The organism is Papillibacter cinnamivorans DSM 12816 (assembly GCF_900176335.1).
Lineage (GTDB): Bacteria > Bacillota > Clostridia > Oscillospirales > Oscillospiraceae > Papillibacter > Papillibacter cinnamivorans.
In genome coordinates this window covers 1-87899 of record NZ_FWXW01000007.1, presented here as the reverse complement: position 1 = coordinate 87899, position 87899 = coordinate 1, and the positions used below count along the sequence as shown (strand labels likewise).

Sequence of the window (87899 nt, the reverse complement as noted above, 5' to 3'; positions counted from 1 at the left end):
CCGGCGGACAGTCTGGAATCCAAAGAGGAACATAAGCCGGACACAGCCGCCGCGGACAGCAGGATGCTCCGGGAGAACCGCTACGCCGAGGAGAACACGGCAAGCCCCGGCGACCGGCTGAAGAGCCTGGAAAAAGCGATCCAATTGCAAAAAGCAAAGATCCAGGGCCTTTCCGACGCATATCAGTACGATAATGCGGAGCGTGAGCAGAAGACGCTGGATCTGCTGGAAAAACAGTATGCCGCCGAAAACAAGCGGGACCTGGACCGCTTTATCGCCGAGTGGACGGAAGAGATCGACCGCCAGCGGCAGGAGCAGAGGGAACAGGAGATCCTGGACCTCTATAACCTGTACGTCCCCCTTCCCCAGGAAACGGTTGCTTCCCAGGAGGAAGAGGGATATACTGGAAACGGGGCGGAAGATATTGCGGGAGATGCAGATGATATCGTTTTAGGGAGCGATCATTACGACCGGCAAATACAGAAGATTGCAGATGAGAAAGGTTCCGTAGAAGCATTCAAGCAGATCATGGCGGATGTAGACAGCTACGGAAATCAGTTGGACGATTTCAGCTCTGCCGATTCCGCAAGTTTTAACATGCTTGTAGCTTCTTTGGTGGAAGAGATCGGCTCCGTCAATGAGGAGATGCATTACTTCCGGAATGAGTTAAACAGGTCTCCCGAAACGCTGGAGGAATTAATAGAATTCAATCAAGGAAAATCCGAAGACCAGCAATGGAAACTATTAGATCCAATACAGGCCGGGTATCACATGAATGGCGAGAACGGAGAGTACAACGTCAAATTTATTTCACCAGACGGGCATTTTGAGGCGGTTTACAACAAGAGCGGCGTTCTGCTGACAGCGGAGAACGATCCGGAGAATATGGGCACATACAATTACTTTGGCCCCAATCATTTGGCGGCTCATCAAAAGTATGATGTAAATCCGTATATTGAATTTGGAAACACAAAGGATGCCCCAAAGGGCTTAATTGAAAATGCGAAATCCATACAAAACATTACACTTTTCTGGGCTAATCCGAATGCTATAAAAACATACTTTGATATCCTAAGAAGGGCCAATCCGGAAGTCTATCAAAGAACGGTTGAATACTATGAAAGCAAATCCTACTGATAAGGAGCGTAGCCATGAAAAAGCGCCTAACCGAAGTTCTGGCATATGCCGGGGTTTTAAATTTTATAGTTGTTGCTGTTGTAATTCTGCTTGCGTTTATTGCAAATGAAGCATTCGGTTCCTATTTTAATGCATTTGCAGGATACATACCATTTTCATTTATACCTGCAGTTTTTAGTGCAATATCTTCCAGAAAACTGGATAATAAGAAAGTATCGTTATTTATCCTGAGTATAAATGTTATATATTTGATAATTTATGTTTTAGTTTTTTTATATGTTTTTTGCATTTTTCATTGAGAGGCGAATTGTCATTAGAAGTGCAACCGTGTCAAATTGCGCAAGCAAGGGATTCAGCAGGAGTGAGCTATTTGAGGTATTTGCGGAGGCAGTTGTTGAGCAGAAACATCGCTCCGGCAACCTGCTCCTGAGCAAAATGGACGAAATTAGTGCCTTTGGGGAAAAACTCCCGAACCAGACCGTTTTGGTCGGTTAGAAGTCACGGCAAAACCGGAGCAATCCGGTAAAATGATCAAAATAGGTGGGCTGTTAATGCAAACGTACTTTCTTTTAATCCCGGAATATTTAAAGTCAGCGGGTTGCGTATGGCAGCAAGATACTGATCCGGACGCGAGTGCAGTTCACGCGTCATAAGAAGAAATACGTGTAATTACTAGTAGTGGTGGGGTATATTCCCATATCGCTCATCTATAACGCGGTGACCCTGACCCCCGCCCTGGCCGCGGCGGCGAAGTCGGGCACCGAGGCCGCCGAGTGGCTGATGCAAGGAATCGTAAAGTACGGCGATACGATGGCCGAGCTACTGAGGGGCATCCCGGAAAACGAGAACGACGCGGATGCGATCCTGCGCGCCCAGGAGAGGGCCGATCGGGCGCATCCCGTGGCGGCGCAGTTGGGAGAACTTGCGGGATACGCGGTTTCCTCCTCCGTGGGGGCCGAAGCGCTGGGCGCGGTTCCGCTGCTTCAAAAGCTGGGGACAAGCTTTCTGGGACGAGCGGCGGTGAACGCCCTATCGGACACGGCGGTGTCGGCGGCAAGCGGCGCGATCCGGGGCGAGAGTCCCGGAGAGATCGCGAAAACCGCCGGAGAAAACCTGCTTTTCGGCTTTGCCTCCGACGCAGCCCTCAGGGGTCTCGGCAAGGCGGGGAAAGCCCTGACAAGCGGACGCTGGGACGACGCCGCCCGCGGCGCGGGAAAAATCGCCGGCGATCTCGCCGAGGACGCGGGGAAGACAAGTCTAGATTCCGATATCTTGATTGATTCTTATAAAAATATGCGGAATAATCCCGATGTAACAGGACAATCACATCACTTAAATCAAGATGCTGCATTTAGAGATGTAATACCTAAAAATGATGGGTTATGTGTGGCATTAGAAGGTAACGCATTCAGGGATGTCGGAAGTCCGCACTATTCAGCGCATGAAAATTTGGAATTCTTTTGGAATAATTTCAGATCTAAAGGTGACTTATATGGAGACACCCCCCAAATTTCGGATTATAACTCGGCATTGCATGATTCACTGCGTGCTGCAGGACTATCTGAATCTCAAGCGAAGGTTGCAGTTCAAAATGCGGCTAAACAGCAATCACAATATGGATTGGAGGGTAATTCCTTCGTTCCAAGAATTCCGGGTAGGATTAATTTTAAAAGATAGCAACATAATTGCGGAAAGGAAATAAGATGGAAGCCTCGAAATATTTTGAAGCAGCAAATTACATCACAGACAAAATTATTCGTGCATCAAAGATGGACACGGCGAAAATGAATGAGCAAGAAAAACAAATGATGGGGGCTTTTTGTTTTGGAGCGTTGAATGGATATTCATTAGAAAATCGGATAAGTACGGTTCAAATTCAAAGCGCTATGATTGCTATATTAGTACAGAAGCTTTTATATGACCCATCGGTTGCTGCTCAGTTTTTCGATTTTTTAGTTAAATGTACGGAAAAAGATTACCATCCGGCTATGAACGTAATTATTCATAGGGGGGTCGAAGGCTTTTATCAGCTAGAAGATACGAATAAATTGCGAGAGAATATATCAGATATTTATAAAATAGTTAAAAAGTATGATAAATAAGTAACCGGTTCTGGCTTAACTCGGAAGCTGAAACTGTGATTTTTATTTCTAGTGGACAACGCGCCATACGGCGGCCCACAATCGCCACTACCGCCGTGTGGGGTAGCGCCCCTCCCCGGTGGCAAAAGTGAACACAAGCGCTGTTCAACGGCGCGGAGACCCTGACTCCTGCCCTGGCCACCGCGGCGAAGTCGGGCACCGAGGCCGCCGAGTGGCTGATGCAAGGAATCGTAAAGTACGGCGATACGATGGCCGAGCTACTGAGGGGCGTCCCGGAAAACGAGAACGACGCGGATGCGATCCTACGCGCCCAGGAGAGGGCCGACCGGGCGCATCCCGTGGCGGCCGCAGCTGGGGGAACTTGCGGGATACGCGGTTTCCTCCTCCGTGAGGGCCGAAATACCGGGAAGGGTTATTTCAGGTCCGCAGAAGCAAACCAGCAAACGGGCCGGGGCCTTCCGCGACCCCGGCTTTGTTATGATCCGCATTTTTGCCCGCCGGCTGCTTTGGATATGGACATCCGCAGCCAACACAACATTTATAACAGGAGGCGCACGCCATGAACGGGTATCTGAAGCTGCACCGCTCCCTTTTATCCTGGGAGTGGTACGACGATCTGAGCGTTTGCAGGCTTTGGATCCACCTTCTTTTGCGGAGCAATTTTACTCCGGGCACCTGGCACGGGATCCCCTACGGGCGGGGAGAGCTGATTACCAGCCTTCCTTCCCTGTCCGCGGAAACGGGCCTGTCCATAAAGCAGGTGCGCACCGCTTTGGGAAAGCTGAAAAAGACGGGGGAAATCACCTGCCGCGGGGCAGGCACCGGGACCCTTGTATCCATTGCCAACTGGGACAAATACCAGGCTCCCGCCCAGCGGGGGGCACGGAGCAGGCCACAGTCCGGTCAGCCGGAGGGCGAGACAGAGGCGCAGGAGGGACAGCAGGATAATAAGGAAAGAAATCTATCAGGAAATACATATGGGAAAAAAGAAAAAGACCCGGAGAAGGGCCGAAGCGGAGCTTCGTCCTCTTTGAATGTGCATTCTGATGACTGTATTCCTGCTGAAGAGCATTCCTCCGTACTTGCCTCCGCCCTCGGCGAGTTCAGGCGCTTCCGGGAGGAGTCGGGGCGGCCCCTGACGCCCCGGGCGGAGCGGATGCTTCTTCAGAAGCTCTCTTCCCTCGCAGGAGAAAACGAGGATACCAAGGCCGCGATTTTAGAGCAGTCGGTGATCAACGGCTGGACGGGGATATTCCCTCTCCGGAGCGCCCGGGAGGCCTCTTGCGTAGATCCGTTTCTCTCCATGCTCCGGGAGGACGCGCCGTGACCCGGCAGGAAACCCTCCGGCTGCTGTCCGAACTCCGGGCGGCGTATCCCTCCTTCTGCCGCGGACTGGGAAAGGCGGAGCTGGAGAGGGTCGTGGAGTTCTGGCAGGAGCTTTTCGCAGGGGAAACATACGAGGATGCCCACGCGGCCGTCCTGGAGCTTGTATCCGAAGGGACCAAGGGTTTTGTTCCTTCCCAGGGGGCGATTTTGCAGCGGTGCCGGAAAATCTCCGCGGCGTCCTCCTCCCTTTCGGAGAGCAGGCGGACGCTTTTAAAAAACGCCGCCGAAATCCGGAAATACTATCACAGTCTCGGGATCCCCTCTCCCGCCGAAGCAAAACGCCGGGGCATCTCCTATTCGGACTGGAGAAGGATGGCCGAAACGGCGGAAGGGCGCAGTTGCGAAGGCTGATTTTTCTCTTATGCAGGCTTTCAGGGTTTCATAGCGACGACACAAATAGTCACCAAAAAGAAGGCGTTATTTTCTCTTTCCTCTCCTGTAAATTTTCCGTTCGGGACGTTTACAGGAGTGCGGGCGGCATGCTATACTGTTTAAAATAAATCGGATTAAGGGTTGCTTTTTTAGGCAATTTAAGCTATACTATAAACGTTAATAATTTAACATACTATTTGTCATTTTTGCCATTTTCGAGCTTTTTCGGACATTGGCTAAACTCTATTTCTCCATTTTTCTTCTTTTCGCGTTATGGAGTTATTTTATTTTCCTTGTATTATTACATAAATTATCCTATAACTCATATTTATTCTCTCTGCCGATTGCAGCGCAAAGCAGCGCCAACTTCTATTCCCCATTGCATATTTTTTACGTCAGTATTTGCATCAGGGAGGTTGTAACCGGATGGACAGGCAAGAACATCAAAAAGTGCCCCGAAAAAAGCTCTCATTGCGGCATTTTTTGATTATTTTTTTTGTACTATTGGGTTTATGGTTTCTTCTGTCCGGCCATTTTGAAGCCAATCTGGTAATTTACGGCGTGGCCGCCTGCGCCGTTTCAGCGTGGCTGGGGGCAGGCATGCTGGCAACGCCCCTGAGAGGCGACGGACGAAGCGTTTCTTTCGGGAAGATCACCGGGCTTCCGAAGCTTATCGCCTATTGCGTATGGCTGCTCATCGAGATCGTGAAGGCGAATATCCAGGTGGCCATGGTGGTCCTCAATCCCAAGCTTCCCATAGATCCCTGCCTGGTGCGGTTTCGAATGGACTTTCAAAACCCCCTGGCGGATTTCGTGCTGGCAAATTCCATCACGCTGACACCGGGAACCGTCACCATCGACGTCCGGGACGGGGAATATTACATCCACTGTCTGACCGCGGCCGCGGCGGACGGGGTGCGTCTTCAGGAAAACGGGAAACCCTGTGATATGGCATGCCGGGTAGCGAAGCTGTTCGGCGAAGAAATTCTGCCGCCTTGCGCGGCCGGGGAGGTATCTCCATGACCGGCGGCGAGGTGGCGCTTTTTATAGCGGCCCTGTTTCTCATCGCGGCGATGCTGGTAATGGTGCAGCGGATCTGGAAAGGTCCCAACGCGGCGGACCGGCTCAACGCCCTGTTTCTCATCGGAACGGACACTATTCTGCTTGTGTGCGTTTTAGGCGAGCTCACAGAGCAGCTCAACCAATATGTGGACATAGCGATCACATATGCCCTGACCGGCTTCATCGGCCTTGTCATCATCGGCCGGTACATCACCGGACGGAGCATCGACCTGCAGGAAGACGGCAAGGAACCGGAATACGGCGAAACCTATCTCGACGGAGACGATCCCTACGCGGAGGAAAAGAAGCCCGAAACCGGCAGCGACGATGCCGGCCCGGGCAATGGGGAGGATTTAAAATGAACGTGGTGATTGGAAGCATACTGATCTTCTGCGGCGTATTTTTCGTGGTGGTTGCCGCGATCGGCGTGGTTCGCCTGCCGGATTTCTACGCCAGGCTTCACGCGTCTGGCAAGGCGGAAACCCTGGGGGCGATCCTGTGCCTCACGGGCCTTGCGGTCTACTGCGGGCCGAATCAGACCAGCCTGAAGCTCATCCTCATCATCTTCTTCCTCCTGTTTGCAAACCCCGTGGGCACCCACGTGATCAGCCGGGCGGCGTTCCGCTACGGAATCCTGCCCTGGAAGAAACGAAAGGAGTAAGGCGGCATGCTGCATACGATACTTTTAACGGTCCTTCTCCTGTGTATCCTCGGGACCGGGATCGTGGCGGTGATCATCCCGGACCTCTTTTCCAGCGTGGTCCTTTTCGGCTCCTTCAGCTTTTTCGTGGTGCTTGCCTATCTGATGCTTTCCGCTCCGGACGTGGCATTCACCGAAGTGGTCATCAGCGTTGTGTCCACCGCCTATTTCGTGACGGCGGTACGCGAATTCAAGAAGGGGGAGCGATGATGAAGCATCTCAAGCTGCGGGGCGTCATATACGTCGTATTCTGCTTCGTGTTCCTGGGGATCTTTCTGAAAACGGCACTCTCCCTCCCCTCCTATCACGAAACCGACACCCCGGTCTTTTCCCATGTGGCCAGCCGCTACATGACCATGTCCGAGGAGGAGACCCACTCGCCCAACATGGTGACCGCGGTTCTGGCCGACTACCGCGGATTCGATACTCTGGGAGAAACCAGCGTCATCTTCACCGCCGGAGCCGTCACCTTCGTTCTGGTCCTCATGGGGCGGAAGAAGAAGAGCAGATGGGAGATGGAGCCATGACGAAGGGAGCCAACAGCGTCATCCTGGAAGTGGCCTACCGGATGCTCACCCCCGTCCTGCTGATGTTCGGCATCTATGTGCTGGTGCACGGGGAACTGAGCCCCGGCGGCGGGTTCCAGGCCGGAGTTATTCTGGGGCTTGCCATCATCTGCGAGCGCATCCTGACCCCGGAGGACGACGCGAAGCATCCGCTTTGGGAGTACCGCTCGGTGGCCGCGGCGGGACTGGGAACGCTTCTTTACGCACTGGTGGGCATATTCACCATCGCGGGGGGCGGAAAATTTCTGGGCTACAGCTTTCTGCCGATCCCCGCGGGAATCGGCGAGAGGCACGCCTACGGCATGCTTTTTATCGAGATCGGCGTGACCATCTGCGTCATGGCCACCGTGGTCTCCATATTCGACTCGCTGGGAAAGAGAGGGAGGAAGGACGATGACTCAGGATCTGTTCTTTAGCCACCTCATTTACTGGGTGCTGGGAATCATGTTTGTCGTGGGCTTTTTCGGGATGATGCTTCACAAGAACCTCATCAAAAAGCTCATGTCCATGAGCATACTCCAGACGGCGGTCATTCTTTTCTTTCTGATGCTGGGCTATCACCCCGAGGGGATCACCCCGATCCTGCAGGCGGGGCAGACGGACCCGACGACTTATGTAAACCCGCTTCCCCAGGCCCTGATGCTCACCGCCATCGTGGTGAACCTGAGCACCACGGGAGTCGCCCTTACCTTGATGATCCTTCTTCGGAGAAAATGGGGGACTCTGGACGAGAATGAAATTATCCGGAGGATGGGAAAATGATGGAACATCTGCCTGTCCTGCTGGTGATCGTACCCCTGGCCACGGCGCTCATTTCCCCCTTCCTTTCGCTTCTCAGCCGGCGGCTGTCCCTGACGGTCATCCAGTGCGCCTTTCTCCTCAACTTCATCCAGTCGCTTTTAGCGCTGCAGCGGGTGCTTTCCCAGGGGGACTGGCACTACTGGCTGGGCGGCTGGAATCCTCCCTACGGTATCGAGTTCGTGCTGGACGGCGTGTCCGCGCCCTTCGCGGTGGTAGCCACGGGGATCGCCTTTCTGGTTTCCCTGTACGCCCAGCCCTTCTTTCGCAAAGACCCCACCGAGCGTGAGCCCCGGAGTTTATTTTACGTCCTCTTTCTTCTGATGGCGACGGGCGTCACCGGAGTTTGCGTGGCCGGGGACGTGTTCACCATGTATGTTTTCCTGGAGATCACTTCCCTTTCGGCCTACGGGCTGGTGGCCCTGGGCGGAAACCGCGCGGTCTTTGCCGGCTTCCGGTACCTGATCCTGGGCACGGTGGGCGCCACCTTTTACCTCGTGGGAGTTGGATTTCTATTCGCGGCCACGGGGAGCCTCAACATCGCGGATCTGGCGGCGCTGATTCCCAATCTGACAAATTCCCCTGTGGTCATCTTCGGGCTGGTGCTGATTTTAGTGGGCATGGGCGTCAAATCCGCCCTGGTCCCGCTCCACTTCTGGCTGCCGGACGCCCACACACAGGGGCCGACCCCCGCCATCGCGTACCTCGCCACGGCGATGCTCAAGGTCTTTTCCTACGCCATGTTCCGCTTCCTTTTCACCATCTTCGGCGGGTACACCAACGAGCTTGCCTCCCGGGCGCTGGAGATCCTCGGCTGGCTGGCCGCCGTCAGCGTCATCTACGGTTCGGTGATGGCCATCGCCCAGACGGATTTCCGGCGGATGCTGGCCTATTCCACCATCGCCCAGGTGGCGTATATCCCCCTGGCCATGGCCATCGGCACGCCCTTCGCCATCGCAGCGGCGCTGCTGCAAGTCCTCAGCCACAGCATGACCAAGTGCCTTCTCTTCATGCTCAAGGGCGCGATGCACGTGAAGATGCACACCACCATGATCGGAAAACTCCGGGGGATGGGGCGCATCATGCCCATCTGCACGGCGGCGCTTTTCATCGCGGCCATGTCCATGATCGGCCTTCCTCCCGCGTCCGGCTTCTTTGTCAAATGGCAGATCGTGACGGAAGCCGCGGGGACGGGCAAATATGTTTTCATCGTCGTCATGATCCTGAGCGGACTGCTTAACGCCGTCTATTTCTTCCGCGTGCTGGAAAACGCCATGTTCCTGCCCCCAGAGGGCGAGGCGGAGAGCCACGGCAGCTCCTGCCGGGACGATGCCGAAGAGGCCGCTCAGGTTTCTCCCCACGTGGAATCCTCCGTGGTTCCGGGGGACCCCGCGCCGGGCTTCAGAGGCGAGCTTCCCATCCTGATGCTGGCGCCCATCATCATCCTGGCGGTCCTCATTATAGTCGCCGGCGTGGGAAGCGGCTGGATTCTGGACAATGTGCTAAACCACATTTCCCTTCCGGGAGGTGGCGCTTACTATGGCTGAGATCGTATACGACTGCCGGCCGCTGTGGGCCGTGCTCATCTCTCTCATCGCAGCGGGGCTGATTTTGCTTTCCGGACGGCACAGGAACCTCCGGGAATTCTGGACCATTGCCGCCGCCGCGGGCAAAATCGCCATCGTCTGGTCGATGCTGCCCATTGTCCTTGCGGGGAAAACGGTGGTCTGCACCCCCGTCTTCCTGGGGCACGGGCTGTCCCTCACCTTCCGCGTTGACGCCGCGGGCCTTCTCTTCGCCATGCTGGCCTCCGGCCTGTGGCTCATTACGTCCTTTTACTCCATCGGGTATATGCGGACTTTAAAGGAGGAGCACCAGACGGGGTATTTCGCCGCCTTTGCCGTCTGCCTTTCTTCGGCGGTGGGGATCGCCCTTTCCGGAAACCTTCTCACCTTCTTCATCTTCTTCGAGATGCTGACCCTCTCCACCTGGCCTCTCGTCATCCACGAGCGGAACCAGGAAGCCATGAAGGCGGGGCGGCAATACCTGGTCTACACGTTGGTTTCCGGGCAGCTGACCCTGGCGGGGATCGCGCTGACGTATGCCGTTGCCGGGAGCCTGGATTTCGTCCCGGGCGGTTTTCTCGCGGGAAGCGCTCCAAAGCCCATGCTGGTGCTCATTTTCGTGCTGCTGCTGGCGGGGCCGCTGGTGAAGGCGGGGCTCATGCCCATGCACGGGTGGCTCCCACGGGCCATGATCGCTCCCACGCCGGTCTCCGCCCTGCTCCACGCCGTGGCGGTGGTTAAGGCAGGGTGCTTCGGAGTGATCCGGATCACGGGCTTCGTCTTCGGGCCCGAGCTCATGGGGGAACTAGGGGTGGCGACGCCCCTGGCGGTGCTGGCGGCAATCACCATCATCCTTGCCTCCGTCATCGCGCTGACCCAGCCCAACCTGAAGCAGCGGCTGGCCTATTCCACCATCGGGCAGCTGTCCTATATCATTCTGGGCATGTCCCTTCTCTCTCCCCTCGCCATTCTGGGGGCCATCTTCCACCTCTTTGCCCACGCGGTGATGAAGATCACCCTTTTCTTCACCGCCGGCGCCATCTATACCAAGACCCACACCCTGGAGATCGACGATCTGAGCGGAATGGGCCGGGTGATGCCCCTCACCTTCGCGGCCTTTACCCTCTGCTCCCTGGGCATCGCGGGGATGCCCTTCGTGGTGGGCTTCCTGAGCAAATGGGACATCCTGCTGGGGGCCATCGACGGCGGGAATTTCTGGGTTGTCGTAGTGCTGGCCGTCAGCGCGCTGCTTTCGGTCTCCTATCTGATCCCCATTCCCCTGAAGGCCTTCCGGGGAGCGACTAAACCGGAGCTTGCCAACATACAGGGAGAGCCGCGGGCCCTGACTCTGGTTCCCCTTCTCATCACGGCCGTCCTGGCCCTGGTATGCGGTATATTCCCCGATTTCCCGGGACATTTTTATCAGCTTGCCGAGATTGCCGTCCGAAATATCACGGCCGGCTGCTATTGATCCGATTTCAGCGCCGGGCGGTGCCCGGAGACTGACTTGGGAGGTGCCGAAATGAATCAAAAGAGAAAATTCAGCCTGGCGATCCTCGCCGTTCTTATCATCCTGATCATCATCGAAGCCCTGTTCGTGCATCCCCATGCGTATTCCATCTGGCATGAAATCCATGGGTTCGACGCGATACTGGGGTTCTTTGTGAGCATTCTTCTGATTCTTGTGGCAAGACCGTTTTTGAACCTCTTCATCCGCCGCACGGAGGATTATTACGACAAACGGGAAGACAAAAACGGAACGAACACCGCTTTGATAAAGGAGGAAACGCCCCATGACTGACGCGCGGATCCTTCTGCATCCCGCCTTTCCGCTCCTGCTGGGAGCCATCGTCACCGCGGCCCTTCCGCCGCGGAAAAGAATTTATTTTTCCCCCGTCTTTACTTTTTTGAGCCTGATCTGCCTCTTTGCCGTACCGGCGGGCTCTCTCATGACCCTTCCCTTTTTAAACGGCATGGAGCTGCTGTTTTTCCAGTCCACCACCCTGTCCCGGCTCATGTGCTTTTTCACCCTGGTAGTGGTCTTCTGCTCCCAGGTCTACAGCCTGGGACGGGAAAAAGGCCGGGAGGGCTGCTGGTCTTTGGTCTACGCGGCGGCCGCCTGCGGCGTTCTCATGGCGGGAGACTTTTTCACCCTGGTCCTCTGGTGGGAGGCCATGTCGGTGGGCGCGGTCTTTTTGATCTGGTCCCGGAGAGACCCGAAAGCCTCCAAGGCCGGCTTCCGCTATCTCATGATCCATTTCCTCAGCGGCAACCTGCTGCTTATGGGCGCGGTGCTTTACGCGTCCCAGGGGATCACACAGCTGGGCCCCCTGGAACCCGGAGGAGCGGCGTACTGGCTGGTGCTGGCCGGGGTCGGGATCTCCGCCGGCATGATCCCTTTTCACTCCTGGATTCCCGACGCCTATCCCGAAGCCACCATCGGCGGCTCCGCGATCCTCAGCGGGGTGACCACCAAGGTTGCGGCCATCACCCTTCTTCGCCTGTTTTCCGGTGAGAGCTTCCTTCTGGGCATGGGCATCGTCATGGCCTTCTGGGGGGTCTTGTACGCCCTGCGGGAGAACAACATCCGGCGCCTTCTCTCCTATCACATCATCAGCCAGCTGGGCCTTATCATCGCTGCCATCGGCATCGGAACCCCCATGGCCAAGGACGCGGCGGTGGCCCTCACCATCGGAAATATCCTCTACAAGGGACTTTTATACATGTCCGCGGGCTCGGTTCTATACGCTACGGGCCGCCAAAAGCTCACCGAGGTGGGAAACCTTTTCAAAGCCATGCCCATCACGTCGGTATTTTTCTTCATCGGCAGCCTTGCCATCGCGGGCGTTCCCGGACTCATGGGATTCGCGGTGAAGCCACTGGTGGTCTCCTCGGCCGTGTATTCCTATCAGCCCGTGGCGGAGCTTCTGCTTTACGCGGCGGGCATCGGGACTTTCCTCTCCATCCCTTTGAAGCTGGGCGGGCACATGCTCTGGGGCACCCACCCCGCGCCCCCCATCCTCCGGAAGCCGAAGACCGCCATGTATGTGGGAATGACGCTGTTGACGGTTTTCATTCTGGCTATCGGCTTTGTCCCCGGGCTTCTCTACAGCCAGCTCCCCTGGCAGGAGGAGGTCCATTTCTCCCTCTACACGGCGGACCACATCCTGTCCGAGGTGGAATTCCTTCTGGCCGCCTGGCTGGCCTACCGCCTGATGAACCCGCTGCTGCATCCAAAGGACTTCATCTCTCTGGACCTTGACTGGTTCTACCGGGTTCCTCTGCCCCGCTTCTTCCTGGCTCTCTCCCGATTTGCAAATTTCGTCAGGCTCTCCGTCTGGAAGGGAATCCTTGTTCTGGTCAGAGCCCTGTCGCGTTTCGTGCGCAATCCCGTGAGCTACTTCATGAAGCCCATCGACGGCGGGGATAGTACGGAGGAGTACTGCGCCGACAAATACAGGCTCCCCGTGGGAGACGGCGCGCTGCTGATCCTCATGGTATTCGCCGTGGTCTATTTTTACGTTACCATCTTTTAAACCGGACGGCTTTCTTTCCGCTTTGTCCTCATACGCCGCTTTTTCCGCTGCCGGGGAATGCGGATTTAACCGCCGGTCTCGGTCGCCCTCCTCAATCCGGCGGTAATAAAGCGCCGGTTCCGGCCTGTCACCGGAGCCGGCGCTCTTTTATTTTTTCCTGTTGGAACCGGGCGAGTGCTGTGCGCTTACTATCGGGGATAGTTATTTAACTCTTAAATTTTATTACGAGAGGTCTGGACGGGAGCAGCGCGCTCCCCGCTGGGGGTGCCTTTTCCCGCATAGGAAAAGTCACCAAAAGAAATCCAAGAGGCTCATGGGGCCTGCAAAAACCGAGTCTGTGCGGCGTCTGCTAAGATGGTTAGAATTATTCTCTCTATGAGACCATATTGAATATGTTATAATGGAGTATCAACGTAACCTATCAGGAGGCAGTATGATCATCAGGGCAATTTCCGGTCTTGACAGGCTGAGGATCACAGACGAGACGGGCGAAGCCTGTTATTACGGATGCAACCAGGAGTGGTACAGGACAAAATGGCAGCGCCTTTCCGGCTGCGGCCCGTCCACCTTTGCCAACATCCTGCGGTATCTGGATACAAAGAATGACTGCGCCCCGACGTCCCTGTCCAGGAAGCGCTGGGAGGGTTTCATGGAAGAGTGCTGGCGGTTCGTCACGCCCACCCTCAAGGGGGTAAATACCACCGAACTCTTCCGGGACGGCGTTTTGGCATATGTCCGGGATAAGGGGCTGACGCTCCGTACCGAAGCGCTTGACATTCCGAAAAAGGCCGCCTTCCGTCCCGCTTTCCCGGAAGTTCTCCGTTTTCTGGAGGAAGCTCTGGAAAAAGACACGCCCGTTGCCTTTCTCAATCTCCACAACGGCGAGGAAAAGAGGCTGGACGCATGGCACTGGGTAACACTGATCTCTCTGGAATATGAAGCGGACGGAAGTGCGGCTCTGGCGAAGATTCTGGACGAGAGCATCGTCAAGGAAGTGGACCTCCGGCTGTGGTACGACACTACAACCCTGGGGGGTGGATTCGTGCGGTTTCTTGAGGATTCGCCTAAACCAGAGGAGCTTTCCTGAATCACTTTATATTTACGAAAGGATTGGACGGGAGCTACGCGCCCCCCGCTGGGGGTTCTTTTTGCTTTTGTTTTTTACGAAAGGATTGGACGGAGCTCGGCGCTCCGCTGGGATGCCTTTTCCGTTTTGGGAAAAGGCACCAAAAGCAAACCAAGGGGCCGCGGCCCCTTTGGATTCCCGGGGAGAGGTGCTCCTTTAGGCGCTCTTAACAACCGATTGACTTTCAGCAGTTTCAAACGCACGGGCAACTCTATAGCAAGAGGTCTATTTTTCAGCCCGCGATCGGGGCTCTCCGGGTTTTGGCCTGTGGGGCTAAATGAGTCTGCGAAAACCTACTTTGTTCGACGTTTTAAAAAGATTTTAATCCCGCAATCGGAACGTTTCAGATTTGGGTTTGTGGGGCTCAATGGGTTTGCGATAACGTACTTTGTGCGGAGTTTGGGAGGATTTTGATCGCGCAATTTGTTATTATGTATACTTACCTGCTTAAATGAAAAATGCAAAAGCCGCCGTTACGGCGGCTTCATATTTTTACATTGCATATCCGATGCCCGGATTGGAACCATAATACAAGAATCGATTGTTTTCGATGCGGTGCATTGTTCCCCACCGGGACGGGAGGACGGTTTCATGAAGGAAAACAAGGCGGGGCTTTCCGCTTGGCAGCTGACCATGATGGCTCTGGGCACCGTGATCGGCGGGTCCTTTTTTCTGGGTTCGGCCGTGGCGGTGAACGCGGCGGGGCCGTCCATTCTCCTGGCCTTTGTTTTCGGCGGCGTGCTGGTCTATTTCATTTTATTCGCCCTGTCGGAAATGACGGTGGCCGACCCGGACTCCGGTTCCTTCCGCGCCTTTGCTTCCCGGGCCTTCGGGCCGGGCGCCGGCTTCGTCACGGGCTGGGTCTACTGGACGGGGATGGTGCTGGCCATGTCAAGCGAGGCCACGGCCGCTTCCATCCTGACCGCCCGCTTCTTTCCGGGAATTTCCGTTCCCCTTCTGGGCGGCAGTATCATCGCCGCCGTCACCCTGGTCAACCTCCTGGGGGCGAAGCGCCTGGGGAGCCTGGAATCCGGCCTTGCCGCCGTCAAGGTTGCTGCGGTGATCTTTTTCATCCTCTTGGCTTTGGCTTTGATTTTCGGCCTAATGCCGGGGAGCGCCGCCGTGGGCACCGGCGCTCTGCAGGGAGAAACCTTTTTTGCAGGAGGACTGGGCGGTCTTGCCGGAAGCATGCTCATCGTAATGTTCACCTACGCGGGCTTCGAGGTCATCGGGCTTGCCGCCTCCGAAACGGGCGAACCGAGAAAGACGGTCCCCCGGGCAATCCGTCGGACGGTCCTCCTCCTGGTAGGCCTCTACATCGCTTCCATGGCGGTGCTGCTGCCCCTCATCCCCACGAATCTGCTCTCGGCGGACGTAAGTCCCATCGTCGCCTCTTTGAGCCGCCACGGCGTAGGCTGGGCCGGATTTGCCATGAACCTGGTACTTCTCACCGCGATCCTCTCCACCATGCTGGCCGCCATGTTCGGCATCGGGCGGATGATGCGCTCTCTTGTGGAGGAGGGGATGGCGCCGCGCTTTCTCCTTGACAAAACGGACGTTCCCTACCGGGGGATCCTCTTTTCGGGATTTTCCATGCTCCTGGCCCTGGCCCTGGGGCTTCTCTTTCCCAGCGCGTATCTCTTTCTGGTAAGCTCGGGAGGCTTCGCGATCCTTTTCACCTATGTGGTCATCATGGCGACCCATATCCGCTTCCGGCGGAAGAACGGCTGCCCCCCGGACGGAAAGTGCCAGCTCTGGGGCTTTCCCTACACTTCCCTTTTCGTTCTTATTTCTCTGGTCGCAGCCATCGTCAGCATGCCCTTCGTACCGGGCCAGGGATCGGGACTTTTGGCGGGGTGCGCCATTCTGGCCTTTTTCATTCTGTGTTACGCGGCGGTTCAGTTTTTGCGCTCCCGCCGGAGGGGAGTTTCCGGCACACACGGCGCAAAACAAAGAGGGCTGCTCCGGTACGGCTCCGAGTTTTCAAAGGAACTTTCGGACAAAAACGATAAAAGCAAAAAATGATCCGCTTCTACTCCTCGAGTTACATCCGGTTCCGGCACCGGGGCCTGCGCCCGCCTATGACGCGGAAAATATATGTTGACATAAATCATATATAAGTATAGTATAATAATTGATATATCAATACCGGCAGTTCTTAAATTTTGGGTGGAATGCTCATTTTGAGTGTCCGCCCTTTTCTATTCCGTGTCCAGAATCTATCCGCTTTGGGAAAAACGGGATCCCGCGTCATAAATCCGACTATTTTCAGAAAAGGAGAAGAATATGACTTTATGCGGAGAATTTATTACCCACAGGACCTTTGGCAGAGGGCAGATCACCGATATCAGCGAGCACTGCATCACCGTTTTGTTCGATGAAACCCATGAGAAAAAAAAATTCGTCAATCCGTCCGCGCTGGGAACATTTTTGATCCTGGAAAATAAAACGCTGGTCAGGCAGATGCAGGAAGAAAAGGATCTCCTGGCGCAGAAGGCGGAATCAGAAGCGGAAGAACACAGGCAGGCGGCGGCCGCTGTCCAGAAGCCGGTCAAACGCCGGACAAGACCGGCAGCAAAAAAGCCGCCCAGGAAGCCGAAAGACACGGAAGCCTCCGAGGAGCAAACTATATAACTAATTGGGAGAAAAACATCATAATGTCATTCAAAGATCTTCACATCATAGACCCCATCCTGAAAGCGCTGGCCGCAGAGGGGTATTCCAATCCAACTAAAATTCAGGAAAAGGCGATCCCTCCCCTTCTGGAGGGACAGGATCTTCTGGGATGCGCCCAGACCGGCACGGGAAAAACCGCGGCCTTTGCAGTCCCCATCATTCAGAGACTGTACCGGGAAAGATCCGCCGAAAAAGGCCGGAGGACCCTGAAAGCGCTGATCCTCACTCCCACCCGGGAGCTTGCCGCCCAGATCGACAGCAGCTTTTCGGCTTACGGAGCATTCTCCGGCATCCGTCACACCGTCATTTACGGCGGCGTTTCCCAGAATCCCCAGGTGCAGGCGCTGCGCTCCGGCGTAGACGTCCTGGTGGCAACGCCTGGAAGGCTTCTGGACCTGATGAACCAGAAATACGTGGATCTCGGCGATGTCCGCTATTTTGTGCTGGACGAGGCGGACCGCATGCTGGATATGGGCTTTTTACGGGATGTGGAGCGGGTGATCGAAAAGCTGCCCGCAAAAAGGCAGACCATGCTGTTTTCCGCGACGATGCCGCCGGAAATCGAAGCCCTCACGAAACGGATGCTGAAGGATCCGGTGAAGATCGCCGTTACGCCCGTCTCCTCCACCGTGGACAGCATCGTGCAGTACGTGTATTTTGTGGACAAAGCAAACAAAACAAAACTGCTGATCCATCTTCTGAAGGATAAAAAGATCGAATCGGCCCTGGTGTTCACCCGGACAAAGCACGGAGCAAACCGGCTGTCGGCAGCGCTTCAGGCCGCCGGGGAATCATGCGGCGTGATCCACGCCAACAAATCGCAGACGGCCAGGCTTCGGGCCCTGGCGGATTTCAAATCCGGCGCTTCCCGCATTCTGGCGGCGACGGACATCGTGGCGCGGGGGATCGATATCACAGAGCTGTCCCACGTCATCAATTTCGATATTCCCGAAACGCCGGAGGACTATGTCCACAGAATCGGAAGGACCGGCAGGGCCGGCCTTGCCGGCACGGCAATCTCCTTTTGCGACGCGGCAGAAAGAAAATATCTGAACGGTATCGAAAAACTGACTGGAAAAAAGATCACCGTGGTGGCGGAGCATCCCTACCCTGCGACCGCCGCCGCGGATGACACGGTCCAAATTAACCGCGGGGCCTCCGCAGAAAAAAATCCGTCCCGCCGGAACCGGGATTTCAGTAACAGGAGGGGTCAAAAACCCGGCACCGGGTTCCGGGGCGCGGACTCTCCGAAAACCGCGGCGGGAAGAGACCGCATGTATTAAGGCAATACCGTACAAACCGCGCCTTGAACCTTAAGCGCCATACCGGGCATATTCCAGTATTATGCTCTTTATGGCGCTTTTTCTATTATTATGCGCTATATTGCGCTTATTCTATTGACATCCACGGAAGCGCACACTATACTGAGGGGGAAGCGAGGTGAACTCCGTGCAGCTTTTCTTCCCTTTCCGCCCGTACGTGGCGGTGATCGGCGATATCCGGCATTCCAAGCAGCTCTCCGACCGGGGAGCGGTGCAGGCGCGGCTGTCCGCGGTTCTGGAGGAAATCAACCGCGACTGCGGACCTGAGCTGGCCTCCAAATTCATGATCACCCTGGGAGACGAATTCCAGGGGCTCCTGAAAACCGGCTCCAAGGCCGTCTACATCCTGGACACCATCGAGCGCGAGCTGTACCCGGTGAGGCTGCGGTTTGGCATCGGCGTCGGGGAGATCGTCACGGACATCCGTCCGGAGCTTCCCCTGGGCGCGGACGGGCCGGCCTATTATAACGCCCGTGAGGCCATCGAATCTCTGAAGACCGCGGAAAAGAAAAAAATGGAGTCCAAGGTCAACGCGAAAATCCTGATCCAGGGCCACGAGGAGGTTTCGGAGCTCATCAACGCCGTATTTTCCCTCATGACCGTGGTCCGGGAAACCTGGACGGAGCGGCGCGTGGAAATCATCAACTCGTATCTGAAGTGCGGCCAGACCCAGGAGAAGGCCGCCCACAGCCTGGGGATCCACCAGTCCAACGTGCAGAAGGCGCTGGCCGCCTCCAGCTTCTATACCTACCGGAGAGCCCTGGAGGCGGTGTCGAAGCTGCTGGGCGAAATCGGGGAGGCGGGGGATGTTTAAGCTTATCTTCACCCTCGGCATGGCGCTTCATTTCCTGGGAGACTTTTATGTTTCCCCTGGCGACGCAATGGCGGAGCACGCTTTCCCCTTCCGGAACACCGCCCGGCGCGGTATTTCCTACGCCATTGTTGTTTTCGCCGGACTCTCTCTCTTTTTTTCCGCCTGGGCCATGCTTTTCGCCGCCGCGCTGACTCTTGGGCACCTTGGGATCGACGTCGCCATGGGCGGGTACATCCAGCGCCGGGGCGGCCTGTCGGAGAGCGCGTTTTTCGGCCGGGATCAATGCCTTCACATCGCGTTCGTCGCGGCAGTTTCCCTTTTCTCCGCGTTTTCCGGGCACACGCTCTCCCTTTTGCCGCAGATCCGGGCGCTGCTGTCTGCGGCGGCGGAGGACCCGAGACCCATACTCAACTGGGCTTGCCTGCTGCTTGCCGTCTGGAAACCAGCCAACACCGCCGTCAGGCACCTGCTGTTCCGCTACCGGCCCGCCCAGGAGGAAGAGGGCACCGTGCCCAACGCCGGGGCGTGGATCGGAACGCTGGAGCGGATCATCATGGCGCTTCTTCTCAGCGTCCACCAGTACTCCGCCATGGGGCTGGTGCTCACCGCCAAATCCATCGCCAGGTTCGATAAGATCTCCAGGGATCAGAAATTCGCCGAGTACTATCTTCTGGGAACCCTTCTGAGCACTCTTTTCGTGATTTTATCATATTTTCTGTTTCTGTGACTGAAATCGATCCGTTATAAAGGAACTTACCTATGAAATTACATCTGAATTTAACACACAGCGGCAAACTCCCCTCCCGCGGAAAAATCGCGGCAGCTCTGTGCGCTACATTTCTGGCCGCTCTTATCTCCGGCTGCGGAGGCAGCGGAACACAGCAGAGCGCGGCGCCCTCCGGAGAAACCGCTTCCCCCGCCCCTACGGAGGTTTCCTCTCCCGCCCCTTCCGGGGACGCCTCTTCCCTGTCCTACCGGATCGAGACGGCGGAGTTCAATCAGGACGACATCCACGTCCGGTATCCTCAAATCCAATACCCGGACGGAAATGCCGGTGAGGCGGCAATCAACGAGCTGATCAAAAACGACATCCTGGACAGCCAGGTGCGGGACTTCCTGCAAAGCGACGAAGACGAGGTCCATCTGGATCTGGATCTGGATTATGAGGTGACCCTTAGCACGGAAGCGCTGCTGAGCGTCAAATACACGGGGGGCTCCTATATCGAGGGAGGCGCGCATCCCAACTCCGTTTTTTACGCCGTCACCATCGACCTTACAAGCGGCAGGCGGCTCTATCTCACGGACTTTACTGAAATCGACGAGGACTTCATTTCGGAAGTCAAGCAGTCTTTGTCGGGGGAGAGCATGCAGGTTCAGTTCGACAACAGCGAGGGACTGGAGAGCCTGATTTCCGATATCCGGAGCCAGAACGATACGGATCTCATGTATACCCTCCGATATGACAGCGAAAGCGATTTCTATCTGACGCCCCAGTCGCTTTTTATCCGCCTCTACGTTTACCACGCGGCCGGGGATTACGCCCTGGTGCAGCTGCCCGGTACCTACACTGCGGATCTGAACCATACGTATGACAAGTATCTTTGCCTGGATGCGGAAAACCCGCTGATCACCTTCCGGACCGAGAAGAGCGGAAAAATCGTTTCCATCTGCCAGGCCAAGGACGGCGGATATCTCGTCTACCGGTTCGGCACGAAAGACAACATCGAGCTGGAATACCCCGCGGACAAAGATCATTCCCGGGACAGCTTTATCTACTCCTATTCAAACGGCACGGACACGGACAAAGCCCGGGACAGCCTGATTTTTGAAAACAAGGGTTACCGGTACGAGGTTTACCAAGAGTCCGACGCAGTCGCCTTAAAAACTGTCTTCGGCGTCGAGGTCACCGAGCTGTCCTCGGGGAAAAAGACGGACATCCCGGGTGCTGCCGGCAGCCTTATGGGCTATTGGTACGAGCTGAGATACCATGCCGAAATGAATAACAGCGCAGCATAGCGCGAAAGCTGCGCAAGGCGCCCTCCTAAAAGGAGCGCGCCTTGCGTTTTGAGGGGATGGATGGGAATTGTTAAAGTAAGTTGGGGGGGTGTTTCTGACAGCTTGCAGGGTTCCTGTATCTTTCCTCTGCAAGTATAAGAATACCAGAACCTCGGATGGAAAATATCACTTTTTCATGAAGATTATATGAACTTTCCATGAACGAATTACGAGAGCATTTCAAAAATCCGCCTGAGGATCACCGCCAGCTGTTCCCTGGTGAGGGCGTCCTGCCATCTGCAGTCACCGGTTTCGTCACCCTTGATGAGACCTTTTTCCTGTGCCCACCCGGCCGCCTCTTCCGCCCAACCGCTTGGACTGCTTTTTGCCACGGTTCTCTCCTCCTTTTTTTCTTTTTCCGCGGTTTCCGTCTCCGGCCATGGAAAACCGTCCACCGAAACGGCGGAGCCGCTTTTCGAGATCTGGAGCCAGCGGGCTCTCCCCCGCCTCACGTCCACATGGGTGAAACCGCCCTCGTATTCGTACAGGCCGATACCTCCTGCTCCCAGATCCTCCGCGCAGGCGGCCACCCCGCGGAAGGCCGCGCCCTGCACCCGGATGTCCGCCGCCTTGCCGTAAAGGTGCTGGGACTGCGCTGCCCCTCCCACCTTTTTATTATACGCCGCAGTCCTGTAGGCGCTGCTGATGGTGACGGGAGCGCCGAAGCGGCTCCGGATCTTTTCCAGAAGCTCCACAAGATCGGAATCCACCTTCACTTCGTCGGAGCCGTCCCGGCAGGCAAATTCGCGGAGGGAAAAATGTTCCGAAAGCTTCCTGTCTTTATCGGCGGCCAGAGAATATACGTTTACACTCATTTCAGCCCGCTTCCCCGGAGGTTTTTTCCCCGGAGGCCGTATCCCGGGTCCCGCCGCTCTTCCCGGAGGCCTCCATATACTCCTGCACCGCCGCGGCAAGGGCCTCCATATCCACCGTTTTGACCGCCGCCGCATCCACCTTTCCTTCGGTGACGATGTATACCACCGCGGGCACCAGAATGAGCCCCGCGGAGGATAACAGCTGCAGAAGGCTTTCCTCCGCCCCCAGCAGCCCCAGGACCCCCACCAGGATGGAGATCGCCGCAACCCAGAATTTCCTGCTTTTCAGTTTTTCCGCCATGCCGTTTCCTCTCTCCTTTTTTTGTATCGAACCGTTTTCCTTCCGCCGTCAGCAGTCCCTGTCGGCGTCGCCGCCGGGCTTGTCCGGCCAGATGTTGTTTTTGCTGAGGTTTTCCAGAAGCGCCTTCACCGCGTATGCCGCGAAGACGCCCAGGATCTCCGTCACCACCGTCTTGGACAGCGTCTCGGCGATCTCCTCCCGCCCCAGGAAGGCAAGGCCGTAGCTGAGATAAATCCAGACCGTGCCGTTTGCCATGAGCCAGCCCGCGATGAGCTTGGAAAACTCCGGTTTTCTTTTTTTGCCCGTTTCCGCCTTCCCCCTTTTTCAGCCGCCGCTTTTCAGCGTGTGGGCGCTCTCGTACAGCCAGGCCTCCAGCTCCCGGATCCCATCGGTGACGGGCCCGTCGCACTGAAGCTCCTGGAGTCCGTAGAGACAGGCCAGCAGGCTTTTGAGCACCCTCTTTCTCTCCTCCGCGCCGGAAGCCGCGTCGCATTCCAGGTTCCGCACCCTGCGCCCCAGCCCGAACATGGAAATGGCGTACCCCGCCAGAAGCGGAATCAGATAGGTCACCACCGACCGGAGCACCGTTTCCCACATTGTCCTGTCTCCCTCTTCCCCCGTCCTGCCGCTTTTCGCCGGCGCCGGACTTTTTTCTTTACGGTTTCATTGTATGGATTTTTCTTTTGATTTGGAAAGCGCAGGAGGCATATTATTTCTGGATTTTTCCGTATGTCCGGGCCGGGAGACCCGCCGGGATCCCCGACGCGAAAGACATATCCGGCTCAAACGGCTGCGCGGCGGGACTTTCCGTCCCGCCGCGCAGTGCCGTCTCTTTCTACGAGGAACTCTTGATTTCCAATTACTATTTGTTATTTTATACCATTTGTATTTTTCAGCGGCCTTTTCTCGGCTTGCACAGTCTCTTCCGGCCAGGGAGGTGCCAGAAACGGCGGCCAAAAGGCAGGGAAACCGCCGCCCGGAGGACACGTTTGCGGCGGGGGCCGGCCTCCGGCTTCCGCCTCGGGCGCAGGCGGATGCCGGAGGCCCTCTCCCGCCGCCGGCAGATCCGGGGCGCGCCGGGGGGCGGAAGCTCGTGGGGGCGCGGGCCCGACCCCTTTTCGATTCCAGCAGTTCTGCGGCTTTTTTGATTCTTATTCCGGCGAAGCCGAACTTTTTTGCCCTAAAGCAGATTTTTGCCGCAGACGCAGAACGAAGCTCCCCCAGGCATGTGCCTGTCTGTGGGAGCTTCGTTCTCTGCCGCTTTTATCTGTACAACGCCGGTATTCTCATCGATGCCGGCGCCGGACCCGGAAAACGTCACCGCCGGTTTCTCCGGTTTTTTCCTTGCGGTTACTTTAATAAATGTCCCGCAATGACCACGCGCTGGATCTGATTCGTACCCTCGACGATCTGCAGTACCTTCGCGTCCCTCATGAGCTTTTCCACCGGATACTCTTTCATATAGCCGTATCCCCCGAGGACCTGAACGGCGTCCGTGACCACGCTCATGGCGGAATCCGTAGAGAAGCACTTTGCGATGGAACCGTTCATGGTAATGGGAAGGCCCTGGTCCATCAATTCCGCCACGTGATAGACGAGGCATCTGGACGCTTCCATTTTGATTTCCATATCGGCCAGCATAAACTGCAGGCCCTGATTGTCGGAAATGGGTTTCCCGAACTGGACCCGCTCTTTGGAATATTTCACGGCCTCATCCAGCGCGCGCTGGCCGAGCCCCAGCGCCGTGGCGCCGATCTTGGGTCGTCCGTGATCCAATGTGGCCATCGCTATCCTGAACCCATCGCCTTCCCGGCCCACCCGATAGGACTCCGGGACGACAACATCCTCCAGGATCACCTCCGCCGTATTGGAGGTGCGGAAGCCGCATTTGTTTTCTTCTTTTCCAACACTCAGACCCTTTGTTCCCTTCGGAACAATAAAGCCGCTCAGGCCGCGGTTGCCCTTGCTTTTATCGGTGGAGGCGATAACAAAATACGCGTTGGCAAAACCGGCGTTGGTAATGAAGCACTTGGTTCCGTTCAGCACGTACTCGCCGCCTTTTTTTACGGCTGTTGTCTGAACATTGCCGGCATCGGAACCGGCGCCGGGCTCCGTCAGGCAGAAGGAGGCGAGCCCGCGCCCCCGGAACACCAGGTCCGCATAAAGCCGCTTCTGTTCCTCCGAACCGAACAGCATGACAGGGTCCACCCCGGTTCCCGTGACGCTGAAGGCGCAGGAGACACCGATGTCCGCTTTGCTCAGTTCCTCGAATATCATGCAGCATGTCTTTGCGCTCAGGCCGGAGCCGCCGTACTCTTCCGGAACGTCCATGCAATGCAGGCCCATATCAAGGCCCGCATTTACCACGTCCAGCGGCAGTTCCCCTTTCTCGTCCCATTGAGAGACATTGGGACGAATTTCCTTGTCCGCAAATTCCTTCACCATTTCCAGCAGGGAAATTTGTTCATCCGTGCAATAGTGATACGCCATATTGAACCCTCCTGATGTTTGCGTTTTCGCCGACATACTTTGCAGAAAATCACTTTTTCGGCAGTATAACCGCTTCTCCCGTCAGAACCAGTTCGTCCTTCTGGTTATAACAGTCCGTGGAAAGGATGACCCGCTTCTTCGCGTCGTCTTTTTTGGTGACCTCCAGCCTGACGGTAACGGTGTCGCCGAACTTAACGGCCCTGACGAATTTAGAGGTCTGGCTCAGGTACAGGCAGCCCTGGCCCGGCATCTTCATTCCCAAAGCGGCGGAAACCAGACCGGCGGAAAAAGCGCCGTGGCAGATGCGCGTGCCGAACAGCGGATGGGGGGATGCCTCATTCGTGTGAGCGGGGTTAAAGTCTCCGGTAATTCCCGCGAACGTATAGATATCGGATTCGGAAACCGTCTTGGTATAGTAAGCTTTGTCCCCGACTTGCAGTTCATCATACGTATACCCGTTTATGGAAGGGTCGCGGCTTTTGGCATCGCTGAAATCGATTTTTGACATACAGAACGCCCCTTTTCTAATATTGCCGGGATCAGCGGTCCGGGCACCCGTCATACCGGCGCAATACCGGAATACCGGACTATCTTCCGGAGAAAATCATACCGGGTATTCCCCATGGGAGGCGGCCGGGAATATCGCCCCGGCTCCTCCGCCTATTGCTCCAGCAAGGAGTATCTTTCCAGGCCCTGCTCGTTCTTGCCGAGACGGAACACCTCCTGGCCGACCCGAATCTTCATTTCAGGCGCGAAGCCTTCCAGCAGCGACGGAAAACGGGAGCCGTCCTCCTGCTCCAGAATCGCGCTGACATAGGGAACCTTGTTCACAAAGGGACCGAAAGAGGAATAGAGAACGCTGTATGTATAGATAGTGGGATTTTTCATATTCACTGCCCCCTGAAGATATGGACCAGACCGGTGGCCGCTGTGCCGCCAAGATTGTGGGTCAGGCCGATATCGGCCTTTTTCACCTGCCGGGCTCCCGCATCGCCCCGGAGCTGGGTGACGATTTCATACATCTGGCTGATACCGGTGGCCCCAATGGGGTGCCCCTTGGCCTTCAAACCTCCGCTGGTGTTGATGGGCCGGCTGCCATGAAGGGCCGTAGCGCCCTCGGCGACCAGATCGGCCCCGTGCCCCGGCTCGGCAAACCCCAGGTCCTCCAGGTTAATGATCTGTGTGATGGTGAAACAGTCGTGCACTTCGGCAAGGTCGATGTCGGCAGGCTTCAGCCCCGCCTGATCGTACGCCTGTTTCGCGGCGCTTTTCGCGGCTTCGAAGCTGGTGATGCATTTCTTGGTATACAAAGTCACCGTGTCCCCCGCGTGGCCGGAGCCCGCCACTTCCACCAGGCGGTGCTTTCCCAGGGCTCTTGCCTTGTCGGAGGTGGTGAGCACAAGAAAGGCGGCCCCATCGGTGACCAGCGAGCAGTCGAACAGGGACAGGGGGCTGGCAATGAGATCGGCAAACAGCACTTTCTCCAGGGTCACCTCTTTGGGCATCTGGGCGTCGGGGTTGCGGGCGGCGTTGTAGTGAGCGTTGACGGCGTTCATGGCCATCTCCCGCTTTACGTTTCTGTATTCATAGAAATATCGGTTGGCCATCATGGCGAAATTCGCCGGGAAGGTGAAGCCCTCCATGGCCTCGATCTCATAGTCCATGGCGGACACGATGGCCTCGGTGACCAGCTCGGTGGGCTGATGGGTCATCTTTTCCGCGCCGCCCACCAGGACCGTGTCGTAAATCCCGCTCATCACCGCAAGCAGTCCCATCCGGAAGGCCAGGCTCCCGGAGGCGCAGGCTCCTTCCGTGCGAATGGTGGGGATGTTCCCCAGACCCAGGACCTCCGAAACCAGGGGGCCCAGATGACCCTGCCCGCACAGCCGCTGGGAATTGAAATTCCCCATGTAGACGGCCTCTATCTCTTTTTTATCCATGCCGGAATCGGCGATCGCCCTGCCGCCCGCCTCCAGAATCATGTCCCGCAGAGAGCGGTCCGGGTAACGTCCCATTTTCGTTTCGCCGATCCCGGCTATGGCTGCCATACGCATGCTGTTTCCTCCTTTAAAAAACGGGGATGACTCTGATTTCCCGGAACCATCCCAGCATCAGCATGACGATGGCATAGGAATCCTCGAAGACGACGCCGTGCCCCGCGCCGGGGATCAGGACGAACTTCGCGCTGGGAATGCGCTCGGCCAGCATGCGCTGCTGAGGCATGGGGGTCAGATAGTCCTGATCACAGCCCACCACCAGAACGGGAGCCTGAATTTCTCCCAGCCTGCTGCGGATATCGTACCCCTCCACGCTCTTGGACAGGCGCACGATGGAATCGCAGTATTCCTTGGTAATCAGGGGCCGGATCATCTCCTTTCGCTGATAGATGGTCTCTTTGTGGGCCTCGAAATAGGCCGGAGAATAAACGAAAGGCACGAATTCATCGTAATAGGTGTCGCAGTCATAGGAAAGGGCGCCCTTCTGCCAAAGCCGTCCCACCTCGGTGAGGTAGGCGTCGGCATAGGCAAGTGTGTTGAAGACCATGACCTTTCCCGTTCTCTCGGGATATCTCAGAGCAAAGAGAAGGGCAATGGTCCCTCCGTAGGAGGTGCCGCAGAGGTTCATTCTCCGGATGCCCAGATGGTCGGCAAGGCACCTTACGGCGTCCACCTGCACGGTGCTTTTATAGTCGCCGTCCATTTTCTCGCTCTGCCCCATGTCGTGCATATCCAGGCAGATCACGCGGAAATTCTCCTTCAGAGTGGGCAGCAGGGGCAGCCAGCTTCCGGTGGTCATCATGAGCCCGTTGAGCATGAGGATATAATCCCCGTGCTCGCCGTGAATCTCGTAAAAGATCTTCTTTCCGTCCGCAATTATAAAGGGCATAGCTTTCAGCTCCTTAAAATATCAGTTTCAGCTTTCCGGCTTCTTCCCGCAGTCCATCCCGGAAATCCGGGTGGGAGATGCCGATGAGGGCCTCGCAGCGCTCCTGGATGTTCATTCCCTGGAGATTCACGATGCCGTATTCGGTGACGACGTACTGTACGTCGTTTCTCTGGAGAGATACGGCGGAACCCGGCGCCAGCTGGGGGGTAATCCGGGATATCCGGACCTTCGCTCCCGTCTCCGGGTCGCGGGACATGGCCGTGGAGTGGAAGGCGATGAAGGACTTTCCGCCCTTGGAAAGCACCGCGCCCCGGGCGGTGTCCGCCTGGCCGCCGGTGCCGGAGAAATGAACGGAACCCACGGATTCGGAGCAGATCTGTCCCGTCAGGTCGGCAGCCAGCCCGGCGTTGATGGAAATCTGCTTGTCGTTATACCGGATGATACGGGGGTTGATGGTAGTGTTTCCCGTCATCACGCGGACGGAAGGGTTGTCGTTTACAAAATCATAGAGCTCTTTCGTTCCCAGGACAAAGGTGGCCACGTGAAGCTCCCGGTCCATCTGCTTGCACTTGCCGTTGATAACCCCCGCCTTGGCAAGCTGCGCCATGGCGGTGGTAAACATCTCGGTGTGGACACCCAGATCGTTCTTGTCGTAGAGCAGCTCCGCCACGGCTGCGGGAGTCCCGCCGATCCCCAGCTGCAGGCAGCTTCCGTCCTCGATGAGAGGCGCTATAAAGCCTGCGATCTTACGGTCGGTTTCGGTGGCCGGGATGTCGGGAAGCTCCGGCACTTCGTAGTTCACCTCGATGAGGTGGGTGGCGTCGCTCACATGGATCTGGTTGTCGCCGAAAATGCGGGGGCAGTTGGGGTTAATCTCCAGGATCACCCTGTCGCAGTACCGCATGAGCTGTTTTTCATAGGCGTTGCTCATGAGGGACATATACCCGTGCTTATCCGGCATGGAAGCCATGGCCACGAAAACCGTCGGTTTTCTGTGAGCCAGCTTTCCGTCCACCGCAAGATGCAGGTGGTTGGGCACATAGGACATGTTCCCGTTGTCGTGAGCGGCCCGGTAGGTGGCAGTATAGAACCATGCGTCGGAGAAAAAGGACTCCTTGTAGGCGGGATTCACGATATATTCGTAATTTCCCATGTTCAGGCAGGTGCAGACTCTGACACCCTTCACCCGGTCGGCAATGGTATGGAGATTCGTGAAAAATTCCCGGGCCTCCCCCGCCGCAACGGCGGTAACGATGTTATCCCCCGACCGGATGCACTCCAGGGCTTTTTCAACGGAGACCACCTTATCTTTATATATATTCTCAGGCATGCCGTTTCCCTCACTTTTCCTTGATTTTGCCCCAGCGGATGACCCCCGCGGCCCAGATATATCCGCCGCCCGCGCCCACCAGAGAGATCACGGTTCCGTCGTGGATCTTCCCCGCCTGCATCCCCAGGGTTATGGAGAGCACCTGGTCCATCTGGCCCACGTGTCCGTAATCCTCGAGGTAGGTGGAGTTGTCCTCGGTGAGGCCGTATTCGCCCAGCATGTAATTGTGCATGGAGCGCTTGAACTGGGTCACGGCGACATATCCCACGTCCTTGCGGGTGAGGCCCCCGGATTTTTCCAAAGATTTATCGATGCAGGTGAACCAGTTGGGCATGGACACTTCGTTGAGCCGCGCCTTCATGAAATCCCCATCGGAAATCTCATAGTTCATCCAGTGATCCAGATTCTCGTGGGTAATGGGGGTCTCGGTACCGCCGATGGGCACTCCCATGGTGTGAAACAGCGAACCGTCGCAGACGAAATGGGTGCCCAGGATCTCGTTTTCCGGATGACCGCGCTTGATCAGCATGGCGGCGGCTCCGGAGCCGATGCTGTATAGCATGCTGACCTTGGGGTTAGTGAGCTGGATGAAGTCGTTGTTCCGATACCCGCCGCACAGGAGAATGGTATTGATGCTGGGATCGGCCACGATCATGTCCCTGGCCATCTTGATGCCGGTGATAAAGGTGCAGCACCGATTGGAAATGTCCACGCCCCACGCGTTTTTCGCGCCCACTTCCCTCTGTACGTAGAGGGCGGAGGTGGTGAGCAGGCGCTCTTTCCATTCCTCGCCCACCCATACGATGGCGTCGATCTTCAAAGGATCAAAGCCCGTGTTCTTCAGGCAGTCCCGGGCTGCCTGCGCTCCCATGTACTGCGTACCTTCCCAGGACCTGGCCACGGGCTTTCTGCGGAAGCCCAGTTTCTCTTCGATGGCCTTGGCCGTCCATCGCCCGTCGGTGAGTTTTGCGCAGTATTCCGAAGTCCAGTAATTGTCGGGAATATACAGGCCCATTCCCACAACGCCAACTCGCGTGTTTGACATGCTCAACACTCTTTTCTTCTCTAATATTGATACGGTTGCCCGCTAGATTTTTGGGGGAATGGGGCGGAGCCTCTCGCTACTCCGCCCCACCCCAAACCCATGAGGAGGAGGTAGGTATGCTCAGTTTCCTGCCAGGATCTGATCCACCGTCTTGAAGTCCTGATATTTTACGACGCAGCCGGTGGCGTCCATATCCATGCGGTAGAGCGCCAGGGTTTCCGTGCCGAAGCGCTTTCCGTTTGAATAATCGATGTAGGAGTTGGAGCCGAAGCCGAGGCCGATGGGCTCGCTCTCCATGGCGTCAATGTATCCTTCCCAGGTGATGGGACCGTCGCCCAGCCTCTCCAGGCCCGTGCAGAAGAACTTCGCGGCGATCCATCCGCTCATGGCATAGGCGCTGAGGCTGTAATCCTCTTTGGTGACCTTCGCCAGATATTCGCCCATAAGGCTGACATCGTCGCCGCCCTGTGACATATCCACCCAGCCGGGGGCGTAAATATCATATTTTCCCTTGATATCGGCGGCAAACTGGGAGAAATAGGTGGGGCCGGCGTTGACGTAGGAGGTGAGCATGGGGGCGGTGTTGCCCTGCTTGCCCAGTTCCTTGCCGATGGTAAGGAAGGTGTTCTGCATGGCGCCGTTGCAGATGATGTCGGGTTCGGCGGCCAAGACCTTGGTGACGGCGGCGGAAACATCCTCAGCGCCGTAAGGCACCTGCTCGGCGGCTACCAGCTGCAGCCCGTATTCCTGGCAGCCGGCGGCGAGTCCTTCGTAAACGCCCTTGCCGGCGTCGTCGCTGGAATAGATGATGGCTACCCGGGTGGCTTTGAAGGTTCCCTTCGACCATGCGGCGAAGACGTGGCCTTCCGTGGTGTAGATGGGCTGCACGGGCATGATGCACCGCTCGTTGCCCGTGGCGTCCGCGTTGTACAGCGCGGGCATGCCGGTGGCAAAATAGACGGCGGGGATGCCCTTTTCAATGAGCTCGGGGAGAACGGCGCCCACAACCGGGGTGCCGAAGCAGCCGACGATGGCGAAAACCTTGTCGTCGTTGATGAGCTTGTCATAAAGGGCCATTCCCTTTTCCGGGCTCATCTCGTCGTCGTAGTGGATGAATTTGATCTCGCGGCCGTTGATGCCGCCCTTTTCATTGACCATCTCGCAGTACGCTTCGATGGCGGCTATGTAGGGGATGCCGACGGGTCCGAAAGCGCCCGAGGTTGCCGCGCAGTTACCGATGAGAATCTGGTTGTCGGTTACGCCCTGGGCGTTTTCCACCTGTGTTGTGGGAGTGGGGGTCGCGGTGGAGGCAGATTGCGTGGAGCAGGCCGCGAGTACCGAGGTAAGCAGGAGAATCGCCAGTGCCAGTGCCGTGAGTCTTACGGTTTTTCGAGTTTTCAAGATACGTTCCTCCTTTTTTCCTTATCGTTTCCCGTACGCAGCCTTCCGGCTGCGCCGTAAAACTTCGTGGATATCGCCGGATCAGGATTTGCCAAGGTACGCGTTTACCAGTTCCGAATTTTCCAGCAGCTTCTTCGCCGGGCTTTCCATAATCACGGTCCCCAAAGAAAGGACATAGGCGTAATCGGCCACCTTGAGGGTCTGCAGAGCGTTCTGCTCCACGATGAGAACCGTGGTACCCATTTCATTGATCTTCCGGATCATGCGGAAGATATCACGTACAATGAGAGGCGCGAGGCCCAGAGACGGTTCGTCCAGTATCAGAAGCCTGGGCGAAGGCATGATGGCCCTGGCGATGGCCAGCATCTGCTGTTCGCCGCCGGACAGGGTCCCCGCCATCTGAGCCTTTCTGTCGGCCAGCTGGGGGAAGAGGTTCAGGCAGAACTCCGTCTGCTCTCCGATCTTCTTTCTGCTTTTCTGGGTAAAGGCGCCGATTCTGAGATTTTCCATCACGGTGAGGTCCGGGAAGATCTGACGCCCTTCCGGGCAGTGGGAGATCCCCAGGCGCACGATATGCTCGGCGGCCGCCCCCGTGATGTCTTCGCCGTTAAACCGGATTTTCCCAGAGGCGGGTGCGACGAGGCCGGAAATGGCCCGGAGGGTGGAAGATTTTCCGGCGCCGTTGGCGCCCAGGAGCGCCACGATCCGCCCCTCCTCCACCTGAAGGCTGATGCCGCGGACCGCCGATATGTTTCCGTATCGGACCGCCAGGTGATCGATTTCCAAAAATCCGCCCATCTTCATTCCTCCCCCAAATACGCTTCCTGAACGGCCGGGTGCGCCCGGATTTCCTCCGGGGTCCCCACCGCCAGCTTTTTGCCAAAGGACATGGCGCAGATCCGCTGGCAGATATCCATCACAAAGCGCATGTCGTGTTCAATCAGCAGAATGGAACAGTTGTAGTCCTTTTTGATGGCATGCACCAGACCGGTCAGATCCTCCGTTTCCGTGTCGTTGAGGCCCGCCGCCGGTTCGTCCAGGATGATGAGGCGCGGATCGGAGAGGAGCGCCCTGCCCAGCTCGATTTTTTTCAGGACACCGTAGGGCTGTCCCGCTGCAAGCTGATCGGCCCTGTCCGTAAGTCCGAGGAAAGACAGAACCTGCATCGCTTTTTCCCGCAGCACCCGTTCTTCCCGCCGCGCCGCCGGAAGCCGGAGCATCTGGCTGAAGACGCTGGTCTCAAAATGAATGTGGGCTCCTACGAGGAGGTTATCCGCCAAAGACAGGTCCCGGATGAGCTCGATATTCTGGAAGCTGCGCACCAGCCCTTTCCGCACCACCTGGGGGGTTTTCAGAGAAACCAGGTCTATGACGTTCCCGTTTGCCTCGCGGAACAGGACGGCGCCGCTGTCCGCCTTGTAAAACTGCGTGATGATGTTGAATACCGTGGTCTTTCCGGCGCCGTTGGGTCCTATGATTCCGTATACCTCGTTTTCCCGGACGTCAAAGGTGAGGTCGGAGACGGCCCGGATGCCTCCGAAGGAGATGGAGATGTCCCGACATTCCAGAAGGACGCCTTCCTTCAGATCCGGGCTCTCCTTATGTACCGCTTCTTTGGTCAATGTCATTTTTCTTCCCCCGTATCTTCCCCACCAATTTTTTCACGTCCGATCCGATGCGGATCAGGCCGTCACTGTAAAACAGCAGCACAAGCACGATAAACAGTCCGTTGAACACGTAGGCCACGCCCGTGAGGGTCCCGATGACCGGAAGCTGCTTGATCACCAGCTCCGGCACTGCGATCACAAAGAGCGCACCCAGCACCGCTCCCAGCACCGTCTGCATTCCGCCGATGACGGAGATGGACAGGAAGTTGAGCGACATGCCAAGCCCCCAGACGGTGGGGTAGCTGTATTTGATGAGGTGCATGTACATGACGCCGCCCAGAGCCGTAAGTACGGTGGAGATCGCAAAGGCGATGAGCTTGTATTTGAGAAGGCTGATGCCCATGGCCTGAGCCGCCGATTCGCTTCCCTTCATGGCCAGCAGCGCCCGGCCTGTGGCGGAATTGACGATGTTATGCACCAATATCATTACGATCAGCAGAATTATGGCGTAAAACGCGTAGGTCACTTCCCTGGTGAGGACGATGCCGAACAGCTTGGGATAGGCCGCCCGCATCCCGGAAAAACCGTTGGTGAAAGGCTCGAATTCCACAAAAACCTGCCGGAGAATCTCTCCGATCCCCAGGGTCGCGATGGCGAGATAAAAGCCCTCCAGGCGCAGGGAGACAACGCCGATTCCAAGGCCGATGACGGTGGGGACGGCGATGGAAATTACAAGGCACAGGATAAAGGGAAGGCCCAGCCTGGTGGAGCAGAATCCGCTGAGGTAGGCGGCCAGGCCCATGAAGCCGGCGCCGCCCAGGGTGATAAGGCCCGAGTACCCCAAAAGGATATTCATCCCGACGCCCACCACCGCGTAGAAAATCACCGTTCCCAGTATCAGGAGGGTGGAACCGCTGACGATTCCCGCCGCGTTGAGAGGAAGCATAACCAGGAACAGCAGGCAGACGATGATGTATTTCCAATACGGGAAGGTTTTCGTTTTTGTCAGTTTCATCCGCTATCCTCCTAAACCTTCTTCACGGTTTTTTTGCCGAAGAGACCGTACGGGCGGATGACAATGAAGATCAGTATCAGCACGTAGTTGATGGCGGTCCCCCAGGTTGTGGAAATATAAAAGCCGAAGATGTTCTTGGTCAAGGCCAGTATATAGGCTCCGATCACGGGGCCGTAGAAAGTCTGGAATCCTCCCAGTACGCAGGCTATGAATGCGTTAAGCTGCACGCCGTCCATCATAACGATATCCACCACCGTGGAAGGCGCCAGAATCAGGGCTGAAAGGGCACCCAGGGCCGCCGCCACCGCCCAGGCCACCATGGTGACGATCTTGGTGGGAACGCCCATGAGCCGGGCCGTGGTTTCGTTGGACGCCGTGGTGCGCACCGCCAGGCCCCAGACGGTATTCTGAAGAAAGAGAAAAACCGCCGCCAGGACCATGAATCCCAGTATGATGCAGACGATGGAATTGACCATGATGGTCACGCCCAGGATACTCACCGACGCGTTCTCAATAAACCGCGGAAAGGCCAGGGGATTTCCGCCGAACACGATGGGGGCCAGGCCCGTGAGCATCATGACGATACCCAGGGTGATAATGGGCAGAGCCAGGGGCGAGGTCTGCTTTTTCGCCCGGCGCACCACCAGAAAGTCGATGATGACGCCCATCAGGAAAGCCGCCAGCATTCCCACCAGCACGGCGATTATGGTGCTGTGCTTCATGACCTGGACTTCCAGGCTGGACTCTCCTCCCTGGATAAAGAAGGCCGCGATGTATGCGCTGAACATTCCCAGGGAGCCCTGGGCAAAGTTAATGAGCTGTGAGGTGCGGAAAATAATGATGATCCCGAGGGCAGCCAGGGCGTAAACGCTGCCGATTTCCAGACTGCTGAACAGGATCTGAATAAAATTGCTCATCCTATGCACCCTTTCCTTTTTATTCCGCAGCCGGTTACAGGGAAATGCCTCCGGAAACCTCCAGAACCTGCCCGGTCATGTACCGGGACTCGTCGCCGGCCAGAAACAGAACGGCGTTCGCAATATCTTCGGGACTTCCCAGTTTTTTGAACAAAGTTTTGTTCTTCATACCGTCCAGGATTTCATCCGGCATGGATTTCAGGATGGGAGTCAAGATGAAGCCGGGAGCCACGGCGTTCGCCCGCACCTGGGCGCCTTTTCTGGAAAACTCTTTTGTCCAGCACTTGCTCATGGCGATGATCCCGCTTTTCGTGGCCGCGTAGTTGACCTGTCCCACGTTGCCGTACAGTCCGATGATGGAACTGATGGAGACAATGGAGCCTCCGCCCTGAGCCATCATGACGGGACCCACCGCGGCCGCCATATAGTGCGGACCCTTCAGATTCACGTCCAGCACCAGGTTCCACTGCTCTTCCGTCATCTTGGGAGTGAGGGCGTCCCTCGTGATTCCGGCGTTGTTCACCACGACATCGATATGGGAATACTCCCCGACAATGTCCGCCACCAGCTTATTGACGCCTTCCCTGTCCGTGGTGTTCAGGCGTACCGCCCGTATGTTCTTTTCCGGATAAGCCGCTTCCTGCATGTCCGCGGCGAAGACCATTTCGGCGCCCTCTTTTGCGAAGAGTTCCGCAATTGCCCGGCCGATTCCCTGAGCCGCGCCCGTTACGATACAGATTTTTCCTTCCAACCTGTTCATTCCGTGTCCCTCCATACTTTTTCTATTCCAGGCCCCGGACCCTACTCGATGCCCCCGCATTTACGAGAATTTTGCATTACTCGAGACCCGAATCATGTCTCATATTGTATTGCATGAAGTATTATTTGTCAATCGTCTTTTGAAATGTCGTTAGTCATATTGTACAAATATTCTTGCCGCCGCTTTTTATTCTGCAATTATTCCTGCATTTTATCCGACTCCTTGCATGCACCGCAATCCGTTGAATGCCCATAACCCGACGCACGGTTCGAGTGTCGTATTTAAGGTATGTTCTATTTGCAAATGCAAAATTTCTGTAGTATACTTAACCCAATTTCCGTTTTCATTCCAAAGATAACAGCCGCCAAATTAACATTGAGGGGATTACAGTTGTGGAATCCGAATACTTAAAAACGCCAAAAACCCGACGCGGAGAAGCTACCTTGAATAAAATTTTCGAGGCGGCGGAAAAACTTTCTGTCGAAAAGAGTTATTTTGAATACACGATCACCGACGTTACCAACCTTGCAGGTATCGGAATGGGCACTTTTTATACCTATTTCAATGACAAATTCAGCCTGCACCGATATATGCTCCAATACTACAGCCACGAGATCCGGATGGTCACATCCATGGCCAGCGATGAGTACACCACGCGTTACCAGAAGGAATTTTACGGGCTCAAGGCGTATCTCCAATACATCCAGGAGCACCCTGTAGCCTACCGCATCATCTGGGAATCCCAGCTCACGGACCCGGAGTTTTTCAAATCCTATTACGAGAATTTTTGTGAAAAATACCTAGCGGGCTTGCAGGAAGGCGTGGAGCGCGGAGAGGTTCTGGACTGCAATCTTACGGCCGCCGCCTATCTGATCATGGGAGGGTACAGCCTGTACGGCCTGAAGCTGGTCATTTTTGACAAGAAAGAGCAGGTCACAAACCAGGACGTGTACAACATCATGCGCATCCTCCGGCACGGTTTGTTCCCCTATCCGAAACCCAAGAGCCGGTCTTTCAGTCCGGTCTTCGACGATACGGGGCGCGAAATTCCGGCGGAGAGCGAAGAATAGTCCGCCGCGTCCTCTAGCCGAAGGATCCGGAAACGGCAAAACGCGGCGCGGTTCATACGACGGAAAAGCCCGGGGGCACTTGCCCCCGGGCTTTTTTCATTTCGATTGTCCCTTTATCTGTTTATCCGCTTTTCATTGCGATATACGCGATCACCAGCGCCGCAAAAGACACCAAAGCGGAAAATAGCGATACAATAGGTTACAACATATGGCATTATTCAACACAACAGGAAGAACCGAACCGGATGCTCCTGTTTTCCACTTTATACAAATTATTATTTGAATCTGTTCAGTACTATGCTATTATGGATTTAAAGAGGACACTCATCACGAAAACGAAAGGAGGAGGCGTTTTGGCAGACGCGAATCGACAGAAACCCGTCGTGCCCCGCCGGATCAAAGCACAGGAAACCCGGCGCAGACTTTTCAAAGCGGCCTATTCCCTTCTGAAGGAACGGGATTATCAGGACATCACCATCCGGGACATTGTGACACGTGCGCAGGTCTCCATCGGCACTTTCTACGTCTACTATCCCTCCAAGCTGGACGTCTTCTACGAAACCTATCAGATCGCCGACGATTACTTTGAAAACGAGGTGGCCCCTCTGCTCAATGAAGGGACCACGGAGGAAAAACTCCTGAAATTCTTCTCCTATTACGCCATCTACTGCTCCCGGGGCTCGGGGCTCAAAATGGCAAAACTTCTCTACCAGCCGGACAACCGCTGCTTTTCAAGGCCCAGGGACTACGGGCTTTTGCGGGTGCTCATCCGCGTTTTGTCCTCCGGCTTCCCGGAAAGCGGCACGCGCGGAGAAGACGAGAGTCCCGAGGAAATGGCCGAGTTTTTTATGATCGCCTCCCGGGGCCTGGTTTACAACTGGTGCACCATGGACGGCGGGTACAACCTGGAGGAGGCCATGGAGCGCTATGTCCGCCGGCTGATGCGGGCGTTCGGCTTCGCCGACGGCGCGGTTTGATTGAGCGTATCATAAAATTTAATATAATTTGACAACGAAGGAGGAGAACGGTATGTTTCAAAACGCGTTTATTCCCTACGGCGGCTATTACGTAACCCCCTTCTGCAAGTGGCAGGGAACCCTCGCCAACATAAACTCCATCGAACTGGGAGCACAGACCAGCAAGCGGTGGTTTGCCTCCCGGGGAATCGACCCGGCCAAGGAATTCGATTACGTCTATCTGGGAATCACCATCGGGCAGCACCGGGTGTTCTACGGCGCGTCCTGGGCGGCCCACATGATGGGTGCCCCGAATCTTCCCGGCAATACCGTCATGAACGCCTGCGCCACCTCCACAACCACCATCTACAACGCGGCCATCGCCGTGGAGACCGGAAGTCTTGAAACCCCCTACTGCCTGCTCACCGACCGGACCTCCAACGGGCCGCACACCATCTGGCCCAATCCCAACGGTCCCGGAGGCGAAGTGATCGCCGAGAACTGGAACATGGACAACATCAACTGCGACCCCTCCACGGGATACGGGATGCTGGTGACGGCGGAAAACGTGGCCAAGGAGAACGGCTTCACCAAGGAGCAGGCAGATGAGCTGACGCTGCGGCGCTACGAGCAGTACAATGATTCCCTGAAGGACGACAGGGCCTTCCAGAAGATCTACATGTTCCCCATCGAGCTTCCCGTTTCCAAAAAAGAGGTCCGGCTGGTGGAGGCGGACGAGGGAATCACCAAAACCTCCAAAGAAGCTCTGGAGCGCCTGGGACCGGTCATGCCCGGGGGAATCCACTCCTTCGGCGCCCAGACCCACCCAGCCGACGGGAGCGCCGGCGTCATCGTCACAACGAAAGAACGGGCGAAGGCATTCAGTAAGGACCCCTCCATTCCGCTGCAGATCCTCTCCTACGGGTTTACCCGGACCAAGAAGGCCTTCATGCCCATGGCTCCGGCGGCGGCAGCCAAGATGGCGCTGGAGCGCGCCGGGATCAAAATCTCCGATGTCAAGACGGTTAAGAACCACAACCCCTTCATCGCAAACGACCTGCATCTTTCCAGGGCGCTTGGCATCGACGCCATGAGCTTCAACAACTACGGAAGCTCCATGGTCTTCGGGCATCCCCAGGGGCCGACACTGGCGAGGCTCATGGTGGAAGGCATCGAGGAAACAGTGCTCAAGGGCGGCGGATATCTGCTGGTGGGCGGCTGCGCGGCCGGCGACCAGGCGGCTTCCCTCGTTATCAAAGTAGGCTGATGTTTTATCTGCGCATGTCCGGTAAACGGACATGCGCAGATTTCTATTCCTGCGGTTTTCCCCGCGCGGGATCAATTTTTTTCTAAAGCTCTCTTCTTTTTGCAGAAAACGGTAATTCGTTTGTTTTATTATCATAGAGGCCACACAAAAAACTAAGGAGGCAGTAAAATGAAAGTCATCTATTCAAAACAGGACCGCATCGCTTTTGTAACGCTCAACAGCCCGCAGAACCTGAATGCATTCGACGAAGAGATGATCATGGACGCCGTGGAAGTCCTCCGGCAGTGCGAGGAAGACAAAGAGGTGAAGATCGTCGTCCTCACCGGCGCCGGAAAGGCGTTTTCCGCGGGCGGCGACATCGGAGCCATGTACAAGGGGATCAAGTCCGGCCAATGGGATTTTTCCAAAGACATCGAGAAAATGGCGAAGGTCTCCCTCGCAATTAAAAAAATGTCCAAGCCGGTGATCGCCTCTGTCCGGGGCGCCGCGGCGGGGGCGGGGTGCAACGTTGCCCTGGCCTGCGATTTCTGCGTGGCCACCGAGGACTCCATGTTCATCCAGGCCTTTGTGAACGTCGGTCTGATCCCGGACGCGGGAGGCATGTATCTGCTTACCCGCGCCGTGGGAGTCAACCGGGCGGTACAGCTGGCCATGACGGGCCGCCCCGTGAGCGCCAAGGAGGCCCAGGCGCTGGGGATCGTCAGCCAGGTCTGCGCGCCGGAAGAACTGGACCAGGCGACCCTGAAGCTGGCAAAACAGCTGGCCAGGGGGCCTTCCCTGTCTTACGCCTATATTAAAAAGCTCACTTACGAAAGCGAATTCAAGGATTTCGAGGCTTTCATCCCGGCGGAGGTCCACGCCCAGTCCGAGTGCGGCAAAACCCAGGACTTCATCGAGGGCGTTATGGCTTTCGTAGAAAAGAGAAGCCCCAAGTTCGAATAAGACCCTGCGTTCCCCGAGGCGGTCCGGCGCGGATCGATGCAGAATACCGCTTACCGGCGGCAGGTCCGGCGCATCCGGGCCGGCCGGAACGTGAAACATGAAAGGAGAGAAAATATGAGCTGGCAGGAAGTATTTGAAAGCAAACTGGTTAGCGTGGAGGAAGCCGCCGCAAAAATCGAGTCCGGGGACAAGGCCTGGTTCGGCGCCTGTTCCGCCGCCCCCATCCAGCTGCTGGAGGCGCTGGCTGCAAGGGCGGAGGGGCTTCACGACGTGGATCTCATCACCGCCATGGCCCTATACCCCTATAAATTTCTCCAGTCCCCCGCGTACATCGGAAAGCTGAACTTTCACACGATCTTCTACGGCGCCTTTGAAAGAAACTTCTACAAAGTGGGCAACGTCAGCGTAAACTCCATTCATCTTTCCAAGATCTTCTCCGCCCTTCAGACGGTCTACAAGGTGGACACCCTCCTGGCCGACGTGTCCGAGCCCGACGAGGAGGGCTACCTGTACTATGGGCCCATGGGTGTCTCGGTGAACGGCGAGGTGGCGGAGATCGCCAAAAAGATCATCGTCCAGGTGAACAAATACCAGCCCAGGGTATCCGGCATGAAGCACCGCATCCACGTGGACGACGTGCACTGGATCTGCCGGTTCGACCATAAGCTTCCGGAGCTTCCGCAGCCGCCGGTGACCGACGTGGACAAAAAGATCGCCGATCTTCTGCTAGACAGGATCCCGGACGGCGCCACCATCCAGGTGGGGCTGGGGGGTCTCGCAAACGCCGTGGGCTACGGGCTGGAGGGAAAGAAAAATCTCTCGGTACACACCGAGATGTTCACCGACTCCATGGTCTATCTAGCCAAAAAGGGCGTTATCAACGGCAAGATGCTGGCCGCCTTCGGCCTGGGCAGCAGCGAGCTGTACGAGTTCGTGGGCCAGGGGAATGTGCAGCTTGCCCCCATCAGCTTCGTCAACGACCCCTATGAGATCGGGAAAAATGCGAATTTCGTATCCATCAACGCCTGCCTCATGGCGGACCTCACCGGCCAGGTCTGTTCCGAGACCTTGGGGCACAACATGTACAGCTCCACGGGGGGGCAGCTGGACTATGTGAAGGGAGCGGCCCTGTCCAAGGGCGGGCAGAGCTTTTTGTGCATGGCCTCCGCTTTGGAAAACAAGGACGGCACCCTGTCGTCCAAGATCACTCTGAACCTGCCCGCGGGGGAAATCGTCACCACGCCGCGCTCCGAGGTCATGTACGTCGTGACGGAGTACGGCATCGCCGACCTTTACAACCGGCCCGTCCGGGACAGGGTAAAAGCCATGATCTCCATCGCCCACCCCAGCTTCCGGGAACAGCTGAAAAAAGAAGCGGTTCAGGCGGGCCTCCTTCCGGGCTGACAAATACCGTGAATCAAAACCGCAGCTTAGCCGGCGGTTTGCGCTTGCCCTATACGGGCTTGTTGCCGGCGGGGCTGAAGCCTGCGAATGATCTCCACCTCGTACCGGAGCGTCTCGCCGCCTATAAATGGGGTATTTGCGTCCTTGCCTTTCTTGTCAAAGGAGACTTATCGTCTGAGGGCGGGATTATTCAGGCAGGAAAAGGCTTTTTTCTTCCATCGGCTTGGCGGGTCGTTTTCTGCGTTACACAAAAACTGCGGCAGGGCAAAAGCCCTGCCGCAGTTTTTTAATATCGTTACAGATCAGAAGGGACTGCCGAAACCCCGCCGCCCAGGGGCGGCTTGCGCTATTTCAGCTCGTTTAAGTGCTCCAGGAGGGTCCGGCGGTCCATACGGATAAACTCCTCAATGTGCTGCTCTGCCAAATCGGGGCGATTGTCCCGAAGGGCGTCGGAAAAGAGAACCATAAGCCGGCCCGTTTCCCCGAGATTGTCTCCCATGCGGATGGAACGGATGCGCCAGCGCTTGACCAGATTCTCGATACTCTGGAGGATCTTGCCCAGCTGCTCGTTCCCGCAGTACCGAATCAGATGATCGCTGAGCTGAAAATTATAGGAAAAGGCGTCTTCATACTTTCCTTTTTGCGCAGCGGCCGCCAGCCGGGAGCAGAGTTCCAGCGCCCGGTCCCGGATCTCCGGGGAAGCGTAGTTCCGCTCGGTAAAGACGCGGGCGGCGTATCCCCACAGGCGCCGCTTGATCTCCCAGACATCGTAAATTTCGTCGGCGGTTACGCCCTTGACAAAAAATCCTCTGCGGGAAACGCTCTCCACCAGATAGGACTTTTCCAGGATGTGAAGGGCCTCCCGGACGGAGGTCTGGCTGACGGAGTACTCCGCGGCCAGCTCCAGGATCTTCAGGGGCCGCCCGGTCTCCAGCTCCCCGTTCACGATCCGTTTGGAAAGATGGTCCGCAACCTGCCGGGCCGTCGTGTTGGGAGCCACGTATTCGTTTTTTTTATCGCCGACGGCAGACATTCCGCTTCCTCCCCGCAGGATAATTTCTTTTTTAAATATGTGCGATTATATCACCGGAAATGCCGGATTGTCAACTTTTTCGCCATTTTTCGCCGAAAAGGCGGCTCCGCGCGCGGAGCCGCCCCGGTTGCCTTCAGAGGCTTTGAAAGCATCAGCCGATGCGCTTTCCGCCCTGGCGCTTAAGTCCGAACTTTTTGACGTATTCCGACGGGGTGGCAGGTTCCCTGCCGAGCAGACGCGCCATCTGGACGGTCTCCCGATAGACGTCCACGTTCCGGCGGATCATTTCGTCCTTGTGGGGATATCTCCATATGGTGTCCTCCTTGCCCACCCGGACGTCCAGACCCATGAGCAGCGACAGGGCCGTGATGTGGCTGGAGGCCCGCCCTCCGGAGACCACCATGATCTGGGAACCGGCGTCGATCTCCCGGATGCGGCGCACATAGCCCATGAGAGTATCGATCATGGAAAGCGAGGAATACATGGGACTGCAGCCCACAAGACCGGGGAGAAGAATCCAGTAATAGGGCTTGGAAAGAACTCCGGTATTGATGAGGTAGCGGCGGGCGTTGTCGATATCGCCGTCGCTGTAGATCGCGATCTGGGGCTTCACGCCGTACTTCTCGCAGATTTCCGCTTTTTTTATCATGACGTGGGGCGGTTTGCAGAACAGGGTGTCGCTTAAATAGGACGCCACGGTGTTCACCGGGGTCTGGTCGAATAATCCCTCTTTCAGAAGCTGTTCCATCTTTTCAAATTCGCCGGGAACAAAGGGGACGGCGCATCCGCAGACCAGAACATCGGGGTATTTCTCATGAATCGGGTCGATGACCTGGTGGAAGCGGTCCAAATCCATGGCGTTGATCTCGTTGTCGTCCCGCACGTGGATATGTACGTTGGCGGCTCCCGCCTCGCAGCATTCCATGGCCTCTTCCCGGATCTGCTCCACCGTGACGGGCTGGTTGGGGTTGCTTTTTCTGGAATTCATGGCTCCCGTGATGGCGGTGCAGATTGCGACCTCATTGGGGATTTCCCATTTCGGCTGCAGTTCTACGCCGGGAGCAAATACGCTCTCCAGAGGGTTGAGAAGTTCCGGATACCCGTAAAGCCTTGAGATTGAAACGTTGTCGTCCGACTGCACCAATGCGTTGACCAGTTCCCAATTGACCTTGCTGTTCATGTTCCTTCCTCCTTCTCATATTCTTCGATAATATATATTATCGATAATATAGTGTTATTCCTTTTTCCCTTCCCTGTCAATGCGGGTCCTCCGTTTTTATTTCTCCCGGCGGCTCCCGAAAGGCACACTACAGCGACTGCATCCCGTGAAAATAAGACTCCCGCGGATAATGGCGGTTGTTGCAGCAATACTATTGTGATATACTGTATATCAGAAAAATCCGTAACCGTTCCTGCGGACATCGCTCCCGGGAGCAGCCGCCGGAAGCGACACCCAATGTTCCCCCATATTAAGATTTTTACAAAAGACAGGAGGGCCGCTGGCAATGAAAGACGAAAATAAATCCAAAGACGAAGTTTTCAAGGACGACGCGGAATATGCAGCCCTGAAAGCAAAACTTCAGGTGGAAAATCTGAAAAAGAAAGCGGAGGGAATTTCCGAAGCCGCAAAGGACAAGGCGGAGGACCTGATGGATAAAGCGGAGGATATCGCCGAAGCCGTAAAGGACGGCGCGGAAGCCGCCGCTTTGAAAGCCAAGCTCAAGGCCCAGGACCTCCGTGGGCAGGCGGAGGAGCTCTCCGATTCCGCCATGGCCGCGGCAAAGAGCGTGCGGAACCGGGCGGAAGATTTCGTAGATGAAACCAAAGACAGTGCGGAAGCTGCGGCCCTGAAGGCCAAGCTCAAAGCCCAGGACCTCCGTGGGCAGGCGGAAGAGATCTCCGATTCCGCCAAAGCCGGCGCGGAAGAGCTGAAGAACAAGGCAAAAAAAGTTGCCGATATTGCAAAAGGCACCATCGAAGGCATATCCGAGGGACTGAAATAAGTAAATAAAAAAGGGCGGCTCTGATAAACAGAGCCGCCCTTTTTTATCCGGCAATCAGCCTCTCAGATTCCTCCGGCCGAAGAGTTTTACTGTACCCGCCGCGCAGGTGGCCGCCAGGAGAAGCGACAGGGCGGAATAACCCGGCGACAGATACCGGTCGAACATCACCGCGTTCACGTCAAAATACCGGAAGGGCGAGAGGATCCCCAGATACTCCAGATCCCCGTTTATATGAATGACAACGCTTAAAAGATAGGTCCCCAGGATCAGAACGGACACTGCGGAGGAAGCGGTTTTCGCGCTTTTCGCCGCGGCCGCCGCCAGAAAGCCCGCCCCCAGAAACAGCAGCTGGAGGAAAAAAAGAGCTGCGACGACGAGAAAGACGGGGTAAGCCAGAGACTGCCCCGCGGTATTGTACCGCTCTACGAAAACGATCGAAACCAGGCAGGTCACGAGATCCAGAACCAAGATATTCAAAACGGCGGCAAGAAGCTTTATCAAAACCGCCCTGTTTCTCCGGATGGGCTTGGAAAAAAGGAAGTCCGCCGTTTTGTCCCGCTCCTCCTTTGCCAGGATGAGAGCGCCCAGCATGCCGGCGTGCACCGCGCCCAGCAGCATGAAAAAGAGGAAAAACATGCTGTAAAATACCGCCACGGAGGTCAGATCCGCTCCGTTTCCGATTCCCAGGATCCGGACCAGGGCGGAGGGCAGCTGAGCGAGCATTTGGTTGACCTCGTCGCCGGTTTTCCGGAAGGCGTCGTATTTCACCATACCGGCCCAGATGAGAAAGACCATGGCAAGGCACCAGGCGAGAAGGGACTTCGCGTTTGCCTTCAGCTCCCGTTTCAATAAATTCATGAGTTTCCCCTCCCCCTAAGCATGAATGTCTTTTTTCTCATAGATCCAGAAGGCCAGGGCCGTGAACAGGAAAAAGACCGCCAGGTCCGCGGCCAGGTACCGCCCGTCGTACGCGGCACGGCTCAGGAGTTCCGACGCTTTGAAATAGGAAAAAGGGGTCAGATAGGAAAGGGTTTTATCCAGAACCGATTCGTTTATAAGCTCCACGATGTAAAACAGGAAAACCACCGCGAGAGTGACGGGCATAACGGCCTTCAGCCGCCGCGGCAGAACGGAGAGAAACAGACCGATTCCGGCAAAGAAGAGCTGTACCATAAAAACGGAGAAGCTCATAAGGACAAAGAGCTTCAGGTTCGGCTCCTCCCCCGCCTTCGACAGATATCCCGGCAGGGCAAGGGCAAAAAACAGCACGTTCTGGACAGCCAGGAGCAGGCAAAGGGCAAGTAGCTTTTCGGACGCCACCCGGCCGCGGCGAAGAGGCTTCGAGAGGAGAAAATCCGAGGTCCGGGTCCTTCCCTCCTCGGAGAGGACGGAAATCCCCGTCTTCATGCCGAAAACCGCCCCGATGAGCACGATATAGGCAAAGAGAAAACTGAGGTATCCGCCCAGGTCCGAAAGGCTTACGTCGGCAAAGCCGAAGGCCGCCTTGAATTCCTTGGGAAAATTGGCCAGGACCGCGTCCACAAGGGCGGCGTCGGCGGCAATGCTGTCGTAGAGCAGGAGAAAGGCATAAAAGGCCGCCAGCATTCCCAGGGTGTAGAACAGCAGGGGTCGAACGTGCATTTTCAGCTCCTGTCGGAAGATGTTCACACCCCGTCCTCCCCTCCGTAGTAGTGCAGGAAGATCTCCTCCAGGTCCGGCTCCTCAATCACGGCGTTCCGCAGATCGAAGCGGGCAATCGATTTAAACGCCTCGTTGATGTCTCCCCGGAAGAGGAAGGCAAGCTCCCGCGGGGAGCGCTGCACATCTCCCGCGCCTTCCGGCAGTTCCGGCGCCTCGGGGACTTCTTCCCTGAATTCCAGACGTATCTTTTTATAGGCGGTGTCCCGCATGGAGCCGATCTCCTCCACCCGGAGCATCTTCCCTTCCCGGATGATCCCCACCCGGGAGCAGAGCTTCTGCACCTCGGGCAGAATGTGGGAGGAAAAGAGGACGGTGGCTCCCCTCCGGTTCTCTTCCCGGATCAAGCCGAAGAACCGCTGCTGCATCAGGGGATCGAGACCGCCCGTGGGTTCGTCCAGTATGATAAGGGAGGGCCGGTGGAGAAGGCCCTGGACGATACCCACCTTCTTCTTGTTTCCGTAGCTCAGATCGTCGATTTTACGGCCGAGATCCAGCTCCATGACCTCCGCAAGATAACGAAGGCGCTGCATATCCACCCGCCCGTAAAAGGAGGCGGAATACTTCAGAAGCTCCAGCACTTTCATATCGTCGTAGTAAAAGACCTCCGAAGGCAGGTACCCCACGTCTCTGCGGATCTCATAACCGTCTTTGACGCAGTCCCGGCCGAAAACGCGGGCCCCGCCCGAGGTGGGATAGATCAGATTCAGCAGGATGCGTATGGTGGTGGACTTCCCCGCTCCGTTGGGCCCGATGAAACCGAAGATCTCCCCTTCCGCCACGGAAAAACTCACATCCACGATGCCTCTGGCCTTCCCGTAATATTTTGTGAGGTTTTCGATCTCAATGACGTTTTTCATGCGTCCTCCCTCCGTTCTTGTCCTCCGTTATGCGCCGGCCCGATTCGTATATTCCGTTTTCATCATATCATGCCCGAATACTGGACTTCAATAAAAATGTCGATACGAAAAATAATACGGTTGCCCCCGCCTTCGGCGGGGGCAACCGTACTATCCTGTTTCATCTTTTTATTGGATAATAATTTAAGCCGCGATACAACTCATAAATGCCGGGGAGCTTTTTTACGCACCAGGCGGGCGGCGCGAAAGTGCCGCCCGCCATTACGTTGTACCGTTACTCATGCCAAACCGGCATCCCCGCCGAAAGCGTCAGCTTCCCGGGAATACCATGAGCATTGCAGCCTCACCGTTCAATACCAGGGCGTAGATCGTATCTCCCGCCTTTATGGTGTAGTCGTTGCTGTAACCGTCGTCTCCGCCGGTCCCTACTATGTAGCATCCCAGCGTATCCGGCACTGTACACGATCCATTTTGGGTGGTAAGCACACCACTATCAAAGGAAGAAACCGTACCCGAAAGGCAGCCGTTCAGCCCCTTCGGGTCATTCTGCAGCGGGCTGATAGGGATCATGAACGCGGGGGTATATTTATAGGTCACATATAAATATACCCATATGGGACTGGTAAAATCGTTTACCGAAACGAGTTCACACTTACTGCCGTTCATAAGAACTTGATACGTATAGGTTACAATGCTGTCTTCCGTTTTAATTATTATGCTGTTATCGTAGACAAAAAGTAAACCAACCGAAGTAACTATCTCTGGCTCGGCGTGGGATGTGCAGACAATCAAAATCGTGCGGGCTTCCCCGCCGGTATCCGTCAGTACATACGCATACTGAGTCAAGCTGCCGTCGATGGTCGGTGTGTTATTCACACCTATGTAAGTGTCCATACTTCCATCTGATGTGGAGTAGTAGATGAACCGGGTGTCTTCGTCGGCATTGACATCCGTCCCGCCAGACGAACCGATCCGCATGAAGCCCTGCACAATATCGTCTGAAAGCTCCGGCGCCGCCGTCATGGTGATGACGCTGCGTGTAACGGAGGCGCGGACCAGAATCGGGATATCGCCAGTATCTTTGTCGCAGGCATTAAAGGCATCCATGGATGCTGAATCGTCTGTATTTACGGTAAGAGTTTCATACGAGAACATGTTGTTGCTCGCCTCAACCTGATATACTCCGCCGTTTATTTCCGCCTTCGTCAGCACGACATATCCGGAAGAATACTCGATCGTACGGGAAGAGGGATCGAAGGCGACAATGTCTCCGAAGGGGTCCAGATAGACATCCCTGGCGGCCGAAAACCAGTCGCCGGGAAAATCGGTCGGATCTAAGGTGTTAAGGCCCGAGTCATTTTTATTTTCCGACATATCGTACCGGACACCCGAGAAAAATACATAGTGCGCATTTTGTGTATAGCTGCTGATGGTTTTATGGAACAACTCTGCTTTTTGAATGGTATACACCCCGTCTGCAACTGTGTAGTTTACATAATCTCCTATTTTCAACGCCTCATACCCCACAGCGTCCTCAAACGGGATGGGGTCCGCGACGCCCATGAGGGTTATCTTCCCGGCGGAGTCGTCTATAGCGGCAACTTTGGTGAAGACTGCGGCAAGCCTGGTAAGCGTTAAGCCGGAGGCTGCCGACGTCTCTCCGGCGGCGATGTCCGCCGAAAAGGAGCCGGAGACGTAGCCGAATTTTGAAGCTGTCACCGTATATCCCGTTCCCTCTGGGATGCCAGCTATGCTGTAGGTCCCGCCGGCTGACGTGACGGCGGAATACTCCGTCCCGCTTACCGTGAGGCTGACATCGGCCCCCGCAAGGGGAGCGGTCCCGTCCAGAACGGCGCCGTTGAGCGTTCCCGTAGTGACTGCCGGTGTCCCGCCTCCGCCGCCGAGACCGCCTCCGCCCCCGCCGGTCACCGGGGCGCTGATCGTCACGTCCAGTGCCCCGGCGCCCATCATGGAGTCGGGATTCACGGGCAAAGAGCTTCCCTCTCCCGCTCCCGCGTCCACATTGGCAAGCAAGATGCTCCCCGTACCGGTAAGGACGGCGGGAGCCATCAGGTGCAGCGTTCCAATATCAGCGGTCGTCAGAATCATCGCCGCGCCGGGGTATCGATTGGTCACCGCCGGGAAGGGTCCCTGGAGCTCCACGGTTCCGCCGGCAAGGAAATCGGGTGACAGGATCACCTCGCCGATCCCGCCGCTTACCAATTCCCGTGTCACCAGAATCGCTCCCGAGCCCAGAAGCGCGTCCCCGACGCTGGAATTTCCGTACATCATAATGCGCACCGGAAGCCCGTCCTCCCGGAGAAGCACCAGGTGCGCCGCATTCAAGTTTACCAGGGTAACCGAATGGTCTCCCCCGCCGTTAATATACAGGGTCCCGCCGATTCTCACATTTTCCAGGCGGACATCCCCATCCTCCACCAGGGGGGAGAGAACCACATCGCCCGATACTTCATAATTTTTCAATGTCACGCCCGGAGCCGCGATCTGCACGCTGCCGACAGAGGCGCTCCCCACCGTGGGTCCGTACTCGCCGGGAAAGGCGAAGATCCGGGAATCGGTACGCACCCGGTCCAGCATCACCACGGTCTCCGCACGGGTAATATCCGCAGAGGGTTTGAGCACCGCACCATTTCCTCCGACGAGGCCCTCCGCCATCGCGCCGGCCACCCAGGCTTCCGCCCAGGAGGATACCGCATCGGCATCTCCGGCCCGTAAAAGGACCGAGGGATCCACATCGTCCGGATCAATGCCCTCCATCCTAGCAAGCATTGTGACGGCCTGTTCCCGTGTGAGGTTCATCCGCGGGGAAAGGGTTCTGCCGGAGGTTCCGCCGATATATCCGGCGGCCAGGGCGATCCGGGCGTCGTCATAGTACCAGTCGCCGGCGGAGACGTCCGAATAGGCTCCCACCGCGTCGCTTTTTTCCGTATATCCCATGACGCGGTTCACAAGAGCCATCCATTCCGCCCGGGTGACCGGCCTGTCGGGATTCAGATTTCCCGTCCCGTCCCCTTTCAGCAGACCCAGGGACTCCCACTGCCTCAGGGTTTCTTCCGCCCAGTGCCCCGTCACGTCGTCCGCCGCGGCATGCGCCGGCATGGGAGCGAGGGCCAGACAAAAAGACAGGACCAGGGCCAGGGCAAGCCATTTCCGATATGTCTTTTTCATCCGATTATCCCCTTTCATTTTCCGCCGATTTTATTTCCGCTTTGCTCAGACGGCCTGTCCGCCGCCGCCGGCATTTTAGATATTTATATCTATTTTACCATATATTTCTTTCTATTGGAATCCGGATCGTTTCTTTTTCATGTTTTTTCCGGGAAAGCTGTCCCTTGGCTTGGCAGATCGGAACGCTTTCCGCGCGGAACGGATATCCTGACATCTTTTTTATTGCAGTTTTCAAATTTTCATCACATTCTCGACAATATGCGACAATTATCGACTCTTCTTCTAGTTATGATGTGATATTTTTATAGAGGAATTATTCCTGTCCCGAATATCAATCAGATCGATGTTTCAGCTTTCTCCATCCAATCCGACAGGGGAGTGAAAACAAATGAAATCTGAGGACAGAAAAGAAACGGCTGCAGGCAACCGGACGCATCAAGGCGAGGAACCTGCGGACCCAATACGCATGACGTCCGGTCATTCGGCAGAGACTATCCCTACCCTCCTTGATTCATTTCTTTTTTCCCATGAATTTATGTCCTCCAACGGTATCAATCAAAACCATGTGTCAGCTTTCAGCGCTGTTTTGAATCTGATTCCTTTTTCCATCGTTTTCATAGACGCGAAGGACGAGACCTTCTGCTTTATCAATAAAAGAGGGCTAGAACTCTACAAAGCCGACTATACGGGGCAAACCCTCCAATTCCATATCGACAGGATCAAGTTTTATACACCCGACGGAAAACAGCTGGGACCGACGGACGCGCCCGTCTACCGGTCGCTGAAGCATCGGGAAACCATACATAACCGGGAATTGATCCTGCGAAACGAATTCGGCGATGTCTACTGCCTTCTGGTCAGTTCCGCTCCTATTTACGATTCCGGAGGAAATGTCGTCCGGGCGGTCACCACCTTTGAGGACATCAGCAAACTGAAAAAAATCCAGAATTTACTTGATTCCAGCGAGATCAGATACCGTACTATTGTAGAAACCGCAAACGAAGGCATCTGCTGGACCGATTCCAAAGGAGTCATCACGTATATCAACGACATCCTCGCATCCTCTTTGGGATACCGCCCGGAGGAACTGATCGGGCGGCACTATTTCGACTTCGTCCTGCCGGAGGATATGGAAAAAGCCATGACGTACTGGAAGGAACGCCTGGCCGGGAGCAGCCTCCGCTTTGATTTCAGGATCGGCAAGCGCGGCGGCGGTTTTATCTGGGTTATCGCAAGCAGTACTTCCATCCGCGATCCCGAAGGAAATTATCTGGGCAGCCTCACCATGTATACGGATATTACGGAGCGCAAACGTATGGAGGACGGCCTGGCCTTCCATTCCCACGTCCTGGAAAACGTACAGGAAGCCATCTGCGCGCTGGACAAGAATTACCGGATCACCTACTGGAACGAGGCCGCCGAGCGGATGTACGGCTGGACCGCTCAGGAAGCCGTGGGCAAATATCTCGCCAACGTTCTCAACGTCGTTATAAAAAATGCCTCCGTCAAGGAGATCACCCGGAAGCTTGGGGAAAACAGTCAGATCAATATGGATATGGTTCATTACCACAAGAACGGATCCGCCATCCAGGTCTACATCCATCTGTACGCGATAAAGAACCCGGACGGGAATATCTCTGAGATCATCGCTTCCCTGCAGGACATCACGGAGCGCAAGAAGGCGGAAGAAATCCTGATCCGCAGCGAGCAGCATCTCCGAAAAAACGAAAAAATGAAAGACGATTTCATCTCCCTGCTGTCCCACGAACTGCGCAATCCTATGGCAGCCATCTCCGCCGGAATCGAACTGCTGGACCTGGCAGAAAAGGACGATAAATACAGGGAAACTCTGGAGGTCATGCGCCGCCAGACGGAGCAGCTGGGGCAGATCGTCTCGGACCTGATGGACGTTTCCCGCCTGATCCGCAGCAAGATCAAGCTTCACATCGTGAATACCGAGCTCAACGGGCTGATGCTGTCCATCGCAAAGTCCTACCGGTCCCTGTTTGAAAAAAAGAGGGTTTCGTTTCACGTGCGCCTGGAATCCGGTCCGCTGTATATCGATGCCGATCCCATGCGGCTGGAGCAGTGCATCGGAAACCTTCTGCACAATGCCGTCAAATTTACAAAAGAAGGCGACAGCGTTCTGCTGTCTACACGCAAAGAAGCTTCCAGCGCCGTAATCAGCGTGACCGACACAGGATACGGCATCCATACGGATGCCATCGCCGACCTGTTCGAGCCGTTCCGGCAGGGATACGCCGTTGGCGAGAGCGCAGGACCCGGTCTCGGACTGGGGCTTGCCATTGCCAAGGGGATCGCGGAGCTGCACGACGGCCGCATTGACGCTTACAGCGACGGTCCGGGCAAAGGAGCCAGTTTTTCCGTCACGCTGCCGCTTTCCCAGAAAGGCGGCGTTTCCGCGGCTCCGGCCGATGCCGCGGAAGCAAAAAACGGATCCGTCCTGAAAATTCTGCTGGTGGAAGACAACAAAGACTTCGTGTCCCTTTTAAGTTCCATACTGATTCAAATGGGGCACAGCGTGTTTATCGCATACGACGGAATCAGCGGGCTGCGGGAAGCCCGGCGGGTTTCCCCGGATATTCTCTTCTGCGACATCGGTCTTCCCGGCATAAGCGGATTCGAAGTGGCAAAAAGGATCAAGGAGGACCCCCAGCTGCGGAATATCTATCTGGTGGCCCTTACCAGCTACGCTTCCAAAAACGATATCCAGCTGGGAGAAGCATCCGGATTTGACCTGTACCTTCCCAAACCCATCACAATCAAAAAGCTGAGAGAAGTGCTCAGCACATGTTTCTTCCGGTCATGACAGCGTCCCCGCCGCCATTTCAAACCGGATTTTAAGCTTCCATAAAGAGACGGCGCGCCTTCCGGCAAGCGCGCCGTCTCTTTTCACGCTGGGATCCGGCATGGCCGGGCCCTATCACAGCACCGGCCGGCAGCTTTGTCATTCCCGTTGCGGGCAGAGCGCGTCACTGCTTGACAAAGATCCTTTCTACCGGAGTGAAGGTGTAATAAAACACATAGTCTGTGTGCAGATCCACGTACTTGTAATACTCACTGGAAAGCACATAGATGTAGTAAACTCCCGGCCGCGGAATCTCGTACGTCAACTCCTGGACACCTCTTCCGCCGCTGGTCTCAACATACTCCGCAAAGATATAATCCGAGTCGTCCGAGGCTTCTTCAGGAGCGACCAGGAGAATCAAGTCTTCGACATACGCATTGGAGGAATACGGTGACAGCAGAGCGATGTCGATGGTCCCCTCCATATTGCAGTATACCCTGAAGACGTCCATATCGTCCCCGTCTATCACGCCCCATGCGCTGTCCCCGTTTTCCAGATTGTCCGCGTAAACCTGGGAGTCGTTATACTCCGCTTCCTCCACGTTGCTGTCCAAAAATCCGGGAAGTGCCATCGCGTCCAGGTAGGTACGGTAGGCGGCGAATTCCGGCAGGGAAAAAACGCCGTACCGGTCCGCATAGGAGAAATACTGCTTATCCGAGATCACATCGTTGATGGGTACGGCGAAATTCAGGTTCTGGCCGGTATAATATCCGGAAGTGGTAATGCCTATCACCTCGCCGTATTCGTTGATGAGTGCGCCGCCGCTGCTGCCTGGAGAGATGGGAGCGGAAATCTGCATCATGCCGTCAAAATCCTCCCTTTTCGGATTCGAAACGAGGCCCTGGGAAATCGTGTTTGTCAGCCCCTCGGGGTTGCCGATGGCGTAGACCGTCTCTCCGCCCTCTATCAGGGCGGAATTTCCGACCTTCAGGGTATCAAACCCCGAACCGTAAACCTGGATGACGGCGAAGTCGATCTCTTCGTCGAAAAGGATGACGCCTGTGACGTTATATACGGAACCGTCGTCTAGGGTGATATAAGCGGATATGATATTGTCCACCACATGATAGTTGGTCACCGCAACGCCGCTGGGATCAATAAAAAATCCGCTTCCCTGTCCGTAAGGATTTCCATTAACGTCAAAGGTCTCTATACAGAAAACCGCGGGAGAACACATGGCGTAAATTTCCTTGGAGGAGAGCACGTCTTTGCCGGACACATCCCGGGCCGTCAGGGCGTCGGGATCGTAATAGGCTTCGAATTCCACCTGGGTAAAGGAACCTGCCGCGATGAGCTTTTCCCCCAGGGTCACATCGGAATTCTTGAGCTTCGCGGAAAGCGCGGCATAGGATATCAGGACCACGTCGGCCCTCCAGAACTCGCCCAGGTCCACCCTGTCGGGCAGGATCCCCGCCACCTGGGCAAATCCGTAAGGATTGTCCCAGGTGAAATCCTCGCCGTTTACGTCGGAATACCCCAGGGCCCGGAGCACGAAGGTGAGGTACATGGCTGCGCTGGCGCTGCCGGTACCGAAGCTCGTGCCGGAAACCCCGTTGGTAAGGCCCCGGTTATAGGCATACCCCACGTAGCGGTCGGCCCAGGCGTCGACGTCGGTAAAGGGATGGGCCCAGGCGCCGGACATCGCGTCGTCCTCCAGGCCCAGCATCCGGATGAGCATCACCAGGGCCTCCGCCCTGGAAGGGGCCCTGTCCAGATCAAAATCGGTATCGGACACGCCCCTGAAGAGTCCCAGGTTCTTGAGATCCTGGGCCAGGGTCTGCTCATAGGAAACGTCCCGGTCTGCGGCTGAAGCCGCACTGACCGGGACGGGAGCGAGACTCACGAGGATAGCAAAGCACAGCAAAGACACGACCCACTTTTTCAAAGCCAGTCCTCCCTTTCCGCCGTATTCCGCCCATTCCGCCGCGAGAACCGCGGCGGGCCGACAGGGCGGCATGCGGTTTTTCCTTTTTACAGACGATCTTCCGCGGCCGCCCAGTGAAGGCAGCCGTATCATATTTTGTAAAATTATAGTAGCATTTCCGCAGGTTTCTGTCAACTTCAGAAATACTTCGACTTCAGGCGGCCTGCGCTTCCCTGCAGCACAAAGGAAGAATCATGCGCTTATAAACCGGCGATTCGCGGACAATCTATGGATATAAAAATACATTTGGCAGACTGGAGAGAAAATGAAGCGTTGTTATCAATTCCTGATTGCCGTTTTGCTGATAACGAGCCTATCGGGGTTCTGCGCGCGGGCTTCGGCACTGCATGGCGGCGGCGTCAATCCGGATAATTATCAGCGTCTTGTGATCACCCTGCTGTACGACGGCATCCGGGAGGCAATCAGCGATTTCTACGGCGGAGCACCCCGGGGATACGACCTTTATGATGCGAAAGTCACGAAGCTGGAAAGCGCGGGCGGCTGGTCCAGATTCGACGTAACCGTTGAGGTGGAGAGCTTTTACGGCCCCCACAACCCGCCCTACGCCCTGGAGATCATGACCTTTCACGTGACGCTGGGGCAGGATCCGGAGCTCACCGGATACGAGCACCGGGATCTGGAGTGACGCAGGGCACCACACCTACCCTACCACATGCCGCCCAAGGAGAAGGCGCCGGAGACCCCGTCGTATGCCGTCGCCGTGATGGTCCCGTCCGGCGAAGTGCGGCGGTCCATGACGCTGAAGCAGCCCTTGCCCTGCAAAAAGAGCAGGCAGGCCGCGGCTCCGACGAGCAGGGCGGCGGCGGAAAACAGCAGTATCTTTTTCACCGTCCTGCTCCTGTGCGCTTTCTTATCTGCCGTGAACCCCGGAATAAAAGATCCCCGGTGTCCTGTAAGGCACCGGGGATCTCTCCAAATCGGCGGACCCAGTGTCCGCCCGGGGGGTAAAGGGGGTCTATGTCATTCGCTGTCCTGGAGGGCGTCGTACCCCTCCTCGCCGGTGCGGACCTTCACCACGTTCTCCACATCGTAGACGAAGATCTTCCCGTCGCCGATATGGCCGGTGTAAAGGACCTTCTTGGCGGTATCAATGACGGTGCGCACGGGGACCTTGGAGACCACGATCTCGATCTCCACCTTGGGCAGCAGGTTCATCTCGGTGGCGACGCCGCGGTAGTATTCGGGCTTGCCCTTCTGCACGCCGCAGCCCAGCACCTGGGTCACCGTCATACCGGTGACGCCGATCTCGTTCATGGCGGCTTTCAGCGCCTCGAACTTGCTCTGCTTGGTGATGATGTCCACCTTGGTGATCTTTACGCCGGATTTGGGCATGGACGGCGCGGAAACCACCTCCACGGGAACGGCTTTCTCCATGGGAGCGGGCGCCGGGACGGGCTTAACGGGAACGGCGCTCTTCGCAAAGCGCTCCAGCTGCCGGATGGGAGCGTTGTCCTCCGAGTCGTAATCCAGATCGGAGCGGACCATCTGCTGATCGGGATAGGCCAGAACGCCCATCTCGGGAATGTCGAGGCCTTCCAGCTCGGCTTCGGGAGAGACCCGCAGGCCCCATACCTTGTCCAAAAGCTTAAAGAAGAGGAAGGAAACGCCGAAACCGTACACGATCAGAACCAGAATGGCCACCAGCTGAGCTCCCAGCTGGGCCGCATCGCCGAAGAAGAGGCCGGTGACGTTCCCGGTCACGCCGTTTAAGCCGTCGCCGTATCTGCCGTCGGCAAAGAGGCCCAGGGCGATGATCCCCCAGAAGCCGTTGACGCCGTGGACCGAGATGGCGCCGACGGGGTCGTCAAGCTTCAGCTTGTTTTCTATGAAGGGAACCGCCACACACACCAGCAAGCCCGCGATCAGGCCGATGATGAAGGCGGAGATGCCGTTTACAAAGGCGCAGGGGGCCGTGATGGCAACAAGTCCCGCCAGGGTGCCGTTGGCCGTCATGGACGGGTCGGGCTTGCCATACTTTCCCCACATGTAGAACATCGCCACAAGGCCGCCTATCGCCCCGGCGATCATGGTGTTGGTGGCCACCACCGACAGACGGAAATCCGTGGAATTGAGGGTGGAGCCCGCGTTAAAGGAGAACCAGCAGAAGAAGAGGATGATGGTGCCGATGATGGCCATGGGGATGTTGTGGCCGGGGAAGGCCCTTGCCGAGCCGTCCTTCTTGAATTTACCGATCCTGGGGCCGATGACGATGGCGCCGGAAAGGGCCAGCATACCGCCCATGGAATGCACAACGCCGGAGCCGGCAAAGTCAACCACGCCGTGGCCCAGGCCGAAATTCGCACCCAGCGCGGCGAGCCAGCCGCCGCCCCAGACCCAGTTGCCGAAGAGAGGATAGAATATCATGGAGATGAAAAACGAAGTGATGACCACGGCGGAGTATTTGACCCGCTCGGCCATGGCGCCGGTGGGAATGGTGACCGTCGTGTCCATAAAGACCATCTGGAAGAAGAAGAGAGCGTAGACCCCCGCGTCATAGGTGCCCGACAGCATAAAGCCCTTATAGCCCAGAATACCTCCCAGTCCGGGAATAGACAGCATGGAATCCAGGACCGACCCGCCGGTGCCGAGACCCGCCGCGCCGCCGGAACCGCCGAACTGGAGCGCGAAGCCCACGAGGAAATAACCCACCGCGCCCACCAGAAAGACCATGAAGTTCATGGTCATGGTGTGAGCCGCGTTCTTGCCGCGGCAGAAGCCGGTTTCCACCATGGCAAAGCCGCACTGGAAGAAGAAGACCATGAAGGCGCAGATCATGACCCATGTATAGTTTGCGCCGAAGTAGGCCTTGTTGGCCACGGCGGCGACATCCTGGACAGTTTCGCTTCCCGTGGTGAGAGAATAGGAAGCGCCGGTGGGATCTCCGCCGGCGGCGTATGCGGTCACCGCGAAGAGAGAGATTGCAACGCCGATGAGAAGCAGCAGCCGTATGCTTTTTTTCAGTTTTTTCATACCAAACACCTCATTAAAATGAATGATATCCTAATAGCCTTGAACGATCCGCCTATCTGCCTTTTCTGAAGTTGTCCCAGGAAAACCGGGACGTGGGCCTGTAAACCTCCTCTTTCAATTTCCGAACCGCCAGAAAATACCGTGCTCCCAGGAAAGCGATCACCGCGCCGAAAACCGCGCCGTGGATCTGAGACCCCATCACCAAAAAGCTCACCTGATGGGCCAGACTGTAAACCGCAAGATACGCGCCGAAGGCAAAGATGGCCCCGGAAATCACAAACAGTACTCCTACGGCCACCACCTTCTTTGTTTCCACACCATATTCCCGCTCTTTCATATATTCACCCCCCGCCGCCAATTTTTGACGGATTCCCGCTTACTTCCTGCATATAGAAAAAAGGCAAGGTAACCCAAACCGGCGCTCGGCACTGCTGCCGACGTCAGAGGCTACCTTGCTGTTTCAATATATATCAGTTTTTACAGTCATCCGCCATTTGGATTTTGTTTGAAATATAAAAAACGCCGCAAGGATTCCTTGCGACGTCTTTGTCATTTCATGAATCATTCTATGCCTGGTCTTTCAAATTGTCAATATCATTTTCTCCATAAATCTCAAAATGGTTTTTCTGTGTTTCGTACAAATCGGAGACAGGCTCCCTGACGCCCGTCATGTAAAATGTTTTTCATTTTTCTTTTCCCACGGCTTCATCGCCTCATAGTCGGGAGGCTTTCTCCCGTCGAAATAACCGCAGGCTCCGTAGTATTTGATATCGTCGGCCAGCGCCGCCCGGTATTCCTTATCGCGAAGAAGTCTTCCCGCAGCCCTCACCGGGTTTTCGCGGAAGGCCAGGAGATTTCCCAGGAGCTCCGAGGGGTCCCGGAAACATTCCCAGTCGCACCGGCGGCAGACGGCCCGTGCGTCCGTTTTCTTCGGATCGAGGTCCCAGTATTTTCCAAAGCTCTCGCCGCCCCGGTAGCCGCAGGGATAAGCGTTTCCCGCAGCGGCGTCCACGAAAAAGAAGTCGATGCCTCCCCTGCAGGGGCGGCATTGGGTACTCTCCCCGGAATACTGCCGCATCAGAGCCAGGACAGAGGTCCTCGGGCTGAAGATCCGGATTTTCGCCCGGTATTCCGGTATGGTGTCCAGAAGGGCCCGGAAGACCTGAACATGCTCGGCCCCGGAATACCGGATCACGTCGCTTACCGAGGTGGCGCCGTATACCGCGCTGAGCTCCCCGGACGCGTCGTCCACACTCATGGGATAGCAGGCGTTCACCATGGTGAAGCCCATTTCGATCACAAAGGCGTAAAATTTCCGAAACGCCCGGCGGCAGTCGGCATAAAAAGCGTCCGGGTCGAAGCGCTCCCCTGCCGGCGTCTCCGGCGCGCCGCCGGTGTTCCGGTTGATCCCCAGGTTGGCGGAGGGCCAGATGCCGTTTTGATGAAAGATGGGCAGGGCCTTTTCGATGCCCCGCACCACCCCGGGAAGGCCCCGCATGGATTCATGGACAGCCGGGTCGGCGGAGTCCATGCTGATCCAGAGGTTTCGCAGCCCGGTCTTCGCCAGTTCCTCGGCCAGTCTGCCGACACGGCTTTCAAACCCGGGACGGTCGGAGTCCCTGAACAAAAAGCCGTTTGTGCCTGTCCTGGTAAAGGGAATCCCCGCCACGGATGCGTACCGGAGCATTTCCAAAAGGTCGTCCTGCAGCAAAAAGGTTTCCCCGCCGGTGAAGGAGACGGCCTCCACCCCGTTTTTCGCCGCCGCGTCGATCATCCGCTTCATGTCGTCCAGGGACAGCCGGGAGCGGGCAAAGGGTTCGGTCACGCGCATGGAGCACTGAGGGCAGCGGGCGTTGCAGAGATCGGTCATCTGGATGATAAGCTGGCCGGGCACCCTCCCTTTGAGAAGAGTTTTCAGATGTCCGGGATCCAGAACGGGATCTTTCGTTTTCGTCATGCTTATTTTCCTTCTCCGCGTCTTTATACCGCGGGAGGCATACTGCCGGCACCGGCGAGCCGGAGCTTGTCCGGAAGGCGGAACAAAGATACCGCACCGCGCCCGGAAAGAATCCGGGCCGCCGGAATGCCTCGGGCGGCAATAATCCTTCCACGCGCGTACTTCCGGCTGTTTTTACCGGCTGTTTTTTGAAGTCCGACGGTATCTTTTTTTTCATCCTACCTTGCCCAGTGCTCCGCAGCAATCAGGAAACCGTAAATTCCGCATCAAGATTTTCTCCTCTATCGGCGCCGGCTCACGACACAAACACCCGCACATACTGCAGCGTGACAGGGGCCTTTTGAATGGGCGCGTCCAAGGTGTCCAGGGTGAGCAGGTTTTCCCGGACCGTGTAATTGACGGGGGGCTGAAGGACGCCGTTTACAAACAGGTTTACATACGAGGCGGTTTCCGGCTCCGGGATCCCGGAGGCGCCGTACATGAAAAGCTCCGTCCTGTCGGTATAAATCTTATTTCCGTCGGAAAGGGCGTTGTAGAATTCCGCCTGCGCCTTCAAAAGGATGCCGTCCGAGTCTCGGATGACAAGGGACTCCAGGATTATGATCGCTCCCGTGGGAGGCAGATCCGAGGCGGTGATCTCCAGGGTTCCCTCCGTCACTTGATAATTCGCTTCTGGCTGGAGCGCTCCGTTGATGAAGAGATTGAAGTACGAAACGCCGTCCGGCGAGGGGATGCCGCCGTGGCCGTACTGGACGAGTTCGTCCGCGTCGGTGAAGATCCGCTTCCCCGGGGCCGCGAGGGCGACATACTGTTCGTTGATCACCTGGACCTCCCTGCCGTGGTTTTTCCCAAAGGTGACAAAGGAGAGGATGACCGTCTGGCCGTCCGGCGGGGTATCGGAAGTCAGAAACTGCAGATTACCCTCCGTTATTTCATAATTCACAGCAGGCTGCAGCATGCCGTTACTATACAGATTGTAATAAGAAACGGCGGTGGGAGACAGGATGCCGGTGTTGCCATACTCCGTAAGCTCGTCGGCGTCGGTGTAATGCATCTTCGCTCCGTCGGAGCGGGCGCAATACTGGACCGCCTGCGCCGGCAGCAGGAGATCATAGGTAACCCCGGTTAAGCTTTCAAAACATACCGCGTCGAAAACCCGTTTCACCCAGATACAGATTTCCTCCCCGCCGGGATACCCGCCGTCCGCAGCGCGCACCAGGACGTCCTCGTCGGCGCAGGATCTGGCCGCGGATAAAATCCGGATGCCGACATCGACTCCAACGGTCTCCCCGTTCACCGTCACGGTGGAGCACCAGCACTGAAGCCTCATCGCTGAAAAGTCCGGCCGGGCGCCGGGGGGAGCGAACAAGCACACGCGGCTTGTAACGTGAAACGGAATAGGAGGAGAGAACTCCATCCCCTGGACGTACACAACAACGTATCCCCGGACGGAAACCGCAAACAGTTTCTTTCCGGGGCCGGCCCCTGCGTCCGGGCATTTCCGCGGCGAACACAGCGGTACATAAGAAATTGCGTCGCGGGGGTCTGCGAGTTTTCCGTTCTGATCGGTAAAGAGGCAAAAGGTTAAAGGTAAATTACATCCGGACATAGCGATTCCTCCGGTTCGGTGGATTTCCATATCATGTCATTTTCTCTTTGGCTGTTTCTTCCGCCGGGAGTTTTCGCGGCTGCGGGCCGTCATGAGTCGGTTGTTTTATATAGCGGCAGCTCCGGGCGGACAACGTCCGAAGCTGCCGCCTTTTCCTCAACCGGTTAAATCAGGACCGATCTTTTTCCCGTCAGCCGGTGATGTCTGGAGCCGTGGTGGTAGGCCCGAAATTGGAGACCACCAGAGCCAGGATTTTGCCTTCATCAATGTCGGTAGATTCGCCGAAGGTAATCGTTACGTCGTCAATGGTGACACCGGTTACCACATTGCCCTCCTGGAGTTCACCGTTGATAAACAGAAGATAGGAGCCGTTGTCGGTAGCCGCCGGCACGAGGCCATGCTCGGAAACGGTAACACCCGCATCGTTCAGCCAGTTCACATCATCGATGGTATAGGTTGCGGAGCCGGTATAGCCGCCCGTAGGCGCCGTGTTGAAGTAGCGCAGTGTGGTGGGGTTTGCCTTGGTGGTGGGCGCTGTGGCAGTCATCGTCAGCTTTAATAGGGAGGTAGCCATTTTTCATAATCCTCTTTTATTTTTTAATACCCGTATACCCGTATTCAATACGTACGGTATAGGGCCCAGTTCATCATATGACGCGGGGGCTCTTATGGTGTAAATCAGGTTTCGGTGCCGTTTCCGTCTTTTTTCTGTTACAGGCGCTTTTTCTCATCATTGGGCTAAATTTCACCCCGGCAGCCTTCCGTTGGGCATTATTCATGCGATCCGGCAACTTTTTCACCTATATGGCGGGAATACCGCTTTCCTTTTTCTTCCGGCGCTGGTACTATAATATTAGTAATTACATGTATTTTCTTCCATATATCGGGTTTACACGGATTGATCTTTTTAAACAAATAAAAAGGAGGCGCTCCATATGAAAAAGGCGGTTTCCATCGCTCTCGTCCTGGTGCTGCTTCTGGGATCCGCAGCGCCGTGTCTGGCCGCGGGAGGAAACACTCCCGCCGCGCCCTCGGAACTCACCGTCGCGGAAAAGGCTTCCGACGGCGTGGTCCTCACGTGGACGGACAATTCCACAAACGAAGACTACTTTTATATCTACAGGGAATTGTCCTCCGACGGCGACGACGCCTGGGATATGATCGACTTCACGGAGGCGGACGTCGAAACCTATACGGACACCGGCGTCACCGCGGGCAAGACTTATCACTACAAGATCAGCGCCGTCAATTTCATTATGTCGGGTCTGTCTCTGGACGCCTACGTATCCGACGACTCCAACATCGTAACGGTGACCGTCCCGCTGAATATCACGCTTCCCGTTGTTATCAAACCCGTCAGCCCCGTTACGGCTCCGGCTGCGCCCGACGGTCTGGAGGCCATAGATATCCAGGAAACTTCCGTCATTCTCGTATGGAACGACAATTCCTCCGACGAGACGGGCTTCAAGGTGGAGCGCCTGTTGGTGCCTAAAGACTCCTCCATTCCCATCTGGGCCGAGGTCTGCACCACCGCGGCGGGCATCACCGTTTTTCTGGACGAGGGCCTCACCGCGGGAACCGATTATCAGTTCCGGGTGCGCTCCTATAAAAGAGTTCTTACCCAGATGATTTACTCCGCGTATACGGACGTGCTTTCCGTTACCACCGCGTCAGCCGTCACCGGGGAGGAGTATCCGGGCGCAAGCTCCTGGGCTCTGCCGGAAATTCAGCTTGCCGTTTCCGCCGGCCTTACCACTCCGGACATCCTGTGCGATTTTCAGAACAATATCACACGGGAGGAATTCTGCGAGATCGCCGTGCTGCTCTACGAGTCGCTCTCCGGCGGGACCGCGGCCCCGGTTTCACCGAATCCCTTTACGGATACCGTCAATCCGGAGGTCCTCAAGGCCTATAACCTGGGGATCGTTAAGGGCGTATCCACGGATCGGTTCGCGCCCGACCTCAGCATCACCCGGCAGGAGATCTGCGTCATGCTGCAGCGGGCGCTGACGGCGGCGTATCCCGCCCTGGACGTTTCGGCTTCGGGCGCGGGGACCTTCGCCGACGAGAACATTATCGCCGCCTGGGCCATCGGCGCGGTGCGCTATATGAACATGAAAGGGATCATGAAGGGCGTAGGCGGCAATCAGATAGACCCCCTGGGAAACACCACCCGGGAGCAGGCCATCGTACTCAATTACCGGACTTTCGCGTCCATGGCTCCGTAAAATCGTTCCGGTATCAGGGGCATTCTGATTGTTATTAACAATTTTATTGTTGGCTTTTTGGGGGGAAAAGCGCGTAAAAGCCGGTGATTTCTTTTTCCGTATGATACGAGATATGTATATCATACAAAATAAAAGAGGATGGTTCACGATACCATCCTCTTTTGATTCTATCTCATGGTTTCTGATTAAAAAAAACTGATTTTATCTGAGATGCCAGATGCAGGTTTCGAATTTTCTCCCTGTCGACGTACTTTAATACCTCATTTAGCACTTCCTGGCTGAAATCCACCATAATACAATCGCTTCTATTGAGTTTTATATTTTGCGAGTTTTGGACCTGCTGTTGGGTCAGCAGCACTTTTGAAAAATAGAGCCGATAGATCCAGTGATGGATTCCATACGCGCCCACATCGATTTTCGCAATCCCGATGTCGGCGCACTCATCCCACGCAATCGCATCGTTGACCCCGAACAGCCATTTTCTTTTTACTCCTGCGCTGTCGATATAGATCCATGCGTGGGTATCCCTCGCGGAATAACGAAGCATTCCTACCATGACCAGCCCCAATCCGGTCATGATCAGCAGCGCTACCCTACCGTTAGGAATACAGATCGCACCCAATAGAAATAAAAATGTCAGCGCACCAAATACGATAAATCCTACATTAAACAGCAGAAGCCCATATTGTGCGGCTCTGAATCTCATGTCGTTCTCCTTTAGGAATCTGAAAAGCCCTCTTCTCTTACCCTGCCGATACCTCCAGTTTTCAGCCGCCGATGACGCTGACGGGGTGTCCGCCCAGATACGCTTTAAGGTTTTCCAGCGCGATATCCACGGTGCGAAGGCGGGAATCCCGGGAGAGCCAGGCGATGTGGGAGGTGATGGTACACCAGGGGGAGTCCATGAGGGGGATCCTCTCCTTTGGCGGCTCGTTCACCAGGACGTCCAGGGCCGCGGCATAGAGCCTGCGGCTCTCAAGGGCCTCATAGAGAGCCGCCTCGTCCACGAGTCCCCCGCGGGCGGTGTTGATGAGGATCGCGCCGGGCTTCATTCCGGCGATGGTCTCCCGGTTTATGATGTTCCGGCTTTCCTCCGTCAGCGGGCAGTGGAGCGACAGAACGTCGGAGCGCGAGAGCAGCTCCTCCAGAGAGACCTGTTCCACGAAATCGTACTGGGGGCCGGTCTTTTTATGCCGGCTTTGGCCGATGACACGCATGCCCATGGCATCGGCGATCTTTCCGGCCCGCAGGCCGATGGAGCCCAGGCCCAGCACGCCGAAGGTCTTGCCGCACAGCTCGATCTGCCGGGTGAAAAGCGCCGCGTACCGGGCGTAGGAGCGGCTTTGCTCCCCCTTCTGTTCCCAGTAGCCGTGCTTTGTGTACTCGCTGTGCAAAGAAACCTTATGGCAGATGTCCAGGAGCATCGCGATGGCATACTGGGCGATGGTGTGGTCCCCGTAGACGGTGTTTGACAGCGTTACGTCGTACTTCGCGGGGAGCGCCGGGTCGATCTCCTCAAAACCGTGAGCAAAGGTGGCGATATATCTGAGCCCGGGATGCTCTTTAAAAAACTCCTCCGTGAGAAGCTTTTTTGTGAGATTCACCCCCAGGGCGGCTTCCGCGTCCCCGATCAGGCGCGCGTATTCCCCGCCGCTCCATCCGTCCGGATCCGCTGTTTCCAGCCGAAAATCGGTGATCTCCGGGATGCCCCGGACGCCTTCGCGCCACTTATCCGCCATTTCCTCCAGGGTAATATCCAGCCCGAGGGGCGCCTTCTGAAAAACCACTAGTTTCATACCGTTCATACTCCCGCTATGCAATGTAGGTGCTTCCATTATATCCGGCGGCGGCGGGCAAGTCAATTTCAGCCGGACGGCGGAGGGCAAAAAGAGGACGACTTTTCCGCTCTTTCCAGGCGGATATGCCGTCCCCGTGGTTTTTTACCGGCCGTATTTCGCCGGGATTCCGGATGCAAGAAATTGAAGGCCTTACAGATAGATAGCGGCCTGAATCCTGGTAGGCGGCGCGCTTTCCGCCCTTCCGCTTCCGAAAGCCTCGATCTTTTTCGCGCCTCCCGCCGTTTCCTGCGGAGCGATCCCGGTGATATGGGTCACCGGGATAAAGGCCGGATTGTTGCCTAACTCGTCGGTGGCCTGCACGATCAATCCGTATTTATTTTTATAGATCAGATCCATGCTGCGGACATTGGAGCCGATATTGAACAGCACCGTTCCGGTCAAAGTGGCGACATATTCGTAAATCGCCGTTACGATATTCGTGTCGTAGCCGGGCGGGAATATCGGCTTCGGCAGATACGTGATGGCCGGATTATACACCGCGGTGTCGGTTTCAAACTGCAGGGCCGCTATGGCGCTGAGGGGGAAAGCCACTTCTCCGCTGCCGTTGAGCATAAACAGCCCGGCAAAAGTCCCCTCCGTCGATTGGTAAACCCTATAGGGTATCCCGGAAATCCACCAGGGGCTGATCCCGGGGAGGAACACATACAGGGTCAGTCCCGGATAATATTCGATCAGCTGCTCCAAAAGATGGGCCAGCTGCGCGTACACAAAGGACTCGGCTGTATTGTTCAGACTTCCCGGCAGTCCGCGGGGACCGGGAGGGCCCTGGGGACCCGCGGGACCGCGGGGGCCCGGAGGGCAGGGTGGAAAAGGCGGATGCCTGCCCGGCGCACCGGGGAAACCGGCAGGATCAAAGTCGTTAATATGATTTGCCATTGCGTTTTACCTCCATTTTATTTCACCGTATTTGTTTCAAATACCGCAGTCCATCATATGCAGCTCGCAGTCATCCTGCACTGCGGAAACGGCGGGCCCGCATAAGATTGACTCTTGACAAACGCGGCGGGGGTGGTATCCTGCAGATATGATTTCTCCCTGTTTCGGGAGAGGGGAGGGAGCCACATGGCTAATATGGAGCTGGGCCCGGAACTGCTGCGGCGGGTCCGCGGCGTTCAGCTGGACGAGGAGACCGGGGCCGCGCTTTACGCCTTTATGGCGAAGCGGGAGAAAAACCCGGAAAACCGGCGGGTTCTATCGCAGATGTCAACAGACGAAGCAAAGCACGCGGCCGTCTGGGAATCGTACACCGGAGAGAAGATCCGCCCGCGGGGGATCACGATGCTCCGGATGAAGCTCATAACCGTTCTCATGGGCTTTACCTTCATGGTTAAACTTATGCAGAAGACCGAGCGGTTCTCCTCGGCGGAATACGAAAGCCTGCGGGAGGAGCTGCCGGAGGCGGCCTCCGTCCTGGAGGACGAGCTGCACCACGAGCGGGAACTCTACGACATGCTGGACGAGGAAAGGCTCCACTATGTGGGGGCCATGGTGCTGGGCCTCAACGACGCTCTGGTGGAGCTTACCGGGGCCATCGCGGGGGTTACCTTCGCCCTTGCCAACAGTCGGCTGGTTGCCATGACCGGGATCATCACAGGGGTGTCCGCCACTCTTTCCATGATGGCCTCCAACTATCTGGCCCAGCGGGCGGAGGGCAGTCCCGACGCTCTGAAGTCCAGCGCCTACACCGGGGCGGCCTATATCATCACCGTGGCTCTGCTGGTGCTTCCCTACCTGCTCTTCCCCGAGAAGATGTACGTCCCCGCCTTCGCCGTGATGATCGCCATCGTGCTGCTCATCATCCTGTTTTTCAACTACTATATCTCCGTTGCCAAAGAAGAACCCTTCTTCAGGCGTTTTCTCGAAATGGCGGCCATCTCCCTTTCCGTGGCGGTTATTTCCTTCATTATCGCCATTCTGGCGAAGCGGATTCTGGGAATCAGCGTGTGAGGGTTTGATCACGCAAATGAAAACCTCCGCCCGAAACCGGGCGGAGGTTTTTTAGCCGATTATGCCGACATCATGATACTTATTACAACAATGAAGCTGATCAGCTTAGAAAGAATCAGACCTACTATAAATTCTATCCCCAACAATAGTAAATTATTGATAATGTGTTTTTCTTTTCTGCTAACAAAAATTAAAATTCCATTGATTATAACTAAGACTATACATCCGATCGTATAATTGCCAATATGAATATTCAGGATGCTCAACGCGATGCCATAGATTATTATGTATAGCCCAATATACTTTTTAATTAATCTTATAACTATATACTTAACGAATACATTTTCCTGTTCCATACGGTTACCTCCACCTGTTCCTCCTCCTGATGCATAGATGAGAATCCACTCTTTCTCATCGCTTCCAGTATATCCTTAATAGTTCTTTCGAGCAACTATCTTACAGAATGCGAGTCGCTTAAATTACTTATTCATTTTTTTACGAAAGGTTTGGACGGGAGCACGCGCTCCCCGCTGGGGGTAACTTTTTGTTTCTGCAAAAAGTCACCAAAAACAGACCAGGAGGCTCCGGCCTCCTGGATCTTCATGGGGAGGGTGCTCCTGTGGGCGCTCTTAATAAGTAATTGACCATTGGTAGTTTCGAACGCACGGACAGCTCTATAGCAAGGGGCCTGTTTTAAGCCCGCGATCGGAACGTTCCGGGTTTTAGACTGTGGGGCTTAATGGGTCTATGAAAACGTTCCTTGTGCGACGTTTAAGAGGATTTGAGCCCGTAATGGGGGGCTCTCCGGGTTTTAGCTGGTGGGGCTTATTGGGTCTGTGAAAATGTAGCTTGTACGGCGTTTAAGAGGATTAGCCATTCTTATTTTGTTGTTATGTTAACCTCTCGGTGAGATAGAGCAAAAAAACAGCGCTGTCCGTATGCCGGCGGCTACGGGGCAGCACTGTTTTTCATGGGGTCCAGAATGCCGTTTTCGGCGGCAAGAGGCCTTATTTTTTCTTATTCAGATCCCAAAGGAAACGCACGACGAAGGGAATGAAGACGGAGATGAGGCCTGCGTAGCCGAGATAGGCATAGCCCTTCTTGACCACGGCCATAAGGCCGAACTGGGCGATGGAGAAGGCGACGGCAGTGAAAATCAAGGCGAAGACGATATTACGCGCAAGATGCCCGGATTCCCGCCTGGCCGGATCGTCGATCCTGCGCTCCACGGCGTTGACGCAGCGGGTGACGATGCCGGAGACCATGTTCACCCCCGTGGAAATGGCGCCGAGAATGATCAGTATGGAGATGACGGGCGTCAGCACCGAGGCTCCCACGCCGTTTTGCACCAGCAGCAGCATGGGAACGGAAGCTTTGGCGAGGCTTCCCACAAAGGCAACCGCCAGAAGGCCCACGATGGAGAGCATGGTGGCCAGGGTATTGGTGATGAAGATGTACACGGCCGCCTTGTTGACCTGCTCCTCACTGGTAAGCGTCTCCATGTGCTGGTACATGACGGACACGGAGGGCAGCTGGAACAGGAAGTAGAGAAACGCCATCCACAGGGCCGGGCCGAAGGCGCCGGTGGCCTTGGAGGAGACGGCCATGGTCCCTCCTGCCATGGCGGAGACGGAGGCCGAAATGCTCCCCCACTGGGCGATGATGTTGGGGACCAGCACCACGATAAGACCGATGATGATGAGAACGGACACGGTGGCGGCGGCCCGGCGCACCATATTGGTGCCGAAAAGGGCGATAACGAAGATGAAAATTCCCACGATGAGGGTGCACACCCAGTAAGGGATACCGAAGAGGGTGTTCAGGGTGGAGCCGCCGGTGGCGAAGGCCGCGGCGGAAGCGGTGAAGATCATGATGAGATAGGTCAGCTCGAAGAGATTGGAAAAGAGGGCGCGAAACCTGCCGTAGAAGTGATCCGAAAAGCTCCGGTAATCGTAGAGCTTGTTGCGGAAGGAGTAGCGCATGCCGTACCAGAAAAAGAGCGCGTAGAGAAACTGAGTGAAGATCGGCAGGAAGAGGCACCAGACGCCGTAATTGATAAAATAGGAGTAAATCTGCGCGCCGGAGGCGAAGCCTCCTCCGAACTGGGTGGTAAAGGCCACGAAGGCCACGCCCACCGCCAGGGGCATCCTGCTTTTGTCCACCAGCAGGGTTTTCTTTTCCATCGTCGTTCCCTCTCGCTTTCCTTTCAGTTATGGGTATTGAATTCCACGATCTTGCCGGGGTTTAAAACCAGCTTCTCGTCGAAGGCCAGTTTGATCGCTTTATAGAGCCGGATCATGCGCTCTCCCAGGAAGGGTTCCAGAAATTCCAGCCGTCCGTTTCCGATGCCGTGTTCTCCGGACAGCTGCCCGCCCAGTCGCTTGGACAGGGCGTAAAGCTCCGTAAGGCTGGCGTGGGTGGCCGATTTCCAGGCCTCATCGCTCATGCCGGGGTCCCGCAGAAGCTCCGTGTGGATGTTCCCGTCCCCCGCGTGGCCGCAGGGCTGGACCCGGATCCCATGCGCCAGGGCGATCTTCTTGGCCGCCTTGACATACTCCGCGATGGCGCTGCGGGGCACCACCACGTCGCACTCCTCCTGGCCCACGGAGTCGGCCTTCATGCCCTCCAGGATGGCGCCCCGGACGCTCCAGACGGAAGCGATGCGCTCGGGGGTGTCGGCGATCATGCAGTCGATGGCGCCGTACTCCAGGGCCGCTTCGCAGGCAAGGTCGCAGGCCGTTTCCAGCTCCTCCCGGCCGGAGGCGTCATACATGACGATGAGCACCGCGCCGCCGCCGGGCACGGGAAAGGGCTTGTTCAGGGTGCGCTCCACGATCTCCAGAAGCTCCCGCTCCAGAAACTCGATGGCCGTGGGAGTGAAGGGCAGATCCAGGACCTTCGGCACCATGTCGGCGCATGCCTCCAGGTCCGGGAAGGGCATCACCAGGGTGCAGGTGAACTTGGGCGCCGGCAAAAGCTTCAGCGTCACCCGGGTGAGAATGCACAGGGTCCCCTCGGAGCCGACCACCAGGTCCTTCACGTCGTACCCCGTTGTGTTCTTCACCACGTTGGAGGAAAATTCCACGACAGAGCCGTCCGGCAGCACCGCCTGGATGCACCGGACGAAATCCCGGGTGAGGCCGTAGCGCACCGCCTTCATTCCGCCGGCGTTGGTGATGACGTTTCCTCCGATGGTGGCCGTCTTTTCGCCGGGGTCCGGGGGGTAAAACAGCCCCTCGGCCGCCGCGGCCGCCTGCACGTCCAGCAGAAGCGCCCCGGGCTCGCAGGTAACGGTCTGATTTTTCCGGTCCACGGGGTAAATCCGGTTCATCTTCACGACGGAAAGGAGGATCCCGGCGTATTTGCAGGTGGCGCCCCCGGCAAGACCGGAACCCGCGCCCCGCACCACCACGGGGATATTGTTTTCATAGCCGTATTTCATCACGGCGGACACTTCCCCGGTATTCAGAGCCTCCACGTAGAGGTCCGGGGGGAAAACGCCGTATTCGGGCATCTCGTCGTGGGAGTACTCCGGCAGGATGTCGCAGCCCACGGCCACCCGGTCCGGCGAGGTAACGGATTTTATATACTCGATACCGGCGGCATCTAGCCTGTTATAGGGATAGGGCATGTCAGAGCGCCTCCTTTCCGGTTTCCAGCTGCTCCAGTATCGCTGGAACGGCCTGGAACAGGTCGTCCACGACGCAGTAGTGGGCAATGCTGAAAATCTGGGCATTGGGATCGGAATTGATGGCGACGATGCACTCGCTGCCGCTCATCCCGGCGGTAAACTGGATGGCCCCCGAGACGCCGCAGGTTATGATCAGCTTCGGCCTCACCGTCCTGCCGGAGAGCCCTATCTGGCTTCCGCCGTCTCCCAGGCCGCACTCGGCCATGGGCCTTGTGAAGCAGAGCCGCCCCCCCAGGGCTTCGGCAAGGCTTCTTACCAGGGCCACGCCCTCCTCATTTTTCGCACCGCGCCCGGCCACCACCAGGATCTCCTCCTCCTCCAAAGTCTTTTCCCGGGGAAGAGGGCTTATCTTCAACACCTCGATGCCGGAGCGGGCCATGGCGTCGGACACCGGCATCCGCTTCACCCTTCCTGTGGGACCGTCCGTTTTTTCCGCCCTGTCCATGACGCGGTACCGGACGGTAGCAAACTGGGGCCGGGAATATTCCATCAGGATCCGGGCCATGACGTTGCCGCCGAAGGCGGGCCGGATCTGAACAAGATCGGTGTTGGGGTTTATGTCCAGCTTTGTGCAGTCGGCGGTGAGCCCCGTGTGGAACCGGACGGAAAGGCGAGGCGCCAGAGAGCGGCCCAGAGCCGTGGCTCCAATGAGGACCACCGAGGGGCGAAGCTGGGAAATGCAGTCGGCCACGGCATCGGCACAGCAGTCGGCCCGGAAGCCGGAAAAGCCCGGATGCTGGTAGTAGAAGACTTCTTTTACTCCGTAGGGCAGCAGTTCTTCGGCGTTTTTCTCCGTTTCTTCCCCGCCCACCAGGACTGCGAAGACAGCATAGCCCACTTTGGCCGCCAGGCGCCGGGCTTCCCCGATGAGTTCATATGTAACGGGATGAAGTTCGCCGTTTTCCTGCTCGGCGAAGATCAAAATGCCCTTCCATTTGCTCTTGTCCGCGGGATCCCGGGAGGGCTTCTGCTCAAAGCGGATGGCCCGGACGGGACATACCTTGACGCATACGCCGCACATGCGGCACTTTTCGTTTACCTCAAGCCCCTCGTCCCCCAACGTCAGGGCGCCGAAGGGGCATTTTTCGATGCACTGCCTGCAAAGGTTGCAGGCGGCGGCGTCAAAATGGATGGTTGTCACCGCGCCTCACCGCCTTCCACGAGCTTCTTCTCCCTCAGCACGGCCACAAGCGCCGAAGCCTTTTCTCTGGTATCGCCCTCCAGCATCACCTTCCGGGGATTTTCCGGCGGGGAGAACATGCTCTCCACCCGGGTGGGAGAGCCCACCAGGCCGCAGAGGGAAAGATCCGTTTCCGGCAGGTCGCGGAAACCGAGTACGCGCACCGGGCGCCCGGCGGTCTCCCGCTTGAGCCGGTAAGAAGGAAGCCTCGGCACGCAGATATCCTTTTCCACCGTTACGAGGCAGGGATACTTCAGCCTGGAGATCTGAGTGACGGAGGCCAGGGTCTGGCGCACCTCGATGCTTTTTTTATCCGCCTTTAAAATAGCGCCCACCCAAGCCGCGTGGGGAATCCCCAGGTGCTCCGCCAGCGCGGGGCCGATCTGGGCGGTGTCCCCGTCAGTGGTCTGGCGGCCGCAGAGGATCAGATCGGGGATGCCCAGCATCCGGATCCCCTGGGAAAGGGTATAAGAGGTGGCCAGCACGTCGGAACCGGCGAACTTCCTGTCGGAGAGGATCACCGCGTCGTCCGCGCCCAGCCGGTAGGCGTCCTGCATCATCTGCTCCGCCTGGGGCGGCCCCATAGTGAGCACCGTCACCCTTCCCCCCGTCCGCTCCCGGATGCGCAGCGCCGTCTCCAGGGCGTAAAGGTCGTAGGGATTCGTCCGGGATTCCGCTCCGAGACGGATCAAGGTGCCGGTCTCCGGGTCTATTTCCACCCGGGAGGTGGCGGGAACCTGCTTCATGCAGACCACTATGTTCATACGCTTCCTTCAGCCTTTCTGTCCATGTCAGTTTAAACCGATATCGGTTTAAACTGTTAAAGAGTCTACCATGAACTTCCGCCGTTGTCCATCGAAATCATACATTTCCCGAATATTTTCTGTTGCATTTTACTCAATCAGCAGATGAAGGACAATATTTGCGCACTTTCTCTGCATAGGAAAGACAAATCGGCGAAGCGGCGCTCCTCTCCCCTTTCCCGCCGTCCGCTTGCCAAATTCTTACGGGAGGGGTATACTACTGAATACAAGAAAGAAGGAAAACCAAATGAAAAAACTGATCCTGTGCCCCAGAAGCTCGGGAAATACATATCAAGTATGCAGCTATGTCTCGGCACACTCGGACTCCGAGCTTCAGGTGGTAAACGAAGCTGCGGCGCCGGACCTTTCCTCATATGACACCATCATCCTGGCTTCCGGCGTATACGGCGGCCACGTCCACAAGAACCTTCTGCGTTTCATCGAACACATTCCGGCCGGCGGCCTGCGGCCCGGCGCCAAGGTTTCTGTTCTTCTGACCTGGATCGGCAGAGGGTCTTCCGACCGGGCGGCCTTTGACGAGATCCGGCAGGCGCTGAAGGAAAAAGGCATACCGGTTGACGAAAGCTATATGAAGTGCTTCGGAAAGGGATTCGGAGTCATCCGGAGCTCCCATCCGGACGAAGCGGACTGCAGAAACGTTCTCTCCTGGGTAAATGGCCTGTAACCGGATACGAGCCGAAAACATCAAGTGACAAGGACGCCCGGCACATTTCGTGCCGGGCGTTTTTTCGTCGAAAAACCCTGTTTTCCGACGGATACGGGGGAAGGAGGGCGCCTTTGCGAAGACGCGCAAACTACAGCCCTGCGGTATAGGAACACAGGTATAACAGACGCGCTGCTTTTATCCGCGCTGCGTTTCTTTTTCTTCCCTCATGCGGCCCCTGATTTTTCCAAGGGCGACCCCCGGAAGCTGCCAAAGGCTCTTTACGCGCAGCTCGCAGCGCAGATAGGAGGGAAAGGTGCGCAGATTCGTCAGCAGGGAATCCGGATTTTTAATGCGGTTATTGGTCCACAGCCAGCGGATGTGAATCCCCACCAGTCTTGGAATGGACGCGTTTTCCGGCGGGTTTTCAAAAAGAAGGTTGGCCCTCCGGCACTGCCGCAGTACGGCAAGGCAGCGGGCTACCTGCCTCTCTTCGCTCAGACGGGGGGCTATGGAGGCATAATCGAACCGACCGGGGGCGAGCCTGTCGTACAGGCACAGCACGGTGTTTGCATGGGGAGCCACCCCCAGCATCTTCGAAAGGGATATCACCCGCTCCCAGTCCAGATCCTCCGGCCGGCTGATAAAAAAGTCCACATCCATGAACCATTTAATTTTTGCGCCGTGATTACCTACTTCCGCAAGATTGGAAAAACTGTTCGTCAGGATCTGGACAAACAGGGTGTTGAATTCTGGCACCTGAAAAACCGCGCCGCTTCGGCGAACCTCAGGCCCTTCCGGCCAGAATTTCTCCGGACCGCGGGATAAAAGCTCCTTCATGAAGATCTTATGAACGTCGATATCTTCCATACGGTCCCGCTTGAGATTGACGGAATGCGGAGACTCTCCTCCCGAAAAGCCCTGCGAGATCGCGATCTCCACGGCGCGGCGGTACTCCCCGGCCGGAACCAGGATATCCGTATCCCACATATGCCGGATATGATTGGGCTCATAACAGGTTAAAATGGACGCTCCTTTAATGACCATCACGGGAATCCCCGCGTCGTTGTAGAGCCGGATCAGCCTGCAGGTTCCGGCAATGCGCCCGGCATTGAGCATCCGGTAATAGCGAAGAATGCCGCGGATGCGCGGTAAAAGCTCCGGAGGAACGCCCTCATACCCGTGGCGCGCGCACATGGAAGCCACCATGCAGGCGGAATCCCATTTCTCCTCCTCCAAGCGGATGCCGGAAAAATACGCGGTGATTTCCTCCGGCCCGGCGGACTCTGCCGCGTACAGCCGGCACAGTTCGCGGTGGCTTTCGTTCATTCCGGTGACCTGAAACAGGTTCCCAATGTTCATCCCCATCGCTCCTCCTGTGGACCATACTAACTCCAGTATACAAAATATACGGTCGTTTTCAAGCGCGGCATTGGAAAAAGCGACATATTTCTTGTCAGTGCGGCATTTCATTGCTATAATTATAATATGAACCCAAGGGAGGCGTTTTGCATAGAAATGCTGCAGCAATCCGCCGGAAACCGCGTTCCGCCGGAGCTTTTTTTTGAAGCAATGGAGAGGCGCATCGGTCAGAGGTGCTCCGGCGGTTTCTCCGTTTTTTATATCCGGGCGGCCGGCCGCGTCGTGGAACTTCGTTTTACCTCGAAAGAACTTATGGCAGCGACACGGGAGCAGCTTCGCTGGTGCGAGACGGAGGCGGTAAAAAATCCGGACGCCCGCTTTTTCTACTGGAATGACTCTGTCGGGTCATACCTTCCGGAAAGTCATACCGGCGCCTTCTGCCTGAATATGGACGATCGCGCTTCCGGCGCTTATCTGCGCACCTGGCCGGAGGGACGCATGCTTGCCTTCAATCCCCTCACCCGCAGTTATTATTTCTGCGAGGCTTATAAAAGCCGCGAGGAGTTTTACCGCTCCGGGCACGCCTTGGTGCTGTTGTTTTCTCTTTGGGCGCAGGACAGGGACCTGATTTTGCTCCACGGCGCCGCGGTGGGCGAGGCGGGAGAGGGCGTTTTGATCTGCGCCCGGGGCGGCAGCGGAAAGTCCACGCTGTCCATCGCCTGTCTTCTGGCCGGACTGGATTTCGTCTCCGACGACTATGTGCTCGTGTCCGGCTCCGGCCCTCTCCGGGCCTTCCCGCTTTATTCCATGATCTGCCTCAATCCCGACATGTACGGGAAGCTGCCGGAACTTCGGGCACCGGTTTTATCCGTCAATCATGCCCGGGGGGACCGGCTGCTGCTGGACGCTTCTGGGTATCGGTTTTCTTCCGGACTTCCGATCCGGGCGGTTGTATTTCCTGAGATCACGGAAGATCGCGCTGCGTCCTTTCAGCCCATGGCGCCGGGACGGGCGATGGTGCATCTCATTGATTCCACCATCCATCAGATGGGCGAAAACCGGAATACCCGGCTGGTAAAAACCATTGCAGGCCGGTTTTTGAATACCCCGGTTTACCGGATGCGCCTCGGCGGCGATCCCATGGAAAATGCCTGCGCCGTCGGCAGATTTATCAGGGAGGATTTACAGCATGTATCGAATCAATGAAAGCAAAATGTATTACGACATGGCGGACGGCCAGGCCATCGTCATCAATTTCGTCACCGGAATGTACTACGGTTCCAACCTTTTGGGCTCCGCCGTGCTGGACCGGCTGCAGGCGGGCGTAAGCCCGAACTCGGTGCTGGAGGCGCTTCGCGGCCTGCCCGGCTGCCCGGAGGATATGGGAGAGCAGCTGGACGCTTTCATCGCGGAACTGATCAGCAGGGAAATTTTGATTCCCGGTCCCACTAACGCGGAGGAGTGCTGTCTCATCGGTGGGGAAGCGCTGGAAGACGGCTTTTTCCTCACGGTGGACGAGTTTGCCGAAGCCCAGGACCTGCTGCTGGCCGATCCCGTTCACGATGTGGACGCCTCCCAGGGCTGGCCCGTGCTGAGGGAAGACTGATATGCCCAGAATATCCGTGATCGTCCCCTGCTATAATTACGGCCGGTTCCTGAGCGAATGTCTGGAGAGCCTTTTCGCCCAGACTTTTCGTGATTTTGAGGTACTGGTGGTGGACGACGGGTCAGAGGACTATACCCGCGAGGCTGTGCGGAATTTTCCCGCCGCGCGCTATTTTTATCAGGAGCACCATGGAATATCCTCCGCCCGGAACCGTGGGCTGCGGGAGGCGGGGGGCGAATGCATCGCCTTTCTGGACGCGGACGATCTCTGGCTGCCGGATAAGCTGGAAAAGCAAGCGGCTTATCTTGACGCCCACCCGGAGTGCAACCTGGTATTCACCCGAATGGAAAATTTCTATGACGGCGATCCGGCGCTGCTGACGGAAACAGCGCTTCGGCTTCTTAATACCGCCGAACCGCTTTACCTGCCGTCGGCCTGTATCCGTTCCGTCCTGTTTCAAAGCTACGGCGGCTTCCGGGAGGAGCTCCCCCACGGAGAGGATACGGAATGGGTCATGCGGGCCGGAGTCTGCGGGGAGGATCTGGGGAACCTTCTGGAGGAAGTTCTTTACCGACGGCGGATCCACGGTGGAAATATCACCCTCACTCATAATCCCAACAGCGCGCGGGAGTACCTGAAGATCGCCGCCGCCGCAATTCACAGCGCGAGAAAGCTAAAGAGGACGCCGGAGAAACCGTCCGCAGGCCGGACATAACAGGAAACCAACCAGGAAGGTCGGGAAACGAGCTTATGGATTCTCTGTCTGTTATTATCCCCGCTTACAACGCGGAAGCCTATCTGGGGGAGGCGGTGGGCTCGGTCCGCAGCCAAAACTGGGGCGGAAAGCTGGAAATCCTTGTTGCGGACGACGGATCTTCGGATCAAACCGCCTCCGCCGCAGAACGGCTGGGCGTTACTGTGCTGCTTCTGGAACATCTGGGCGCCGCCGCCGCGCGAAACGCCGGGCTTCGGCGCGCCGGAGGCGATTTGATCCTATTTCTGGACGCGGACGATCTTCTGGCGGAGGGCGCGCTCTCTTCGCTGTATGCGCCCATGGCGGCGGACGCCTCCGTGGAGGCGGTGTTTTCCATGGCTCTGGACTTTGTTTCGCCGGAGCTCACGGCAAAACAGCGCAGTCTGCTTCTCCCCCGCCGGTCGCCCTATGAGGGGATGCTGTCCGGCTGCGCGCTGCTGCGCCGGGAGGCGGCGGGGCGCGCCGGTTTTTTCAACGAAACCTATCGGACGGGCGAAACCGTGGATTGGCTGCTGCGGCTGCGGGACGCAAACGTCAAAAGCGTATCTCTTCCGGAGGTCACACTACGGCGCAGGCTGCATATGAACAACACCGGGCGCACTCAAAAGCAGGCGGAGAGAAGCGACTATGCCGCCATATTGCGCAGCAGGATGCAGCAAAAATAGACGAAAGGCACGGTGATGGGTATGCCGTCGATTTCCGTAATCGTCCCCTGCTACAATTACGGGCGGTTTCTGAAAGAATGCCTGGAGAGCGTTTTCGCCCAGACCTTTCGTGATTTTGAGGTGCTGGTGGTGGACGACGGGTCCGAGGACGATACCCGCGAGGCCGTGCGGAATTTTTCCGCCGCTCGCTATTTTTATCAGGAGCACCGGGGCATTTCCGAAGCGCGGAACCGGGGGCTGCGGGAGGCGGGGGGCGAATGGATCGCCTTTCTGGACGCGGACGACCTGTGGCTGCCGGATAAGCTGGAAAAACAGATGGCGTATCTGCGCACTCATCCGGACTGCAGCGTGCTGTTTACCGGGTTTGAGAATTTTTACGACGGGGATCCGGCCGAGCTCAACAAAAAGGTGGTCCGGCTTTTAAACATCACCAATCGGGTACTGCTGCCCACCGCCTGCGTACGAGCCTGTCTGTTCCGGACCTACGGCGGCTTCCGGGAGGATTTTCCATACGGCGAGGATACGGAATGGCTCGCCCGCATCAGAATCGGCGGAGAGGATCTGAGCCATTGCCTGGACGAGGTGCTTTACCGGAGGCGCATACACGGACAAAACGTCACGCTGTCATACGAATCGAACAACAAAGATGCCGTCATGCAAATCGCCGCCGCCTCTCTGCGCAGCGCAAGAAACTTCCGAAAATCGCGCGAAGAAAAGAAATAGGGGCCGTATTTCCCGTACAAAGCGCAGACCCTCACGTGTCGGAGCGTCCGTCCCCTTTTACCTTGCACGTGCGAATCCCGGTCGCGATCAGAGACATTCTATCTCCTCAGGCTGAAATTCCTATCGTGCAGAATAAATTGGAATGATGCCGGAACATCGGTGTTTTAACATCGTCGTTAATACTATCAGGAGAAAGCGAAAGGACTGGTGACCTATGAAAAAAGCAATGCCGGCGCGATTGGCGTCGGTTCTTTTGGCCCTGGCGATGCTGCTGACGACACAGGCGTTCGCCGCCGGCAGCGGAGACGCCGGAGCGGGGCTGGAGGCCGAAACCTGGCAGAGCGGGACGGCTGTCTACATTCCGGTCAGGGCCGTCTGCGAGGCCCTGGGCTACACGGTGACCTGGAAGGACGACGGGACCGCGCAGACGGTGACCGTCGCCGGAAACGGCAAAGATATCGTGCTGGATCTGACCAACGAGAAGGTGACCGACGGGAAGCACAGCTTTTACGTGGGCGGAGATCTTTCGGGCAACACGACCGCGGGCCCGATTTTGATCCACGGCAGCCGGACGTTCATCGAGACGGGGCTCTTCACGGAGCTTTTCGGGCTTCGCGCAGACTACATCGCCGCCACCGGGCTGGCGGAGATCGGCGCCGCCTGCGTCAATTCCATCACCATCGCCACCCAGACGGTGAGCACACAGACGGACACGCTGAAAACCACCCTGCAGTATCCCGTAATCAGCGGGCTTGAGGATACCGCGGTGCAGGACGCCGTCAATGAGGTCTTCCGCAAGGCGGCCGACGACGCGCAAAAAGAAGGGATCGATAACGCGGCGGCGCTGGAGCCCGTCCGCGAAGAGTACCCGGATTTTCAAAACACCTGCGAAACCTATTTCAATTACCGGGTGAAATATAACCGCTGCGGGCTTCTCAGCGTGACTCTGGACGATTACCAGTACGCCGGCGGCGCCCACGGCAGCACCCTGCGGACCTCCTACACCTTCGATTTGAGGACCGGCGAGCAGCTGAGCCTGGGCGATCTCATGGCGGAGGGAAGCGGCTATTTCTCCGCAATCAGCAAAACCGTCAGGAGCGAAATCGACCGGCGGGTACAGGCGGGTCTGCTGTACGAACTGGAGCCTTTCCAGACCATTTCGGACAGTCAGGACTATTATCTGTCCAACAGCGGCCTGACGGTCTATTTCCAGCAGTACGCCTACTTCCCCTACGCGGCCGGCATACAGGAATTCACCGTCGGGTACGGGGAACTTGCGGACATGCTGAAACCCGACTACGGCTTCCTGTACAATGCTGTCACGGCGCTCACGTCCGGAGAGAACAACACGGTGACCGCCGGCAGCGTATGCTCCGTTACCCTGGAGGGCAATCCCACCACCGGCTACGGCTGGTATGTAAGCGTCAACGACCCGGAGGTGCTGTGGCCCTGCTCGGAAAGCTATGCGCAGGACGAATCTTCCGGCGAAATCGTCGGAGCCGGGGGCACTTATACCTGGTGCTTCAAAGCCCTGAAACCCGGAAAAACGACGCTCACCTTCCGGTATTACCGCTCCTGGGAGGGCGAGGACTCCGCGATCCGTACCGCTGAATACACCGTCACGGTGGAGTGAGAGCGCCGCATCGTTTCATGCGAATGCGGACAAAACAATAAAACCAGGGGCCGCGGCAAAACGAATGTGTTGCCGCGGCCCCCAAATTTTTATTCCTCCAGGCTCTCGTAAATGCACCGAAAATGGTCGTCCAGGGCATGCAGGCCGGAGTCCAGATCGCCGTCCCGGATTGCCGAAACCATCCGGCGGTGAGCGTCCTGGAGCCGCGCCTGGTTCCCCGGCCGGCGGAGGATTTTCCCCCGCACGTCCACGATATAGCGGTCCATCACCTCGGAGAGCGCCTGAAGCGTGTCGTTGATGAGGACGTTGCCCGAAATTTTCGCGATGGCGTAGTGGATGTTCTTGTCGTACGCCGCCTTCAGGCTCTCCTCCCCAGCCGCCTCCATGGCCCGGATGTTCTCCTCCATTTCCCGAACTTGTGTTTCCGTAGCCCGCCCCACGGCGTGTGTCAGCGCCTGCCGCTCCAGCCCGTAGCGGAAATCGGTGAGGTCCCGGTAACCGATGTTCTGCAGCAGGTACATGAGGGACAGCATTTCCACCAGGCTGCTCTCAAAATGAGAGGAGACGTAGTTTCCCGCCCCCTGGCGGCTGGAAACGACGCCCAGGATGTCCAGCACGCGCAGGGCCTCCCGGACGGAGTTCCGGCTGACGCCCAGCTCTTCCGCCAGCTCCCTTTCCGGCGGGAGCCTGTCCTCCAGACGCAGGGTGCCGGAAGATATCTGCTTTTTGATGAAATCGATGACCACTTCGTAGGCCTTTTCGGACGTCGTCACGGTATCCCCCTCCCGGCGTTTTACGGTCTGCGCCGCCGTTTCCTTATTCTCCATCGCCGTCTACGATGACGGCGATGCCGTTGGGGATCACGGTGACGGACGCGTCCTTTCCCTGATAGCCCCGGGCAAGCTCCAGCGCTTTTTCCAGAGAGGGAGCGTAAATCATCTTCATATCCGAAACCGTCCTTTCCAGCTCCGGCCGGGTGACGAAGATCACCCGGTGCTTTTTCAAAATACGCGCCAGGATCTGGGTTTCCCACTGGTCCGGAATGGTCTCCTGCTGGGGAGTGGCCATAATGCTTTCATAGAGTTGTTCCGGACTCCGGCAGTCCTTCAGGGAGCGGTAAAAGCCGTCGCCCCCGGTTCCGTCGGCGCATTCGGCGCAGAGGACGATCACCCCGCCGGGCGCGGCGGTTGCTTCCGCCGCCGTCATGCTCTTGACGCACTGATAGATGTTCTGGTCCAGTGGCGCGCCTCCGTTTGTGGTGATGGCGATGTCGGCGTAGGCAGGCTTCACGGTGCAGTACCGCCTGAGAAAATCGCAACCGGCCCGGTGGGCTGTCTCAAAATCCCCCGCGAAGGCGGCCACCGTCTTTTTCTCCTCGTCGATGATGACGTTTACGATGAAGGCCAGCTTTGCCATGCGCCCGGCAGCCAGCATGTCCCGGTGCAGGGGGTTTCCGTCCAGGATGCCGGTGCGGGCGAATGGGCTGTCGATAAAGGCGCTGCAGTGGTTTCCCAGTACCGTCACCCGGTCGCACACGCCGGGCAGCACGCTCTTTCGCCCGCCGGAAAAGCCCGCGAAAAAGTGCGGCTCAATAAAACCCTCCGCCACCAGAAGATCGGTTTCCGCCGCCAGGGTGTCGATCACCAGGGGCGCGCCCGAGGGCAGAAGGCCCAGGCGCGTATTGGAGGCGGGATCGGCGCAGTCGTGGACGACGATCGTTTCGTTTTCGAAAATCTCCCGGCCCAGCTTGTTTACCAGCTCCTCCTTTGAAGAGGATCGGTGAAACCCGGTAGCCACCAGAAGGGTGATGTCGATGCCGGGGCTTCCCTCCCGCAGTTCTTTCAGCATGGGAGGCAGGATATCCTTACTCGGCACCGGGCGCGTGTGGTCGCTGATGATCAGAGTGCAGGTTTTCTTCCCTTTTGCAAGCTCTTTCAGGCGCGGAGTGCCGACGGGCCTTTCCATGGCGGCCTCCACGATTTTTCTGCCGTCCCCTCCCCCCCGCAGCTCCCCCACGGAGGATTCCAGGACCGCGGCGGTCGACGGCGCGTCATATTCGATCCAGCCATGTCCGTACGGAAGACGAATGATCATACGCATCTGTCCTTTCCTGTGAATTGGCGGATTATTTCAGCCGGAGGCAGACCTTGCCGGGGTTCAGGATGAGATTGGGGTCGAACACTTTTTTGATGCCCTCCATCAGGGCCATCGCGGTGCCGCCCGCGGATTTTTCCAGATACTCCAGCTTTCCGTGGCCGATGCCGTGTTCGCCGGAAACCAGGCCGCCGAATTCCGAGGCCTTTTCGTAGGCCAGGTCCATGAAGACGGCGGCGCGGCTTTTAAACGTGTCCTCGTCCAAGTCGTTGCTGGTCGCGTAGATGTGCAGGTTTCCGTCCCCCGCATGGCCGAAGCTCATGATGTTCAGCCCCACCCGGCTCTCCAGGGAATTGATGTAGTTTAAATACAGGGCGATTTTCGTGGCGGGGACCACCACGTCGCATTCGTCCACCAGCTTCACGCCCTCCAGGATGGCCTCCAGCAGGGCGGACCGGGCCGCCCAGGCGTCCTTCTTCTTGGCCGGGCTGTCCGCCACGAAGACGTCCAGCGCCCCCGTCTCCAGGACCACCTCGGAGGCACGTTCGACGATCCCCTGAAGCTCCTCCGCAGAGTCTCCCTCGAAGGTCACGAGGAGATACGCTTTTGCCTCCGCGCCGTCCACCATGCCGGGGAAGACGCTTTTCCCCAGATGTTTTTCGGTGAGGAGCACGATCTTCCGCTCCATGAATTCCAACGCCTGGGGCTGCAGGTGGTTGCGCAGGAATTCCGGAACGGCGGAAATGCACTGGTCCAGCCCTTCGTAGGGAACGATCAGGCTCACCGTCTCCAGGGGCAGCGGCACGAGCTTCAGCGTCAGCTCGGTGACGACGCCCAGGGTACCCTCGGAGCCGATCATGAGGTTTAAAAGGCTGTAACCCGAGCTGGTCTTGCTGACGGCCGCTCCCAGGCGCAGGACTTCCCCGGTGGGCAGGACCGCCGTCATGGCGCGGACGTAATCTCGGGTTGTTCCGTATTTTACCGCGCGCATCCCTCCCGCGTTGGTGGAGACGTTTCCTCCCAGCGTCGCGAATTTTTCACCGGGGTCGGGGGGATAAAGAAGGCCCTGTTTCGCCGCGTCCTCCACCAGCTCATTGAGCAGGACGCCTGGCTGCACGCGGACATAGAGATTGTCCAGGTCGTATTCCAGGATCTGCTTCATCCTCACCGTGGACAGAACGATCCCCCCCGCGATGGGCACGGCGCCCCCGGCGAGCCCCGTTCCCGCTCCCCTGGGGGTGACCGGGATGCGGCTCAAGTTGCAAAGCTTCATGATCTCCGCAACTTCCTCCGTGGTGAGGACCTCCACTACGGCTTCCGGTGTGTGCGTCCCGTAGATGGGCATCTCGTCGTGGGCATAATCCTCGTTCACGTCCTCCCCGGCGTATACCCGGCCGGGGGCGAGGACCTTCAGCCGGTCCAGTATTTCCGGCGTCACCTTGTTGTATTGGGGCATCCGTATTCCACTCCTTCTCAATTGGTAGGACCAATTTGCTCAAATAAAATGCGCCTCTTCTCAGGCCGTTTCTTTTTTACCTGTCTTTAAAATAATACTCCGCGGCTCATTTGTCCAGACTTTTTTAACCGCGTCTGAAGGGCAGATATTTTAATATCTACGAAGTATAGGAAAAAGGGAAGGCCGTTCCCTTTGCCCTCCATTAATCCCGGCTTCTTTCTTTCCGTTAGTCTATGGAATAGTATCAGCCGTTAGCTGCTTCAAGCAATTCGTTATACTTCTCTTCACAAATATAATAGTTGCCGTTGTACTTCACTATAAAGTCATCATTTTTAACGCCGGTCTGATAAATGCAGATGTTATCGGCGTTTAAAAATGAAATACGGCTTTCCCAAAAAACATAGCGCAAAGCTCCTTCCGAGGAAGTGATTTCTTCATCAAGTGATACAAAGCCGGAAGGCAGATTGAACACTGTTTTTGCATCGTTCCGTTCCCGCATCAGTCCGCAAAGCAGAAGAAGGACAAGAGCCGGGATCAGCAATATAATGCCAATTCTTTTCTTATTCATGTATTCTCCCAGGCTAAGAAACGGTCAGGGTGAAACGTTCTGTCCTCCCTGCCCGAATACCAGGCAGTAAAAGTTCTCCCCCAGGTCGAACTGCTCCAGCAGAGGAAGGCCCGCATCGCGCATCCATCCGGTCACATCAGCCTGATCGATGCGGTGTGTCACCGGCGGCCCCATGGGAGTTGCTCTTTTGTGAAATTCGATGACGGCGGCCCTGCCGTCCGCTTTCAGCATCTTTTTCACGTTGCCGAGAAAGCCCGCTTTGTCCGTTATCTCGTGCAGCACCGTAGCCATGAGCGCAATGTCCACGGAATGATCCTCCATGAAAAAGTCTTCGGAGGTCACCTTTTTTGCTTCGATGTTGGAAAGTAAGCCGCCTTCCGCCTTCTCCCGGATGACGGAGAGCATCGCATCGTTTAATTCCAGCGCGTATACTTTGTTTTTTGTGATCCTCGCCGCCGGAACGGTAAACACACCGCTGCCTGCGCCGATATCGCAGAAAACGCCGCCGTCACGAAGTCCGATTCTCTTCAGCGTCGCCTCCGGGTCCAGCTCTTTCACCCTTCCCGGCGCATCAAATCTCATATGCCTTTCGTTCATGCCGCTCTCCCGCCGCCCGGTCTTCTCCCGCATGGGGTCCCGCACCGGGCTCGCTTTTTATTCATGCCCTTATTGTATCAGTATTTTCCGATCATTTCCATGGAATACTTCACTGCGCTGCGTATGATACATCCAAAGAGAGCCGGCTCCCCCGTATCGCAACGGCCCGAATAAACCGGCTCCCCTTGTTTTTCGCAGTCCCGGCTTCCCGGCAGAGCGGTTCGTATCGGGCGCCGTGTTATCAGGCCTTCCGCCAATGCAGCGTGCCGATGCGGAGTTTTCCGTCTTTGCCCATGCGGTAACGGTCGGTGCTCAATACAAGGACGTTGCCGTCGTCTTCAAAACGGACGTATCGTTTTTGGCGGCTTCCGATCCAGTTCGGGACAAGGCAAAACTCCAGATCGTGATAGACGACCTGGTTTTCTTCGTCGACGGTGACGCGCCCGGCATAGAAAAACGTGCTGCGCGCAACGGCAAGGGTCTGCTCGTCGGTGCCCAGTTCCATGTCCGGAATGTCGTAGCGCGGCCGGTTCGCGGCCTGTATCTGCACAGACATCCAGCCGTCGTTCGTGTAGCAGATAAGGCCGGTTGCGCCCTCTCCCATGCTGTGGATGGTCACCCCGTCCTCGTCCGTCACCAGGTTGGAAACCAGCTTCCATGCTCCCATCAATTTTTCTTTTATCATATATTTCCCCTCCCCGCCATACTTTTGTGCTTCTCCATTTCCGGCGCACCGGCCGGAGGCTGAGTCACGCCGTCCTGCCGCGCTTCTTCGCCGCGGCGCCGATGTTTCCTAATTTTAGTTTACCTGCTCCGCCGCCGCCTTGTCAAGCCGGCCTTGCCCAGCCCGCCCTCCACGGCGCCCACCGCCGCGGAATAGATCACGGCCTGCCGATCGGGCATACCCGCACGGCGCTCCGTGTTGTAAGTGTCTCCGGCGGTGGCGGTACCCAGCAGCAGCGCGGGAAGCCACACGACGGAGGTGCCTTCCGTTACGGGGGCGATCAGCAGCGAGGGCACCATATATCCCGCCGCGGACGCCAGGTCCGAGGCAATCGCCTGGGCCCCGGCAAGCCGCGGCCTCACATACTGCTGGGCGTACTCTGAGGAGTCCCGGGGTAATGGTAATTAAAGGGACGGTTCTTCCGGCTATACTAAACCGGAAGAACCGTCCTCATTTGTTTCTTTGCTGAAATTTGCGTTAGGTTGACTTTATTTGTCGCATCAAACTATTGCGAATCTGAATCCATGAATACTTGATAAAACACTTGTGCGTATTGCAATTCAGGATAGTAAGTCTTTGTTTCATTAAAAGTCATTTTTTGCATGTTTTTTAAATACCACATCACAGCTTTTTGATAGAAGTCAGTATCTCCCACAGCGACAATCACCTGGGGTCTAAGGTTTTCTGTTATTTCCTTAGGTAATGAATTTCTTGGATTGTAATCATTAAAATGAGATTGTTCATTTCTCACTTCAATATCAAATTCATAATAATGTAGTTCATACAGAGCACCTTTATCAATGATTAAGTAAGGTGTTAATAAAATGCCATGTCTCCCGTCAATTTCACCCAGTAGATTTGCAAAATGATTCATATTTGAGGATGAAATATAAACTCCATTACCTCTTACAAGATTACCTTGCAGGTTTTCAATTCTATCAATCAAATCTTTGATTGTCATTGTAAAACTCTCCTTTCTTATGGTTTATATGGATCTACAATACTTGAATCTGGCCTCCAATTAGGATCAAATCTATCACTAACTTGCACGACCTCATTTGTGATATCGTCTATTATAACATGTGATCCGTCCTTGTTATAATAAACTGTAGCAGGATTCCCCGTAGCACGATTGGTTGTCTTTTGCGTTGTGAATGCATCATCAACCGTACTTTTAACAGAATCATTAGTCCAACCGCGACTATTCATCTGTCTGTTTAACTTATCTAATGATTTTGCATCGCTACCATATTTTACTTTCTCCCCCGCGCTTTCTGTAACGGGATTTTGTGAATTCAAATGCCATTTGAATTCGTCCAGAAGCGCATTGGCGAGCATGTTTTGAACGGCGGAACGGAGACCGGTCTCGTTTGCAGCCTTCAGCACATCCTGCCAATCGCCGCCCTCCGACTTGCTGTCCAGGGCGCCTTCAAACGCGCCCACGCCATAACCCGCAATGCCTCTCTCCGTCGCGTTCGTCAGGATTCGCTCCAGCACGGATGCCGCTTTAGGAGCCGCTTTGCCCAAAGCGGACTGTACGCCTTTCCCTATGATCTCGCCTGCCGGCTTATACAGCGGGCTCAGCGCCTTGCCGATACCCTCCGCCGCCGCGCCGCTGGCGCTGCCCGGCGTCATCCATCCGGCTAAGGCGCCCGCCTCCGCGGCCAGCGGATACGGCGTTGAAGGTTCCGGCAGTGATGGCGCCGAGGACATAGGCGTAGAGGGCCTGGGGGGTGAAGGCTTTTACCTCGTTGTCCTTTAAAATGGACGTGTTCAACTGTAAATATAC

General features: G+C 56.6%; 89 protein-coding genes and 1 pseudogene. 41 read left to right on the top strand and 49 right to left on the bottom strand.

The genetic code is table 11. The features are described from left to right. Positions 1–1137 (top strand): hypothetical protein (locus B9A13_RS11120; protein WP_479724531.1); only part of this gene is annotated, 1137 nt, incomplete at its 5' end. 14 nt (positions 1138–1151) lie between these two features. After that, entirely contained in the window at positions 1152–1436 is a 285-nt protein-coding gene (locus tag B9A13_RS11115) for a hypothetical protein (RefSeq protein ID WP_084235237.1), read from the top strand. Positions 1437–1503: 67 nt separating this feature from the next. Here the strand turns inward: B9A13_RS11115 and B9A13_RS14695 are convergent. Continuing rightward, positions 1504–1620 (bottom strand): annotated as a pseudogene (locus B9A13_RS14695) (IS30 family transposase); the annotation flags it as partial. 195 nt (positions 1621–1815) lie between these two features. Here B9A13_RS14695 and B9A13_RS13970 point away from each other — a divergent pair. From B9A13_RS13970 to B9A13_RS11000, 22 genes are all read left to right on the top strand, one after another. Beyond that, positions 1816–2814, top strand: a complete 999-nt coding sequence (locus tag B9A13_RS13970) for a hypothetical protein (RefSeq protein ID WP_143806963.1) — start codon at positions 1816–1818, stop codon at positions 2812–2814. 26 nt (positions 2815–2840) lie between these two features. Next, positions 2841–3239, top strand: a complete 399-nt coding sequence (imm48, locus tag B9A13_RS11105) for an Imm48 family immunity protein (protein ID WP_084235236.1) — start codon at positions 2841–2843, stop codon at positions 3237–3239. Positions 3240–3798: 559 nt separating this feature from the next. Beyond that, entirely contained in the window at positions 3799–4566 is a 768-nt protein-coding gene (locus B9A13_RS11095) for a hypothetical protein (RefSeq protein WP_084235234.1), read from the top strand. Continuing rightward, positions 4563–4976, top strand: coding sequence for a replicative helicase loader/inhibitor (locus B9A13_RS11090; RefSeq protein WP_159448119.1), 414 nt, complete (start codon positions 4563–4565; stop codon positions 4974–4976). The genes B9A13_RS11095 and B9A13_RS11090 overlap by 4 nt, the downstream gene beginning before the upstream one ends. A 447-nt stretch (positions 4977–5423) precedes the next feature. After that, positions 5424–6020, top strand: coding sequence for a Na+/H+ antiporter subunit E (locus B9A13_RS11085; protein WP_084235232.1), 597 nt, complete (start codon positions 5424–5426; stop codon positions 6018–6020). Then, positions 6017–6421 (top strand): MrpF/PhaF family protein, encoded by a 405-nt coding sequence (locus tag B9A13_RS11080; protein WP_159448118.1) that lies wholly within the window; start codon positions 6017–6019, stop codon positions 6419–6421. The genes B9A13_RS11085 and B9A13_RS11080 overlap by 4 nt, the downstream gene beginning before the upstream one ends. Further along, complete coding sequence (mnhG, locus tag B9A13_RS11075) at positions 6418–6720, top strand: monovalent cation/H(+) antiporter subunit G (protein WP_084235230.1); 303 nt, start codon at positions 6418–6420, stop codon at positions 6718–6720. Before B9A13_RS11080 ends, mnhG begins: the two co-directional genes overlap by 4 nt. Positions 6721–6726: 6 nt before the next feature. Then, the gene (locus B9A13_RS11070; RefSeq protein ID WP_084235229.1) at positions 6727–6969 is read left to right on the top strand and encodes a Na(+)/H(+) antiporter subunit B; all 243 of its coding nucleotides are present in this window, start codon (positions 6727–6729) and stop codon (positions 6967–6969) included. Next, on the top strand, positions 6966–7286 hold the full coding sequence (mbhE, locus tag B9A13_RS11065) for a hydrogen gas-evolving membrane-bound hydrogenase subunit E (protein ID WP_200809716.1): 321 nt from the start codon (positions 6966–6968) through the stop codon (positions 7284–7286). The genes B9A13_RS11070 and mbhE overlap by 4 nt, the downstream gene beginning before the upstream one ends. After that, positions 7283–7741 carry an MnhB domain-containing protein gene (locus tag B9A13_RS11060; RefSeq protein ID WP_159448117.1) on the top strand — a complete coding sequence of 153 codons (459 nt, stop codon included), beginning with the start codon at positions 7283–7285 and terminating at the stop codon, positions 7739–7741. Before mbhE ends, B9A13_RS11060 begins: the two co-directional genes overlap by 4 nt. Continuing rightward, a complete protein-coding gene (locus tag B9A13_RS11055; RefSeq protein ID WP_084235226.1) occupies positions 7719–8087 on the top strand; it encodes a cation:proton antiporter subunit C in 369 nt (122 codons plus the stop codon). The genes B9A13_RS11060 and B9A13_RS11055 overlap by 23 nt, the downstream gene beginning before the upstream one ends. Next, positions 8084–9670 carry a complex I subunit 5 family protein gene (locus B9A13_RS11050; RefSeq protein ID WP_084235225.1) on the top strand — a complete coding sequence of 529 codons (1587 nt, stop codon included), beginning with the start codon at positions 8084–8086 and terminating at the stop codon, positions 9668–9670. The genes B9A13_RS11055 and B9A13_RS11050 overlap by 4 nt, the downstream gene beginning before the upstream one ends. After that, positions 9663–11159 (top strand): monovalent cation/H+ antiporter subunit D family protein, encoded by a 1497-nt coding sequence (locus tag B9A13_RS11045; protein WP_084235224.1) that lies wholly within the window; start codon positions 9663–9665, stop codon positions 11157–11159. Before B9A13_RS11050 ends, B9A13_RS11045 begins: the two co-directional genes overlap by 8 nt. Positions 11160–11210: 51 nt before the next feature. Then, positions 11211–11489, top strand: a complete 279-nt coding sequence (locus B9A13_RS11040) for a hypothetical protein (protein ID WP_084235223.1) — start codon at positions 11211–11213, stop codon at positions 11487–11489. Continuing rightward, complete coding sequence (locus B9A13_RS11035) at positions 11482–13224, top strand: proton-conducting transporter transmembrane domain-containing protein (protein WP_084235222.1); 1743 nt, start codon at positions 11482–11484, stop codon at positions 13222–13224. Before B9A13_RS11040 ends, B9A13_RS11035 begins: the two co-directional genes overlap by 8 nt. Positions 13225–13657: 433 nt before the next feature. After that, complete coding sequence (locus B9A13_RS11030) at positions 13658–14311, top strand: hypothetical protein (protein WP_084235221.1); 654 nt, start codon at positions 13658–13660, stop codon at positions 14309–14311. Between the two features lie 630 nt (positions 14312–14941). Then, positions 14942–16375: an amino acid permease gene (locus B9A13_RS11025; protein WP_084235220.1), complete on the top strand. Its 1434-nt coding sequence runs from the start codon at positions 14942–14944 to the stop codon at positions 16373–16375. A gap of 261 nt (positions 16376–16636) precedes the next feature. After that, entirely contained in the window at positions 16637–16984 is a 348-nt protein-coding gene (locus B9A13_RS11020) for a hypothetical protein (RefSeq protein WP_084235219.1), read from the top strand. A gap of 23 nt (positions 16985–17007) precedes the next feature. Further along, the gene (locus B9A13_RS11015) at positions 17008–18309 is read left to right on the top strand and encodes a DEAD/DEAH box helicase (protein WP_084235218.1); all 1302 of its coding nucleotides are present in this window, start codon (positions 17008–17010) and stop codon (positions 18307–18309) included. Positions 18310–18466: 157 nt separating this feature from the next. Further along, on the top strand, positions 18467–19162 hold the full coding sequence (locus tag B9A13_RS11010) for a SatD family protein (RefSeq protein WP_084235217.1): 696 nt from the start codon (positions 18467–18469) through the stop codon (positions 19160–19162). Continuing rightward, positions 19155–19889 carry a DUF3307 domain-containing protein gene (locus B9A13_RS11005; protein ID WP_084235216.1) on the top strand — a complete coding sequence of 245 codons (735 nt, stop codon included), beginning with the start codon at positions 19155–19157 and terminating at the stop codon, positions 19887–19889. The genes B9A13_RS11010 and B9A13_RS11005 overlap by 8 nt, the downstream gene beginning before the upstream one ends. A 32-nt stretch (positions 19890–19921) precedes the next feature. After that, positions 19922–21178, top strand: a complete 1257-nt coding sequence (locus B9A13_RS11000) for a PdaC/SigV domain-containing protein (protein WP_084235215.1) — start codon at positions 19922–19924, stop codon at positions 21176–21178. Positions 21179–21384: 206 nt separating this feature from the next. On the opposite strand, the gene B9A13_RS14635 is transcribed toward B9A13_RS11000, so the two are convergent. From B9A13_RS14635 to B9A13_RS10910, 17 genes are all read right to left on the bottom strand, one after another. Beyond that, positions 21385–22032, bottom strand: coding sequence for a YcbK family protein (locus B9A13_RS14635; RefSeq protein WP_084235214.1), 648 nt, complete (start codon positions 22030–22032; stop codon positions 21385–21387). A 1-nt stretch (position 22033) separates the two neighbouring features. Continuing rightward, positions 22034–22333 carry a hypothetical protein gene (locus B9A13_RS10990; RefSeq protein WP_084235213.1) on the bottom strand — a complete coding sequence of 100 codons (300 nt, stop codon included), beginning with the start codon at positions 22331–22333 and terminating at the stop codon, positions 22034–22036. Between the two features lie 48 nt (positions 22334–22381). Beyond that, positions 22382–22588 (bottom strand): hypothetical protein, encoded by a 207-nt coding sequence (locus tag B9A13_RS10985; RefSeq protein ID WP_084235212.1) that lies wholly within the window; start codon positions 22586–22588, stop codon positions 22382–22384. 69 nt (positions 22589–22657) lie between these two features. Continuing rightward, positions 22658–22930 (bottom strand): hypothetical protein, encoded by a 273-nt coding sequence (locus B9A13_RS10980; RefSeq protein WP_084235211.1) that lies wholly within the window; start codon positions 22928–22930, stop codon positions 22658–22660. A 753-nt stretch (positions 22931–23683) separates the two neighbouring features. Beyond that, positions 23684–24823 carry an acyl-CoA dehydrogenase family protein gene (locus tag B9A13_RS10970; RefSeq protein ID WP_084235209.1) on the bottom strand — a complete coding sequence of 380 codons (1140 nt, stop codon included), beginning with the start codon at positions 24821–24823 and terminating at the stop codon, positions 23684–23686. 49 nt (positions 24824–24872) lie between these two features. Next, positions 24873–25331 (bottom strand): MaoC family dehydratase, encoded by a 459-nt coding sequence (locus B9A13_RS10965; RefSeq protein WP_200809715.1) that lies wholly within the window; start codon positions 25329–25331, stop codon positions 24873–24875. Between the two features lie 152 nt (positions 25332–25483). Further along, positions 25484–25711: a PhlB family protein gene (locus B9A13_RS10960; protein WP_084235208.1), complete on the bottom strand. Its 228-nt coding sequence runs from the start codon at positions 25709–25711 to the stop codon at positions 25484–25486. A 2-nt stretch (positions 25712–25713) separates the two neighbouring features. Then, a complete protein-coding gene (locus B9A13_RS10955) occupies positions 25714–26877 on the bottom strand; it encodes a thiolase domain-containing protein (protein ID WP_084235207.1) in 1164 nt (387 codons plus the stop codon). A 13-nt stretch (positions 26878–26890) separates the two neighbouring features. Next, positions 26891–27709 (bottom strand): alpha/beta fold hydrolase, encoded by an 819-nt coding sequence (locus B9A13_RS10950; RefSeq protein ID WP_084235206.1) that lies wholly within the window; start codon positions 27707–27709, stop codon positions 26891–26893. Between the two features lie 13 nt (positions 27710–27722). After that, positions 27723–29039 carry an acetyl-CoA hydrolase/transferase family protein gene (locus tag B9A13_RS10945; protein ID WP_084235205.1) on the bottom strand — a complete coding sequence of 439 codons (1317 nt, stop codon included), beginning with the start codon at positions 29037–29039 and terminating at the stop codon, positions 27723–27725. A gap of 10 nt (positions 29040–29049) precedes the next feature. Further along, on the bottom strand, positions 29050–30084 hold the full coding sequence (locus B9A13_RS10940) for a 3-oxoacyl-ACP synthase (protein ID WP_084235275.1): 1035 nt from the start codon (positions 30082–30084) through the stop codon (positions 29050–29052). A gap of 120 nt (positions 30085–30204) precedes the next feature. Continuing rightward, a complete protein-coding gene (locus B9A13_RS10935; protein ID WP_159448116.1) occupies positions 30205–31485 on the bottom strand; it encodes an ABC transporter substrate-binding protein in 1281 nt (426 codons plus the stop codon). An 81-nt stretch (positions 31486–31566) separates the two neighbouring features. After that, positions 31567–32283 (bottom strand): ABC transporter ATP-binding protein, encoded by a 717-nt coding sequence (locus B9A13_RS10930; RefSeq protein ID WP_084235203.1) that lies wholly within the window; start codon positions 32281–32283, stop codon positions 31567–31569. 2 nt (positions 32284–32285) lie between these two features. Beyond that, positions 32286–33113, bottom strand: coding sequence for an ABC transporter ATP-binding protein (locus tag B9A13_RS10925; RefSeq protein ID WP_084235202.1), 828 nt, complete (start codon positions 33111–33113; stop codon positions 32286–32288). Next, on the bottom strand, positions 33085–34107 hold the full coding sequence (locus tag B9A13_RS10920; protein ID WP_084235201.1) for a branched-chain amino acid ABC transporter permease: 1023 nt from the start codon (positions 34105–34107) through the stop codon (positions 33085–33087). Before B9A13_RS10920 ends, B9A13_RS10925 begins: the two co-directional genes overlap by 29 nt. A gap of 11 nt (positions 34108–34118) precedes the next feature. Next, the gene (locus tag B9A13_RS10915) at positions 34119–35024 is read right to left on the bottom strand and encodes a branched-chain amino acid ABC transporter permease (RefSeq protein WP_084235200.1); all 906 of its coding nucleotides are present in this window, start codon (positions 35022–35024) and stop codon (positions 34119–34121) included. Between the two features lie 34 nt (positions 35025–35058). Then, positions 35059–35784, bottom strand: coding sequence for an SDR family oxidoreductase (locus B9A13_RS10910; RefSeq protein WP_084235199.1), 726 nt, complete (start codon positions 35782–35784; stop codon positions 35059–35061). Between the two features lie 443 nt (positions 35785–36227). Between B9A13_RS10910 and B9A13_RS10905 the strand changes: the two genes are divergently transcribed. From B9A13_RS10905 to B9A13_RS10885, 5 genes are all read left to right on the top strand, one after another. Further along, positions 36228–36854, top strand: coding sequence for a TetR/AcrR family transcriptional regulator (locus tag B9A13_RS10905; protein WP_084235198.1), 627 nt, complete (start codon positions 36228–36230; stop codon positions 36852–36854). Positions 36855–37207: 353 nt separating this feature from the next. Continuing rightward, positions 37208–37831 (top strand): TetR/AcrR family transcriptional regulator, encoded by a 624-nt coding sequence (locus B9A13_RS10900; RefSeq protein ID WP_159448115.1) that lies wholly within the window; start codon positions 37208–37210, stop codon positions 37829–37831. Between the two features lie 52 nt (positions 37832–37883). Beyond that, positions 37884–39077: a thiolase family protein gene (locus B9A13_RS10895; RefSeq protein ID WP_084235196.1), complete on the top strand. Its 1194-nt coding sequence runs from the start codon at positions 37884–37886 to the stop codon at positions 39075–39077. A gap of 168 nt (positions 39078–39245) precedes the next feature. Further along, a complete protein-coding gene (locus B9A13_RS10890; RefSeq protein WP_084235195.1) occupies positions 39246–40019 on the top strand; it encodes an enoyl-CoA hydratase/isomerase family protein in 774 nt (257 codons plus the stop codon). Between the two features lie 114 nt (positions 40020–40133). After that, positions 40134–41423, top strand: coding sequence for an acetyl-CoA hydrolase/transferase family protein (locus tag B9A13_RS10885; RefSeq protein WP_159448114.1), 1290 nt, complete (start codon positions 40134–40136; stop codon positions 41421–41423). A 346-nt stretch (positions 41424–41769) separates the two neighbouring features. Here the strand turns inward: B9A13_RS10885 and B9A13_RS10875 are convergent, their stop codons facing one another. Together B9A13_RS10875 and B9A13_RS10870 are read right to left on the bottom strand one after the other, a co-directional pair. Continuing rightward, complete coding sequence (locus B9A13_RS10875) at positions 41770–42456, bottom strand: GntR family transcriptional regulator (RefSeq protein ID WP_084235192.1); 687 nt, start codon at positions 42454–42456, stop codon at positions 41770–41772. 151 nt (positions 42457–42607) lie between these two features. Next, positions 42608–43636: a beta-keto acid cleavage family enzyme gene (locus tag B9A13_RS10870; protein WP_084235191.1), complete on the bottom strand. Its 1029-nt coding sequence runs from the start codon at positions 43634–43636 to the stop codon at positions 42608–42610. A gap of 325 nt (positions 43637–43961) precedes the next feature. On the opposite strand from B9A13_RS10870, the gene B9A13_RS14305 reads away from it, so the two are divergent. Further along, complete coding sequence (locus tag B9A13_RS14305) at positions 43962–44459, top strand: hypothetical protein (protein ID WP_084235190.1); 498 nt, start codon at positions 43962–43964, stop codon at positions 44457–44459. Between the two features lie 54 nt (positions 44460–44513). Here B9A13_RS14305 and B9A13_RS10860 read toward each other — a convergent pair whose 3' ends face one another. From B9A13_RS10860 to B9A13_RS10845, 4 genes are all read right to left on the bottom strand, one after another. Beyond that, complete coding sequence (locus B9A13_RS10860; protein WP_084235189.1) at positions 44514–45317, bottom strand: ABC transporter permease subunit; 804 nt, start codon at positions 45315–45317, stop codon at positions 44514–44516. 15 nt (positions 45318–45332) lie between these two features. Next, on the bottom strand, positions 45333–46127 hold the full coding sequence (locus B9A13_RS10855; RefSeq protein WP_084235188.1) for an ABC transporter permease subunit: 795 nt from the start codon (positions 46125–46127) through the stop codon (positions 45333–45335). After that, positions 46124–47017 (bottom strand): ABC transporter ATP-binding protein, encoded by an 894-nt coding sequence (locus B9A13_RS10850; RefSeq protein ID WP_084235187.1) that lies wholly within the window; start codon positions 47015–47017, stop codon positions 46124–46126. The genes B9A13_RS10855 and B9A13_RS10850 overlap by 4 nt, the downstream gene beginning before the upstream one ends. 309 nt (positions 47018–47326) lie before the next feature. After that, positions 47327–50206 (bottom strand): S-layer homology domain-containing protein, encoded by a 2880-nt coding sequence (locus B9A13_RS10845; protein ID WP_159448113.1) that lies wholly within the window; start codon positions 50204–50206, stop codon positions 47327–47329. 586 nt (positions 50207–50792) lie between these two features. On the opposite strand from B9A13_RS10845, the gene B9A13_RS10840 reads away from it, so the two are divergent. After that, positions 50793–53036: a PAS domain S-box protein gene (locus tag B9A13_RS10840; protein WP_159448112.1), complete on the top strand. Its 2244-nt coding sequence runs from the start codon at positions 50793–50795 to the stop codon at positions 53034–53036. A 163-nt stretch (positions 53037–53199) separates the two neighbouring features. Here the strand turns inward: B9A13_RS10840 and B9A13_RS10835 are convergent, their stop codons facing one another. Next, positions 53200–55032 (bottom strand): S1C family serine protease, encoded by a 1833-nt coding sequence (locus tag B9A13_RS10835; protein WP_159448111.1) that lies wholly within the window; start codon positions 55030–55032, stop codon positions 53200–53202. A gap of 232 nt (positions 55033–55264) precedes the next feature. Here B9A13_RS10835 and B9A13_RS10830 point away from each other — a divergent pair, with 232 nt between their 5' ends. Continuing rightward, positions 55265–55645, top strand: coding sequence for a DUF3888 domain-containing protein (locus B9A13_RS10830; RefSeq protein ID WP_084235183.1), 381 nt, complete (start codon positions 55265–55267; stop codon positions 55643–55645). A 20-nt stretch (positions 55646–55665) separates the two neighbouring features. Here the strand turns inward: B9A13_RS10830 and B9A13_RS10825 are convergent, their stop codons facing one another. The 6 genes from B9A13_RS10825 to B9A13_RS10800 all read right to left on the bottom strand — a co-directional run bounded on the left by B9A13_RS10825 (position 55666) and on the right by B9A13_RS10800 (position 62130). Further along, positions 55666–55848, bottom strand: a complete 183-nt coding sequence (locus tag B9A13_RS10825; protein WP_084235182.1) for a hypothetical protein — start codon at positions 55846–55848, stop codon at positions 55666–55668. A gap of 132 nt (positions 55849–55980) precedes the next feature. Further along, positions 55981–57990, bottom strand: a complete 2010-nt coding sequence (locus B9A13_RS10820; protein ID WP_084235181.1) for an ammonium transporter — start codon at positions 57988–57990, stop codon at positions 55981–55983. A 52-nt stretch (positions 57991–58042) separates the two neighbouring features. Next, positions 58043–58327 (bottom strand): hypothetical protein, encoded by a 285-nt coding sequence (locus tag B9A13_RS10815; RefSeq protein ID WP_084235180.1) that lies wholly within the window; start codon positions 58325–58327, stop codon positions 58043–58045. Between the two features lie 330 nt (positions 58328–58657). Continuing rightward, positions 58658–59947 (bottom strand): radical SAM protein, encoded by a 1290-nt coding sequence (locus tag B9A13_RS10810; protein ID WP_084235179.1) that lies wholly within the window; start codon positions 59945–59947, stop codon positions 58658–58660. A 295-nt stretch (positions 59948–60242) separates the two neighbouring features. Next, positions 60243–61277, bottom strand: coding sequence for a DUF4183 domain-containing protein (locus B9A13_RS10805; RefSeq protein ID WP_159448110.1), 1035 nt, complete (start codon positions 61275–61277; stop codon positions 60243–60245). Between the two features lie 469 nt (positions 61278–61746). Next, complete coding sequence (locus tag B9A13_RS10800) at positions 61747–62130, bottom strand: DUF4183 domain-containing protein (protein ID WP_084235177.1); 384 nt, start codon at positions 62128–62130, stop codon at positions 61747–61749. Between the two features lie 361 nt (positions 62131–62491). On the opposite strand from B9A13_RS10800, the gene B9A13_RS10795 reads away from it, so the two are divergent. After that, positions 62492–63784: an S-layer homology domain-containing protein gene (locus B9A13_RS10795; protein ID WP_084235176.1), complete on the top strand. Its 1293-nt coding sequence runs from the start codon at positions 62492–62494 to the stop codon at positions 63782–63784. Positions 63785–63956: 172 nt separating this feature from the next. Here B9A13_RS10795 and B9A13_RS10790 read toward each other — a convergent pair whose 3' ends face one another. From B9A13_RS10790 to B9A13_RS14480, 3 genes are all read right to left on the bottom strand, one after another. Then, entirely contained in the window at positions 63957–64490 is a 534-nt protein-coding gene (locus tag B9A13_RS10790; protein WP_084235175.1) for a hypothetical protein, read from the bottom strand. A 61-nt stretch (positions 64491–64551) separates the two neighbouring features. Beyond that, on the bottom strand, positions 64552–65580 hold the full coding sequence (locus B9A13_RS10785) for an NAD(P)-dependent oxidoreductase (RefSeq protein WP_159448109.1): 1029 nt from the start codon (positions 65578–65580) through the stop codon (positions 64552–64554). A 192-nt stretch (positions 65581–65772) separates the two neighbouring features. Further along, complete coding sequence (locus B9A13_RS14480) at positions 65773–66519, bottom strand: hypothetical protein (protein WP_159448108.1); 747 nt, start codon at positions 66517–66519, stop codon at positions 65773–65775. A 186-nt stretch (positions 66520–66705) separates the two neighbouring features. On the opposite strand from B9A13_RS14480, the gene B9A13_RS10770 reads away from it, so the two are divergent. Next, on the top strand, positions 66706–67590 hold the full coding sequence (locus tag B9A13_RS10770) for a VIT1/CCC1 transporter family protein (RefSeq protein WP_084235172.1): 885 nt from the start codon (positions 66706–66708) through the stop codon (positions 67588–67590). 1007 nt (positions 67591–68597) lie between these two features. Here B9A13_RS10770 and B9A13_RS10760 read toward each other — a convergent pair. From B9A13_RS10760 to B9A13_RS10745, 4 genes are read right to left on the bottom strand one after another with little or no spacing between them, the layout of a single operon-like run. After that, positions 68598–69773 carry a YkvI family membrane protein gene (locus B9A13_RS10760; protein WP_084235170.1) on the bottom strand — a complete coding sequence of 392 codons (1176 nt, stop codon included), beginning with the start codon at positions 69771–69773 and terminating at the stop codon, positions 68598–68600. A 23-nt stretch (positions 69774–69796) separates the two neighbouring features. After that, positions 69797–71221 (bottom strand): FAD-binding oxidoreductase, encoded by a 1425-nt coding sequence (locus B9A13_RS10755; protein WP_084235169.1) that lies wholly within the window; start codon positions 71219–71221, stop codon positions 69797–69799. A gap of 1 nt (position 71222) precedes the next feature. Beyond that, positions 71223–72422: an electron transfer flavoprotein subunit alpha gene (locus B9A13_RS10750; RefSeq protein WP_084235168.1), complete on the bottom strand. Its 1200-nt coding sequence runs from the start codon at positions 72420–72422 to the stop codon at positions 71223–71225. Further along, positions 72419–73225 (bottom strand): electron transfer flavoprotein subunit beta/FixA family protein, encoded by an 807-nt coding sequence (locus tag B9A13_RS10745; protein ID WP_084235167.1) that lies wholly within the window; start codon positions 73223–73225, stop codon positions 72419–72421. Before B9A13_RS10745 ends, B9A13_RS10750 begins: the two co-directional genes overlap by 4 nt. Before the next feature lie 286 nt (positions 73226–73511). On the opposite strand from B9A13_RS10745, the gene B9A13_RS10740 reads away from it, so the two are divergent. Further along, positions 73512–73949: a flavodoxin domain-containing protein gene (locus B9A13_RS10740; protein WP_084235166.1), complete on the top strand. Its 438-nt coding sequence runs from the start codon at positions 73512–73514 to the stop codon at positions 73947–73949. 177 nt (positions 73950–74126) lie between these two features. Here B9A13_RS10740 and B9A13_RS10735 read toward each other — a convergent pair whose 3' ends face one another. After that, positions 74127–75290, bottom strand: coding sequence for a nucleotidyltransferase family protein (locus B9A13_RS10735; protein ID WP_159448107.1), 1164 nt, complete (start codon positions 75288–75290; stop codon positions 74127–74129). Between the two features lie 156 nt (positions 75291–75446). Here B9A13_RS10735 and B9A13_RS10730 point away from each other — a divergent pair, with 156 nt between their 5' ends. From B9A13_RS10730 to B9A13_RS10705, 6 genes are all read left to right on the top strand, one after another. Beyond that, positions 75447–76496 (top strand): hypothetical protein, encoded by a 1050-nt coding sequence (locus tag B9A13_RS10730; protein ID WP_084235164.1) that lies wholly within the window; start codon positions 75447–75449, stop codon positions 76494–76496. After that, positions 76480–76896 (top strand): hypothetical protein, encoded by a 417-nt coding sequence (locus B9A13_RS10725; RefSeq protein WP_084235163.1) that lies wholly within the window; start codon positions 76480–76482, stop codon positions 76894–76896. Before B9A13_RS10730 ends, B9A13_RS10725 begins: the two co-directional genes overlap by 17 nt. Position 76897: 1 nt before the next feature. Then, positions 76898–77611 (top strand): glycosyltransferase family 2 protein, encoded by a 714-nt coding sequence (locus B9A13_RS10720; protein ID WP_084235162.1) that lies wholly within the window; start codon positions 76898–76900, stop codon positions 77609–77611. 35 nt (positions 77612–77646) lie between these two features. After that, complete coding sequence (locus B9A13_RS10715; RefSeq protein WP_084235161.1) at positions 77647–78315, top strand: glycosyltransferase family 2 protein; 669 nt, start codon at positions 77647–77649, stop codon at positions 78313–78315. 21 nt (positions 78316–78336) lie between these two features. Then, complete coding sequence (locus B9A13_RS10710) at positions 78337–79038, top strand: glycosyltransferase family 2 protein (RefSeq protein ID WP_159448106.1); 702 nt, start codon at positions 78337–78339, stop codon at positions 79036–79038. A gap of 214 nt (positions 79039–79252) precedes the next feature. Then, complete coding sequence (locus B9A13_RS10705) at positions 79253–80671, top strand: protease inhibitor I42 family protein (protein WP_084235159.1); 1419 nt, start codon at positions 79253–79255, stop codon at positions 80669–80671. 89 nt (positions 80672–80760) lie between these two features. Here B9A13_RS10705 and B9A13_RS14600 read toward each other — a convergent pair whose 3' ends face one another. The 10 genes from B9A13_RS14600 to B9A13_RS14340 all read right to left on the bottom strand — a co-directional run. Further along, entirely contained in the window at positions 80761–81444 is a 684-nt protein-coding gene (locus tag B9A13_RS14600; protein ID WP_159448105.1) for a FadR/GntR family transcriptional regulator, read from the bottom strand. Between the two features lie 43 nt (positions 81445–81487). Further along, a complete protein-coding gene (gene larA / locus B9A13_RS10695; protein ID WP_341456033.1) occupies positions 81488–82771 on the bottom strand; it encodes a nickel-dependent lactate racemase in 1284 nt (427 codons plus the stop codon). 25 nt (positions 82772–82796) lie between these two features. Beyond that, on the bottom strand, positions 82797–84221 hold the full coding sequence (locus B9A13_RS10690) for an FAD-binding oxidoreductase (protein WP_084235157.1): 1425 nt from the start codon (positions 84219–84221) through the stop codon (positions 82797–82799). A gap of 244 nt (positions 84222–84465) precedes the next feature. Continuing rightward, on the bottom strand, positions 84466–84789 hold the full coding sequence (locus B9A13_RS10685; protein WP_084235156.1) for a hypothetical protein: 324 nt from the start codon (positions 84787–84789) through the stop codon (positions 84466–84468). 24 nt (positions 84790–84813) lie between these two features. Continuing rightward, positions 84814–85386: a class I SAM-dependent methyltransferase gene (locus tag B9A13_RS10680; protein ID WP_159448104.1), complete on the bottom strand. Its 573-nt coding sequence runs from the start codon at positions 85384–85386 to the stop codon at positions 84814–84816. Positions 85387–85627: 241 nt separating this feature from the next. Beyond that, positions 85628–86071, bottom strand: coding sequence for a lipocalin-like domain-containing protein (locus B9A13_RS10670; protein WP_084235153.1), 444 nt, complete (start codon positions 86069–86071; stop codon positions 85628–85630). A 119-nt stretch (positions 86072–86190) separates the two neighbouring features. Beyond that, entirely contained in the window at positions 86191–86472 is a 282-nt protein-coding gene (locus tag B9A13_RS10665) for a hypothetical protein (protein ID WP_143806960.1), read from the bottom strand. A 143-nt stretch (positions 86473–86615) separates the two neighbouring features. After that, on the bottom strand, positions 86616–87071 hold the full coding sequence (locus B9A13_RS10660) for a hypothetical protein (protein ID WP_084235151.1): 456 nt from the start codon (positions 87069–87071) through the stop codon (positions 86616–86618). Between the two features lie 17 nt (positions 87072–87088). Beyond that, entirely contained in the window at positions 87089–87637 is a 549-nt protein-coding gene (locus B9A13_RS10655) for a colicin E5-related ribonuclease (protein ID WP_207651226.1), read from the bottom strand. Positions 87638–87677: 40 nt separating this feature from the next. Then, positions 87678–87899: hypothetical protein (locus tag B9A13_RS14340; protein ID WP_207651225.1), on the bottom strand; the 222-nt coding region annotated here is incomplete at its 5' end.

Excerpts from the sequence above, each read along its gene's own strand:
- B9A13_RS11115 (WP_084235237.1), top strand. The coding sequence starts at position 1,152 with ATGAAAAAGCGCCTAACCGAAGTTCTGGCATATGCCGGGGTTTTAAAT.
- imm48 (WP_084235236.1), top strand. The coding sequence starts at position 2,841 with ATGGAAGCCTCGAAATATTTTGAAGCAGCAAATTACATCACAGACAAA.
- B9A13_RS11095 (WP_084235234.1), top strand. The coding sequence starts at position 3,799 with ATGAACGGGTATCTGAAGCTGCACCGCTCCCTTTTATCCTGGGAGTGG.
- B9A13_RS11085 (WP_084235232.1), top strand. The coding sequence starts at position 5,424 with ATGGACAGGCAAGAACATCAAAAAGTGCCCCGAAAAAAGCTCTCATTG.
- B9A13_RS11080 (WP_159448118.1), top strand. The coding sequence starts at position 6,017 with ATGACCGGCGGCGAGGTGGCGCTTTTTATAGCGGCCCTGTTTCTCATC.
- mnhG (WP_084235230.1), top strand. The coding sequence starts at position 6,418 with ATGAACGTGGTGATTGGAAGCATACTGATCTTCTGCGGCGTATTTTTC.
- B9A13_RS11070 (WP_084235229.1), top strand. The coding sequence starts at position 6,727 with ATGCTGCATACGATACTTTTAACGGTCCTTCTCCTGTGTATCCTCGGG.
- mbhE (WP_200809716.1), top strand. The coding sequence starts at position 6,966 with ATGATGAAGCATCTCAAGCTGCGGGGCGTCATATACGTCGTATTCTGC.
- B9A13_RS11060 (WP_159448117.1), top strand. The coding sequence starts at position 7,283 with ATGACGAAGGGAGCCAACAGCGTCATCCTGGAAGTGGCCTACCGGATG.
- B9A13_RS11055 (WP_084235226.1), top strand. The coding sequence starts at position 7,719 with ATGACTCAGGATCTGTTCTTTAGCCACCTCATTTACTGGGTGCTGGGA.
- B9A13_RS11050 (WP_084235225.1), top strand. The coding sequence starts at position 8,084 with ATGATGGAACATCTGCCTGTCCTGCTGGTGATCGTACCCCTGGCCACG.
- B9A13_RS11045 (WP_084235224.1), top strand. The coding sequence starts at position 9,663 with ATGGCTGAGATCGTATACGACTGCCGGCCGCTGTGGGCCGTGCTCATC.
- B9A13_RS11040 (WP_084235223.1), top strand. The coding sequence starts at position 11,211 with ATGAATCAAAAGAGAAAATTCAGCCTGGCGATCCTCGCCGTTCTTATC.
- B9A13_RS11035 (WP_084235222.1), top strand. The coding sequence starts at position 11,482 with ATGACTGACGCGCGGATCCTTCTGCATCCCGCCTTTCCGCTCCTGCTG.
- B9A13_RS11030 (WP_084235221.1), top strand. The coding sequence starts at position 13,658 with ATGATCATCAGGGCAATTTCCGGTCTTGACAGGCTGAGGATCACAGAC.
- B9A13_RS11025 (WP_084235220.1), top strand. The coding sequence starts at position 14,942 with ATGAAGGAAAACAAGGCGGGGCTTTCCGCTTGGCAGCTGACCATGATG.
- B9A13_RS11020 (WP_084235219.1), top strand. The coding sequence starts at position 16,637 with ATGACTTTATGCGGAGAATTTATTACCCACAGGACCTTTGGCAGAGGG.
- B9A13_RS11015 (WP_084235218.1), top strand. The coding sequence starts at position 17,008 with ATGTCATTCAAAGATCTTCACATCATAGACCCCATCCTGAAAGCGCTG.
- B9A13_RS11005 (WP_084235216.1), top strand. The coding sequence starts at position 19,155 with ATGTTTAAGCTTATCTTCACCCTCGGCATGGCGCTTCATTTCCTGGGA.
- B9A13_RS11000 (WP_084235215.1), top strand. The coding sequence starts at position 19,922 with ATGAAATTACATCTGAATTTAACACACAGCGGCAAACTCCCCTCCCGC.
- B9A13_RS14635 (WP_084235214.1), bottom strand. The coding sequence starts at position 22,032 with ATGAGTGTAAACGTATATTCTCTGGCCGCCGATAAAGACAGGAAGCTT.
- B9A13_RS10990 (WP_084235213.1), bottom strand. The coding sequence starts at position 22,333 with ATGGCGGAAAAACTGAAAAGCAGGAAATTCTGGGTTGCGGCGATCTCC.
- B9A13_RS10985 (WP_084235212.1), bottom strand. The coding sequence starts at position 22,588 with ATGGCAAACGGCACGGTCTGGATTTATCTCAGCTACGGCCTTGCCTTC.
- B9A13_RS10980 (WP_084235211.1), bottom strand. The coding sequence starts at position 22,930 with ATGTGGGAAACGGTGCTCCGGTCGGTGGTGACCTATCTGATTCCGCTT.
- B9A13_RS10970 (WP_084235209.1), bottom strand. The coding sequence starts at position 24,823 with ATGGCGTATCACTATTGCACGGATGAACAAATTTCCCTGCTGGAAATG.
- B9A13_RS10965 (WP_200809715.1), bottom strand. The coding sequence starts at position 25,331 with ATGTCAAAAATCGATTTCAGCGATGCCAAAAGCCGCGACCCTTCCATA.
- B9A13_RS10960 (WP_084235208.1), bottom strand. The coding sequence starts at position 25,711 with ATGAAAAATCCCACTATCTATACATACAGCGTTCTCTATTCCTCTTTC.
- B9A13_RS10955 (WP_084235207.1), bottom strand. The coding sequence starts at position 26,877 with ATGCGTATGGCAGCCATAGCCGGGATCGGCGAAACGAAAATGGGACGT.
- B9A13_RS10950 (WP_084235206.1), bottom strand. The coding sequence starts at position 27,709 with ATGCCCTTTATAATTGCGGACGGAAAGAAGATCTTTTACGAGATTCAC.
- B9A13_RS10945 (WP_084235205.1), bottom strand. The coding sequence starts at position 29,039 with ATGCCTGAGAATATATATAAAGATAAGGTGGTCTCCGTTGAAAAAGCC.
- B9A13_RS10940 (WP_084235275.1), bottom strand. The coding sequence starts at position 30,084 with ATGTCAAACACGCGAGTTGGCGTTGTGGGAATGGGCCTGTATATTCCC.
- B9A13_RS10930 (WP_084235203.1), bottom strand. The coding sequence starts at position 32,283 with ATGGGCGGATTTTTGGAAATCGATCACCTGGCGGTCCGATACGGAAAC.
- B9A13_RS10925 (WP_084235202.1), bottom strand. The coding sequence starts at position 33,113 with ATGACATTGACCAAAGAAGCGGTACATAAGGAGAGCCCGGATCTGAAG.
- B9A13_RS10920 (WP_084235201.1), bottom strand. The coding sequence starts at position 34,107 with ATGAAACTGACAAAAACGAAAACCTTCCCGTATTGGAAATACATCATC.
- B9A13_RS10915 (WP_084235200.1), bottom strand. The coding sequence starts at position 35,024 with ATGAGCAATTTTATTCAGATCCTGTTCAGCAGTCTGGAAATCGGCAGC.
- B9A13_RS10910 (WP_084235199.1), bottom strand. The coding sequence starts at position 35,784 with ATGAACAGGTTGGAAGGAAAAATCTGTATCGTAACGGGCGCGGCTCAG.
- B9A13_RS10895 (WP_084235196.1), top strand. The coding sequence starts at position 37,884 with ATGTTTCAAAACGCGTTTATTCCCTACGGCGGCTATTACGTAACCCCC.
- B9A13_RS10890 (WP_084235195.1), top strand. The coding sequence starts at position 39,246 with ATGAAAGTCATCTATTCAAAACAGGACCGCATCGCTTTTGTAACGCTC.
- B9A13_RS10885 (WP_159448114.1), top strand. The coding sequence starts at position 40,134 with ATGAGCTGGCAGGAAGTATTTGAAAGCAAACTGGTTAGCGTGGAGGAA.
- B9A13_RS10875 (WP_084235192.1), bottom strand. The coding sequence starts at position 42,456 with ATGTCTGCCGTCGGCGATAAAAAAAACGAATACGTGGCTCCCAACACG.
- B9A13_RS10870 (WP_084235191.1), bottom strand. The coding sequence starts at position 43,636 with ATGAACAGCAAGGTCAATTGGGAACTGGTCAACGCATTGGTGCAGTCG.
- B9A13_RS14305 (WP_084235190.1), top strand. The coding sequence starts at position 43,962 with ATGAAAGACGAAAATAAATCCAAAGACGAAGTTTTCAAGGACGACGCG.
- B9A13_RS10860 (WP_084235189.1), bottom strand. The coding sequence starts at position 45,317 with ATGAATTTATTGAAACGGGAGCTGAAGGCAAACGCGAAGTCCCTTCTC.
- B9A13_RS10850 (WP_084235187.1), bottom strand. The coding sequence starts at position 47,017 with ATGAAAAACGTCATTGAGATCGAAAACCTCACAAAATATTACGGGAAG.
- B9A13_RS10845 (WP_159448113.1), bottom strand. The coding sequence starts at position 50,206 with ATGAAAAAGACATATCGGAAATGGCTTGCCCTGGCCCTGGTCCTGTCT.
- B9A13_RS10835 (WP_159448111.1), bottom strand. The coding sequence starts at position 55,032 with ATGCCGCCCTGTCGGCCCGCCGCGGTTCTCGCGGCGGAATGGGCGGAA.
- B9A13_RS10830 (WP_084235183.1), top strand. The coding sequence starts at position 55,265 with ATGAAGCGTTGTTATCAATTCCTGATTGCCGTTTTGCTGATAACGAGC.
- B9A13_RS10820 (WP_084235181.1), bottom strand. The coding sequence starts at position 57,990 with ATGAAAAAACTGAAAAAAAGCATACGGCTGCTGCTTCTCATCGGCGTT.
- B9A13_RS10815 (WP_084235180.1), bottom strand. The coding sequence starts at position 58,327 with ATGAAAGAGCGGGAATATGGTGTGGAAACAAAGAAGGTGGTGGCCGTA.
- B9A13_RS10810 (WP_084235179.1), bottom strand. The coding sequence starts at position 59,947 with ATGACGAAAACGAAAGATCCCGTTCTGGATCCCGGACATCTGAAAACT.
- B9A13_RS10805 (WP_159448110.1), bottom strand. The coding sequence starts at position 61,277 with ATGAGGCTTCAGTGCTGGTGCTCCACCGTGACGGTGAACGGGGAGACC.
- B9A13_RS10800 (WP_084235177.1), bottom strand. The coding sequence starts at position 62,130 with ATGGCTACCTCCCTATTAAAGCTGACGATGACTGCCACAGCGCCCACC.
- B9A13_RS10795 (WP_084235176.1), top strand. The coding sequence starts at position 62,492 with ATGAAAAAGGCGGTTTCCATCGCTCTCGTCCTGGTGCTGCTTCTGGGA.
- B9A13_RS10790 (WP_084235175.1), bottom strand. The coding sequence starts at position 64,490 with ATGAGATTCAGAGCCGCACAATATGGGCTTCTGCTGTTTAATGTAGGA.
- B9A13_RS10785 (WP_159448109.1), bottom strand. The coding sequence starts at position 65,580 with ATGAAACTAGTGGTTTTTCAGAAGGCGCCCCTCGGGCTGGATATTACC.
- B9A13_RS14480 (WP_159448108.1), bottom strand. The coding sequence starts at position 66,519 with ATGGCAAATCATATTAACGACTTTGATCCTGCCGGTTTCCCCGGTGCG.
- B9A13_RS10770 (WP_084235172.1), top strand. The coding sequence starts at position 66,706 with ATGGCTAATATGGAGCTGGGCCCGGAACTGCTGCGGCGGGTCCGCGGC.
- B9A13_RS10760 (WP_084235170.1), bottom strand. The coding sequence starts at position 69,773 with ATGGAAAAGAAAACCCTGCTGGTGGACAAAAGCAGGATGCCCCTGGCG.
- B9A13_RS10755 (WP_084235169.1), bottom strand. The coding sequence starts at position 71,221 with ATGCCCTATCCCTATAACAGGCTAGATGCCGCCGGTATCGAGTATATA.
- B9A13_RS10745 (WP_084235167.1), bottom strand. The coding sequence starts at position 73,225 with ATGAACATAGTGGTCTGCATGAAGCAGGTTCCCGCCACCTCCCGGGTG.
- B9A13_RS10740 (WP_084235166.1), top strand. The coding sequence starts at position 73,512 with ATGAAAAAACTGATCCTGTGCCCCAGAAGCTCGGGAAATACATATCAA.
- B9A13_RS10735 (WP_159448107.1), bottom strand. The coding sequence starts at position 75,290 with ATGAACATTGGGAACCTGTTTCAGGTCACCGGAATGAACGAAAGCCAC.
- B9A13_RS10730 (WP_084235164.1), top strand. The coding sequence starts at position 75,447 with ATGCTGCAGCAATCCGCCGGAAACCGCGTTCCGCCGGAGCTTTTTTTT.
- B9A13_RS10725 (WP_084235163.1), top strand. The coding sequence starts at position 76,480 with ATGTATCGAATCAATGAAAGCAAAATGTATTACGACATGGCGGACGGC.
- B9A13_RS10720 (WP_084235162.1), top strand. The coding sequence starts at position 76,898 with ATGCCCAGAATATCCGTGATCGTCCCCTGCTATAATTACGGCCGGTTC.
- B9A13_RS10715 (WP_084235161.1), top strand. The coding sequence starts at position 77,647 with ATGGATTCTCTGTCTGTTATTATCCCCGCTTACAACGCGGAAGCCTAT.
- B9A13_RS10710 (WP_159448106.1), top strand. The coding sequence starts at position 78,337 with ATGCCGTCGATTTCCGTAATCGTCCCCTGCTACAATTACGGGCGGTTT.
- B9A13_RS10705 (WP_084235159.1), top strand. The coding sequence starts at position 79,253 with ATGAAAAAAGCAATGCCGGCGCGATTGGCGTCGGTTCTTTTGGCCCTG.
- larA (WP_341456033.1), bottom strand. The coding sequence starts at position 82,771 with ATGCGTATGATCATTCGTCTTCCGTACGGACATGGCTGGATCGAATAT.
- B9A13_RS10690 (WP_084235157.1), bottom strand. The coding sequence starts at position 84,221 with ATGCCCCAATACAACAAGGTGACGCCGGAAATACTGGACCGGCTGAAG.
- B9A13_RS10685 (WP_084235156.1), bottom strand. The coding sequence starts at position 84,789 with ATGAATAAGAAAAGAATTGGCATTATATTGCTGATCCCGGCTCTTGTC.
- B9A13_RS10680 (WP_159448104.1), bottom strand. The coding sequence starts at position 85,386 with ATGAACGAAAGGCATATGAGATTTGATGCGCCGGGAAGGGTGAAAGAG.
- B9A13_RS10670 (WP_084235153.1), bottom strand. The coding sequence starts at position 86,071 with ATGATAAAAGAAAAATTGATGGGAGCATGGAAGCTGGTTTCCAACCTG.
- B9A13_RS10660 (WP_084235151.1), bottom strand. The coding sequence starts at position 87,071 with ATGACAATCAAAGATTTGATTGATAGAATTGAAAACCTGCAAGGTAAT.